The sequence below is a fragment of the Rhodococcus sp. 14-2483-1-1 genome, assembly GCF_002259335.1.
Classification (GTDB): Bacteria; Actinomycetota; Actinomycetes; order Mycobacteriales; family Mycobacteriaceae; genus Rhodococcoides.
This window is the reverse complement of record NZ_NPFX01000014.1, coordinates 687,397-801,271: the sequence shown is the minus strand read 5'-3', so window position 1 is coordinate 801,271 and position 113,875 is coordinate 687,397. Positions and strand designations below refer to the sequence as shown.

Genomic DNA, 113,875 nt, shown 5'->3' with positions numbered 1-113,875 from the left:
CGCGTCGGTGCCGGTCGAACAGCCGGCGACGAGGGCCACCGCGGCAACCGCGAGCACAAATCTACGCACCGGAGATCCTCGGGTCGGACGCTCCCGCTGGCTCGGAGTAGACGAGGTCGACGAGCTGATCGCCCTCGTAGACGAGCGACGTCAGCGACGCGAGTCCGCACTGGCGATTGCGCGGGTCGTGCCAGAGCCGGTCGCCCTGCAAGAAGCGGCGAAGCGTCCACACCGGGAGTTGGTGGCTGACGCAGACGGCCTCGTGCCCGACGGCCGCGACGCGGGCTGCGTTGACGGCGGCGAGCATGCGGTGCGCGATCTGCAGGTACGGCTCGCCCCAGGAGGGCGTGAACGGATCGCGCAGTTTCCACCAGTGTCGTGGCCGACGCAGCGCACCGTCACCGACGGCGACGCGCAGCCCCTCGAATTCGTTCCCGGCCTCGATGAGGTTCTCGTCCTCGGCGATGGTAAGGCCGTGAGCCGCCGCGATGGGTCCGGCGGTCTCCTGGGCGCGCAGGAGCGGCGATGCAACGACGTGGGTGATGTCGTGGCCGGCGAGAGCGTCCGCCACCGACTTGGCCTGTGCCTGACCGGTGACCGAGAGCTTGAAGCCGGGCAGCCGCCCGTAGAGGATGCCCTTGGGGTTGTGCACCTCGCCGTGCCGGAGGACGTGCACGATGGTGCGCGTCGTCGAGTGCGGATGTGTTGCGGGGGCCTCGGTCACGTCGGGGTCCTGTTTCTCGCTAGTCGGGTGGGGAGTCAGTTCTGTGTAGACGTCACAGTGGTGCGGAAGCAGCCGCTGCGGCTTTCGCGGCGGCGGGGGCTGCGTCGGCGATGATCTCGAAGGCTCGGTCGTCGAGCGCGGCCGAGACGAACCAGGCCTCGAATGCGCTCGGCGGCGGGTAGACACCGCGCGAGAGGAAAGCGTGGAAGAACGCCGGGTATCGCCATGTCTGCGCGGCCTTGGCCTGCGCGTAATCGGTGACGGGTCCATCGGCGAAGAACACACTCACCATAGTGCCCGCGAACTGCACCTGATGGGTGACGCCTTCGGCGGTGAGGGCGTCGCCGAGCAGCGTTCCGAGCCGCTGCGAGTTCGCCTGCAGCTTCTCGTAGACGGCTGCGTCGGCCAATTGCAGGCTCGTCAGGCCGGCGGCGACGGCAACGGGGTTACCGCTGAGCGTGCCCGCCTGGTACACCGGTCCGGCCGGCGCGAGGTAGGCCATGATGTCTGCTCGGCCACCGAATGCGGCAGCGGGCAGTCCACCGGACATGACCTTGCCGAAGGTGTACAGATCGCCCGCGACACCGTCGATGCCGTACCAACCGGCGGCGCTGACGCGGAACCCGGTCATCACCTCGTCCATGATCAGCAGCGCGCCGTGCTCGGTCGCAAGACGGCGCAAACCTTCGTTGAAGCCGGTGACCGGGGCAATCGCGCCCATGTTGCCTGCGGCGGCCTCGGTGATGATGCAGGCGATCTGGCCGGCGTTGGCCTCGAAAGCGGCGGACACGGCGGCGAGGTCGTTGTAGGGAACGACGATGGTGTCCGACGCCTGTGCGCCGGTGACTCCCGGAGAAGTCGGGAGCCCGAAGGTCGCCAGACCCGAACCGGCGTCGGCGAGCAGCGCATCGACGTGGCCGTGGTAGCAGCCGGAGAACTTCAGGATCTTGGTGCGGCCGGTGAATCCGCGAGCCAGACGCACCGCGCTCATGGTGGCCTCTGTGCCCGAATTCACAAGGCGAACCTGGTCGACCGGGCCGACTCGACGGACGATTTCTTCGGCGAGCTCGATTTCGCGCTCGGTGGGTGCACCGAACGACAGGCCGGTTGCCGCGGCCTTCTGGACGGCTTCGACGATGGCCGGGTGAGCGTGCCCGTGGATCATCGGACCCCAGGACGAGATGAGGTCGACGTAGGACTTCCCGTCGGCGTCGGTCATCGTGTATCCGCTGGCCCGCGTGATGAACCGTGGGGTTCCTCCGACCGATGCGAAGGCCCGCACCGGCGAGTTGACGCCACCGGGAATCACCGTGCTCGCGCGAGCGAAAAGTTGGGCCGATACGGGGGCGTCGTCGCCGAGAGGAGCAGTCACGACTTCCAGTGTCCCAGGTTCGGCGAAATCACCAACTACAGGGCGTAATAATGAGCTCGCCCGACAGCCTCAGTCGTCGGTTTTGTTGTCCTCGGGCATGAACACCATCGCAATCAGGATGATGCCCCAGATGCCGAGGGGCCACAGAGGCCAATAAGCGGTCGGCTCGCCGTCGGAGATCCACTGGACGGCCCAGATTCCGTTCATGACGACGGCACCACCGAACCACCATCGCCACTCGTCCAGATACTCACGCCACTTGCTCGTCGTGTGGGCGACGTCCCTTGCTTTAGATTCGTGTGCCTTCGATTTCTCTGCGTCCGGCAAGTCGCGAACGACCTCGGCCAAGTCGCCGCGAGTTCTCGACGCCCACACCGCGTCGAGGCGTTGTTCGTACTCGACCAAGGTCAAGCGGCCCTCGCCCATCGCCAGGCCGAGTGTGTTCACGACGACCTCACGTTCGTCGTTGCTCACGCGCAGGTCCAGCCGATCGTTCTTGTCGACATTCTTTCCCATACGCAGCCTCCCGACACTCGTGTCCGTTTTGTCACCTTAACGGTTGAGTGCGCTACGCACCGGGTAGTTGGTTTCGATGACGAACACCGACAGAACACACACCGATAGCTCCGCGGACGGGGTCACCAAAGTCGCCGAACTGATGTCCGACGCCGGACTCTGCATGTTCACCACCGTCGGTGGAGACGGCCACCTCATCTCGCGTCCGATGGCGCTGCAGGAAGCCGAGTTCGACGGCGACCTGTGGTTCTTCGCCGCACACGACTCGCGCAAGGTGGCCGACATCGCGGCGAATCCGACGGTCAACGTTTCGTTCCAGTCCGGCGAAGGCTGGGTGTCCCTGTCCGGCACCGCGGCCGTGGTCGAGAACCGAACGAAGGCCGAGGAACTGTGGAACACCCGGGCGGCCACGTGGTTCGAGAAGAATCCCGATTCACGCGAGGTGGCACTGATACACGTGGCCGCCGAGGGTGCGGAGTACTGGTCGACCCCAGGGTCGAAGGTCTCGAATCTGATGGCCTACGCCAAGGCCAAGATCACCAACGAGCGGCCGAACCTCGGCGAGCACGAGGTCGTCGAGCTCGAGCTACCCCACAATTCGACCGACTAGTTCCGCTCGTGCCGGGGTGCTGTCGGGGGCACGTCCGGATCGACCACGAAGTTCCGGTGGTCTGTGACGTTGCGGTCGTCCGTCACATTGCGGTCGCCGGCTATGTCCCGGGCATCTGTTCCATTGCGGTCGCCGACGATGCTGCGATCGCCTGTCGCATTGCGGTCGCCCACGGCGTCACGGTCATCTGCGAGAGTCCGGTCATCTCGCACGTTGCGGTCGTTTGTCATGGTCCGGCCGTTCTTCACGTCCGGGTCGATCCGATTCGCGCGCTCGAACTCCGAGTCGACCTCGTCGCGCGATGCCGCCGCAACTCCCTGGTGTGACTGGGCCTGCTGTGCAAGTTTCTCCGCCTCGGCAGCTTTGACGTCGGCCTCGGCCTGCGCCCGACGCGCCTTGGCCTCGCTTTCGCGAGCGAGCAGTTCACGCTCTTCGACGATGGCCGCTTGATCGGCTGCCTTCTCGCGAATATCGTTCGCTTCCAGCCTCTTTCGCTCCTTGCCTTTGCGCGCCACGACCAGGGCGACGGCAACGACCAACACTACGACGACTACTGCAACGATGATCCACACTGCGGTACTCATAATTGGAACTCCCGATCTGTTTCGAATGCCGAAGCGGCAGACGTTCCCCGTCGGTTACCCGAGTAACGAATCAGTAAACTCGCCGAACATCGTGCGGGCGAGCGCACCGAATTCCTTCTCGTCCAACAGGCCTGCACCGCCGGGCACTGATGCGATCAGCTCGACACCCGTCACGAGCGGCAACTCCTCCAGGTTGACCCGCGCCGCCAGACTCGGTTCGGTCGACCACGACCCGATGACCAGGCCGGAACACGTCACGCCCGCTGCATGCACAGCTGCGACTGTCAGCGCGCTGTGATTGAGCGTCCCCAGCTCCGCCCCTGCCACGATCAGCACCGATGCGCCGACGGCTGCGGCGATGTCGAGCGCGGTGAACCCTGCGGCACCCAAACGCACCGCTACTCCGCCCGCACCCTCGACCAGGACGAGGTCGTGGGTCTCGTCGAGTGCGAGAACCGCGTCGACGACGGCGGTGAGTTCGAGCATCGGCCGACCGGACCGGCGGGCCGCGACATCAGGTGCGAGTGGCTCGGGGTACCGCGCCAGCTCGATTCCGCGAACTCCCGAAAGACGCTCCACCACATCGATATCCGACTCTTCCGGGCAGTCGTCCCCCACTCCGGTCTGCGCCGGTTTGCATACCGCCACCGTCCGTCCGTGCGCCCGAGCCGCGGCCGCGAGCGCTGCGGTCACCACGGTTTTGCCGACGCCGGTCGACGTTCCGGTGACGAGCAGCACGGTCATCCCGGCACCGCCGCATTCGAGAGCGCCGAATTCAATACTGCAGCATTCAATACCGTCGCCAGAACCGCTGCGGCACGGTCGATGTCGGCATCGGTGAGGTCGGCGCGGGCGGTCAATCGCAGCCGAGATGCGTTCGGAGGAACCGACGGCGGCCGAAAGCACCCGACGCGCACGCCGAGCTCGAGACAGTCCCCGGCCGCGCGGACGGCACGCTCGGCACCACCGAGTATCACCGGAACGACCGCCGATGCAGTCGGTTCCACTCCCGCCGCAGAGGCCAGTTGTGTTGCCCGAACACCGATCGCAGCCACTCGATCGGGTTCGGTGCGCAGAATTTCCAGAGCGGCCGATGCTGCGCCCACCGATGCCGGGGCGAGCCCGGTGTCGAAGACGAAGGTGCGCGCGCCGTGCAGCACCTCGTTGCGGACGGCGGCCGGGCCGAGTACGACGCCTCCCTGCGACCCGAGTGCCTTGGACAGCGTCGCGGTGATGACCAAATCGGGCGCACCGGCCAGGCCGGCGTCGTGGACGGCCCCGCGTCCGCCGGCTCCACGAACGCCCAGCCCGTGCGCCTCGTCGACGACGAGTACGGCGTCGCGTCGCCTGCACACCGCGTACAACTCGGCCAGCGGCGCGAGGTCGCCGTCGGCGCTGAACACCGAATCGGTCACCACCAGAGCCCGCGTCTCGGTGCGCTCCCGCAGCAGTCGGTCGACGTGCTCGGGATCGCAGTGGTGCGCGACAGCAACCCGTGCCCGGGACAGTCGACAAGCGTCGATCAGCGATGCGTGCGACGCGGCGTCGGAGATCACCAGCGCGTCACGTCCCGCCAGCGCGGTCACGACGCCCAGGTTGGCGGTGTAGCCGGAGGAGAACACCAGCCCGGCGTCGGCACCGACAAAATCGGCGAGTTCGTCCTCCAGTTGCTCGTGTGCCGTCGTCGTGCCGGTCACGAGCCGCGATCCGGTGGATCCGCCGCCCCACCGGCGCACTGCAGCGCAGGCCCCGTCGATGACAGCCGGATGTCGGGCCAGACCGAGATAGTCGTTCGACGCCAGATCGAGAACTACGTCCTCGGCTGTGCGGGCAACGACGACGCGCTCGAGTCCGGCCTCGCGTCGGATGCGCGCGGCGGCGTCGAGCCACTCCAGTGCGGTCATGGCAGCACCATACTTGAACGCTGTTCAAGTGTGGCTTCGGGCCACCGCCAGCATGGCCCCGGCGATGGCCGTGACGTCCTCGCCGGTGCAGATGTACGGCGGCATCGCGTAGACGAGGCGACCGAACGGCCGCAGCCACACTCCCGCGTCGACGGCCGCAGCGGTCGCCCGTGCCATGTCCACCGGAGTGTGCATCTCGATCACCCCGATCCCGCCCAGCACCCGGACGTCGGCGACGCCCGGCAGCGAACGAGCAGGTGCCAACCCCTCTGTCAGACCCGATGTCACACCCGCGACCTCGGCGCGCCAATCGCGCGAGAGCAACAGTTCCACCGAGGCCACCGCGATCGCGCACGCGAGCGGATTGCCCATGAACGTCGGCCCGTGCATCAGGCCACCGGCCTCACCGCCCGAGACCGTCGTGGCCACCTCGGTGGTGCACAGCGTCGCCGCCAGGGTCAGATAACCGCCGGTCAAGGCCTTTCCCACACACATGATGTCCGGCGCAACACCGGAATGATCGGCGGCGAACAACTCCCCGGTCCGGCCGAAACCGGTCGCGATCTCGTCGAAGATCAGCAGTACGCCGTACTCGTCGGCGAGGCGACGCAGCTCGACCAGGTATTGCGCGTCGTGGAATCGCATACCGCCTGCCCCCTGCACGATCGGTTCGACGATGATCGCCGCCAGCTCGCTCGCGTGCGCCGAGAGCACCTGCTCGAACTCGGCGACGTAGGACTCGTCGAACTCCGTGGGTGGAGCCGGTGCGAACACCTGTTTCGCGAGCACGTCGGTCCACAGCGTGTGCATCCCACCGTCCGGATCGCACACGCTCATCGGAGCGAACGTGTCGCCGTGATAGCCGCCGCGCCAGGTCAACAACCGCGTGCGCCCGTCCTCTCCACGGGCCCGCCAGTACTGCAACGCCATCTTCACCGCGACCTCGACCGAGACCGATCCGGAATCGGCGAGGAACACCTTGTCGAGCCCTGAGGGGGTGATCTCGACCAGCAGCTCGGCCAATCTCGCCGCCGGAGCGTGCGTCAGTCCGCCGAACATCACGTGACTCATCCGGCCCAGCTGATCGTGCGCGGCGGCGTCGAGCACCGGGTGCCGGTAGCCGTGCACCGCCGCCCACCACGAACTCATCCCGTCGATCAGTTCCCGGCCGTCGGCCAGGCTGAGCCGCACCCCGGACGCACTCTCGACCACCAGCGGTGTCGCGGTCGCCGGAAACCGGCTGTAGGGGTGCCACAGGTGGTCGGAATCGATTCGACGAACGTCCTCGGAAGTCAACACGCCACAGCACCCTGCCACAGCTCTCCTCGAGCGACGGCCGCGTCGCCCCCGAAGGCGAAATGTCCGAATCCGTTAGCATCGCAGCATGATGATGCCGCGCACCACGACGAGACTTGCAGTCGTTGCCCTCGCGTCGACTCTGACACTCTCCGCCTGCGGCGGCACGGCCGAAACGCCTGCGGCCACCTCCACCACGACGGCACCGGCCTTCGTCGTCGACACCTCGACTCCCATCGGTGCGCTCAACGACCGAATTCTGCAGTGGATCAACGGCGAGAACGCACCCGATCCCACCGAAGTGGAGGCCGTCGTCGGCCCCGAGTTGGCCGAGGCCGTGGCCCCGCTGGGCGGACTCGTCACCCCACTCGAACAATTGCGCGCCGGTGCACCGAACGTGGCCACGGGCTTCGAGGCCGGCCCTGATACCGGCGTCCTGCGCTTCACCACCGCCGACGTCCCGGCCACGATTTCCACCTCGATCGGTGCCGATGGCAAGCTCGACGGATTCCTGGCCAGACCAGACACCCCCGAGATCTCGTCGTTCGACAACCTCGATGCGGCGCTGTCGAAGGTGGCCCCGAAGTACTCCTACAGTGCGTCTCGTCTCAATGGTGGTGACTGCGAGGCCGTCTACTCCACCAACGCGGACGCAGTGCTGCCGCTGGGGTCGGTGTTCAAGTTGTACGTGCTCGGCGCGCTCACCGACGAGATCGAGGCGGGCACTGTCCGATGGGACGAACAGCTCACCGTTCGCGATGCGACCAAGAGCGCGCCGTCCGGCGAATTGCAGAATCTGCCCGACGGCACCGCGGTGTCGGTTCGGGAGGCCGCCGAGAAGATGATCTCGTTGTCCGACAACACCGCAACGGATCTGTTGATGGAACGACTCGGCCGCGACCGCGTCGAACGCCAGCTCGCTGTCATGGGGCATCACGATCCGTCGGTCATGACGCCGATGATGGACACCCGGCAGTTCTTCGTCATCGGATTCGGCGATCCGAACATGCGGGCCGAGTGGTCCGGTGCGGACCCGGACGGCCGGGTCGAGCTGCTCGCCCGAGCGGACTCGCGGCCGCTCGAGATCGACTTCGAGAACTTTCTCGACAATCCGGCGTCTGCCGACGGCGTCGAGTGGTTCGCCAATGCGCAGGACGTCTGTGCGGCAATGGGCTACCTGGCATCGGGTCCGGCAGCGGAGGAGAACCGCCGGATCCTGGCGATCACCCCGGGTGTGCAGCTCGACGCCGCACTGTGGCCGTATTCGGGCTTCAAGGGCGGCAATGCACCCGGTGACCTCGCCGGCGTATTCCTGGCCACCGATGCGTCCGGTCAGGACTGGATCGTCACCGAACAATTCCAGGCCGAGGGTGCGATCGATCTGATCCCGTCCAGCTACGCGTTCCTCGTTGCTCAGGAGGCGTTCGCGCTACTGAAGTAGGTGTGATTTGTAACATCGGTGTTACTGCTGCATTACACTCACGGTCGTGGAGGCACAACACGAACCAGCCCAGCACGCGTGGCCTACGGGCTTCAAAGAGTTCCTGGTCAGCGAATTCACCGACTTCAGCCCCCTGGTCAACCGGGCTCTGGAGGACAACTGTGCGTCGCTGTTCCACGACGGTCCGTACGCGAAAACGGGCTTCTGGCGCACCTGCAGAGCGGTGTTCAGAGAATTCGTCTGGCCGGTCTGACTTTCCGGCCCTCACGCGCGGCGGCAAAAGGTTACCGTCGAGTATGGCAACCACAACGGATCACCTTCGGAACACTCTGGACGGCCGCTGGCGAGATGTGAAGAACGAGGCGCGCACGCAGCTCGCGCGCGACGAGTTCCGACCGCACTACACGCCGAACACCGTCATCGCCCGCACCAAAGCACTCGAGCAACTCAAGCTCCTCGCCGCCGCCGGTGCGGCCGACAACGGCTTCAAGAAAGAACACGGCGGTACTGGGGATGTCGGCGCTGCAGTGACGATGATCGAGATGCTCGCGATGAGCGACTTGTCTTTGATGGTCAAGGCCGGCGTCCAGTGGGGACTGTTCGGTGGTGCCATCGAAAATCTCGGCACCGAACGTCACCACGAGGCATACGTCCCGAAGATCATCAACCTCGAACTGCTCGGTTGTTTCGCCATGACCGAGACCGGACACGGCAGCGACGTGCAGTCGCTCGAGACCACGGCCACCTACGACCCGAAGACGGACGAATTCGTCGTCAACTCCCCTACGCCGTCCTCACGCAAGGACTACATCGGCGGTGCCGCCGAGACTGCGACCGGCGCCGCTGTGTTCGCCCAGCTCATCACCGCCGGACCGGGCCAGGAGCCCGAAAGCCATGGTGTGCACTGCTTCTTCGTGCCACTACGTGACGAGAACGGCGACGACCTGCCCGGTGTCACCACTTCGGACTGCCAGTACAAGGGCGGCCTGCCCGGGGTGGACAACGGCCGCATCATGTTCGATCACGTCCGGATCCCGCGAGACAACCTGCTCAACAAGTACGCCGATGTGTCCGACGACGGTACGTACACCTCCCCCATCGAGAACAAGTCCCGACGGTTCTTCACGATGCTCGGCACGTTGATCCGTGGCCGCGTCACGGTCGGCGGCAGTGCCGCCGCTGCCGCGCGGGTCGCTCTGGACATCGCGACGCGATACGCATTGCAGCGCAGACAGTTCGCTGCACCCGATTCCGATCAGGAAGTTCTGATCATGGACTACCTGGTGCATCAGCGTCGACTGTTCCCGCTCATCGCCAAGTCCTACGCCCTGCAATTCGCACAGAACGAACTCGTGTCGAAGATGCACGAGCTGCAGACCGCGGACAGCCCCGACGCCGAGGAGCAGCGCGAGCTCGAGTCACGTGCAGCCGGCCTCAAGGCGGCGAACACCTGGCATGCGACCGCCGCGATTCAGGAAGCCCGCGAAGCATGCGGCGGCGCAGGCTATCTCGCCGAGAACCGGCTCATCTCGCTCAAGGCCGACACGGACGTGTTCACCACGTTCGAGGGCGACAACCATGTGCTCACCCAGCTGGTGGCCAAGGAACTGCTCACCGCGTACGCCGACGACGTCAAGTCCATGAGTCCGGTCGAGTGGGTCAAGTTCGCCGCCGATATGGTCGGCGACCGAGTGGTCAAACGCACTGCAGCGCAAGCGATCATGCAGACCATCCTGGACCGCCGCCAGGACAACGAGGAAGAGGGCTCGCTGTTCAATCGCGGCACCCAGGTCAAGATGTTCGAGGATCGCGAGGAGTACCTGCTCTCCACCGTCGCTCGCCGGTTGCAGTCCAAGTCCAAGGAGACCAGCCCGTTCGAGGCGTTCAATGCGGTGCAGGATCACGTGCTGCACGCTGCGAGCGCGCACATCGATCGCATCATCTTCGAGGCCTTCATCGCCGGCATCGAATCGTGTGAGGACTCGGCCACCCAGGATCTGCTGCACGAGGTCTGCGATCTGTATGCCCTCTCGGTGATCGAGAAGGACAAGGCCTGGTTCATCGAGCACCGCTACCTGTCCACCGAGCGGTCCAAGGCCGTCACCCGCGCCATCAACGAGCGCTGCCGCACACTGCGTCCGCACGCGGAGTTGCTCGTCGACGGTTTCGGTGTGCCCGACGCGTTGGTCGGTGCGGCAATGCTCGGCGAGCCGGGAGCGGGAACCGAGGAAGAGCCGGCGGCCAATCCCAGTCACGCGCACTGACGCATGACGGGATCGGAGCCAGGAGACCGAACCGACTAGGGGACGATCGCGAAAACTCGGCAGGGGCCACCGGTCGCGCCGGCGTGCTTGGGTGCGCCGACGACGACCGTCGCCCCTGCCGGGGGCACCGCATCGAGATTCGCCAGCGCTTCGACTCCATACCGGCCCGCCCCGAGAACGGCTGTGTGCGCAGGGTATTCGCGGTCGTTCATCCGGTCGAGGCTCAGTGTGTCGACCCCGATTCCGACGATGTTGCGCTCGCGCACCAGCATCTGTGCCGCGCCTGCGCCGAAGCCGGGCGCAGCACGCTCGGCAAGTCGGGTCTGCCACCGACTGTGCATCGCGACCAATGCTCGATCGGGTATTCGGCCGTGCTCGCGCTCCCACCGGTCGATGTCCTCGGGTGTCACCACAGCTTCCGGATCGGCCTCGGCCCGCGCCGATATGTCCACGACGACGAGTGGGGCGATCAGATCGTCCAAGGGCAGCACGTCGGCCGTCGCCCCTCCGCGAACACGGTGCGCAGGGGCATCGATGTGCGTGCCGGTGTGCTCCCAGTACGAGAGCTTGTTCACCAGGAACCCACCGAGCTCGTAGGCCGCGACCGGGCGCATCGAGAACGGTTCGCTGCCCGGCCACACCGGAAACGTGGGGCTCAGGGTATGCGTCAGGTCGACCAGTCGGCCGGCCGGAACAGCCGCGGCGACAACGGGTTCGGCACGCACCGCCCCGCTTGCCGCGACCGTCAGTGCAGCCGCGCCCAACGATCCGAACAACGCCCTACGGCCTAGTTTGCGGTGAACCGTCTCGACGACCTCGGGGCCACACATCAGCCGGCAGCGGGAGTGACGAGCAGAACCTTGTCGTCGGACCCGTTGTCGGTGGTGAGCAGAAACGCTCCGTCGTTGCCGAAGCTGGTGAGCGAACGCAGGCGTCCGTAGGTGCCGACCAACGCATCCGCCTCGTCGACGTATTCGGTGCCGTCCTCGGACAACTTGAGGAACACGAGTTTCTCGCCCTGCTGACTCGACACCACCGCGGCACCGTTCCAGGAGCCCCATCCTGCACCGTTCGCGAAGGTGAGGCCGGGCGTCGCGATGGTGGGGCTACCCGAACTCCAGACCGCCGCGAGTGCACCGGGCACCCGGGTGGGATCGGTCATCGGTACCGATTCGTCGTAGATGACCGGGAGTCGGTCGGGGCGGTAGCCGTAGTTGCCGCCGGGCTCGAGCAGATTCAGTTCGTCGTCGCGAGTCGTACCCTGCTCCACCTCGTAGATCTGTCCGGTCCCGGGGCGGATGGCCAAGCCCTGCACGTTGCGATGGCCGAGCGTGAAGATGCGATCCGGTGAATCGGCCGCCGGGGAACCGTCGGCGTTGACGTGCAGAACCTTGCCGCCCAACGAGTTTCGATCTTGCGGCACCGTCGGCGTTGCGGTGTCGCCGGTACCGACGTACAGGGTGCCGTCGGGATGAGCGAGTATGCGGCAGCCGCCGTGACGCCCACCGTCGGCGACGGGAATGTCGTCGATCAGGGTGCCGGTGCGCGTCAGCGCGGTCCACGCCGTGTCCACCGTCCACGAGAGGACTGCAATGTGGTTGTCGCTGCCGCCGCCGCCCGCGCTGCCGGTTCCGGCGCTGCCCGTGCCTGCTCCGCTTTCACCCTGCACACCTTGGCACGTGTAGATCGTTCTGGATGTGCCGAAGTCCGTCGCCAAAGCGATGCCCATGAGTCCGGTTTCCCCCGATGCGTACAGATCGTCGAGGTCGGCATCGAGCTCGCGGGTGGCCCCGTCGACGTCGCGGATCACGAACCGCCCGGACCGTTCACCCGTCAGCACCGTTCCGTCGGGCGCGACCACGGCATCCCACGGTTTCGCGAGTCCGTCGAGCACCGTGGTGACCGTCAGATCAGGAAGCGGATCGGTTTGTGCCGTCGCGCCCGTCGAACATGCCAGCGTCAGGAAGACGCTGGCGGCGAGTACTCCGGAACTGGACACCAGCTTGTTCATCCACACTCCTGACGACGATCTGCGACCAGCCCGATATGACCGGTATCACATGATTTTAAACACAGTCAGGAGGTGAACCGCCAGCTCACGACGCGAGGCGGTACCCAGCCTCGGCGACGGCAGCATCAATCGTCCCAATATCGAGCGCCGAATCACTGCTCACCACAACGGAACCGGCGTCCACGTCCACATCGACACCGGTGACCCCCGCGATCTCGGAGACTTCTTCCTTCACCGACGCGGCACAGTGTGCGCACGTCATGCCCTCGACCGAATATGTCGTCTGCATCGTCGACTCCCCTTCTGTCGTCAGGAGCGCACGAGGCGCGCGATGGCCTCGGACGCTTCTTTCACTTTCGCGTCTGCTTCCGGCCCGCCCTGCCTCGCGGCCTCCACGACGCAGCCGGCGAGATGGGCATCGAGCAGCTTCAACGAGACCGACTGCAGCGCTTTGGTTACGGCAGAGACCTGGGTGAGAACGTCGATGCAGTATCGGTCGTCGGCGACCATGCGGGATATCCCGGCCACTTGACCCTCTATACGACGCAATCGCTTCAGCAGGTCGTCCTGCTCGGCGCTGTAGCTGCTCATAGGTTCACTATACCCCTACCGGGTAGGGGGTGACCCTTCCGTCCGGACTCGGCGCACACCATCGACGATCAGCAACCCCGCGACGATGACGGCGAGGGCGGCCAGCGCGATCCAGGACCCCGAGTAGAACGTCCCCTGATATGCCGGAGACACGTCGGGAACCGCGGGGAACTCGGTGGTCCGCACACCCATGTTCCAGCACGCCACGGCTCCGATCCCCGCCAGGAGCGCAACCACGATCTCCACCCAGCCGACGGACTTCCTCACAGGTACTCCCGTTTGGCCGTTTCGAGGGCCGCACGCAACCCGTCGTCGTCCTTGGCCCAGGCCTGAACCAGCCCGCCGCCCACCAGCCGTAGCCCGATTCCGTGGCGCTTCCGCGGCACACCCGAAAGCTCCCCGAGCACTCGCGCTGTCTCCCACCTCTTGGGCTCGTACTCGTCGTCGGCGTACTCTGCCGGAGGAAAGATGTCTTCGATATCGGCGACGTCCACCGTCTCCGTGCCCTGACGCAGCTCTCGGGTGGTGAGTTCGACGCTGACGTGCATCCGAGCGGCGCGCAGCTGAACGTAGGTGAGACCGACGAGGATCAGCGAGAACAGCACGAGTGCGAACCAGTGGATCACAGGACCGGACGCGAGCTCGACGGCGAGTACCACGAGGCAGAACGCAGGCCCCCAAGCCAACATGCGCCATCGACCACCGGGTTCGTGGAACAGCACGGTCTCGCCCGCCGACATCTCACTGCTCACGATGAAACCACTCCCGCGCCGACGGTCGGTAGACGAGAACGGCCGCGAGAACAAGGCCGATGGTGATCACCAGCGGAACGAACGGGAACACCAGTGCCGCGAAGATCAGCAGCAGAGCGGCAACTCCCGACAGCGCCACCAGAGCGCGTCGAAATCTGCGGTCACCGCCGCGGACGTGGCTCGACATCAGCCCGACGGCCAATCCGACCACTCCGGAGATCACGCCGAGGCCGCGGAAGACGGTGAGGAACGAATTACCCTGTGCTTCCGAGCTGAACGAGGCACGAATCTGATCGGCGGGGAGCGTCAGGGCGATCATGCAGACGACGATCAGCAACACAGCCGAGGCCAACCACAGCCAGTAGGCGGCCGAGACCACCCGGGGACGGACGATCGATGCGTCGGTGTCTGCGCTCACGCCAGACATCCTGCCACCGCGGGGTGGGAAAGGGTTCCGGCGGCAGAAATTCCGTACGGGCCCAGCGCGCTCAGCCTGCAGAGATTCCCAGCGCCATGATTGCGATCGCGGCCGAGACGGCGAGAAGCAACCCGAGCAGCGCCCAACCGGGACGGCCGCTCTCCTGGGGACAGGGCTCACGGTCGGCTGCCGGCTGGGTCACGCTCGCTACTGCAGGGGTGTTCTCTGCCATGTCGGATCCGATCACTCGAAAAGATATCGAGAGTGATGCTAGTCACACAGTAGAGTTCACAGCCGAGAACACGCCCGAAACTTCCGAGTTCCGACAACTACCGCCGTCTGGACGCGACGAAGTATTCGTTGGATTCACGACGATGCATCAGGTAGATCGCCCCGGCGGCAAGTACACCCTGGCCGATACCGATCACGCCCATCACGATGTTCATCGCCCCCGCCGTCGATGCCATGGCGAACAGATCGAGGATGGTGGTGAACACGATGAACGATCCGATGACGGTCAGCAGCATCCGGGCCCACATCTTGCCCGCGCGCATCCGCTTGACCCAGAACAGGAACAGCGCCCCGAAACCGATCACGACGAATATGGTGACGACCAGCATCACCGTCACCATCGACTGCGTGGACTCGACGGTCATGTCCGCTGCCGCGTCCTGCGCCGCGAGTTCGTCGAGCAGAGACTGCGCAAATTCCTCACGCGCCCCGAACAACGTCCATACCGAGTACAGCGCCGAGAGAGCGCCGATCAGCGCCACTCCCCACCACAGATGGCGAGCCGTCTCCACGTCGACCGGTGCCGGTCGTGGAGTCGGCTCCAGCTCCGGAGCCGATTGCGGGAACCCGTGCTCCAGCTCCCAGCGCTGCCAATCCGGTTGCGACGGTGGATTGTTGGGCGTGTTGCTGTCGGGGTTGTTTCCCGGTGGAAAATCGTTCACAGCCAGCCCGCCACTTCGGTTGCCCAGTAGGTCAGTACGACATCGGCACCCGCACGCCGAATTCCGACGAGCGATTCCAGCACCGCCGCATCGCGATCGATCCACCCGTTCTGAGCGGCGGCGGTGATCATGGCATATTCCCCGGAGATCTGATACGCCGCAACCGGAACCGGCGACATCTCGGCCACATCGCGGAGTATGTCGAGGTACGACATGGCCGGCTTGACCATCACCATGTCGGCACCCTCGGCAAGATCGAGCTCCACCTCGTGGGTGGCCTCTCGGCGGTTCCGCGCGTCCTGCTGATACGTCCGACGATCGCCCTGCAGCGACGAGCCGACGGCTTCCCGGAAGGGGCCGTAGAAGGCCGAAGCGTACTTCGCGGAATATGCCAGCTGCCCCACCTCGACGTGACCGGCCGCGTCCAGTCCGGCGCGGATCGCACCGACCTGTCCGTCCATCATTCCGCTGGGTCCGAGCAAATGAGCACCCGCATCCGCCTGCGCGACGGCCATGTCGACGTAGCGCAGCAGGGTGGCGTCGTTGTCGATCGAGCCGTTCTCCCCCAGCACCCCGCAGTGGCCGTGCGACGTGAACTCGTCAAGACACGTGTCGGCCATGATGACCGTCGAATCTCCGAGGTCGGTCTTCAGTCGAGCCAGTCCACGGTTCAGGATTCCGTCCGGATCGATTGCCCCCGAGCCGGTTTCGTCCTTGTCTTCGGTTTTCGGCACACCGAACAGCATGACGCCACCGACGCCTGCCGTCACGGCATCCTCGGCCGCAGCGCTCAGCGAGTCCAGCGTGTGCTGGAACACCCCGGGCATCGAACTGATCTCCCGCGGCTCGGAGATGCCGTCGGCCACGAACATCGGCAGTATCAGATGCCGTGGCTCCAAGGACGTTTCGGCTACCAGCCGACGCAGCGCCGGGGTACGGCGCAGGCGTCGGGGACGATCGGTGGGGAACACAGCTGAACCTGCCTCACTTCGTTCCGGCTCGTGCGCGCCTGTGCGTACTCCTGGCGAGTACGCACAGGCGCGGACTTCAGGCGCGTCAGCGCCTACGTGACTTCTTGCGCGGCGGGGGCAGTGCACCCTCGGCGCGCAGGCGAGCTGCGTGCTCGGCGAGCGCCTCGACCAGCGGTCCGACCTGAGCCGACTCGGGCTGCACGTCCACGCGCAGACCGAACTCGACGGCCGTCTCCGCGGTCTTGGGGCCGATGCACGCAACGAGTGTGCGGGCGTGCGGCTTTCCGGCGATGCCGACCAGGTTCCGGACGGTGGAGCTCGACGTGAAGCACACTGCGTCGAATCCGCCGGTCTTGATCATCTCGCGGGTCTCGGCGGGGGGCGGCGCTGCCCGAACAGTGCGGTACGCGGTGACGTCGTCGATCTCCCAGCCGCGTTCGCGCAACCCTTCGGCGAGCGTTTCGGTCGCGATGTCGGCACGCGGCAACAGAACTCGGTTGACCGGGTCGAACACCTCGTCGTACGGCGGGAAGTCCTCGAGCAGTCCGAGCGAGCTCTGCTCCCCCGACGGCACGAGCTCGGGATTGATGCCGAACGAGCGCACCTTCGCCGCGGTTGCCTCACCGACGCACGCGATCTTGACGCCGGAGAACGCGCGGGCGTCCAGCCCGAACTCCTCGAACTTCTCCCACACTGCCCTGACGGCATTGGTGGAGGTGAAGACGACCCACTGGTAGCGGCCGTCGACCAGGCCCTTGACGGACCGTTCCATCTGGGCCGGGCTGCGCGGGGGCTCGACGGCGATGGTCGGAACTTCGATGGGGATGGCCCCGTGCGTGACGAGGCGGTCGCTCATTTCACCGGCCTGGTCCTTGGTACGCGGCACCAGCACGGTCCAGCCGTACAGTGCGCGAGACTCCCACCAGGACATCTTGTTTCGGCCGGAGACGACCTTGCCGACGGTGACGACGAGGGACCCGACGAGCTCGGATCCGGCGTCGTTCAGGGTGGCGAGGGTGGCCTCGACGGTGCGCTGCTGACGGGTGGTGCCACGAACGGTGATGGCCGCAGGCGTCTGCGGTGCCAATCCGTGTTCGACGAGGGCACTGGCGGTTTCGGCCAGGTGACCCGACGTCGCGTGCAGCACCAGCGGGCCGGGAGCAGCAGCGAGCGCTGCCCAGTCGACCTCACCGCGGACGTCGGCCTCGGTGTGGCCCGAGCCCAGTGCCATACCGGCGTAGCTGGGCACCGCGGATCCGGCGGGCAGGCCGGGGAGCACCTCGAAGGGCACATGCGTCCGAGCGACGGCGCTGACCTCGGCGATCACCGAATCGGTGGTGAGCGGATCTCCGGAGACCAGGCGAACGACGTCGTGGCCGTTCTTGGCCTCGGCGAGAAGCGTTTTGGCGACCTCGGCGGGCTCGCCGAGCGCCGGACGAACCTCGACACCGTTCTCGCCCGTCTCCGCGTCCCGAGGGACATCGGCACCGACGAGCGCGGTGACGCCCTTGTCGACGTCGGGATCGGTGAATGCGAGCTCGGCCGCTCCGAGCACTTCACGTGCCCGGACCGTGAGCAGAGCCGGGTCACCCGGCCCGGATCCCACGAACAGGATCCGTCCGTTGGTGTTCTTGCGGACTGGGCTCATCGGTTGTTCTCCAGTGCTGTCTTGTGTGGGTACTGCAGTTCTATCGGGGTTGCCGTGCCCCGTTTCGGAATCAGTCGAGCGGTGGCGATCGACTCTCTCCGTACGACCGGACGGGTCGCCGTGCGTTTGGCGCGTCCGCGGACGGGTGCCGTTATGGCCCTAGACATGAGATCCACCCTGTGCGTGAGAACCGGCCTGCGCTGGTTCGGTGACTGAAACGAGTTCGCGGGCACCGAGATCGAGCAGTTCGCGGGCCAATTCTCGGCCCAGCTCCTCGGCGCGGTCGGGTGATCCGACGATCGACGCGCGGATGGTGTCGCTGCCGTCGATCGCGGCCACGCAGCCACGCAACGACAGTTCGTCGAAGATGCGGCCGTCCTCGTCGATGGATTCGACGACCTCGGCGATCGCGCCGACCGGAGCGGTGCAGCCGGCTTCGAGTTCGGCCAGCAGTCCACGTTCGGCTGCCACCGCGGCACGCGCGTGTGCGTCGTCGAGGGTGGCGATGGCCGCCGCGAGATCGGTGTCGCCGGTGCGGCATTCGACAGCCAGGGCACCTTGGGCGGGTGCCGGCAGCAGCTGCACCGGATCGAGTGCTTCGGTGACGACGTCGAGTCGGCCGATGCGAGCCAGTCCGGCGCGGGCGACGATGACGGCGTCGAGCTCGCCCGAGGCCACCTTCCCGATCCTGGTGTCGAGATTGCCTCGCAGTGGCCGGACATCCAATCCCTGTCCGAGAGCGCGCAATTGAGCAATCCGGCGGGGTGCCGAGGTACCGACCTTCGCGTCCGCGGGCAGCTCGCCCAGTACCAGCCCGTCGCGGGCCACCAGGGCGTCTCGGGGATCCTCACGGGCCGGGATGGCCGCGATGACGAACCGGTCGTCGGCGGCTGTCGGCAGATCCTTGTAGGAGTGCACGGCGATGTCGACGGTGCCGTCGGCGAGTGCCTCGCGCAGCGCTGCGGTGAAGACACCGACGCCGATCGTCTGTACGGGTGCAGCAGACAGATCGCCCGCGGTCTTGACGATCACCAGTTCGGCCTCGACCCCTGCCGCGGCGAGAGCCACGCGCACGGTGTCGGCCTGAGTGGTCGCGAGAAGGCTTCCGCGAGTACCGATCTTGACGATGTCGTTCACTCCGATCGCTCCTGACCGGCGGTGCCGCCGGGGTGAGAGTCCGAGCGCAGATCGGTACGGCTGGCGGTGAAGTCGTCGACCAGCTCCAGCGCGCCGATCTCCATCGGCGTCGCCACCGCGTCGACCGAACCGGGGCTCAGCTCGAACAACTCCCGAAGCGCAGCGGCGTAGGAATCCCCACCCGGGGTGCTGGCGAGCTGCTTGACGCGCACCGTCGGCGAGTGCAGCAACTTGTCGACGACACGGCGCACGGTGCGGGCCACCTCGTCACGCTGCGGCGAATCGAGCCCGGGCAGCCGCGACTCGAGGCGCAACAACTCCCCCTCGACCACTTCGGCAGCGCGCTGACGCAGTGCGGTGACGGTGGGGGTGACCTCGGCAAGCCGTTGTCCCGCAAGGTAACCCGAGAGTTCACTGGAGACGATCTCGCGAGCCGCCGACGCGTCGTTCGCCGCAGCACCGGCTGCGGGATCGCGCTGAAGCGACTCCATGTCGAAGACGGTGATACCCGGCAGCTGCGCCACTGCGGCGTCGACGTCGCGGGGCAGTCCGAGGTCGCAGATCACCAGGGGGTGCTCGGCGTCGCGGCCGACGAGGGCGAGGTGAGCATCGGCGATGGAGACCACGGCCCCCACCGCACCGGTACAGGTGATGAGGATGTCGGCCTCGGCCACCGCGGCGGGCAGATTCTCGAGGGCGACCGAGGTTGCCGGGATTCCGTTCGAGACGGCGTTCTCGGCCAGGTGGTCGGCCCGCTCGCGGGTGCGGTTGACGACGGTGAGGCCGCCGATTCCGGCGCGGCCGAGGTGTGCGACGGCGAGGCCGCCCATGGCTCCGGCTCCGAGGACGACGGCCTTGCGACCGGCGAGGGAACCGCCGAACGTCTCGGCGGCGCGATCGAGGGCCACCGAGACCACCGAGGCTCCGGCGGCGTCGATGCCGGTTTCGCTGTGTACCCGCTTACCGACGCGCAGCGCCTGCTGAGCCAGTTCGTGCATCACCCGGCCGGAGGCCTGCTGGCCGTCCGAGGCGGCGTACGCCGACCGGATCTGGCCGAGGATCTGCTGCTCGCCGATGACCATCGAGTCCAGGCCGCTGGCCACTGCGAACAGATGCTCGACGGCGGCCTCGCTGTAGCGCACGTAGGCGTGCTTGGTCAGGTCCGCGATCTCGAGTCCGGAGTGTTCACCGAGTACCTCGCCGACGGCGGTCAGTGCGCCGTGGAAGGCGTCGACGACGGCATAGATCTCGACACGATTGCACGTGGACACCACCATGACCTCGGAAATGCTTCCGCTGGCCATCAGTTTGTCGGTCAGTTTCGGGCGATCGGTGTCCGTGATGGCGACACGCTCGAGGACTGCGACGGGAGCGCTACGGTGCGATATCCCGACGAGAAGGACACTCACGGTGCAATCACCGATCCGTTTCTTGTCGAACTGTTGACTGGGCTTGGATTACCGGCGATGCGCGGGCCGTGACTGCGGCCGAGACGTGCCGTGGACGTGAGTGGAGGCGGCGAGACCGGCTGTGGCCGAGGCGCAGTGACGACGGTCGGCGAGGTCACGCCTGCCGGTTCGGACACGTTGCGGGAGCTGTTGAAGGAGAGCACCTGCATCTCCACCGCCAGGTCCACGCGCCGCACTTCGACGTGTTCGGGAACGTCGAGCACCATCGGCGAGAAGCTCAGAATGCACTCGACGCCGCCTGCTACGAGCTTTTCGGCGACGACGTGCACGGCGTCGTCGGGGGTGGCGATGACGCCGATGGTCGCCTCGAGTTCACGGCAGGCCTTGTCGAGCTCGTCGACGTGCCGGACGGTCAGTCCGTCGACGTCGGTGCCCACACGCGCCGGGTCGCGGTCGAAGAGGCCGACCATCGTGAAGCCGCGCCGCGCGAATCCGCCGTACCCGGCCAGCGCCTGTCCCAGATTGCCGACTCCCGCCAGTACGACGCGGTGGCCGCGATCGAGTCCGAGTGCGCTCTCGATCTTGGCGCGAAGCCGTGCGACGTCGTAGCCGACACCGCGAACGCCGTTGGGGCCGAGAAAGGAGAGATCCTTGCGCAGTTTTGCCGATCCGACACCTGCTGCGGTGGCCAGTTCTTCACTGGAGACGATGAGAACGCCCTCGTCTGCGAGGATCGAGAGGACCCGCAGGTAGGTCGCCAGACGGGTGACCGTAGCCTGAGGGATGACCCGCTCTACGCCGCTGGGCGACGGGCGCTCTTCGGTCACGTCTGGGGCTCCTCGTCCGAACGGCGTCGATGCCGGTCTTCACGCTGATCCTGCGTTCGTGTCTATTTCACGAATGCTGTTCACACCACGGTAACTGCTTGTGAACGAATGAACAAAGTTGCGCACACCGGCCTTCACCTGCACACGGAGACGAATCACACGTTCTTAGGGTGCCCTGCCCGAGCCAGATCGGCCCGCAATCGGGGCACGTCCACCTCCCAGTAGCTGTGCTCGATGCCGTCGAGCAGCACCACCGGCACTCGGTCCCCGTACTCCGCACGCAGGTCAGGCGATTTCGTCGCCGCCTCGTCGACGTCGACGACCGTGACGGCCACGTCGAACTCGCGGCACACCTCGCTCAACACCTCGAGCGCGTGGGTGCACGACTGGCAGCCTGCACGGGTGAGAAGAGCCACGCCGGGGGGAGTCGTCTGCATCCGTCCACTGTGACACGTCCGCAATGGAGACGAACGTCACAGACAGCCACCCGCCGGCCCGCCCTCACGGCCGGCTTCGCTTGTCCCCCGTCGGTCCTGTCGGACCCACGACTAGGCTGCGTGGGTAGCCGAGTGGGCTGTTTGCGTAACCGACCGGGCTGCGCGGGTAGACCGAGTGGGCTGCATCGAGTACTCGAGTGGGAGGAGGACCGAAGTGAGTGACGGGGGAACCGACCTGCCGATCGAGGCCACGCCCGATATCGACATGGTCGACACCGAGGATCCGCGCGGGGACAAACAGTTCAAGCGGCGTATTCGTAGGATTCGCAACCCCTTCGGTCCGTCCGATGCAGAAGTCCGCGCCAACGTGGCCGGCCAGGCCAGTGCCGACGCCGCGCTCGCGTTGCAGATCGAGTCCGAGGGCGCGATTCCGCGGGATCTCACCGCTGCGGCCTTCTTCGACGTGGACAACACCATGGTCCAGGGCGCATCGATCATCCATTTCGCTCGTGGGCTGGCTGCTCGCAAATACTTCACCAGTGGCGACTTGGCTCAATTCGCTTGGCAGCAAGTGAAATTCAGGGTCAGCGGCAAGGAGAACAGCGAGGACGTGGCCAGCGGCCGAGAAAAGGCGCTCTCGTTCATCAAGGGCCGCCCCACCTCCGAACTGACCATGCTCGGCGAAGAGATCTACGACGAGGTCATTGCCGACAAGATCTGGGCCGGTACTCGTGCTCTCGCGCAGATGCACCTCGACGCCGGCCAGCAGGTGTGGCTGGTCACCGCCACTCCCCTGGAACTGGCTCAGATCATCGCCAAGCGGCTCGGGCTCACCGGGGCACTGGGAACCGTCGCCGAGAGCAAGGACGGGGTGTTCACCGGCCGCCTCGTCGGAGACATCCTGCACGGCATCGGCAAGGCGCACGCAGTGCGCTCACTGGCTGTGCGTGAAGGCCTCAACCTCAAGCGGTGCACCGCGTACTCGGACAGCCACAACGATGTCCCGATGCTCTCGCTCGTCGGGACCGCCGTGGCGATCAATCCCGATACGGACCTGCGTGAGCTGGCCAAGAACCGGGGCTGGGAAATTCGCGACTACCGCACCGGACGCAAGGCCGCCAAGATCGGCGTCCCGACAGCGTTGGCCTTGGGCGCAGTGGGCGGCGGACTCGCTGCCGTGGTCGGCCGTCGCAAGGGCTGACCCACCCGGGCAGGGCGCTCAGAGCGTCAGCTGCATCAGGGTCAGATCGAGCCATCGGCCGAACTTGACGCCCACCTCCGGCATCTGCCCGACGGTCGCGAAGCCGAATTTCTGGTGCAGCGCGATCGAGGTGGTGTTCTCGGACTCGATGAACCCCACCAGCACGTGCACGTCGCCTGCCCTGGCCCGCTCGATCAATTCGCTCAGCAGCGCACTGGCCAGGCCACGTCGATAGAAATCCCGGTGGATGTACACCGAGTGCTCCACCGAGTGCCGGTAACCGCTCTTGACCCGCCACTGCCCGTACGACGCGTATCCGGCCACCCGGCCGTCGACCTCGGCGGTGAGGACGGGGTATCCCGCAGCGAGGCGACCGTCGAACCAGGCCGTGCGATCGGCGAGGTCGACCTGTTCCTCGTCCCAGATGGCAGTCGTGTTGGCGACGGCATCGTTGTGGATGTCGAGAATCTCGGGCAGATCTTCGGTGGTGGTGTCGCGAATGTGCACTGGCACAGGATAACCCGTGCGTTCACCCCAGGAAGACGTTGCGTCTCTTGGCCAGCAGTCGGTACAGCGTGTGCTGAATGGTTTCGCGGACGTGGTCGGTCAACTCGAAGAGCACCATCGGATCCTCGAACGCGGTGGCGTCGTACGAGTCGGTAGGAATCGGCTTACCGAACTCGATGTACCACTTGGACGGCAGCGGGATCAGGCCGAGCGGGCCGAAGTGCGGGAAGAACGGCGTGACCGGAAAGTACGGCATGCCCATCAGTCGAGCCAGTGGCGCGATGTCGCCGATCTTCGGGTAGATCTCCTCCGAGCCGACAATGGAGCACGGGATGATCGGTGCACCCGTTCGCAGAGCCGCCGAGACGAACCCGCCACGGCCGAATCGCTGCAGTTTGTAGCGCTCGCTGAACGGCTTGCCGATGCCCTTGAAGCCCTCGGGGAACACCGCTGCGAGTTCGCCGGTGCGCAGCAGGCGCTCGGCATCGGGGTTGCACGCCAGCGTGTGCCCGGCCTTGCGGGCGATGGTGCCGACGCCGGGCATCTCGAAAGCCATGTCGGCGGCCAACATTCGTAGTGGACGGTGCGCCGGATGGTGGTCGCGCACCGCGACCGACGCCATCAGCGCATCGACCGGGATGACACCCGCGTGGTTGGCGACGACGAGGGCACCGCCGTCGGACGGAATGTTCTCGATGCCTTTGACTTCGACGCGGAACCACTTGTCGAACAGCGGCCGCAGCAACGGAAGCCAGATGGCGTCGGCGAAGTGCGGGTCGTAACCGAACTCGTCCACGCTGTAATCGCCGGCCAGACGCCTGCGCACGAACTCGGCAACCGAGGAGATCTGGTCCACGACGGCGGTCTTGGTGTCGTCGATCATCGAGAGCAACGGAGTCGGGATCGCTGCCGAGGGGGGCGCGACGGCGGGGGCAGGGTCGAGCAGCGGCGTCGGCTCACGCGGCTCGGTGTAGGCGGAGGGGTGCCGTTCGCGCGAACCCTGCGACGCGCGGACCGAGCGGCCACCGTGCAATGGAATCACTTTGGCCACTTCACTCACCCGTCCCTCCCGAACTTCGCACTGTTTCCGAGCTACGCAGTGATGCCAGTGCGCGCGCCGTGGATGCGCCGGTATCGACGGCCGAGAGCAGTCGATTCTCGATGCCGTCCACCCACTCGGTCCTGATGACCGGGCGCAGCGCGGCACCGCGGACGAAGTCGTCGAATGCCTGAACCGTAGTCCACCGCGGCTCGAAGCCCAGGACCGAACGCATGCGGGTGGTGTCGAGGCCGCAGCCGAAGTGGAAGTAGTCGAGTTGTTCGGTGGTGAATTCCCGCATCATGCCGCCCATAAGAGCGCGGCCGACACTCTTGAACAGTGGAAACGGAACCGGCACCTGGACGCGCCCGGCTCGGCGGATCGCCTGCGACAGCATGATCGTGCCGTCGGCCCCGATGTTGAACGTGCCCGCCGGACCACCGATGGTGGCGCGCTCGAGCGCGGCGAGGGCGTCTTCCTCGTGCAACAACTGCATACGGGCATCGCGGCCGATGATGCTCGGGATCAGCGGCGAGGTCATGTACCGCGAGATGGTGCCGTTCAATCGCGGACCGATCAGCGGTGCCATGCGGAGGATCGACACGGCGATGTCGGGTCGTCGACGGCCGAGTCCGCGAACGTATCCCTCGATGTCGATGGTGTCCCGCGCGTACGCACCGCTCGGTGGGCGTCGGGCGCTCATCTCCTCGGTGAACTTCACCGGGTCCTTCGCGCTGCAGCCGTACACCGAGGAGGACGAACGCAGCACCACCTTCTCCACCGTCGGAGATTTCTGGCACACCGCGAACAGCTGCATCGCGCCGATGACGTTGAGGTCTTTCATCGTGGCGCGGCCGCCGGATTTGGGAGGTTTGGCCACGGTGGCGGCATGCACGACGGTATCCACGCCGGCATTACGGATCACTTTGCCGATCAACGGGTTTCGGATGTCGGCACGGACGAACTCGGCGCGGCCCATGCGTCGGAGCAGATCCTTGCTCGGCGACAGCGCGTCGACGGCGATCACCCGTTCGATCTGCGGGTTCTGGGCCAGTCTGGTGACGAGGTATCCGCCGAGAAAACGACTCGCTCCGGTCACCAGGACCACTCGGGGCGCGGCAACACCACGATCGCTCGGACTCACTGCGCACCCCCAACATCGGCTCCGGTCCAAAGCCTACTGGATCGGTGGGCAGACGCGAGGGTGAGAAGCGAAGCCCACGTTCGAACGCCAGGAGGCCCGCCACCGATGGTGACGGGCCTCCTGGTGAAAGCTATGCCGGCAGAACTACTTGCCGAGTTTCCTGCGCTGCACGCGGGTACGACGAAGCAGCTTGCGGTGCTTCTTCTTCGACATGCGCTTGCGACGCTTCTTGATCACTGAACCCATGCGGGTGTCCTCACGTTCTTCTCTAGCGTTTTCGCGCACGCCGTTTGCGTACGCCTACCTGACAACCAAGCCCTGAGGGCTTCGAGCCAAAAGCCTTGGTCACCGAGCTGGCGCTGGGGCCACGTACTCGCCCACGGCTGCACACCGGCTGGCTGGCACGACGAGCGCCAATCCTACCGGTCCGAACCGGCACTTACGAAACCGGCCCCGCGTGCACTACTAGCCTGCGTCGAAGTACGAGGTCTCGAGATAGTCGTGAACCGCCTTGGCGTGCACACGAAAAGATCGACCCACTCGTACAGCGGGCAATTCTCCGCCGTGTACCAGCCGGTACACGGTCATTTTCGAAACCCTCATCAGCGTCGCCACTTCAGCGACAGTGAGGAACTGCGTTCCGGCCAGAGCCGGTTGACCATCCGGGGACGAACCCTTGGACGGCTTGTTTATAGACGCCATCAATCCACATACCTCCGGCACGTCTCATGCGGCAGGCTTCCCCTCCTGCCGAACAGACACGCACGTGCTGCCCCCGAGCCTATAGGGACAGATGGGGTTACTGCGACGGGAGTGGGGAAAAGATTTTTCAATCTGCTGTGATGCCCATCTCAATGGATCGGGCATTCGCGGCACCGAGAGCATCGAAAAACGCTGCTCGGAGGCCATTTCGTTCCAATTCTCGCACTGCTGCGGCCGTCGTACCGCCCGGCGAGGTCACGGCGTATCTGAGCTCGTTCGCACTCTCGTCGGAGCGATCAAGCATCGCCCCGGCCCCCACCATCGTCTGAATCACGAGCGCAGACGCCACGTCGCGCGTCAGTCCCAGACCCACTCCCGCGTCGATCATGGCCTCGGCCACCAGGAAGAAATAGGCCGGACCCGACCCGGATACGGCCGTCACGGCGTCGAGCTGATGTTCCTTGACCACCACGACCTTGCCGACGGCCGAGAGGATGGAACGCACCAGTTCGAGATGCTCGGCGCGGGCGTACTTGCCCGGAGCCAACACACTGACACCCTCCCCCACCAGCATCGGGGTGTTGGGCATGACCCGGACGACAGGGAAACCGGCGGGGAGCTTGGGCTCGAACTTCGCGGTGGGAACGCCTGCGGCCAGTGAGACGATGAGTTGTTCCCGATCACCGTCGAGCTCGATCTTGGTGATCTCGGTCAGTGCGGTTTCGACGTCGGCCGGCTTGACCGCCAGCACGATCACGTCGGCCCCCTCGGACGCGTCGCCGACGGTGGTGGTCAGGACACCGAATTCCTTCGCGATCTCCTTCGCACGGGCCTCTGACTTCTCGGCGACCACCAGATCGCGCACTGCGTGGCCGGACTCGAGGAGTCCCGCAATCAACGCCTCGCCGATCCGTCCGCCGCCGATCACTGCAATTCTCGTCATGCGGCCAAGCCTGCCATGTCAGTTCGAGCGCGGCACCATCGCCAACTGTCTGCTCTGCACCACGACGGCACCGGTCGAATCCAGCACCACGTGGTCCTCCTCGAACCAGGTGCTGCCGATGACGGTGCTGGTCGCCGCCACGCGCAGCCACCCCGGTGCCGGACGGCGCCGCAGGTAGGTCGTCAACTGCACGGTCGGCGCCCAACCGAACATTCCGCGGTTCATGGTCACCGGAGCCGAGATGTCTCCGGTCATCAATGCGAACAACACCGCGGTGTCGATGTCGGCCTCGTCGCCCGCGAAGGGACGCACCCACAGTCTGATCTCCGCCTCGCCCTGCGCGCCGGTCAGGAACGACGCCGAGGACTCGTCGATACGCATCTCGCAGCCCTTGGCGACGTGCACGATGGACGCCATCGGATGATCCCCTGCCACCGCGAGTGTCTCGGCGGGAGGTTCGACGGCCATCGACGCAAGTGACGTCGGCGTCTCGTGGTGGGGTTCGTCGGAGTCGGGACGACCCAGGGTCACCACCGCCCGCACGGCAACGCGTCCGGCCTGGGTGAGTTCGACGTCGACGTGGGAGACCTGGCGACCACGTTTGCGCACCACTGTCGACAGCGCAACCTCGCCGGGATCGGGAGCGGCCAGGTAGCTGACGCTCACAGCGAGCGGCTGGATCTCGGCCTGCTCCGGGTCGGTCAGGACGATATGCCTGCGCGCTGCTGCCGCGCAGACGGCGAGCATCGCGCCGCCGTGCACCTTCGGACCGATGGTCCAGGTGGAGTCGATCGCGCCCGCGAACGACGCAGTGTCGGCGGCGACCTCGAGCGCGGTCAGGGTGGTGGCGGCCTTGAAGGGGCTGGCAGAACTCATTCCCGACAACTTACCGGCGGCCTCAGGACAGGTGTGCGCGGGCGAACTGCAGTGCCTGTCCGAGCATCGAGGAACGTTCGGGGACCGTGCGCGCGTTCTGCGTGTTGATCTCGATCACTGCCTGACCGTCGAAGCCGCGGCGCACCAGTTCGGTGCACACCTCCACGCACGGCTGACTGCCGTGCCCGGGGATCAGATGCTCGTCGACGGACGCGCCTCGGCCGTCGGCCAAATGCAGGTGCGCGATGCCCTCGCCCATCCGATCGAGCATCTCGAGGGCGTCGGAGCCCGCGGTGGCAGTATGCGAGAGGTCGAGGGTGTAATGACCGTGGCCGACGTCCGTCGGGTCGTACGACGGGGAGAACGCCGACAGGGCGGCACCCGGGCCGCCTCGTCGTTCCAGTCGCTGCGCCGATTTCTCCTTGCGTCCGAAGAACCTGTCGGCACGCATCGGAAACATGTTCTCGACTGCAACCACCACGTGCGAGTTCGCTTCCAGTTCCGCTACCTGATCGGCGAAGCCCTCGCTGTACTTGCGTTGCCAGCGGAACGGCGGATGCACGACGACCGTAGCCGACCCGAGTTTCTCGGCCACCTCGACCGATCGGGCCAGTTTGACAATCGGATCCGATCCCCACACCCGCTGCGAGATCAGCAGACACGGCGCATGGATGGCCTGAACCGGCATCGAGTACTCCCGAGAGAGCGCGGCCACCGCGTCGACGTCCTGGCTGACCGACTCGGCCCACACCATCAGTTCCACGCCGTCGTACCCGAGTTCGGCTGCGTAACGAAACGCCGCCTCCGTGTTCTGCGGGTACACCGATGCCGTGGACAGCCCGACGTGTATTCGCTGCGCAGCCATCGTGGTTCCAGCTCAGCCGGTACTGAGCTGGAAGGCGAGCGGACCGAGCGTCACGAACACACCCACGGCGATCGCGATGACGATCGATATCAGATCATCGGTGCGCCGGAGAATTCTCACCACTGCCACGAGACCGACGATCACCAGCACCGACAGCACCAGGGCGACCCATGGCAACACGTCCCACAGTTGCTCGAAGCCCTTGAACAGCAATGCGCCGACGACGACGGCCACCACTGCCTGACCCACGAGCACGAGCCACTGCCGAACGGCACCGCCCTTGCCCTTGGCGGCCGAAGCACGGCGGCCGGATCGGGTCGCGGGGCTCGCGTCGGTCTCGGTTTCCGGTGCCGCAGCAGTGTTGTCCTCGGCGTCGCGCTCTGCATCCGGCTCGACGAGATCGACGGCCTTTGTGGGAGCGGATGTCGCAGGTTCCTCGGTCGAAGCGACCTTGCCTGTCGGGGTGGATTCCGTGTCGTCCGGGCGCGCAATGCGCGCAGACACCGCGGTCTTGGCGACGTCGTCGACGTCGATCACCGCTGCTCGCGGAGTGACGTCGGTGTTCGGCTCGGCCACCTCGACCTGGCGCGGCGCGGTGAATCCTGCGGGCTTGCGGTTCCGCCCCTGTTCGGCCGCGGTGGATCCATACGGCTGACGATCCGGTGGCGTCGTCGGCGCAGCCGGACGATGACCGCGCTCGGTGTCGTCGTGCGACCGGTTGAGCAGGTCACCGGCCACCGTGGTGGAGCCGGACAGCAGTTCGGGCTCGGGCTGCTGCTTCTCGCGCCTGGCCACCGGTTGGAACGCGGTCGGGCGAGCGCTCTGCGGCCGGGCCGGTTGTGGCCGCGAGGACAGGAATGCGGGCGCGTCGTCGGGCGTCACGCGATCGTCATCGGCCTCGACTCGGCCAGTGGCCGGCGTGTCACGGTCGGCCGGAGGCGGGGCGGGCGCGTCGACCACCGGGGCGCTACGGCTGCCCGGCTCGTCCCGGACGACCGGGATTTCACCGGTGAGCTCGGCGACGGAGATGCCGCCCTTGACGCCTCGGCGACGGCGTCCACCGGTGCTCAGGTTCGTCTGCTGGCCGTTTCGGGCCAACAGCTCGGCAACCGAGATCTGCCCGGTGTCTTCTGGATTGTTCTCGCTCATCTCGAACTCCCCACCAGATCGCCGTCGGTTTCGGTGTCCAGCTTCCTCAAAATCAAACCTTCCCTCAGCGCCCACGGGCAGATCTCGAGTGACTCCACCGACAATGCCCGCATGCTCGCCTCCGCTACCAATGCCCCGGCCACCAGTTGTGGCGACCTGTCGGCGCTGACGCCTTCCAATTCTGCACGGTCGGCGGCCGTCATCCGCGATATGAAGGCTATGAGTTGCCTCAAGCCGCTCGCAGTGAGCGTCCGCGTCACTCTGGGACCGGCCGCGGAGGGCGCGGCACCGGTCAAGCGAGCCAACGAACGGAATGTCTTCGACGTTCCCACGGCCCGGTCGGCGTCGCCGGCCGCGAGCAACTCCTTGGCGGGGGTCGCCAATTCCGCATCCAGCCAATCCCGGAGAACCGCGATACGACGCTTGCCCGGTGGATCCTCGTCGAGCCAATCGCGGGTGAGGCGACCGGCACCGAGTTGCAGAGAGAATGCGACGTCCGGATTCTCGTCGCTTCCGCTGGCCAGTTCGAGCGATCCGCCGCCGATGTCGAGTCCGAGGATGCGCCCGGCGCTCCAGCCGTACCAGCGTCGAACCGCGAGAAATGTCAGCCGCGCCTCGTCGACGCCGGACAATGTCTGCAGGGAAACTCCGGTTTCGGTGAGTACTCGAGCGAGCACGTCCTCCGAGTTGTAGGCGTCACGCACCGCCGAGGTGGCAAATGCCATCAGTTCACTGCAACCCGAACGTTCCGCGATGGCTGCGAACTCACGAACCTCGTTCACGAGGCGATCCGCGCCCGCAGGGGTAATGTTTCCGTGCGCATCGGTGTTCTCGGAGAGGCGCAACGTTGCTTTGCTCGAGCTCATCGGGGTGGGGTGAGCGCCGCGGTGGGCGTCCACGACAAGTAGATGCACCGTGTTGCTACCGACGTCGAGCACCCCTAATCGCACAGGTCCACGGTACTGGGTCTAGCGTCGTCGTTTGTGACAGCAGGTCGTGAGCAGCCACCGTTCGCTGCAGAGGTCGAGATGGATTTCCCACGAGAATGGGTCGAATTCCCAGATCCAGACAATTCGGAACACCTCATCGCCGCCGATCTGACGTGGCTCCTGTCCAACTGGACCTGCGTCTTCGGCACTCCGGCATGCCAGGGAACCGTCGAGGGCAGGCCCGACGACGGGTGCTGCTCGCACGGCGCATTCCTGTCCGACGACGACGACAAGCGCAAGCTCGACGAGTCGGTGAAGTTGCTCACCCCGCAGGACTGGCAGCTCATGGACAAGGGTCTTGGCAAGAAGGGATACGTCGAATACGACGATCTCGACGACGAGCAGTCGCTGCGTACGCGCCGCTACAAGGGTGCGTGCATCTTCCAGAACCGTCCCGGCTTCGAGGGCGGTATCGGGTGCGCGCTGCACTCGATGGCGCTGCGCAAGGGCATCGAGCCGCTCGAGGTCAAGCCCGATGTGTGCTGGCAGCTGCCGATCCGGCGCACCCAGGACTGGGTGACGCGGCCGGACGGCTCGGAGATTCTCAAGACCACCATCGGCGAATACGACCGCCGCGGCTGGGGCGAGGGCGGTCTCGATCTGCACTGGTACTGCTCCGGCTCACCCGACGCCCACGTCGGCGCGAAGCAGGTGTTCGAGTCCTACAAGCCCGAATTGACCGAGCTGCTCGGCAAAGCCGCGTACGACGAACTGGCGTCACTGTGCAAGCGTCGCCGTGGCCTGGGTCTGATCGCCGTACACCCGGCCACTCGTGAGGCCCAGCGTCGATAGAGCGGCTGCGCCGCATGTGAGCGGAACCTCGTAGCCCACTACGAGTTTCCGCGCACATGCCGCAGTCACTACCCCTCGAGCTTGTAACCCAACCCGCGCACGGTCACGAGATGTTCCGGCTTGGCCGGGTCCGCCTCGATCTTGGAGCGCAGTCGCTTCACGTGCACATCCAATGTCTTGGTGTCGCCGACGTAGTCGGCTCCCCACACCCGGTCGATCAACTGTCCGCGGGTGAGCACTCGACCGGAATTGCGCAGCAGGTACTCGAGCAGGTCGAATTCCTTGAGCGGCAACGTGATCTGCTCGGATCCCACCATCACCACATGGCGTTCGACGTCCATGCGCACCGGGCCGGCCTCGAGCACTCCGGTGTCGACTCCGCCGTCGACCTCGGCGTCGGAGCCCCGACGCAGTACCGCGCGGATGCGGGCGATGAGCTCGCGTGCCGAATAGGGCTTGGTGACGTAGTCGTCTGCTCCCAGTTCGAGGCCGACCACCTTGTCGATCTCGCTGTCGCGTGCGGTCACCATGATGACGGGAACACCTGAGCGCGAACGCAATTGCTTGCACACGTCGGTGCCGCTCATCCCGGGGAGCATGAGATCGAGCAGCACGATGTCCGCTCCGGCGCGATCGAACTCGGCCAGAGCCGACGGTCCGTCGCCCACGACGGTGGCCTCGAACCCTTCTTTGCGGAGCAGGAAGGCCAGTGGATCGGCCAACGACTCTTCGTCTTCCACGATCAGGACGTTGGTCACTGATTCTCTCTTTCTGTAACCGCAGCGTCGTCTTCTTCTTCGAAGTACGCGGGGATCTGGAGGGTGAAGGTGGATCCGGTGCCCAGCTTGCTCCACAACGAGATGCTGCCGTTGTGGTTGGCTGCGACGTGTTTGGCGATGGCCAGGCCGAGGCCTGTGCCGCCGGTGGCCCGCGACCGAGCTTTGTCGACGCGGAAGAATCGTTCGAAGACGCGTTCCTGGTCGCCTTTGGCGATGCCGATGCCGCGGTCGGTGACCGCGAATGCGACCTGCGAGCCGCGTAGTGCCCGGCTGACCGAGACGGGCGATCCGTTGGACGAGTACGCGATCGCGTTCTGGATGAGGTTGGCGAGCGCCGTCACCAGTAGAGCTTGGTCGCCGAGTACTTCGAGTCCGCTCGGGTGATCGGTGGTGACGGAAATGCCGGCGTTCTCGGCGGCGAGCTTGGAGCGGTCCATCGCCTCGTTGACGACGGTGTCGACGTCGACGACCTCGAGGTCGGGTAGCTTCTCGGCCCCTTGCAATCGCGAGAGCGCGATCAGCTCGGTCACCATGTTGCCCAGACGTTTGGATTCGGCGACGACCTTGCCGCCGAAATGCCGAACGGAATCCGGATCGTCCGCGGACTCGAGCAGAGCCTCGGCCAGCAGGCTCATCGCACCGACGGGTGTCTTGAGTTCGTGACTGACGTTGGCCACGAAGTCGCGACGCGTCGCTTCCATCCGCACCTGCTCGGAATCGTCGTCCGCGAACAGTACGACGAAGCGCTTGTCTTCCTTGCTGAGCAGGCGCGCGACGCATCGGACGGCGATCTTGTCGCGGCCCGGTCGCGGAGCCTTGGAGCTGAGATCGACTTCGACGGGATGGCCGTCGGACAGTACTTTCGTCGCCGCAGCCCAGGCGCGCTCGTCGATCGAACGGTTACGCACCAAACCGAGCTCCTCGGCCCGTGGATTCGACAGCACGACGTCGTGAAACTGATCGACGACGGCGATGCCGCTCTCCGACGCGAGCACGATCAGGTCCAGTACCTGCGACATCGTCAGGCCGGACGTGGCGCGGCGACGCTCCGAGTGTCGAGTGTTGAGGTACGGGATGAGAACACCGCCGACGAGGTATCCCACGAAGGCCGCGGCAATTGCCAGTAGTACGGCCGATGCAACACTCACACCGGAATCGTACGTTCGATGGACAGCTCACATACGCAGGGTGCAGGCATTTCCCTGGTCGTCATAGTCCTCGTCGGCAGTGTTCTTCGTTCGTTCACCTGCAGTTTCGACAAACTGCCGGTTTGTGCGCGGTGGAGTTACTTACCGCCCTGATTTGCCACGGCAGCAGCTCCCGCGGCCGCTGCTTCCGGATCGAGGTAGGTGCCGCCCGGATTGGTGGGCTTCAATTTGCCGTCGACCTCGGTGAGGTCGTACTGCAACGGGATACCGGTGGGAATGTTCAGTTCGGCGATGTCCGCGTCGGAGATCTCGTCGAGGTACTTCACGAGCGCACGCAGCGAGTTGCCGTGCGCGGCGACGAGCACGGTCTTGCCTGCCTTCAGGTCGGCGACGATCGTCTCCTCGAAGTACGGGATCAGCCGCTCGACCACATCTGCGAGGCATTCGGTCAGCGGAACGCTGTCCAGATCGGCGTAGCGGGGATCGGCATCCTGGCTGAACTCGCTGCCGACCTCGATGGCGGGCGGCGGGGTGTCGTAGCTACGACGCCACAGCATGAACTGCTCGTTGCCGTACTTGTCCTTGGTCTCGGCCTTGTTCAAGCCCTGCAGCGCGCCGTAGTGCCGCTCGTTCAGTCGCCAGTCGCGAACGACAGGAATCCAGTGGCGGTCGGCCGCGTCGAGCGCGAGGTTGGCGGTGCTGATCGCGCGACGCAGCAGCGAGGTGTACAGCAGGTCGGGCAGCACTCCGGCCTCGGCAAGGAGCTGACCGGCACGCTTGCCCTCGGCCTCACCCTTCTCGGTCAGTCGCACGTCGACCCAACCGGTGAACTGATTGGACGCGTTCCATTCGCTCTCGCCGTGGCGGAGCAGAATCAGGGTTCCGATACTCATGTGGTCAGTTTCTCATGCGGGACGCTGGGGAGTGGAGCCTGCGGAACGACCTAACGCTGGGGGTCGTGGCCCGCGTGCGACGAGCACGCCGACGACGACGATCATGACCGCGGCGGTGAGGGTGATCGGGATGGGAATGATCGGGTCGAACAACACGAGTAGGGCGCCCACCGGAACCGCGATGTTGACGACGCGATCCGCGTTGGAACGAATCGCGATCAGCCACACTCCGAGGACGAATATCGCAATCGGCACCGTGACGGTGAACGACGCGGCGACGTCGCCGAGCTTGCTGTGTTCGGTGAGCACGTCGATCTCGACCTCGATGCCGGCCGAGAACGCGCCGGCGGCCGCAAAGATGAAGTAGTGCGCGTAGCCGTAGATCAGCGAGTTGCCGAACTTTCCGATTGCCCGGTGATGCGGCGGCCAGAAGTAGATCCACCACAGACTCGCGGTGACGACGAGTGTGAGGACGGAAATGGAGATCAACGGTGCCAGGGCAGTCTCGTCGTGCAGCGCTTCGATGATGGCGTTGGCCGATGCGAGCAGACTTTCGCCGAGCAGTATCAGCGTGAACAGCCCGTAGCGCTCGGTGATGTGATGCGGATGCCACGGCGTCGAGCCGCTGCGTTCGGCGATCACCGGAACCGACATCTCGGCAGCCGCCAGCACGAAGAACATGATGACAGCGGCCGTACCGTCGAGCAGCACCATCCAGAGAATCCACAGAACCTGCACTCCCGCAATGCCTATCGCGTACGACAGTGCGGTCTTCTTGTACTCACTCGACCGAGATGCTCGAACCCACTGCGTCACCATCGCCACGCGCATCACGACGTAGCCGAGTACCACGATCGCGAAATTCTTGTCCACGAACGCCGATTCGATCCCCGCGGCGAGCACCAGGACTCCGGCCATCTGCACAACGGTCAACGCGCGATACAGCCAGTCGTCGGTGTCGAACGACGTGGCGAACCAGGTGAAGTTCATCCATGCCCACCAGATCGCGAAGAACACGAGCGCATAGCTCAGAAGACCGTCGGCAAGGTGGTTCTCGGTGAGTGCATGGTGGAGCTGCACTGCCGCGATACTCACGGCCACCACGAACACGAGGTCGAAGAACAATTCGAGTGGACTCGCGGCCCGGTGCGGCTCCTGGGGATCACGCGGTCGCATCGGCACCAGACGTGCAGTGGAGAGATTCACGCTCGCAGACTAAGTCATCCCATTCGCGAACGTTGTCTCGATTGTGTTGCTGCGGTTGCCTTTACGGACATTTCGGGCATGTTCGACGGTACGGCGCGACTATTTGCGAGACCTCACACCCTCTTTGCCGACCGCGCGCCGGGATTCAGGGCACAGCGGGGGTGCGAGGTCGAGAGAAAGGGTGTGGGGTTGCGGACCTACTCCCCAGACCCGCTCCGATACCGCCGATCCGAGCTCCCACACTCTGATCGACCGCTTCGGTGTCGACGAAATAGCGGCGAAACACCGAACGCATCAATTCGATGACCTCGATGTGCTGCCTGATCACAGCAGCCGCCGACCCTTGTTCGCCATCGGCCAGTCGCTTGAACTTCGCACCCAACAATTGAGCCGACGGAAGGGTGCCATATGCGTCGATGTCCACGAGATAGGCGGTCTTCACCAGCATGTCGTCCAGGTGGTCCAAGTACGTTGCACACACCGCGTCGCAGTGAGAAGCGACTTCCTCTGGTATCTCGAGGACCCCTGCCTCCGCCTGATCGGACAGCTCACGCCATTTCTCGGTCGCACTCCACAGGTATTCAGAGCCAGAAGCCATCGTGGAACCTCTCGTCGTCGTTCTAGTTGGCGTTCGGTGGCAGAAACCCGTTGAGCGCCTCAGCGACCTGCGCGACTTCGGTACATGGGTCGCCGAGCGGGGCCCGAGAACCGCGCCCATCGAGGATGAAGTACACGATTCCACCGTCAACCTCGTGTGCGATGCCACAGTTCACCTCGGCATCCTGGCCCGACCTCCGAAACTCCACTCCGCCGTCGACCTCATCCTCGAACCCTCGGAAGCGTGTGTTCTGCTTCAAGTACTCGAGGTCGTGAGATGACGAGAAGACCCCAACGTAGAACCAGGATCCAGGTTCAGGGTTCTTCCAACTACACACCTTCCAGTCCGAGGCGACCGAGTTCCCACCGCGGAGATCCGGTTCCTTGCTCCCCACATCCAATCCCGCGGCCTCGATGGCATTGTTCGGGATGGTGCATGGATCCCACGGCTCACTCGACACAGGCGCAGCAACCACCGACGTCGGCGAATCCGCCACCGGCGCTCCCGACGTCGAATCGCCACATCCGGCGACCAGAACCATCACCCCGACCACGCCTGTCACCCACCACCGCATCACGCCGCCACTCCCCTCGTCGAACCCACCTCACCCCTTGGACGCGGCGAACGTCGGCTCGGTTCCACGACGACCTCACACCCCTACTGACGACTGCGCGCCTCCGCTCACTTCAGAGCGAGGGCGCGCGGTCGTCAAAAGAGGTATGAGGTCACTACCGAGACAAGAATCAGGCGCAGTTCGACGGTGCCGGCTCACCTCGGAATCGTGCGTCCACGTAGGCGTAGGCCTCGGGCAGTCCGACGAGCGATCCGCTGAAGTGCTCCGCGAACGGGTACGCCCGGAACTGAACGGTGGCACCGGCTGCGCAGTAGCGATCGACGGTTTCTTTCACCGGCGCGAACGGGGTGATGAAGTCGTTGATTCCCTGCCACATGTACACCGGTGCCGTCGGAACGCCTTCGTAGTCGACGAGACTGTTCTTCTTCAACACCGCCTGCGCGGACGGCAGCGATGCGATGTCGACGTTCGACAGATCCCGCGCGCTCTTGAACGCTCCGCCGATGATGATCGGACGCCTGCACTGGTTACTCACCTGATCTCGCAACGCCAGGCCTGCCGCATTCAGGTTCTCCGAGACGGGGAACTCGGTCGGGTATTCACGTTCGAGTCCGAGCGATGCGGCCAGCGCCATTCCGAACGCGGGGTGCGGAATCGGGCTGTAACCCAGGTTCTTTGCGATCAGTTCGAGGTCGGCAGGAATACCGCCCTGCACGGTGGCGACGATGTTCAGCTCGGGGGCGTAGGTGGGTGCCATGGCACCGGCCCACGATGTTGCCAGCGCACCGCCGGAGTAGCCCAGCAGAGCGACCGGACTCTCCTTCAACGGCAGCTGCTCGAAGTTCTGCACGGCGCGAACCCCGTCCAGCGTCAAACGGCCTTCGTATTCGGCAGCGCCGTAGGCACCGTTCGGTCCGAGGTAATCCGGCACCGCAACCGCCCAACCGCGGGCGACCATCCCGAGGTACAGGCTCGGAGCTTCACCGATCTCGTACGTGAAAAGACCGTGCGATGGTGCACATTTCACACCCAGAGCATTGATCACTGCCTGATACGACACGAGCGGCGTGCCCGCACCTCGGCCTCGGGGCATCAGCACGGTGGTCACCGCGGCGACGGGAGCACCTGCGGAGTTGGTCGACCGGTACTTGAGTTGCCAGATGTCGGTGTTGGGATACATCCATGCGTCGGCCCGACGGCTGGCGAGGATGTCACCCGGCGCGTGATCGGCTATGTCCGCCGGTGCCGCGTAGAAGACGTCCGGATCGGGGATCGTCGGCGCAGGAGCCGCCGAAGCTGTTGTCCCCGTGGCGAACAAGGAAGCGCAGAGTGCCACCAGAATGGACCCCAGGGCAAAGAATTTTCGGATCACGGTGAGCCTTTCGGAGTAAGCAAATCGAAGTGTCACGGCACTGTTTTCATGGGCACTATGGGTAGAGAGAACTGGTTGATCGGATCCGTCGAGGAGAAGGTGACGTCCGCCGGGCCGGGTCCACCGGCGAAGGACGGGTCGGAAGCGGTGATGTCGACTCCGATGCGGTGGCCGCGGTCGAATCGATGGACGATGCTGGGCAGCGAGATCGTCACCGGGTCCGCGGATCCGGTGAGGACGGCGGGTGCGACGAGCCCGTGAATCGGACTCCGCACACCGTTCGGTGCGACGTCGAGCACGGTGACGAAGACCGTCGCAGGCCCGGACACCATGGGACTGATGGACAGCTCCGGTGCACCGACGACGTCGACCGGTTCAGCCAGCGGCGCGGTTGTCCAGGTCACGGCCGAACCGGGTAGCGAGACCCGAGGCACTGGAACCTCCGCGGCGATGTTCGGAAGCCCCAGCGTGGTGGGCATCGGCGATCCCGCATCCCGAATCGTCTGTGTCCATGCATTGTTCGAGGCAACATTCTCGGACAGCGTGCCGTCTACCACGTCGAATGTGCGCCTGGTGCCGACAGGAAATGTGTCCGATTCCTCGTAGGCCGGCGACGCGACGCCGGTGTAGGGCACCCAATCTCGGAAGTAGGTGAATGCCGGCCCTGGGTCGACGTCACGATCCTTGAGGTGTCGGTCGAGCCAATTGCCCACCAGCGCCGCTTCGTGCTGATTGAACGGATCGGGGGCCTTGATGTCGAACTCCCCCGGATAGCCCTTCCGATCGTTGTGTCCCCACGAGTGCCAGACCATGGACGTTTCCACTCCGCGCGCCCGCAGAGTCTCGAACGTGGCTGCTGCCTCGTCGAGGCTGAACAGTGAATCCTTCTGGCCTTGCGTGAGCAGAACCGGGACATCGACTCGATCGAGATAGTCCACGGGTGAGACGTGACGCATCGCCGCCAGAGTTCCCGGGTCCGGTTCGCGATTGGCAGCGAAGGCGGACGCGGCGTCGCAGACCCACTGGGCATAGTTCGGGCATCCCTGTGCCCGCGCCGGATCGGCTGCGTACCCTCCGGGACCGGTCAGGACGGCACCGGCCGCCAGAAAAGCCGAACCGAACACGCTCTTGACGGGGCCGACCGACCTGCGTCCGGCTCCGTCCGGTGCCAGCGAGCGAGCCAGATCGTTCCACGTGATCATCGACGCGACGGTATCCAGTCGCGAATCCACCGATGCTGCCGCCAATCCCGTTGCACCGGCATAGGAACCACCTAGATAGCCGACGCGGGGATCCTGCGGAGCATCGAGGCGAACGACGTCCAGAACGGGAGCTTCGACAGAGAGAGCGGCGTCGGTGAACACGCCTTCGCTGTCGCCGGCAAGGTAGCCGATGAGGTCCGACGCCGCCATACCGTCGTAATCGGGATCGGCGAAATAGATCTTGCACGTCGAGCCACCGAAACCCAAGGCGGAGTAAGACAGAACTACGTAGCCGTGGGTCGCGAATCTCGCTGCGGCGCCCGCTTGATCGTCCTTGGATCCGCCGAAACCGTTGCTGGTCAGGATGGCCGGAGCCCGGTTGTCCGGTCCGAGACCAGTTGGAACATAGATGTCGCCCACGACAGTGCAGTGCTGATCCCGCTCAGGACCAACCACGACGTCGAAATATCGGGTCTGCACCGAGAAGTCGCCGAACGATTGCGGGGCCAGCACCGGAAGGTCCGCTGCATGAGCGGGTGCCGTGGCCACGACCAGAGCGGTCGCGGTGACACCGACGACGGTCGAGAACAGCTTCATCGGACGCAGTTCGTCGGCGGTGCGACACCTCGAAACCTGTTGTCCAGGAATGTGAGCGCAGCGGGAAGACCCTCGAATGCCGCCTGAATGTGCTGCGGGGCATGAACGACGTCGAACTGCAGAGTCGCCCCGTTCGCGCAGTACCGTGCGGCAGTGTCGCGCAGAGCACCGATGGGGATCAAGGGGTCGTTGTCGCTTCCCCACAGCAGCGTGGGTGCCGTGGGAACTCCCGCATACTTCACCAAACTGTTTTCGTCGATGATCTGCTGCGCCTCCGGACTGTCCACCAAGGACGTAGTGGTCGAGACCGCCAGTGCGCTCTTGAAGGCTCCGGTAGCAAGGATCACCGGTGTGCACGCATTCGAGACCTGATCCTTCAACGCCAGACCGGTGGGATTGAGCTGAGCCGTGATCGGTAGACGGTCGGGGTACTCGCGTTCGAGTCCGATGGCCGCGGCAAACGCGAGCCCGAATGCCTGATGCGGCTGGAAACCCAACGCGCGAGCGATGTTGTCCAGATCGGCCGGCACCCCTCCGGCTGCGGCACCGACGATGTTCAGCTCGGGTGCATAGCTCGGAGCGAGCGCGGCAGCCCACGCCGTCGCCATTCCACCACCCGAATACCCGGCCATTCCTACCGGACTGGCCGACAGTCCGAGCTCGGGAACCCGCTGCGCGGCGCGAATTCCGTCGAGTGTGATCTGACCGCCGAGCTTGGCTGCGCCATAAGCACTTTTGGGACCGAGGTGGTCCGGGACTGCGACCGACCAGCCACGCATCAGGGCCAGGTTGAGAAATTCACGCTCCTGAACACCGGTCGTCGGATCGGCCCCGAACAGCGATTCCGACGGCGCGCACTGCAACCCGAGCGCGTTGACGAACGGCTGATACGACAGCAGTGGCCCACCGGGTGCGCGGTTCGCCGGCGCGAGAACGGTTGTCACAGCAGCGATCGCGTCTCCTCGGGAGTCGGACGATCGATACTGGATCTGCCAGATGTCGGCACCCGGGTACAGGGGACTCGAGAACCGCCTGTTCGCCACGACGTCACCGTTGTTCTTACCGGTCAGGTCCGCCGCAGCCGCATAGAGCGTGCCGGGCACCGGTGTCGGATCGGTCGGCGCGGCCGACGCGTGTGGTGCAGTGACGAACAGCATCGACATCAGCCCGACGGCGGTCGTCAGGGTCAAGAGGGTGCGGCGCATGATGACAGCTCTTCTCGATTTTCATTGGGCCCGGGCCATTCGTCGGACCGGGGAAGTCTCAGGTCGATTTTCGGATCGGCATTTGTCGTTCGGGGCCTGCCGGTCATGGTGACCGCTGGGGTGCCGTCAACGGCTCTCGCACGCATTCGGCGGCCGCTCGATCGCCTCGTGGCAGTGCCATCGCGACAGCGGTGGCCACGGCCATCGTCGCTGCCAGTCCGAACAGCACGTTCTGCTGCGAGGCCAGATGATCCGACGCCACCGGCAGCGCGGGAAGCATCGCGAAATACACGGCACCGGCGGCCGCGGTACCCACCGCCGACCCGACTTGTTGGACCGTCGGCAGGATCCCCGACGCGGAGCCGATGGCATCCGGGCTCACACCGGCGACGATGGTGCTCTGCAGCGGCGCGATCACCGACCCAAGGCCGACCCCGACCAGAACCAGTGGGATGGTCATCGGCCACGGAAAGCCGGGCCGATCGAAGTGATCCACGGCGGCACCGAGGACGAACAGCGCCGCTCCCATCGTGGCCGCACCTACCGCCACTACGCGAGAGTCCCAGCGGTGGAACGCTATCGGCGCGGCCAGCGACGCGACAACAGCCCCGACGGCGAAGGGGATCGTGATCACTCCCACCGTCGACGCGCTGTCGCCCAGTCCGGTCTGCAGCGTCACCGACATCGTCAGAACGAATGCAGTGAAGGTGCCGTACACCAGCGCCGAGACGACGCACCCACAGGTGAACCCACGCTCGACGAAAATGCGGGTATCGACCATGACGTGTGCACCCGCCGCGCTCCTGCGCCGTTCCCACATCGCGAAGACGGCCAACAGAACCAGGCCGATGCCGAATGCGGGTACTGCTGCCATCGGACTCGCGCTGGTCATGATGGGGTACACGATCGACACAGCACCGATCGACCACAGGGCAACCCCGATCGGATCGAACAGGCCACCCGACAGCACGTGCCCCGAGCCGGCGGAGACATACCGCCGGGCGAGGACGATTGCCGCCACCGAGATCGGAACGTTGATCAAAAATATTGCGCGCCAACCTGTTCCGAGGATATCTAGGTGAAGCAGGACCGCGCCGATGACCGGTCCGGCCAGACCTGCGAGCCCTGCCGTGCCGCCGTACAAGGCGAACGCAGTGGTGCGCCGCGCCCCGGAGTAGGTTGCGGTCACGATGGCCACGGTCTGAGCGGACATGGCGGCACCCGCAATTCCCTGCAGGACGCGACAGAGGATCAGTAGTTCGATGGTGGGCGCGTACGCACACAACACCGACGTCGACGCGAACATCGCAGTGCCGACGACGAACGTGTTTCTACGCCCGAATACCTCACCTGCTCTCGCCATCGTGAGGAGCGCGCACGCAAATGCCAGTAGATACGCCGCTGGTACCCAGACTTGCTGTGCACCTGTCCCGTCGAGGTCCAGGGCGATCGTGGGCAGCGCAACGGTCACGGCCGTGACGTCGATCATCTGCATCGTCACCGCCAGCAAACAGGCGCACAGCGTCATCCACGAGCCGCTGCGTCGGCGTGTCATACCCTGCTGACGTCCGGAAGCTCGTGCGCGAACGTACTCGCATCGGGGAGCTGCGGTACGTAGTCGCCCGATTCGACCACAGCAGTGAAGATCTCGGAGATCTTGGCGAAGTAGAGATCGATCGAGCGATCGGCCTCGTCCGTTCCCGGGTACAGAAATTCCACGCCGGTGTGATCTTCGAATCGGTTGACCCACATGAAGACTTCCTCCGAGCTTCCACGGTTGCCGTACAGCCCGGCCCCGGCCGCGTCGAGTTCGGCTTCACCGGGCAGCTTTCGGACGTCGACGTACGAGATCATCGGCGCGGTCCACCCCGGTTGTGTGGTGATTCCGTGTTCCGGGCCGACCAGTTCGAGGACTCGATGGTAGGACGTGTTCGCCAGCAGCTTCCCGGAATCGAATGCCTGCTGAGCAAGGACTGCCAAGGTGAGAAACGTCGGCTGCGTGCCCAACTCGAACTGCACGGGAACGAGGCTCGAGAACCAACCGATCGAGGCGAATTCGCCCGGCAGAGTTCGAGTGCTCTTGGGCGTCAGGCCCAGGTAGCTGCTTCGGCCGGCCAGTTCGTATTCCGCCAGGGCTGCCGCGGCGAAGATGCCTCCGATGAATTTTGCTCCCACTCCGGCACATGCGTCGTCGACGGCCTGCGCCTTCGCGCCGTCGAACAGCGGAAACGAATTGTGCGACGTCCTCGTGTAGTCGATACTGTTGCGTCCCAGCGGAAGTGGGAATGTCGGAAGATCGCCGCCGTTGTCCGTGACCAGATCGATCCAGGTCCGGACGGCCGCGGACTCCAGAGTCGTGGTGTCGCTCTCGCTGCGCTCGCGCCGGCAGTACTCGATGTAGCTGCCCGGGGTGAACAGTCCATCGGACTCCCCCGTCACCGCGTTGCGATAGAGCTGTCGCAACTCGTAGTACGTCAGCGCCTGCGAAATGCCGTCGGTGTCGAGGTGATCGACCGCCGCGTACACCACAAAATGGTCGTCGTGCTCGATCGTCCCGAAGGAGAAGCAGTTCCAACTCTCCGGCCCCGGGGTGGTGTCCTGCACGTGCGTGCGGATATCGGCGGCACTCGAGGGCACACCGTAGGCAGTCGGCTCGAGCACGATGTCGTCGACGTCGACGACGTGGCGCACCGATCCGACCGACGTGGTCTCGAACCAGCTCGAGAACGAATCATGCCGCCTGACAAACGTATTGAACGCTTGCCCCATTGCTGCGCTGTCCAACTTTCCTTCGATGCGGAACGTGACGAGGCACAGTCTGGAGAAGCGAAAGGACGATCCTCGGTTTCGGAACGCGGCCTCGAGGTACGCCTGCTGGATGTGGGACGGACGTGCCGGATGGACGGGTGCCGCTGCGGCAGCGTCCCGTGAGGCGTCGGTAGGCGACCACGTGGTGAGTGGTCCTGGAGCGGGCTTCCACTCGTCGATGAGTCCGAATGCAACCACGACACAACCTTTCGAAGGGGAGAGATACGACGCAGCACAGTGCGGTGCGTCGGAGGGGCCAGTGCACCATTCGAGCGAGACGGAGAACACCCCACGGCCCGGCATTTTGGAAAATCGACAACGATGCGCGAGATATCTGTGTCAGAACTGAAGGATCGTCAAGATTGTGGTGGGGGCCAGACATTCGATCTAACGTCGGACACTCATCGCGCTGACCGACACCCAGGCTCCGCGCTGCCCCCACGATGTCAGGAACGGTAGATGATCGACCGATACCGCCTGCGTGATGCGACCGTTTCGGCCCTGAGTGTGCTCGCGACCGTCCTTGTTCTCACGTCGGGCACAGCAGCAGTGGCAACTGCCGAGACAGCATCGTCGGTCGTCGGAGTAGAAGGCATCGGGGAACGCCGCGACGCCGTGCACGTGCATTCCGCGGCAATGGACCGCGACGTCGTCGTCGACATCTTTCGGGCGGAGACACCCGGTGCGCCCACCCTCTATCTGCTCAACGGTGCAGCCGGCGGAGACGGCGGCAGCAGCTGGTTCGATCAGACCGACATCGCCGGTTTCTTCGGTGACAAGAACGTCAACGTGGTGGTCCCACGGGGTGGCGCTGCAAGTTATTACACCGACTGGTTGCACGACGACCCGGTGCTGGGCCGCAACAAGTGGTCCACGTTTCTCGGTGTCGAACTGCCGCCGTTGATGAACGCACTGCTCGACAGCAACGGCGTCAATTCCGTCGCCGGTATCTCGATGGCCGGGACGTCGGTTCTGCAGCTGGCCATCGCCCATCCCTCCGTCTACCGATCCGTGGCCTCGTACAGCGGATGTGCCCGTACCAGCGACCCGGTGGGCGAGATGTACGTCCGATCCGTGGTCGAAGCGCGCGGCGGTGGATCCACCGCGAACATGTGGGGGCCTGCAGGCAGTGCCGACTGGATTGCCAACGACCCGTACGTCAACGCCGAAGGCCTGCGTGGTGTCGCGGTGTACATCTCGAGCGGAACGGGAGCGCCCGGCGCGTTCGATGTGCCCGGCGGACCCGGCATCGGTAGTGACTACGGCAAGCTCGCCCAGCAGCTTGCCGTCGGTGCCGTCATCGAGGCGACCACCGATTCGTGCTCGCACCAGATGCAGCAGCGCCTGCAGGAGTTGAACATCCCCGCCACCTACAACTTCCGACCCAACGGAACCCATTCGTGGGCCTATTGGCAACAAGACCTACACGACTCGTGGTCGGTGATCGCGCCGTCGATGGGACTGCCGACCACCTCCTGAGCCGTGACTTCCAGCGATGACGAAGGAAACTCGATGAGCCGAACCGACACCATGGGCACTCCTGCTCTTGCCGCCACCTGGGCCCGTTCACCCTGGCCGCTCGCCGACATCATCGCGGCCAAACGCGGCCGAACGGTCTCGGTCGTCCTCCCTGCCCTCGACGAGGAAGACACCGTCGCGGACGTGATTGCCTCGATGACTCCCCATCTGGGAAGTCTCATCGACGAAGTGGTCGTGCTCGATTCGGGCTCGACCGATCGTACGGCTGTCCGGGCGCGCGCGGCCGGGGCCACGGTCGTCTCCAGGGAAGAGGTGCTCCCAGCCCTACCCGTCGTCGGCGGAAAGGGAGAGGTCCTGTGGCGCGGAGTAGCGGCCACCTCGGGCGACATCGTGGTGTTCGTCGACTCGGATCTGGTCGATCCGGGCTCGCACTTCGTGCCGTCGCTCGTCGGTCCGCTGCTCATGCACGAGGGTGTCGAACTGGTCAAAGGCTTCTACCGTCGCCCTCTGACGATCGGTGACAGCACCGACGAGGATGGTGGCGGACGCGTCACGCAGTTGACGGTGCGGCCCCTGCTGACCGCACTTCGTCCCGAACTGGCCGGCGTCTTCCAGCCGCTGGGCGGCGAGTACGCCGCCACTCGCCAATTGCTGGAAACTCTGCCCTTCGCCCCCGGTTACGGCGTCGAGATCGGACTGCTGCTCGACACGTATCACCGCTCGGGTGCGGGCACGATCGGGCAGATCGGACTCGGAACGCGCCGCCATCGAAATCGGCCGACCTCCGAGTTGGCCGTCATGAGTCGACAGATCATCGCCACGATGTTCTCGCGGCTCGGTCTCGGCGATTCCGGCGCCGGATTCACCACCTTCTCGACCACGGGACCTCAGGTCTCGATGAGTGTGGCACCGCTGTGCCTGGTCGACCGTCCCCCGCTGATCACCGTCGACGACTACCTACGTGCCCATCGCCGGCACTCGATGAGCGCGCCGGCCTGACCCGAATACAGACGCACCCTCCACCGTCGAACACGGTGGAGGGTGCGCTGGGTCGTGCAGAAGATCGAGCTACTTGCCTGCAGCTTCCGACGCCCGCAAGTCCTTGCGGAGAATCTTGCCTGCCGCAGACTTCGGAACGGTGTCGATGAATTCGACGCGTCGAACCTTCTTGTGCGGGGAGACGCGCTCGGCGACGAACGCGATGATGCCGTCCTCGTCGATCGTGGCACCCTGCTGGCGCACGACGAACGCCTTGGGGATTTCTTCGCCCTCGTCGTCGAGCACACCGATGACGGCAGCGTCGGCGATTTCCTCGTGCGTGAGCAGCAGGGCCTCGAGCTCGGCCGGCGGCACCTGGTAACCCTTGTACTTGATCAGTTCCTTGAGGCGGTCGACGATGTAGACGACGCCTTCGTGGTCCGCGACAGCGATGTCACCGGTGTGCAGGTAACCGTCGGAGTCGAGGGTCTCGGCGGTGGCGGAGGGGTTGTTCAGGTACCCGACCATCACGTTCGGTCCCTTGACCCACAGCTCGCCCGGCTTGCTCAATCCCTCTGTGGGAAGCTCGATTTCGTCGCCCGTGGCCGGGTCGACGAGCTTGTTCTCGGTGTTGGCCAGGGGCTGGCCCACCGAGCTCAGCGGCATGTCGTCGCGGTCGAACGGGATGGCGTGGCTGACCGGGCTGAGCTCACTCATGCCGTAGCCCTGGCGCACCCGTGTGTTCAAGCGCTTGGCGACGGCCTTGCCGAGCTCCTCGTCCAGCGGTGCGGCACCCGAGAAGATGGTGTGGACGCTGGAGAGGTCGTACTGGTCGATCATCGGGTGCTTGGCGAGCGCGACGGCCACCGGCGGTGCGATGAACAGGTACGTCAGCTTCTGGTCCTGGATGATGCGCAGGAATTCGACGAGGTCGAACTTCGGCATCGTCACCAGGTGTGCGCGCAGCTTCAACGCGATGTTGAGCAATACCGTCAGGCCGTAGATGTGGAAGAACGGCAGCAGCGCCAGGATCGCGTCGTCGCTGTCGATGCCCACCCGCGGTTCCATCTGTGCGACGTTCGCGACGAGATTGCGGTGCGTGAGGATGACGCCCTTCGGCACACCCGTCGTACCGGAGGAGTACGGCAGCACCGCAACATGCGTGGCCGGATCGAACGAGACCTCGGGGGCAGGCGCGCCCTGGGTCAGCAGATCGCGCAGATTCGGATGCCCCTCTGCACCGTCCAGCACGATGACGTGATCGGCATCGATGCCGACCTTGTCCGCGGCCGCCTTCGCCTGCGGGTACAGCGGCGAGACGGTGAACAGGAACTTCGCGCCGGATCCGGTGAGCTGCTTGGCGATGTCCTCGGCGGTGTACAGAGCGTTGATCGTCGTCGCCGTTCCGCCTGCGCGCAGGATGCCGTGCAGCACCGACGCGAACGCGGGGACGTTCGGCGAATGCAGTCCGACGACGTCACCGACCTCGAGCCCGCGCGCAGCGAGCGCACCTGCAATGGCGTCGACTTGGCCGATCAGGGTCTTGTAAGTGGTGACGTCACCCGACGTGCCGTCGATGAGAGCAGGCTTGTCCAGATCGGACTCGGCGATCGACCCGAACAGGAAGTCGTAGACGCTCAGATTCGGGATCTCGACGTCGGGAAAGGGACTGCGGAAGCTCATGGCTCTCCTTCGAAAAACTGCGGCAACAATGATCGAACCTTACAGTGAAAGCGGTCACATCGGACAGCGACCCTACCGCTGAGTCAGGTAGGGCGTCCGCTAACTTCGGGACGCATACGGTTTGCCCGCTGCTGCCGGTCCTCGCACGTGGCCCACCAGCCCGGCGACGGCGAAGATGGTCACCACGTAGGGCAGCATCAACATGAATTCGCTCGGCACCGGAGACCCGATGATGCCCAGCACGTTCTGCAGATTCGACGCGAATCCGAACAGCAGTGCGGCCAACGTCGCGCGCACGGGATCCCACCGCCCGAAGATGACTGCGGCGAGTGCGATGTAGCCGGCACCGGCAGTCATTTCCTTGCCGAAGGCTCCGACGGAACCGAGCGTGAAGTACGCACCGCCGAGTCCGGCAATGGCACCGGCGAGGCAGACGTTCCAGAATCGCGTTCGAGCAACGTTGATTCCGACGGTGTCGGCGGCTTGCGGATGCTCACCGACGGCGCGCAGTCGCAGACCCCACTTGGTGTGGAACAGGCCGAAGAACACGAGCGCCACGGCGATATACATCAGGTACACGATCAGCGTCTGTCGAAACAGCACCGGCCCGACGATCGGAATCTGCGAGAGCACCGGAATGTCGATGCGCGCGAAGCGCGGTGGCGAATTGAGCGTCTCGGCGTTCTTGGTGAGCACCACCGAGTACAGGAAGCTGGTCAGTCCGACGACCAGGACGTTGAGCACCACACCCACGATGACCTGATTGACGAAGTAGCGAATCGAGAACACTGCCAGCAGCGACGCGGTCACTGCGCCGGCCACCAGAGCCGCGAGCAGCGCCACGTAGGTGGACCCGGTGATCGACGCGACAACGGCGCTGACGAAAGCGCCTGCGAGCAACTGGCCTTCGATGGCGATGTTGATGACGCCGACGCGTTCAGAGATCACCCCACCCATCGCGCCGAAGATCAGCGGTGTGCTCAGAGCGACTGCGCCGATGAGCAAACCGGGCACCGGAATGGTCTCACCGTCGGCTGCCCACGCGAGAAAGCCGAACACGAACAACACCGCGAACACCGCGAGCAACCACAGAGGCGTCGATCGGTATCGCGAGGCCAGCAGCGCCGCGTAGCCGGTGATGACGGCCAACAACACGACCACGATCAGCCCGGTGCCGTACGACGGCACACCCACGGCCGGCAGTGCGAAGAAGTCGCCCTCCGATGCCAATGCGAATGTGCTTGTGCCCGAACCTTTCTTGACAACGAACAGCACCAGAGCGAGCAACGTCACGACCCCGAGGATCGACGGCACCTTCCAGCTTCGACCGAGTACTGCCTCGGCGGGGGCGACGACGGGGGCGGTCACAGTGCACCCACCTTCGCGGTCTCGGCCTTCGCCAGTTTCTCTTCGCCCGGTTTCGGCAATCGGAACACCGCTCGCACCAGTGGCGGCGCAGCGATGAACAGCACGATCACCGATTGCACGACGAGCACGATGTCGATGGGTACGCCCTCGGCCGCCTGCATGGCGAATCCGCCGGCCTTGAACGCGCCGAACAGGATTCCCGCGACGAACACGCCCCACGGTTTCGATCGGCCGAGCAGTGCGACGGTGATGGCGTCGAATCCGATCCCCGCATCGATGTCGGCGCTGAAGCCGGTGGTGACGGTGCCTAATACCTGGGCAACTCCGGCAAGTCCGACGAGCGCACCGGACATGATCATGGCGTAGAGGTAGATCCGGTTGACGTTCATACCGGCGACGCGCGAGGCGTGCGGATTCTCGCCGACTGCGCGGAAGCGAAATCCGAGACTCGATCGCTCGAGCAGCCACCACACCGCGACGGTCACGAGGATCACCAGCACGAATCCGAGGTGCAGGCTGTAGCGATCACCGAAGAGCTTGGGGAACACCGCGGTCGACGCGATAGGAGCGGTCTTGGGATTGTTGGATCCCGGAGCCTGCAGGGCACCGGGGGTACGAAGTAGGTACGCAACGAGGTAGAACGCGATGTAGTTGAGCATGATGGTGACGATCACCTCGTGAGCGCCGGTGCGCGCCTTGAGGAATCCGGCGATTCCGCCCCATACCGCGCCGCCGAGTACACCCGCGACGACGGCGACCAGCAGGTGCAGTCCGGCCGGCAGGCTCACCCCGAATCCGACCCAGCCCGCACACGCGGCGGCGATGAGCATCTGGCCTCGTCCACCGATGTTGAACATGCCGACGCGGAAGGCAAGGGCCACACCGAGTCCCGCGACGATCAAAGGAGTGGCGAACGTCAGAGTCTCGGTCAGTGGCCGGATGCCGTTCTCGAATCCGGGCCGACGGAAGTTGTACACCGAGCCCTGGAACAACGACGAGTACGCGCCGGCAACGGAATCCCAGATGGCCTTCAGCATGTCCGAGGGACGCGAGAAGAAGTAGCCTGCCGACTCCTGGACGCCGGTGTTGGTGGCGGCGATGAGCACGGCACCGACGATCAGCGCGAGCAGTACGGCGAGAACCGAGATGATGGCACTGCCGGTGAAGATCTGCCGGAGCACTACATGTGACGCGGACGGCTGCGGAGGTGTCGGAGGCGGCGGAGCTGCCGGGGGCTGCTGGGTCTCACTCACCACGCTCACCGCCCATCATCAATCCGAGTGTTTCGCGGGACGTATCCCCGGGGACGATTCCCACGATTGCTCCTCGATACATGACGGCGATGCGGTCGGCCAGCGCGGCGACCTCATCCAGTTCGCTCGAGACCACGATGACCGGGATCCCCGAATCCCGAGTGGCGACGATGCGCTTGTGCACGAATTCGATGGATCCGACGTCGATTCCGCGAGTCGGCTGGGCCGCGACGAACAGCCGCAGATCGCGGCTCAGTTCGCGTGCGAGTACCACCTTCTGCTGGTTACCACCGGACAGGCGTCCGACGGCCGTCCCGATTCCCGGTGCCCGCACATCGAATTCGCTCAGCTTCTCGGATGCGAACTTCTCCAGATAGTCGCGCTGCACCGCTCCGCGCCGCACGAACGGCATGCTGTTCGAGCGGTCGAGCATCAGATTCTCCGCAATCGAGAACTCGCCCACCAAACCGTCGACGGTACGGTCCTCCGGCACGAAGCCGACACCGGCGTCGAGCACGTCCTGCACCGTCGATCCGACCAGCGAGCGACCGTCGAGACTGATCTTTCCGGACACGTTGTCCTGCAACCCGAGTAGAGCCTCGACGAATTCGGTCTGCCCGTTGCCCTGCACTCCGGCGACGGCGAGGATCTCCCCCGCCGCGACCTCGAGGCTGACGTCGTCGACGGTCTTGTTGCCCTGGGCGTCGAACACCGACAGATTCTCGACGACCAGCGCCGCCTCTCCCGGAGACGCCGGATCCTTCGAGACGGTCAGCTGCACATCGCGTCCCACCATCATGGCCGCGAGTTCGGTGTTGGAGGCGGTCGGTTTCGCTTCGCCGACCACCTTGCCGAGCCGGATGACGGTGATCTTGTCTGCCACTTCGCGCACTTCGCGCAGCTTGTGGGTGATGAAGACGATGGTGGTGCCCGACGCCGCGAGCTCCCTCATGATCCGCATCAGATCGTCGGTTTCCTGCGGCGTCAGGACGGCCGTCGGCTCGTCGAACACGAGCACCTTGGCCTCACGAGAGAGCGCTTTGACGATCTCCACCCGCTGCTGCACGCCGACGGGTAGGTCGTCGACGAGAGCATCGGGATCGAGATCGAAGCCGAACCTCGCGGAGATCTCTCGTACCAGCTTTCGTGCTGCCACGAGATCGAGTCGTCCACCGAGCGAGGTGGTTTCGTTGCCGAGCACGATGTTCTCTGCCACGGTGAACACCGGTATCAGCATGAAGTGCTGATGCACCATGCCGATGCCGGCGGTCATCGCCTCGCCCGGACCGGCGAAGTTCTGCTCGACGTCGTCGAGCAGAATCTGGCCCTCCTCGGCGCGATACAGGCCACTGAGCACGTTCATCAACGTGGACTTGCCTGCACCGTTCTCGCCGAGGAGGCAGTGGATCTCGCCGGATTCGACGCTCAGATCGATGTGGTCGTTGGCGATCAACGAGCCGAATCGTTTGGTGATACCGCGAAGTTCGAGCTTCATATCCCTTTACGACCGCTTGCTGCTACTTGGGTGCCGACGGCGACTCGACGGTGATGGACCCGTCGACGATGCCGGCCTTGATCGTATCCAGCTCGCCCTGCAGTGCGGGGTCGACCTTGGACTCGAAGTCGTGGAACGGTGCGATGCCGACGCCGTCGTTCTCCAGGGTGCCCACGTAGGGAGCGTTGTCGAACTTGTCTGCACCGGAGTTGGCCACCACCTCGTCGACGCTGGTCTTGAGGCCCTTGGTCACAGAGGTGAGCAACAGGTCGCCGACCGACGGGTCGGATTCGAAGACGTCGGCGTCGGCACCGATGAGGGCGACCGGACGCGAGGAGTCCCGAATGGCCTGCGCCGCACTCTGATAGATGGGTCCACCGACCGGGAAGATGACGTCGGCGTTCTGGTCGATCAGACCCTGAGCGGTGTTCTTGGCAACTTCGTTGGCGGTGAATCCACCGGTGAACGAGCCGTTCTGCGAGGGCACGTCCCAGCCGATGACGCGGACCGCCTTGCCCTTCTGCTCGTTGAAGTAGTTCACGCCGTCGGCGAAGCCGTCCATGAAGATGGTGACGGTCGGCAGCTGGGAGCCGCCGAACGTGCCGACCACTCCGGTGGTGCTGTAGCTCGCGGCCGCGTATCCGGCGAGGAAAGCCGACTGCGAGGCGTCGTAGGTCAGCGGCTTGACGTTCGGCAGGTCGATAGTCGAGTCGTCGATGATCGCGAAATCGATGTCGGAGTTGGCCTCGGCTGCCACCTTGGTGGCGTCGGCCAGATCGAATCCGACGGTGACGATGAGGTTGCAGCCCTGATCGACGAGGTTGTTGATGTTGGGGGCGTAGTCGGTGGGTGACGCGGACTCGACGGTGCGCGGCTCGACGCCGAGCTCCTGGGAGGCTTCGGTCAAACCCTCGAACCCGAGCTGGTTGAACGACTTGTCGTCGAATCCGCCGCTGTCGGAAACCATGCAGGGCAGGAAGTCACCGGATCCGCCTCCACTCGATCCTTCGTCCTCGGGAGCGGATCCACAGCCTGCGATCAGGGCGATGGCACCGAGCGACGCGACGCCGCCGAGTGCTGCCTTCCGCGTACTCGTGCGGGTAACGAATGACAAGATGTCCTCCAATTTAGATGTGCTTCGTCTGGTTCGGGACGCTACTCGCGCGGGCGAGGGTGCGCAGGATTTCACTCAGGTGTCGTTGTCGGATGCAGCCTTATCGGATGCAGCCTTGTTCGGCACAGCCTTGTTGGGCTCGGCCTTGTCGGGCAAGCTGCCGCCTTCGCGGAGTATTCGTGCTTCGTCCTCACGCACCATCACTGCCGGCCCCGCTGCCACCACCGATGGGTTCGGCGGCGTACCGGGTCTGAATACGTTGAAGAATACGTTGAGGACCACCGCCACGATGCTGGCGGCACTGATTCCGGAATGGAAGATGGTGACGAACCAGTCCGGAAACTCGTCCCAGAAGTCGCTCGCGACAACGGGAATGAGGCCGAACGCCAAGGTCACCGCCACGATGACCACATTGGAGTTGTTGTCGTAGTTCACCTTGCCGAGGGTCCGGATGCCGCTGGCGGCGACGGTTCCGAACAGAGCGATGCCTGCCCCTCCGAGTACCGGCAGCGGGACGACACCGACGACTGCGGCAAGAACCGGCGAAAGGCCCAGCAGCGCAAGCACGCCGCCACCCACCGCCACGACGAAGCGGCTCTTGATGCCGGTCATCGCCACCAGACCCACGTTCTGCGCGAAGGCCGTCGCCGGGAACGTGTTGAAGATCGGGGCGACGGCAGAGGACACCATGTCGGCGCGCAGGCCGTCACCGACGCGCTTGGAGTCGACGTCGGTTCCGACGACCTCACCGACGGCGAGGATGTCGGCCGTGGTCTCGACCATGATCACCAGGATCACGATGGTCATCGAGACGATCGCACCGACGGCGAAGATCGGTGACCCGAATGCGAACGGCGTCGGTGCGGCCACCACGGACGCGTCACCGACACCGTCGAAGTCGGTCTTGCCGACGATCAGTGCTGCGATGGTGCCGACGACGAGTCCGAGCAGAATCGACAGCCTCGACAGGCCAGGAATTTTGGTCATCACCAGCACGGCGAGCAGGGTGAACATCGCCAGCCCGATATTGGCGGGATCGAGATAGTTCGGGTTCGGGGCACCGCCCACCATCTCCTGGCCGGTGATCCACCGCGCGGCGACCGGCATCAGCGACAGTCCGAGGACGGTGATGATGCTGCCGGTCACCAGCGGTGGAAAGAACCGAATGATCTTCGAGAAGAACGGCGCGATGGCCAACCCGATCAGCGCGGCCACCAGCACGGCACCGAGGACCGTGCGCAATCCGGTTCGGCCGTCTTCCGCACTGCCGATGATCGTCAGCACCGTCGAGACCGAAGCAAACGAAATGCCCTGCACCAGCGGCAGTTGCGAGCCGAAGAACGGGATACCGATGGTCTGCAGGACGGTGGCCACGCCACTGACGAACAGCGCGCACGAAATCAGCAGGGCTTGGTCGGCACCGGACAGCCCGGCCGCTCCACCGACGATGATCGGTACGGCAATGACGCCACCGAACATCGAGAGAATGTGCTGCAGACCGTAACCGAACATCTGCAGCACCGGCGGGCGGGCGTCCTCGGGCCTGGTCATGAGAGTCAGGCTATGAACCGGACGTTACGGGCAGCGACACCGACCCATTTCGAGCGAGTTACGCTTGCTCGGCCTTGCCTGCTCCCACCAGATGCTCGAACGCCTTCAGGTTCGCCAACGATTCGCCACGCGAGACCCGCCATGCCCATTCACGTTTGATGGACTCCGCGAATCCCAGTTCGAGCAGCACGTTGAAGTCGCCGTCGGCAGCCTCGAGGGTCTGACCGAAGATCCGATCGAGTTCGTCACCGTCGACAGCCCGCAACGACATTCGCCCGACGAGGTAGATATCGCCGACCTTGTCGATGGTGTAATGCACCCCGTACAGCCGACGGTTACGACGAAGCAGGTACTTGTAGACGCCCTCGAAGTTCTCGTCGGGCTTGCGGCAGACGAACGCCTCGATGCGCACCCCGTGATGTCCGACGGTCAACATCGTCGTCGTCTTCAGTTTGCGTTCACCGGGCAGTTCGACGGTGAACACCTCGCCGCGCCGCGTGTAGTCCAGTTCGCGATCCTTCAGGACCCGGTCGATCAGTTCGGCGGTCTCGCTCATGCAGTCACAGCTCCTGATCTGCGCAGTTTCGACAATCCTCGGACCCGTCGCGGAGAGAACTCGCTCGGTGCCTCACCGCGGTCGAAATGGAATTTGGCCTGACGGTAACTCTCGATGAGACCGTCCGCGGTGTGCTCCCACGAGAAGTTTTTGGCATGCCGAGGTGCCGCACTTGCCATGTCCGCCAATGCAGTTCGATCCGAGAGCATGGACGCGAGCGCATCGGCCCAGTCCTCGGTGCGGTGGCCCTGCACCAGACGGCCGGTCTCGCCCGATCGCACGGCCACGCCGAGACCGCCCACATCGGCTGCCAACACCGGCGTTCCGCACGCCTGGGCTTCGATCGCGACCAGCCCGAACGATTCGTTGTAACTCGGCACCGCAACGACATCCGCGGCGCGGTAGACCTGTGCCAGACGTGACGACGGTTGCGGCGGCATGAACGTCACCCGCGGGGTGATCCCGAGACTCTCGGCCAGATCGATGAGGCTGTCGGGTCGATCCAACCCGCTGCCCGACGGCCCGCCGACGATGAGGACCCGTAGTGGCGACGACGGATCTCGCTGCAGCACTTCGGCGGCCGCGGCGATGAGCACGTCCGGAGCCTTGAGCGGTTGGATGCGTCCGACGAATGCGACGATCGACTCGTCGGGGTTCAGACCCAGCTCGGTGCGGGCCGCAAGCTTGTCCCCCGGATTGTATTGCGCCAGATCGGCTCCCGGCGCAACCACGTCGATCGAGTCCTGCGAAGCCCCGTAGATCTCGACGAGGGACTTCGCTTCCTCGGTTGTGTTGGCGATCAGCCGGTCTGCCTCGGCCACCACTTGCTGCTCGCCGATCTGGCGCGCCGCAGGCTCCGGTGAGTCACCATGCGCCAACGAGGCGTTCTTGACAGCGGCGAGGGTGTGCGCGGTGTGTACCAGCGGCACTCCCCAGCGATCGCGCGCGAGCCAGCCCACCTGACCCGAGAGCCAGTAGTGCGAGTGCACCAGGTCGTAGTACCCGGGCTCGTGCCGGGCTTCCTCACGCAGAACCCCGGCCGCGAACGCGCACAGCTGGGTGGGCAGGTCGTGTTTGTCCAGCCCCTCGAACGGGCCGGCGACGATGTTGCGGACCAGCACTCCGGGTGCTGCCTCGACGACGGGAGCATCGGTGGACGCCGTGGCCCGGGTGAAGATCTCGACCTCCACACCCCGCTTGGCCAGCTCTTTGGCGCTCTGCAACACGTAGACGTTCATGCCACCCGCGTCACCCGTTCCGGGCTGCGCCAGTGGGGACGTATGCAAGGACAACACAGCGACCCTGCTCAGCTGGTGTCCAGTCACTCCCTCAGTGTGCACGCCTCCACATTACGTCTCGATAACTACCCCTTCAGACGACCGGGCAGACTCAGACCATCCGGGAGTGCAGCCGGCGGAACGACCCAGGCTGTCGAGAAACTCGGTCACCTCGGTGAAAAAGCGCTGCGGATCGGCCACGAACGGTCCGTGATCCACGCCCTCCCAGTACGACGCCACGGCCGTGGGTATCAGCTCCGCTGCATGACGCCCGGCGGAGACGTCGACGACGGTGTCCGCGGTGCCGTGCAGCACGAATGCCGGCACATCGAGGCTGCGGAGCAGGTCGTCGTGCCCGACGGCACGATCGAACAGGGCGGCGCGCACTCGCGGCCGGGTGGACAGGGTCAACCCGAACAGCGCCTGTGCTTCCGTCCCCTTTCCTTCCACCGGCCCGGTCAACGCGTTGCCGAAGCTACCGAGCGCCTTGATGGCTACGCGGGGCTCCTCGGCCATCGCACCGGGGATAGCCGCCCGCATGGCCGTCCCCACGCGTCCGCCTGCCTCTCCCCTGCCGATGCTGGTGATCGCGCCGACGAGCACGATGCCCGCCACCGCGCCGGATCCGTGTTCGGCAAGGTAGTCACAGATCACCAGACCGCCGTAGGACCAGCCCAGGAGCACTGCGTCGGCGGTGATGCCCTCTGCAGCAAGCACCGCCTCGACGTCCCCGGCCCAGATCTTCGAGTCGTCGTACCCCGCCGCGGGGGCGTCGGAGTAGCCGTGACCCCGCAGATCGACGGCGACAACGCGGTACCGCGCGGCCAAGTTCGCCAACAGTCCCTCGCCCCAGCACGCCGAGCTCTGCGCCCACCCGTGCAGCAGAACCAGTGGTCTCGCCTCCGGGTCACCGCTGACGCGGTAGACGATGTTGGCTCCGTCGATTCCGGTGGCCTGGCGAACCGGTCCTGCTGCAGGGGTGCTCATAGTGGGTGAACCTACGCGGCAGCTCTGCGCATCGACGCGAGCGGATCGGAGTACAGGGAGCTGAGAGAGACCACCGTCGCGGCGTATTCCTGCACCCGGTCGCCGAATCCGGTGACGCGAATATCCCGGCGTGCCAGCGTCGAATGCGCGGTGAATGCCTCGCCCACGTGCGGGATTCCGGCCGGGTACGCGGTGAACGCCTGGCCCCCGAGTACGACGCGATCCGGATTGAACATGTCGCGCAGCAGCGCCACCGTCCGACCCAGTATCCGAGCGCGCTCGACCAGCAGTTCGCGCGCCGCCTCCGAACCGCCCTGCGCTGCCTGGTACACCGCGGCGATACTCGGATGTAGCTGCGGCGCAGCGACATTGGTCGCTCCGCGGGCTACGCTCGCAGCGACATCGGTCGCTCCGCGGGCTACGCTCGCAATGATTTTGCGGTCGACGGCAGCAGCGACCACCGCTCGATCACTGACGGAGGCCTCGAGGCAGCCTCGATTACCGCATCCGCACAGCGCCGACGACCCGGTGGGCAGGTGGGCGATGGACCCGGGGCCGCTCGCCGGGGTGTGGACGCGGCCGTCGATCGTCAGAGCCATGCCTGCGGTCTCGCGAGCGTAGAAGTAAAGAGAGGTTCCGCTCGTGCTCTGCGCTGCCGCGGTGTCCGACAGTCGAGGTGCTAGCAACAATTCCGAGGCTGCCATCGCCTCGACGTGCCCGGACACCGAGATGGGAAGGCCGAGTCCGCCGCCGATGATGCCGGCGACGCGGCCGTTCTCCCACCCCAGTCGCGGGTGGTCGACGGTGCCGTTCGCGGTGTCGACACGGCCGCCGATGGCGACGCCGACCCACAGCGGTGTGCGGCGGTGCCAGCGTCCGGCAAAGGCACCGGCGCTGCGGGTGACGGAAGCCAGCGCCGCGTCGGGGGATCCACCTGGCGTAGGGATTTCGACGGCGCCGAGGATGCGCCCGCGCAAGTCGCTGACGGTGATGCCGGTGACGACGGCACCGATGTGGATGCCGATCGTCGAAAACGGTTCGTGGTTGACCTCGAACGGCACCCGGGGCCGTCCGATCGCTCCCGATGCCGTCAGGTCCGCACGCTCGCGCAACAGCCCGACACCGAGCAGAGCCGATACCTGCCGATTGACGGTGGCGATACTCAATCCTGTTGTGCGAGCTGCGCTGTCGCGCGAGATGGGCCCTTCGACGCAGGCCACTCGCAGCACCGACGCCACGGGGCTGTCGACGATCCGCAGATCGGGTGCGACGAGTTGGACGCGCGATGCGGGAGCGGTGACCCGTCCGGGCGAGCGCAGAGCGGGGCGAGCGTGGTGGTGGTGCAGCGTGGTTACGGACATCCGTCGTGGATCCTCAGCAGTGGAGACCGTCGTCGCGAAATGAACAACGACGACGGTGCGAAGTGATGCAGGTCAAGGGGCGAGCACGGTGGTCACGAAAGACCACGACACGCGAATCGACTGCCCGTAGCGCAAAAAAGGCTAGAGACAGGTTCCTTGGCCGAGACAACACAGTTCCCGAGGGAGCGGCAAGCGAGAACCGAGGGACGCGGTCACATAGGTGACCCGCATCGCGGTGGTCTCGCTGGCGGACATGAGTCCAAAATTAGCACTCGAATCCCGATTGTCCAATCGGGCCCGTCCAGAAGCGCTGTTTCTCCCGAACTAGAATTTCCCCATGACCTCGCCCGAACACATCGCACCCGATACCCGAATCGCCGTCGTCACCGGAGCGAGTTCCGGCATCGGCGCGGCCACCGCCCGCCAACTCGCCGCCGACGGATTCCACGTGGTGATCGGTGCCCGCAGACTCGACCGGCTCGAGGAGTTGGCGTCGGACATCGGCGGTACGGCTCTGGAACTCGATGTCACGGAAGAGGATTCGGTTGCGGCCTTCGCCGCGGTGATCCCCCGCGTCGACGTCCTGGTCAACAATGCAGGCGGCGCAAAGGGACTGGCTCCGGTGATCGACGCCGACCTCGACGACTGGCGCTGGATGTGGGAGACCAACGTCCTCGGCACGCTACGGGTCACAAAATCGTTGCTGCCCAAGCTGATCGACTCCGGCGACGGCCTCATCGTCACGATCACCTCGGTTGCTGCGTTCGAGGCGTACGACAACGGCTCGGGGTACACCTCCGCCAAACACGCTCAGGCCGTGCTGCATCGGACACTACGCGGCGAACTGCTGGGTAAGCCGGTGCGGTTGACCGAGGTTGCGCCCGGCGCCGTGGAGACCGAATTCTCGCTCGTCCGCTTCGACGGTGACGCCGCCAAGGCCGACGCCGTCTACCAGGGCATCACACCGTTGGTGGCGAGCGACATCGCGGAGGTGATCGGCTTCGTGGCCTCGCGCCCGTCGCACGTCAACCTCGATCAGATCATCATCAAGCCGCGCGATCAGGCCGGCCCGGGGCGCTTCTCCCGTAAGTAGCCCATGTGCATGGAAACTCGTAGTGCGCTACGAGTTTCCATGCACGTGCGCGGAGCGCTCTACCCAGCGGGCGCGGGTGCCGTTGTGGTTGTTGGTGCCGTGGTCGCGGGGGTCGTGGTTGCGGCTGCTCCGCCGGCAGGAAGCGCCGACATCGACTCCCAGGTCGGCCAGTCGATGGCCCAGTCGTACAGGTCCCCGTCTGCTGCGGACAAGTCGATACGGGTGCCGGTGACCTCCACCGGATCGCCGTACATCGCTGTCCCGAAGTACTGCTGTGCGTCCTCGGTGGAGAGGTTGATACACCCGTTGGTGACGTTGGACGCGCCCTGCACGCCGGTGGTCAGCGGATTGGCGTGGATGAACTCACCGTTGTTGGAGATGCGCACGGCCCAGCGTTCGCGCACGTTCTCGTAGAACGGCGGGTTGGACATCAGGAAATCCTCGTGCTTCTCGGTGACGACGTGGATGCCGCTGCGGGTGACGTTGCGGTCCTCGTTGCCCTCGCCGTAGCTCACGGGGATGTCCATGATCGTCGCGCCGTCGCGGACCACCTGCATGCGGTGGCTGGTGGCGTCGGCGACGACCACCTGGCTGCGTCCGATACTGAAATTCAAGGTGACGTCGTCGGCTCCGTACGCGCCGTCGCCGTAGTTCACGCCGTAGAGCTTCGCGACCACCGACACCGTCGTACCGGGAGCCCAGTAGTTGGTGGGACGCCAGTGGATGCGTGAGCCGTTGTCGTCGGGGAACCAGGCCCATGCGCCGGGAGTCGGCGGGTTGGTGGTCACCGTCAACGCTTTCTCGACGGCCGCCTTGTCCTCGATCGCCGAGTCGAACTGCAGGATGATCGGCGCGGCGATGCCGACTTCCTGGCCGTCGCCGATGTTGGTGCTCACCGAGGTTCGGCTGTCCGGTTCGACGGTGGTGAACGCACCCTCGATGGGCACGGTCTTGTTGTCGCCGCCGACAGCCGAGCCGGACCACGTGTACTCGACGCCGTACCCCAACGGTTCGGTGACGGCGTACGAGGTCTTGTCCGGTGAGAGTGCGCCCTGGACGACCTTGCCCTCGGGGTTCGTCAGCGCAACGTCGGTGAGCGTTCCGTCGGTCACGGAGACCGAGATGGGCGCTACGGGGCTGACGTCGACGGCACCGTCGGCCGGGTTCGCGGTGACCTTCGCAACGGGCGCGGCCTCGGTGGTGGGGGCTGCAGCTCCCGAGCCTCCGTCACCGGATCCGACGGTGCAACCTGCCACCAACGCCACCAAGGCGACGAGCACGGCGATCAACCACACCGCGCGCGTCCGTTTTGTCTGTTCTACCTGCTCATGCACGTTATCCAACGTACCTGCGTCTGCGAACTGCCCCACTTTTCCGGGTCATTTTGGGGGCAGTCTCACAGCAGAGTCAGAGCTTCTGCGTGCGGAGCTCGTGGCCCTTCGACGTCAGGCAGCGGCCGGTTTCGAGGTTCCAGTCCCAACCGTGCAGGTTGCAGGTGAGCTTCTTGCCCTCGACGATGCCGAACTTCGTCAGGTCCGCTTTCAGGTGCGGGCAGCGGCGTTGGATCTCGTAGCCGCCCATCGTGATCGTGGCGGTGTCGTCGTGTGCCTCGGAGAACCAGCCGTCTGCGTAGGCGATGCGTTCGTCGGTGAGACATTTGAAGAACGTGTACAGGAATTCGTTGTAACCGCCGACGCGTCGGGCCCGGAAACGGGTGGACAGGAAGATCGAGTTCACCCAATCGGGCTCCTCATCACGCACTGCGGTGCGGACCAGTTCCGGCGGAATGGTGAAGCTGTAGCGGAACTTCTCGTCCGAGATCGGCTCTCGCACAATTCTTTTCGGAAAGTCCAGCACGACGGTTTCGTCGCCCATCGTGATCCCGACGGGGTAGCCGATGCCGTCGCAGATCAGGTCCGTCTGCGCCATGATCGGCTCGAACAGTCCCCGCAATGGCTCGAGCAGCGGCTCGCCCTCGGCCGGAGCCCAGCCGGCTTTCTCGGCCGCGATGACCGATGCCTGACGCTGGGCGTAGGCCTCGATGTACTCGGCCTTGCCGGTGGTGAAGATGGCCTCCGCCTCGGCGGTGGGAATGGGGTGCTCGTGCGAGAGCAGCTCGGAACCGTCGAACGTTGCGGCGGTGCCCGGCATCATCAACAGACCCTTGTCGTGCCCGTGCAGGCGCATCTGCTCGAGAAACACCATCTGATCCGGGAACACGTTGGCCGGGTCGCCGTAGACGTCGTTGAGGAAGCGCAGATCGTCGTCGAGGAAACACGGCGGGCCGGCCGACGGAATCACCCAGGTGGAGCCGACCTGTTCGATGTACTGGCGCGCTCGATCCATCTGCCGCTGACGCTTCTGGATGCCGAAGTTCTTCTTCGCCCGCGAGACCATGTCGTAGACCATCGGGTACCAGATCGCGCCCGAGTACTGCAGCATGTGCACATCGACGGGGCCGAAGTTCTCGGTCATCACGTCCAGGTCCACCGGCCGTGCGTCGTTCATGTTGAACGCCACGGTCTTTCCGTCGGAGACGACCAAGCCCGAGTCGCCGATCGGACCGTCGGCTGGTGCACGCAGCGCGATGATCATGATGTCGAGATCGCCCTTGGGGCCGGAGATCGTGTGTTTGACCGAGTCCGTCGTCTCGTAGAACTTGTGGAAGCCGAGCTTCTCGAGCTCGTGCTTGAGGTCGAGCACCGGGTAGTCCGGCAGCAGCACGGTCGCGTCCTTGTTGACGTGCTCGGCCAGGTTCCGTGGATCGAAGTGGTCCTTGTGCAGGTGCGAGACGTACAGGTAATCGCAATCACCCAACTCGTCCCAGTCCAGGCCCGAGTTGTCGGGGAACGGGAACCACGATGCGTAGAACGACGGGTTCACCCACGGATCGCACAGGATGCTCCCGGCGTCGGTCCGAATATGGAATCCCGCATGTCCCACGCTGGTGACCTGCACTGATTTACCTCCTACGAGCCGGGCTTTTCAAAGCTCCATCGTATGCGCCGTTTCGGGCGGCTCTAACCCAGCGCGCAGTTGACGAGGTCACACTCGGGTGTGAGCGTGACGCCGAACTTCTCCTGCACACCGTCTCGGACGTGCGCGGCGAGCGCCATGATGTCCGACGCGGTCGCCCCGCCTCTGTTGGTGATGGCCAACACGTGTTTCGACGACAATGCCGCGGTGCCACGCCCGAATGCGGTGCCGTAGCCGCGCGGGAAGCCTGCGTTCTGGATCAGCCAGGCAGCCGGGATCTTGGTTCCCGCGGGGTCGGGAAAGCTGGGCGCGTGCGCAGCGGCCTCGGGCACCTCGGGCAGTACCGGGTTGAGGAAGAACGATCCGACACTCCACGTGTCGTGATCGCTCGCGTCGAGCACCATCCCCCGCTCGCCGCGCAGAGCCAGTACGGCGCCGCGTACGTCCGGCACCGGTACGACGTCGCCGATCTGCACGTCGAGACGCTCCGACAGTGCCGCGTAGCGCACCGGTAGAGACTCGGTCGTCTTCTTCAGCGCGAACGTCACGTCCAGAATCACGTACCGCGAGGATCGCTTGAACACCGACGACCGGTGCGTACCGAAACCGCACTGCGCCGGCGTCCACACCGCCGTCTCCTCGGTCTGCCGGTCGTAGACGGTGAGACTGTGCAACAGCTCCGACGTCGACGCGCCGTACGCGCCGACGTTCTGGATCGGCGTCGCGCCGGTGGTTCCGGGAATGCCCGACAGCGCTTCCATCCCGGACAGACCTGCATCGATCGTCGCCCGCACGACGGCATCCCACTCGACGCCCGCATCGACGGTCACGATCTCGCCGTCGATGTCCAGCCGCGAGCCGGTCACCTGAATCACCCGACCGTCGAACCCGTCATCTCCGACGACCAGGTTGGATCCACCGCCGACGACCAGCACGTCGGTTCCGGCCCGATCCGCGTCGCGCACCAGCGAAACCAACTCGTCACCGGTCGTCGCGACACAGAATTCACGGGCCGGGCCGCCCACTCGAATAGTGGTGAGCTCCGAAATTGCAGTAGGCACGGACTCTCACGCTACCGGTCGCGCACGAGCGCTGGAGTCACCCGGTAACCTGCGGGGATGCCTCGCCCCATTGAGCACAGCTCGACTGTGCCCGCCTCCGCCGACAAGGTCCACGCCGCACTGACATCCGAGCAGTACTGGAAGGACCGCATCGAGCAGATCGGCGGCCCCGGTGCCAGCCTGAAGAGCGTCACCGTCGGCGACGGCACCATCGACGTCGTCATGACCCAGTCCGTCCCCGAAGAGGAGTTGCCGTCCGCGGTCACCGCCTTCAAGAAGGGCGATCTCATCATCGAGCGCACCGAGAGCTGGGGACCGTTCGACGGTAAGCACGCCGCCGGCACGTTCGGAGCAACCGTCGAAGGGGCACCGGCACGCATCACCGGCACCACCACTCTCGACGGTAAAGGCGATACGACGACCGTCGCACTGGCCGGCACCACCGAGGTCAAGGTCCCCATCTTCGGCGGGAAGATCGAATCGATGATCAGCGAGCAGGTGCTCTCGCTCATCGACAACGAGCAGGACTTCACCGGTAACTGGATCGCCGCACAGGCGAACAGCTAGCCTGGCGCACTATGGCTCGCCGAATGAACTACTCCGCCCGGTTCACCCACTCGACGCAGCAGGTCTATGCAGCGCTGTCCAGTCGCGATCACTGGGACGCGCGCATCGAGGAGATGCGTAAGTACTCGGAGAACGAGCTGAAGAGCTTCGAGGTGTCCGACGCCGGAATCGACATCGTGATGCACCACGTCATCCCGCGCACCGAACTGCCCGACATCGCGCAGACGGTGATGAAGAAAGACATGGTCATCACCCGCAACGTGCACTTCGACGCGTACGAGGAAGTCACCGCGGGCCACTACGACGCGTCGATTCCGGCCGGTCCGGGTTCGTTGAAGGGCACCACGTCGCTCTTCCCCACCAACGGCGGTTCGACCCTGCGCACCTCCTCGGAGGCCAAGGTGTTCCTGCCGTTCATCGGCGGCAAGCTCGAGCAGCTCATGCTGGTCAACCTCATCGACCTGTGGCGCGGTGAGGGCGAAGTGACCGCCGACTGGCTCGAAAAGAACGCCTAGCCCACTGAAGGGGCCTGAAGGCGTCATCACCCGCGGCACCACCGGCATCAACCGGTTACGTCGCAGCGACCGATGGCTCATGCACGATGCCGACGTTCGACGCGTCCTGCGCGAATCACCGGATCCCCTCGTCGTCGACCTCGGGTACGGGGCGATGCCGAACACGACTCTCGAACTCGCGGGCAGACTGCGCACCGTCAGGCCCGATCTCCGAGTCACCGGTCTGGAAATCGACCCCGCCCGCGTCGTTCCGGGGAGTGACGGCGTGGAGTTCGCCCGTGGCGGATTCGAGTTGGCCGGTCTGCGCCCGAACCTGGTGCGTGCGTTCAACGTACTGCGGCAATATCCCGAGGACGCGGTTCCGGCTGCGTGGCAACGCATTCAGTCTCGCCTGGCACCCGGCGGCCTGCTGGTGGACGGTACCTGCGACGAGTTGGGTCGACGCTGCGCGTGGGTATTGCTCGACGCCGACGGCCCGCGGTCCCTGACTCTGGCCTGGGATCCGTTCGATGTCGAGATGCCGTCGGACATCGCGGAGCGACTCCCGAAGGTGTTGATACACCGCAACATCGAGGGCGAGCTGATCCACGATCTGCTGCAGCGAGCCGATCGAGCGTGGTCGGTCTCGGCGCCACTGGCCCCTTTCGGTCCCCGCCTACGCTGGCGCGCGGCTCTGAAAATACTTGCCGAACAGGGGCTTCCGATCACTCTCCCCCGCCGTCGCATGCGAGACAACGTGCTCACGGTGCCCTGGGCGACGGTTGCGCCGAGATGAACGATCTACCCCTCACGGTCAGACCGTGCGCGCCCGAAGACCTTTCGAAGCTCGAGCAATGGTCGAGCACAGATCCGGTCGACTGGGTCGATCGCGCTCGTCTCCACGAGGACATGGCGTCGGGCAATTACCGATACGAGTGGACCTGGCTTGCCGAACGCGCGGGCCGTCCGGTCGGGCGCGCTGTGTGGTGGGGCCGTCCGGGCGCAAGCAGCCCCGTCACCCTCGACTGCTTGTCGGTCGTGCCTGCCGAGAAGCGACCGGCCGACGTCGGCGCTGCCCTGATCAGCAGCGCTCGTGCGGCCTTCGAGCACACCGCCGATCTCGAATTCAATGTCGATGTGGCGGTGAGCAATTCGCGAGAAGCCTCGTTACCGTCGGCATTGGCGTGGCGCGAATCGGCCGCGCACCGGGGTGGTTTCACCCGTACGACCGAACGCGTCTCTTTCGCCCGAACCGCTGACGATCCGGTGCCCGCGGCCTCGACTCGTCTGCACTTCTCGGCGGGCACCGATGCGCAGTTCCTCGCAGTGTTCGAGGCCGTCGCAGCCGGAAGCCTCGACTCCCATACCCGCGCCATGGTTGCCGAACACGGAGTAGCCGCACTCGCGGAAGACGATCTCGCCTTCTACGGTTCCCTACCGGGGCGGCGCGAGGCCTGGCAGATCGCGAGCCGACCCGACGGCACGACTGTGGGCTTCGTGGTGCCGACGAGAAATGCCTACGACGCGGCCATCAGCTATCTCGGAGTGCTTCCCGAGCATCGCGGTCAGGGGTATGTCGACGATCTGCTGTCGCAGATGGTCCGGATGCACCACGACGACGGGCAATCCCGCATCGTCGGAACAACCGATGTGGTCAATGCCCCCATGCGTTCTGCCTTCGAGCGCGCAGGTTTTGCCGTCACCCGTACCCGGATCGTGCACGCGGGCTGGTGATCACGTGCAGGCAGACAAGGCCAGTTCGACGCGTTCGGCCACTCGATCGGTGCTGCTGCCGGCCTCGGAGTACAGCGCTTGCGGGTCGACGCGACCGATCGCCACGGCGTCGCACACCACCTCGTCGAGGGTCAGTTGCGAGATTCCGCCGGCGGCGAGATCGAGCACCGTCCGCACCGGCGTGGTGATGTTGAACGTGCCGGCCGATTCGACGTCACGAGGCTCGAGCCGCAGACGGTGAACCGCAAGTCGGGTATCGCTCAGGCGTAGGTCCCCGAACGCGCACAGGTGCACGAACTGCGGGTGCAGGTGACCGAATCCGTGCAACTCGGCGGCGCTCTGGTGCGAGATCACTGCCTCGCCTCCGAACCAGGCGCACCACATCGCGAACACCTCGAGCTCGCTGTGCGGCCATTGGCCCAGTCGGAACAAGTTGCGCTCGACGCGGGTCCACGTGTTCGTCGCCAGGTTGACGCGCACCATTGCCGAATCGAAGCCGAGCTCACCGGCCTGCTCGGCGGTGAAATAGCCGTCTTGACGAGTGGCGAGCGAGTGCAGTTCCTGCACACTCGGTCCTGTCGTACCCATGCCGCAAGCGTACGGCAAAATGTGTTACAGATCACAAACTTTGGTACCGGAGACATCTCTTCGGCGAGTTTCACAGAGCTTGCTCAGAATCATCGGGAAGACTGCCGGGAATGTCCTCCACAGCCAAGCGCAGCAGCGTGCCGTTGATTGCAGTCTCCGTCGTTGTAGTCCTCCTCGTCGCCGTCATCGGTGGCGAGTTGTTCGTGCGTCAACAGATCAAGTCGTGCCTCGCCGGCCAGCTCGAATCCGAGCTCGGCAGCCAGGTCGAGGTCGGTCTCGGCCTCAAGCCGGTTCTGCTGTCCTTGGTGGACAAGAAGGTCTCGTCGGTCACCGTCGACAGCGACGACGCGCGATTCGGGCCGGCCGAGGGCATGGTCGTCCACGCCGAGGCACGGGATCTGAACCTCACCCAGTCCGCGGATTCCGGCGGCACCATCGGCAGCTCGAGTGCGGATATCTCGTGGTCCACCGACGGCATCACCCGCACCCTGCAGAGCCAGGGCATCGGCGCGATCGTCTCGGGCGTCACCTCGGATGCATCGGCGGGCACCCTCGAATTCGCCGTCGGTGCGCTCGCGAAGCTGACCGTCAAGCCGCAGGTCGCCGACGGCAGGGTCGACTTTCAGACCGTCGACGCGTCGATCCTGGGTCTCGGTATCCCCACCGACCTGGTCGACTCCGTCGTCGGAGTGCTGACCGACAGCCTGCAGGCGTATCCGTTGGACATGACCCCGACGTCGCTGACCGTCACCGACTCCGGCATCGAGCTCACACTCGAAGGCGGGCAGTACACGATTCCCGCGACCCAACAGAACCAGAATCAGCAGACCCCCGAGGGCTGCTCACTCGTCGCGTAATCCATGTGCGCGGTAACTCGTAGCAGAGTACGAGTTACCGCGCACGTGCGACGCAGTCGCTCTAGCCCAAACCGTCGAGCACCGCACGGGTACCCGACAGCCCCAATCGTGTTGCGCCGGCGTCGATCATGGCCAGGGCGGCCTCCGTCGTACGGATGCCGCCGCTGGCCTTGACGCCCAGTCGACCGCCGACGGTCTCCGCCATCAATCGCACGGCCTCGACGCTCGCGCCGCCGGCCGGATGGAAACCGGTGGATGTCTTGACGAAGTTCGCACCCGCGGTTTCTGCTGCGCGGCACACTTCGACGATCGCTTCGTCGGACAGCGCTGCCGATTCGATGATCACCTTGAGTACGGCATTGCCGATGCCTTCACGGACGGTCACGATGTCGGCCAGAACGGCGTTGTAGTCACCGGCGATGGCGGCTCCGACATCGATCACCATGTCGACTTCGTCGGCACCCTGCTGCACCGCGAGGCGCGCCTCGGATCCCTTGATCAACGAGTGATGCTTGCCCGACGGGAATCCGGCGACGACGGCGGTGAGCATTCCCTCGGCGCGAATCGGCAGCATCGACGGCGAGACGCACACCGCGAGGACTCCGAGCTCACGGCCCTCCTCGATGAGCGCGGTCACGTCGGCGGTCGTGGCTTCCGGCTTGAGCAGCGTGTGGTCGACCATTCCGGCGAGGGCGGCGCGGGTGAGTGTCATGTGGTCCAGCTTTTCACAGCTCTGCCATTCGCAGCCCTGTCGGTCTACGATTTTCGGTCATGACCGCAGCGTCGCTCGCCGCCACCTTCAATGCCACCAGCAGGGAGTTCGACGCGGTGACGCCGCAGGTCTGGGGACCTGCCGGGCAGTCGCTCGCCTTCGCACTCGAGCTGGCACCCGGCGACGTCGTTCTGGACGTCTGCTCCGGCACCGGGGCATCGGCAATTCCTGCGGCGGCCGCCGTCGGACCCGACGGCATCGTGCATGCCATCGACCTCGCCGACGATCTGTTGGAAGTGGGCCGGGTGAAGGCCACCGATCGCGCACTGCGCAACATCGACTTCGTCGTCGCCGACGCCACCGAGTGGCAACCCCCGTCGACCGTTCCCGTCGCCGGATACGACGCTCTGGCCTGCTCGTACGGCATCTTCTTCCTTCCCGATCCAGAGCAGGATTTTGCGCGACTCGTCTCGTTGGTTCGCCCAGGCGGGCGCGTCGGAGTGACGGTGTGGCGCAAGGGCTCGGTCAGGGAGTACTCGGGCGCGTTCTTCGACGTGATCGGCAGACACTGGCCGCCGAGCGCGGGCCCTGCGCCCGACCCGACGGCCGAAGTCGACGATCACCCGATCCGCAGGATGGAGACAGCGGATCTCCTCGGTGCCTGGCTCACCGCCGCCGGCACCTCCGATGTCCGGGTCGTCGAGCTGTCCAATCATGTTCCGGCGACACAGTCGTTCGTCTGGGATTTTGTGCTGGGCAGTGCACTGCGCGGTGCACTGACTCCGTTCGACTACGGAACTCGCGCGCAGATCCGGGCCGAGTTCTCGGCTCTGTTGACCGAGCGCGGGATCGATTCGATCGATCTCGGGACACTGGTGGCAACCGGGGTGCGCACGCCCTGAGAGAATCGTCGGCATGAGTTCTTCCGTATCCGAGGATCGCCGCTACGTTCTGTCTCTCGGTTGCCCCGACAAGACGGGCATCGTCGCCCGCATCTCGACCTTCCTCGCCGAGGTCGGTGGTTGGATCGTCGAGGCTGCCTATCACGCCGATCCCGACACCGGTTGGTTCTTCACCCGGCAGGCTGTACGGGCGTCGTCGGTGGACATGAGCATCGTTGATCTGCGTGCACGGTTCGCCGAGGTGGCCGCTGAGCTGGGCCCGGAAACCGAATGGGCACTGCATGATTCGGGCGAACCCAAGCGCGTGGTGCTGCTCGTCAGCAAGGAAGCGCATTGCCTGCACGATCTGCTCGGACGGGCGGCGGGCGGCGAACTGCCTGCGCAGATCTCCGCGGTGATCGGCAATCACAAGTCGCTCGAGCCGATTGCCGCCGCGCACGGCACACCGTTCCATCACGTCGAGTTCGCGAAGGATCCGGCCGAGCGCGGACCCGCCTTCGAGAAGGTGCGCTCGCTGGTCGATTCCTACGACCCCCACGCTGTGGTGCTGGCGCGCTTCATGCAGGTTCTGCCGGAATCGCTGTGCGCGCACTGGGCGGGCCGGGCGATCAACATCCACCACAGCTTCCTGCCGTCGTTCGTCGGTGCCCGGCCCTACCACCAGGCCTTCGCGCGGGGCGTCAAACTGATCGGTGCGACGTGCCATTACGTCACCGCCGAGCTCGACGCGGGTCCCATCATCGAGCAGGACGTCATCCGCGTCGACCATTCCGACGAGGTCACCGACATGGTGCGTCAGGGCCGCGACATCGAGAAGCTGGTGCTCTCCCGTGGTCTGCGTTGGCACCTGGAGGATCGGGTGTTGGTGCACGGCCGCAAGACCGTGGTGTTCAGCTAGAGATTTCTCAGCCGAACCACTTCGGTGTTGAATTCGTCGATTGCTTCCACCGAGCTCATGTGTCCGATGCCGGGGATCACGATCAATCGGCTCAGATGGTCGTGATCGTCCAGGGCGCGGGCGAGTTTGCGGGCGTGCACCGGCGGGGTCAGTCGGTCGGCAGATCCGACCAGGACGCTGGTGGGGACGGACATGTTCGCCAGCGCCTCGCGGATGTCGAGGTCGCTGATGGCCGCGCCCCAGATGCCTCGTGTGCGCGGGGCGCATTCGAGCACGATCTTCTCGCAGAACGCCACCTCGGCTGCGGTGGCTCCGGGAGCCATCGAGATGTATTTGATGGCTTGGCGCGTCACCGGCGACGGCCGCAACGGCAGCGCCGAGCTCAGCACTGCTCGACCGACCGGTGCCGGAACGCGTGGGAAGCGCTGCGGCAACGGGATGACAGTGGTCTCTCGGACGAGAGAGTCGGTCGCGGTGCTGGCGAGGAGCACGGCACTGACGAGTCGATCGACCTGTTCGGGGTAGTTTCCGGCCCACGCCATGATCGACATACCGCCCATGCTGTGCCCCACCAGGACGGCCTTGTTGTCTTCGACGACAGTCGCGGCGAGCACGGCAGCGAGGTCGTCGGCCAGCACGTCCGGGCTCAGAGGCCGCGTTCCGACGTCGCTGCGACCGTGGCCGCGCTGGTCGTACGCGATGACGCGGTATCGGCCGGCGAGGGCGTTGATCTGCGGAAACCAGTAGTCGGCCGAGCAGGTCCACCCGTGGCTGAAGACGATCGGTTCTGCATCGGCATCACCGTAGCTACGGACGTGCAGGTGAGCTCCGTCGTCGGTGACCACCTCGGTGATGTGCGGCTCGATCGTGGGGTGCTGCAGAAGCTCGTCCGGCCGAACGTCCGTCGTCTTGGTGAACGAATGCAGGCGACGCCGCCGGACGACGAATGCACCGACCGATGCCGCCGCGGCCGCGCCGCCGATTCCGAACAGCACACGTTCGACTACCTTGCGTGAAACCACAGAAAATCCCCTCTACCTCGACCCCCTGGCGGGTTCGGTAGACGGTACGCCCACAATCCCGTGGGCGTCGATGCGCCTGCCTACCAGCGGGGTCCGCGCTGAATGCTGTCGATCTTGGGTCGGACGTCGACAAGGTAAACGCACACCGCGACGACGCCGATGATGCCCAGGAATCCGATCACTCCGGAGACCAGGATAAGGAGCAGACCCACGAACAGGATGGCCAGCCAGGCGGTCTTGGTGAGCTTGTCCACGGCAGGAAAGGCGTCGGCGCGCTGACGCAACGCGTGGAAGATCGCGAATCCTGCGCCTACCACTCCGAGGATCTGCAGAAAGGTAAGGATGTAGTAGCTGAAGCTGCCGGCGATGCTCACGCGGTCAGTGTACGAGAAACGACCCCCGCACCGCGCGGCGCAGGGGTCGTTTTCTTTACGAATGCTTTAGCGAGTGGTCTTCTTCGCCGGAGCCTTCTTGGCCGGAGCCGGGGTGGCCTTCTTCGCAGCCGGTGCCGGTGCCGTCTTCTTGGCCGGAGCCGGGGTCTTCTTGATGGGCGAGTTCGCGTTGCTGCGAGTCTTGGCCTCGACCGTGCCCGCGACACCGCTCACCTTGTCGGAAGCCTCGATGGCCTTGTCCTTGGCCTCGTCGCCTGCTTCGTCGATGTTCTCGGCGAGCTCGTCGGCTGCGTCGGAGATCTCCTCGGCACCCTCACGAACCTTGTCGGACGCGATGCCGGCCAGAGCTGCGGCGCGCTCGCCGACTGCGCGAGTCTGCGAAGCGACGGTTCCGAGAGCCTGCTCGGTGAGGTCGACGACGTCGTTGGCTGCCGAGTTGGCACGCTCGAGGCCCTCTTCGACGGCGGGCGTACGGCGAATGCGCTCGACGGCCTCTTCGCCGCGCTCGGCGAGGGACGTGTATAGGTCGGAAGCAACCTTGAGGTACGCCTCGGCAACCTTGCGCAGCTCTTCCGGGGTGAAGCGCTCACGCAGTTCGGCGATTTCGTCGGGGAGTTCCGCGGGCAGGGCAGCGAGGCGCTCGCGCAGGTTCTCCACGCCCTCGGTGACCTCTTCGGAGATGTCGGCGAGCCGAGCGTTGACCTCGCTGGTGCGGCTCTCGGCGCGCGAGCGCACCTGAGCGACGACGTCGGCTACGGCCTGGACGACAGCGTCGCCGGCACCGACGGCTGCAAAGATTGGGGTCTTGACGTTCTCGAAGTTCTTGGAATCAGACATCGGGTGTCTCCTGTTCGTCGGGTTCGGGCTCTTGCGTCGACTCGTTCTCACGACAGAACGAGTCGTAGATCTCGATCAGCACTTGCTTCTGCCGTTCGGTGATGTGCTCATCGCCGAGCAGAGCTTCGCGCACCGGACCGTGGGGACGCGCTTCCAAGATCCCGGCCCGGACGTACAGCACCTCCGAGGAGACGCGCAGACCCTTGGCTATCTGCGCTAGTACTTCTGCGGACGGGTTGCGCAGTCCGCGTTCGATCTGGCTCAGGTAGGGGTTGCTCACTCCGGCCCGACTGGCGAGTTGCCGCATGGATACCTGAGCGGCTTCCCGCTGCGACCGGATGTAGCTCCCGATGTCCTGCGCTGCAGTCGTCACGACTGAAGCGACAAGATCCCCCGCCTCGGCGACAACCTGCGTCGCCTCGGTCGCCTTGGCGACCAGATCCCCCTCGTTCTCGGCCATCTCGGCCTCCTGTTTTCGGTGTCCTACTGGACGGTACCGAAGGGTGCTAACTATTGCAAGCACTCTGCTAGCGCTAGTGTCCGAAGATCAGGTCCGAGATCGTGTAGATGGCCAGTCCGGCGATGGATCCGACGACGGTTCCGTTGATTCGAATGAACTGAAGATCACGTCCGACCTGCAGTTCGATCTTCTTGCTCGCTTCCTCTGCATCCCACCGAGCAACGGTGTCGCCGATGATCGTGGTGATCTCGTCCGCATAGTTCGCAGCGATGTACCGCGCTCCTCCGAGCAGCCAACCGTCGGCCTTCCCGCGCAATTCGTCATCATCACGGAGACGAATTCCGAAGTTGACGGTGTTCTCCTTGATCTTGGTGCGCAACGTACTCGTGGGATCGTCGACCGACTCGGTGATCAGGCGCTTGGCGACCTTCCAGGTGGCCGCAGCCAGGCCGGTGATCTCCTCGCGGCCCATGATCTGCGCCTTGAGCTTCTCGGCCTTCTCGATGGTGGTCGGGTCGTGCTGCAGATCGTTGGCGTAGTCGATCAGGAACTTGTTGGCGGCAAGACGCACGTCGTGCTCGGGGTTGGACCTGATCTTCCAGGTGAACTCGACGAGCTCCTTGTAGACTTTCTCGCCGAGCAGGGTGTCGACGAACTTCGGCGACCAGTTCGGGGAGTCCCGGGCCACGACGCGATCGATCATTTCCTGGCTGCCCAGAGCCCACTGATGAGCCCGCTCGGCCAGCATGTCGATCAGCGGCAATTGGCGGTTCTCGCGGAGCAACTCGTCGAGAATGCGGCCGATGGGCGGCCCCCACTGCGGATCGGCGAGTCGGCGCACGATGGTGCTGTCGATCACCGCGGTGATGTCCTCGTCGTTGAGCACATCGACCACACCGTGCAACACCGTCGCCGCCTCGGCCGCGACGCGTTCGGCGTTGTCGGGCTGGGCGAGCCAGGTACCCAACCGCAACGGAACCTGCGCCGACGCGACCTTCTCCGACACCACCTCGGGCGCAAGGAAATTACTGCCGACGAACGAGCTCAGGCTTGCACCCAGCTGGTCCTTCTTCTTCTTGATCAACGCCGTGTGGGGAATCGGGATGCCGAGCGGATGCTTGAACAGCGCGGTCACCGCGAACCAGTCCGCGAGCGCGCCCACCATTCCCGCCTCCGACGCCGCGCGTACGTACCCCACCCACGCGCCCGCACCCGTCGACTCCTGCCACCGGCAGAACAGGTAGACGATGGATGCGAATACGAGAAAGCCCGTCGCGACCGTTTTCATCTTGCGGAGGTCGCGACGCTTGGTGTCGTCGTCGAAGTTCATGAGCTGCACAACCGACATTGTGCCCAGAAATGTGTCGGATCAACCGGACACGGCCTGCAATGGTGTCGGAGAAGGCGCATAGGGTGGAGTTGTGGCGAGAAATACGACGGAGGCAAAGCTGGGCGAGTCCGAGCCGAACGAGGAGAAGCCCAAGGCCGAGAAGCCGGATGGCCGCAAACGTCGGTGGCGCGAGCACAAGATCGCTCGACGCGAGGAACTCGTCGACGGCACGTTGGCCGCGATCCGGTTGCGCGGCCGCGAGATCGGAATGGACGAGATCGCGTCGGAGATCGGTATCTCGAAGACGGTGCTCTACCGGTACTTCACCGACAAGAACGATCTGACCAGCGCCACCATGTCGCGGTACGTCGAGACGACGCTCGCCCCGCGGATCTACTCCGCCATCTCGCACGAACTCGACGAGTACGAGCTCACCCGTGTGGTGGTGACCGCCTACGTCGAGACCGTCGCCACCGATCCCGAGGTGTACCTCTACGTCATGGCGAACAACGCGGGCAACAACCGCGACGTCGTCGCCGAGTCCGAACGGATGATCGCCGAGCTGCTCTCCACCGTCCTCGGTGAGCGACTCCGTCAGCGCGAGATGGATTCCGGCGGATCGGTGCCGTGGGCCTTCGCCATCGTCGGCGCGGTCCAGTTGGCAACACACTGGTGGATTTCCAACAAATCCATGTCGGCGGACGATCTGATCGATTACCTCTGCATGATGATGTGGGGCGGAATCCACGGGGTCGCGATGGCCGACGGCTCCCCCGCCAAATTCAAATCACAACCGCACCCGCTGGTCGACGAGCCGAACGAGTCCTGACGCTCGTCAGTTTGAGAATCGGCCCGGTCGGACATTCGAACGGGTATGACTACCGATACCTTGACCGGACGCCGCATCGCCATTCTCGCTACCGACGGCGTCGAGCAAGTCGAGCTGGTGCAGCCTCGTGAAGCCGTCGAAAATGCCGGAGCCACAGTCACATTGGTTTCGTTGGACCACGGCGACATCCAAGCGATGGAGAGCGACGTCCATGCCGCCGACACCTTCACGGTCGATCGCGTCGTCGCCGACGTCTCGGCCGACGACTTCGATGCGCTGATCCTGCCCGGCGGAACCACCAACCCCGATCAACTCCGCGTCGACGCCGAAGCGGTTGCCTTCGTGCGTGATCTCGTCGCCGCAGGCAAGCCGGTGGGCGTGATCTGCCACGGAGCCTGGACGCTCGTCGAAGCCGACGTACTGAAGGGACGAACGTTGACGTCCTACCCGAGCATCCGCACCGACATCCGCAACGCAGGCGGGACGGTCGTCGACGAGGAAGTAGTCGTGGACGGCAACCTGGTCTCGAGCCGGAACCCTGACGACCTGCCGGCCTTCTGCGCAAAGATCGTGGAGCATTTCGCCGCTTGATAGGTTAGCGTGCCCTATGCGCATTTCTCGTTCGTTGGCTCTGCCTGCGGCAGCCCTCGCCTTCGCTCTCACCCTGACCGCATGCAGCTCCGACGCCGGTGACGGCGACAGCGCCGATCCCTCCGAGGCCGGCGGCATCGTCGTCACCGACATGTTCGGCGACGTCGAAGTACCGGCAAACCCCCAGCGCGTGGTGGCCCTCGGTTGGTCCGATGCCGAAACAGCGCTTGCTCTGGGTGTACAACCTGTCGGAGCCAGCGACTGGCTCGGTGTGGGCGGAAACGGCTTGGGGCCGTGGGTCGACGAGTCCTACGACACCGACCCCACGATCGTCGGCACCTTCGACGTCGACATGGAATCGGTCGCGGCTCTGGCACCGGACCTGATCCTCTGGACGCGCAGCACCAACGACAAAGCCGTGTACGACCAGCTGTCCGACATCGCACCCACCGTCGCGGCCCCACCGGGAACCGACGTCGCCTACGGCACCACCTGGGACGGCCAGACCGACATCGTCGCCCAAGCGCTCGGCAAGGTCGACGAGGGCAAGAAGCTCGTCGACGACACCAAGGCACTCTTCGACGACACCGTGTCCGCCAACCCGGAGTTCGCGAACAAGACCGTCGCCGTCGGCACGCTCTACAGCGGACAGATCGGTGCCTACGTGCGCGGCGACACCCGCGTCGACTTCCTCGAGTCCCTCGGCCTGACGAACACCCCGGCCGTCCAGAACCTCGCCGAGCCGGGAGCGTTCAGCATCGAGCTGTCGGAGGAGAACGTCGCCGCCCTCGACGCCGACCTCACCGTCATGTTCCCCATCGGCACCGGACCCGAGGTGATCACCGACAACCCGTCCATCCAGGGCCTACCGTCCGCACGCGACGGACGCCTCGTGGTACTCGGTGACCAGAACCTGTCCAACGCATTCTCGGCCGCCTCGGTCGCGGGCACCCGATACGCACTCGAGAACGCCGTGCCACTGTTCGCTGCACCACTGAAGGGCTAGATCACAAGTCCCCGGGGGCTTGTCACACTCTCCCCGGCGGGCTTGTCACACCCTCCCTGGTGGGAATCCACCCGCGGCGATTGGGCCCCAGGTGTCGATCACGATGCGTATCAACGACTTTCCCTGCTTCACCATCGCCGCGCGGTACTCGTCCCAATCCGAGTGCTCGCCGGCGATGCTGCGGAAGTACTCCACCAGAGGCTCGACGGCGTCGGGTAGATCGATGATCTCGGCCGTACCGTCGACCTGCACGTAGTCGCCGTTCCAATCGTCACTGTGCACCAGCACCGTGACGGCCGAATTGCGGCGAATGTTCAGCACTTTCGCACGCTCGGGGTACGTGGCGATCACGATGCGGCCCTCGGAGTCCACTCCGGCGGACACCGGCGAGACCTGCAGACCGTCGTCGCGTTTGCGGGTGATCAATGTGTGGTGATGCCGCGGAGAGACGAACTCGAGTAGCTGCTCACGCGTTGCGGATTCAGCTTTTGCAATCGTAGGGGCCATGCATTCCATCGTAGAGAAGTAGTCTCATCGGTCATGGCCGACAAGTCGAAATTGTGGACGCAATCTCCCGTCGATGTGCTGCGCGCCAGTGCCTCTCCACGCGTGGAGGACATCGATTTCACGGCTACACCGGGGTTCGACGGCAAGAAGGCACACGGCAACGACGTCCTCGAAGAGCGCGGCGCAGTCCTGGCCGCGCTGCAGGAGAAGCTCTACGCGCACGGCCGAACCGGTGACAGTCGATCGGTTCTGCTGGTGCTGCAGGGAATGGATACCGCGGGCAAGGGCGGGATGGTCAAGCACGTCATCGGCATGGTCGATCCGCAAGGGGTGGACCTGGCGTCATTCGGAGTTCCGACGCAGGAGGAGAAGCAACACCACTACCTGTGGCGCATCCGAAAGGCACTGCCGCGGGCCGGTCGAATCGGGGTGTTCGATCGCTCCCACTACGAGGACGTACTCGTTGTCGCGGTCCACGATCTGGTTCCACGAGAGGTGTGGGAGCAGCGGTTCGACGAGATCAACGCCTTCGAGAAGGAGTTGACCGACGAGGGGACCATCGTGGTCAAGGTCGCGTTGTTCGTCTCGGCGGACGAGCAGAAGAAGCGTTTGCAAGAACGGCTCGATCGGCCGGACAAGTACTGGAAGTACAACCCGGGTGACGTCACCGAGCGTGGTTTCCTACCGCAGTACCGGACGGCGTATCAGCGCGTTCTCGATCGCACGGATACCGATCACGCACCCTGGTATGTCGTGCCGGCCGACCGTAAGTGGTACAGCCGCTTGGCTGTCACCGAGATCTTGATCGACGCACTCGAGCAGCTCGATCTCGATTGGCCCGCACCCGATTTCGACGTCGAGCTCGAGAAGAAACGTCTCGCCGAGAGCTGAAAGAGAAGGGCCCGCGACGTATGGTCGCGGGCCCTTCTTTTCATGCTCGGTGGAGCGTGACGAGGATCAGAACGTCGCTGCGTCGATCACGAAGCGGTAGCGCACGTCGGACTTGACGACGCGGTCGTAGGCCTCGTTGATCTTCTCGGCCGGAATGACCTCGATCTCGGCACCGATGTGGTGCTCGGCGCAGAAGTCGAGCATTTCCTGGGTCTCGGCGATGCCGCCGACCATGGAGCCTGCGAACGACCGGCGGTTGGCCAGCAGGTTGAATGCGGGCACCTCGAGGGGCTTCTCGGGAACGCCGAGCTCGACGAGGGTGCCGTTGCGGGCCAGCAGTCCCAGGTACTTGCCCATGGGCAGGTTCGCGGAAACGGTGTTGAGGATCAGGTCGAACTTGCCCTGCAGATCCTTGAGCGCGGAGGTGTCCTTGGTGGCGTAGTACTCGTCGGCACCGTAGGCCTTGCCGTCGGCTTCCTTTGCGTCCGTCTGGCTCAGCACGGTGACGTGTGCACCCATGGCGTGGGCGATCTTGACGCCGATGTGTCCGAGGCCGCCCATGCCGATGATGGCGACCTTCTTGTCGGGGCCCGCTCCCCAGTGCTTGAGCGGCGAGTACAGCGTGATGCCTGCGCACAGCAGTGGTGCCGCGACGTCGAGCTCGACGCCCTCAGGGATGCCGAGCACGAACTTCTCCGTGACGACGATCTGGGTGGAGTAACCACCGTTGGTGAACTCACCCTCGTAGGTCGTCGAGTTGTAGGTCTGGACGACGCCCTTGGTGCAGTACTGCTCGTCGCCGTCCTTGCATGCCTCGCACTCGCCGCAGGAGTCCACGAAACAGCCGACGCCGACGCGGTCGCCCACCTTGCGGCTGGTCACATCGGTGCCGACCTCGGCAACGATGCCGGCGATCTCGTGTCCGGGAACGACCGGGTACGTGGTGCCGCCCCACTCGTTGCGAGCGGTGTGGATGTCGGAGTGGCAGATGCCGGCGAACTTGACGTCGATGAGGATGTCGTTGGGGCCGAGAGCGCGTCGCTCGATCGTCGCCTTCTCGAGCGGAGCGTCAGGAGCGGTGGCCTGGTAAGCGGTAGCTGAAGTCATAACTACATTGCTACCTACGCATCTGTGTAAGCGCAACACAGCTACCGCTTCGACCAGGCTATTCCTGGGCTAAACGAGTCGTTCGCAACAGTAACGTCAGCCGTTCTTGGCGATGTTCGCTCCGAGCCACAGGCCGTACGCACCCAGACCGACCAGTCCGATCTTGCGAGTCTTGGGGTACGCGATCGCGATGCCGACTGCCAATTCGGTGGCACCGTTGCGACTGATCCAGGTTCGCGTGTCCTTCGGGAACGGGAGCTTGGTGATTCCCTCGAAGGCCTCGGGGACCACGAAGTGGGCGGCGCCGGTGGCGGCCAATCCGATTCCGAATGCCTTGGTGACCAGACCGTTCGACTTCTTGGACTTGCTCACTGACGCGCTCCCTGCGATCGACGTGGTTGAACTGGCAAAACGACAATAGCGCTACGAGACGGCGGCTACTTTGCGACCCGGCCGTTCTCGTAGCGATAGAACCCGGCTCCGGACTTCTTGCCCACCTGCCCGGCCTCCACCATGCGCAACAGCAGCGAAGGGGCGGCGAACAACGGCTCCGCGAACTCGGAGTGCATCGAATCCGCAATGGCTTTCACGGTGTCGAGGCCGATCAGATCGGCGAGTGCAAGCGGCCCCATCGGGTGTGCGAGTCCCAGCACTGTTGCCTTGTCGACGTCTTCCTTGGTGGCGAATCCGGATTCGACCATCCGAATGGCCGAGAGCAGATACGGCACCAGCAGCGCGTTGACGACGAAGCCCGAGCGGTCTGCGGAGCGCACCACCTGCTTGCCGAGAATGTCGCCTGCGAACCTCTCGGCGCGGTCGGCAACTGCCTCGGAGGTCGCATCGGTGGTGACGAGCTCGACGAGCGGCAGTACCGGCACCGGGTTGAAGAAATGCAGTCCGACGATTCGGTCCGGGGCCGTGGTGGCAGATCCGAGCGTCGTGATGGGAATGGAGGAGGTGTTCGAGGCAAGTACGGCACCGGGGTCGATCACAACGGCGTCGAGCTCGGCGAAAATGTCGGCCTTGACCTTTTCGTCCTCGAGTACTGCTTCGACGACGAGTTGACGGTCGGCGAAGTCTGCGAGATCGGAGGTGAAACGCAGGCTGCATGCTGCTTGCTCACGCTCGCGTTCGGTGATCTTGCCGCTGCTGACACCGCGGTCGAGCGATTGCAGGATACGGCTGCGACCGGCTGTCGCGAGTTCGCGAGTCTGCTCGTACACCAACACGTCGACGTGTGCGCGGGCGCAGACCTCCGCGATTCCTGCCCCCATCTGCCCGGCTCCGACGATCCCCACCCTCTCGACCGTCAAGGCAAACTCCTTTGAAATGCATTGCACAACAACAGCTTTAGGCGAGATGAGGGTAACTCTGATGGGGTACGAGCAAACGTGCCCAGATACGAGTCAGGCGGCCCGCAACGTAACGCTGGGGCCGCCTGACTAGTGCGCTGAAGATCCGGGGAGGCGGGCTAGCTTAGTGGAACTGGCCTTCTTCGGTGGAGCCCTTCAGTGCTGCCGTCGAGGTGTTGGGGTCGACGGTGGTGGCGATGCGGTCGAAGTAGCCTGCGCCAACCTCACGCTGGTGCTTGATGGCGGTGAAGCCGCGCTCTTCGGCAGCCTTGAACTCGCGCTCCTGCAGGTCGACGAACGCGGTCATGCCTTCGCGGGCGTAGCCGTGAGCCAGGTCGAACATGCCGTAGTTGAGCGAGTGGAAGCCTGCGAGGGTGATGAACTGGAACTTGAAGCCCATCGCGCCGAGCTCCTTCTGGAACTTCGCGATGGTGGCGTCGTCCAGGTGTGCCTTCCAGTTGAACGAAGGCGAGCAGTTGTAGGCGAGGAGCTGGTCCGGGAACTCGCTGCGAACCGACTCGGAGAACTTCTTGGCGACCTCGAGGTCCGGCACGCCGGTCTCCATCCAGATGAGGTCTGCGTACGGTGCGTAGGCCTTGGCGCGAGCGATGCAGGGCTCGATGCCGTTCTTGACGCCGAAGAATCCTTCTGCGGTGCGGGTTCCGTCGAGGAACTCACGGTCGCGCTCGTCGACGTCGGAGGTGATCAGCGTGGCTGCCTCGGCGTCGGTGCGGGCGATGATGACGGACGGCACGTCTGCGACGTCCGATGCCAGACGTGCTGAGGTCAGGGTGCGGATGTGCTGCTGGGTGGGGATGAGCACCTTGCCGCCGAGGTGGCCGCACTTCTTCTCCGACGCGAGCTGATCTTCCCAGTGCACACCTGCGGCGCCGGCCACGATCATGGCCTTCTGCAGCTCGTAGGCGTTCAGTGCGCCACCGAAGCCGGCTTCGGCGTCGGCGACGATCGGTGCGACCCAGTTCTTGACGGACGTGTCGCCCTCGATCTTGGCGATCTCGTCGGCGCGCAGGAGTGCGTTGTTGATGCGGCGGACGACCGACGGCACCGAGTTGGCCGGGTAGAGGCTCTGGTCCGGGTACGTGTGGCCCGAGAGGTTCGCGTCGCCGGCAACCTGCCAGCCGGAGAGGTAGATCGCCTGGAGGCCGGCGCGAATCTGCTGCACGGCCTGGTTACCGGTGAGGGCACCGAGCGAGTTGATGTAGTCCTCGTTGTTCACGAGGTCCCAGAGGATCTCGCTGCCTCGGCGAGCGAGTGTCGCTTCTTCGACGACGGTGCCCTGGAGGTCGGAGACCTGCTGTGCGGTGAAGTTACGGGTGACGCCCTTCCAACGGGGGTTGGTGTCCCAATCCTGCTGGATCTCGGCGGTGGTCTTCGGGGTGCCGGTGGTCGACATCTTCAGCTCCAGTCTCTTCTGCTTCTCGGCCTGCCTCGAGACGAATCTTCACATCGTTGCCAGGCCCTTCTGGTGTACTCCAAAACAATGGCACAACCGAAAACATGCGTCTACCAGTTGTTAGTGCCAATCTTGGCTAGCTTTCCCGGCACCCTTGCTAAGTTTGCAAATTTTCGACTGCCACAAACCTCGCCGATCGGACGGCTGTGTTACTCGCCGGTAGCGACGAATCCCCAGTTGATGAACGCAATGCACAAAAACTCATACAGGACGCTTGTACGGTTTGGCGACGGCGTCTGAATCGAGTCAGAACCGCAGCGTGATGTGATCGACATCACAGCTGTCTCGTCCCACGATGTGAGCATGGCACGGGTTGCTCCCCTCGACACCACTTTCGCGGGGATCCCCCGACCGACGCCACCGAGTGGAGCAGAAATTGCACTCGTCCACAGGCTGGCACCTGTCCACAGGGCTTTCGATTTCCCCAGGTCGAGCATCGAAGACCACCCACGCCATCGCCGACGCGATGCGGCAACGGAGAGTTGGCCCGTCAGGTCCGGTTGGCAGTGACGAGGTTCGCCTCGGAACCGGAGCGGGCCTTCGGCCGGGCATTGCATCGGATCGGCCCGTATCTGGAGATGAATGCGACAGTCGGCTCGAGGTGGACGGACGCGAATTCCACAGTGCAGGAGAGGTGTTCAGCAAGGATCGACGTAGACAGAACGCCCTGGTACTCGGTGGCCGGTTGGTGCTGCGCTACTCGGCGTTCGATGTGCTTGCCGCGCCGGACGTGGTGGCTGCCGAAATCGCGTCGGTTGTCAGGCGGCGTCGGGAATCGCGGCGATGAGAGAGCACACCGTGCTTCACTCGCCGGGCCGCACGAGGGATTTACCGGATCCACCGCGCCGAGTGGAGCACCCATTGCATCAGGCGCCGCGATGAACCCACAGAGCAGAAAATGCTCCACTCCCGTGCCCGCGTACGAGATTCATCGCACGCGCCCACGGGAGTGGAGCATCAGTTGCAGGGAAGGATCAGATGCGGACGCCCGTGTGCTCGTCGCTGGACGCGACCACCCGCGAGGTGATCGGGGCCCGACGCGACGCAACCACTCCGAGCGCGCCCATGGCTGCGATCACGAGTCCGCCGACGATGGCGAACAGGTCCGCTGCCAACAGTCCGGACGGGAACACCATCAACGCGGGAGACACCGCGAGCAGCAGACCGAGGCCCACGTGGGTCCAGTGGCTCTGCCTCGACGAGGATCCGATGGCCCATAGAGCCGATGATGCCGCGAGTATGCCGAGTACGAGGATGGCACCGGTGACTTCTTGGTCTCCCTGAACCGGGAGCCAGACGGTGGATGCGACGAGAACTGCTCCGGTGACGAAGACGACGACGTCCCTGACGATTTCCGATGTGCGTTGACGGTTGGACATGACCGCTCCTCGAGGTGCGTGGTGAATAGCTCGTATACCGGTATACGCCTTTACTTCGGCTAATGTTCCCGACGATCACCGAATTGTGATCCAGCAGCTAGTTGCGAACGGTGTTAAGGCATTTCTTCGCAGGCGTAGCCTGGCGATGTGTCCAAGACCTTCGTCGGTGTGCGGCTACGGCAGCTCCGCAGCGAACGCAGCATGAGTCAGGTATCGCTGGCACAGAAGCTGGGGATCTCCGCCAGCTACCTCAACCAGATCGAGCACGATGTGCGCCCGCTGACGGTGCCGGTGCTACTCCGGATCTCCGAGGTGTTCGGCGTCGACACGTCGTTCTTCTCCTCCGAGGACGACACCAGGTTGGTTGCCGAACTCCGTGAAGTAGCGCTCGATCAGGACATGGGCATCGACGCCGACGCACACGAGATCGCCCAGATGGTCAGCTCGCACCCACAGTTGGCGCGGGCAATGGTCAACATGCACCGCCGATACCGCAATACGACGGCTCAGCTGCTGGCCGCGACCGAGGAACGCTTCTCCGACGGCAGTGGCAGTGGTTCGATCAGCAAGCCTCACGAAGAAGTGCGCGACTACTTCTATCAGCGACAGAACTATCTACACGATCTGGACACTGCGGCGGAGGCACTGACCTCAAGGATCCGATTCCATCGCGCCGACGTGGGCGGTGAGATCGCCAAGCGGCTCCGAACGGTGCACGACGTGCAGATAGTCAATCGCATCGACCTCGGCGAGAACGTGCTGCACCGTTTCGACCCGCAGACCAGAGTGCTGGAGATTTCACCACATCTGTCGGGTGGACAGAAGGTGTTCAGGTACGCCGCCGAACTGGCCTACCTCGAATGCGGAGATCTGCTGAACAGGATGGCCGAGGAAGGCAATTTCTCCAGCGAGTCGTCGAAGAAGCTGGCGGTGCTCGGTTTCGCGAACTACTTCGCTGCCGCGACGGTGTTGCCGTACCACCACTTCCACGACGTAGCCGAGGATTTCCGGTACGACATCGAGCGGCTCTCGGCGTTTTTCTCGGTCAGTTACGAGACCATCTGCCATCGACTCTCCACCTTGCAGAGACCGGAGTTGCGGGGTGTGCCGTTCTCGTTCGTCCGGGTGGATCGCGCGGGCAATATGTCGAAACGGCAGTCCGCCACCGGCTTTCACTTCTCGTCGAGCGGCGGCACGTGCCCTCTGTGGAATGTGTACGAGACGTTCGCCTATCCCGGCAAGATCATGACGCAGATCGCCGAGATGCCCGACGGCCGCAGCTATTTGTGGATCGCACGCACTGTGGAGCGTCGAGCCGCGCGTTACGGCCAGCCGGGCAAGACCTTTGCCATCGGCCTCGGTTGCGAACTCCGCCACGCCGGAAGGCTGGTGTACGCCGACGGCCTGGATGTGCAGGGCTCGGCAGCTGCCACGCCGATCGGAGCGGGTTGCCGGGTCTGCGAACGCTCGAATTGCCCACAACGCGCCTTCCCGCCGCTGGGCAAGGACCTCGACATCGACGAGCACCGAAGTTCGGTGTCCCCGTATCTCGTTCGCTGAGAAGAAGGAGAATTCCCATGACGCGAATCGGCGTTGTACTCAGACCGGAAATTGCTCCGGAGGCATTGGTCGAAGCGGCCCGCGCAGCCGACGCCGCGGGCGTCGACGAAGTGTGGTTGTGGGAGGACTGCTTCTTCTCCGGCGGACTGTCGACTGCTGCACTGATTCTCGCGAGCACCGATCGGGTGAACGTCGGCATCGGGGTGTTGCCCACTCCGATGCGGAACGTGGCGTCGACAGCGATGGAGATTGCCACCATTGCTCGGGTCCACCCGGGTCGGCTCCGTGTGGGACTAGGTCACGGCGTCCAGTCGTGGATGGGCCAGATCGGCGCGCGAGTGCAGTCTCCTCTGACGTTGCTGAGCGAGCAGATGACCGCGCTGACGAGTCTGCTGGCGGGCGACATGGTCACTGTGCAAGGTCGTTATGTCTCGCTCGACGAGGTGAAGTTGAACTGGCCGCCGCTGCAACCACCGCCCCTTCTCGTCGGTGCGACCGGGCCGAAGACGCTCGCCCTGAGCGGTCGACACAGTGTTGGAACAATTCTCACCAGCGAGACGACACCGGAACAGGTTCGTACAGCCATCGACCACATCGACGGTGGACCCGACCACGACGTGGTCGTCTACGTGTCGGTCGGATCCGATTCGGATGCAGCCACGATCGATATCCAACGCTGGATCGATGCCGGTGCCACCACCGTCGTACTCGAACCCTCTGCGGACGCAGCGGATCCGACCACGTTGTTCGCTCACGCGGCGACTGCGACGGCGCGGTTCAGGTCGCAGTGAATCCCCGGGCGCGGTCCTTGTCCTCGGTCGTCCACAGCGTGGTCGTCACCTCGGCCCGCACCAACGGAATCACTTCCTCGGCGAACTGTCGTAACGTGTCCTTCTGACGCTCGAAGTCCAGGACGTGGTTGATCGAAACCGACTGCAGGTCATGCCCGTACGCATCGTGATAATCGAGGATCTTCGCGGCGACCCGTTCCGAGGAACCCACCAGGGCCGGCCCCCGCGCGACGGCGTCGTCGATGGTCCGAAAGCTCGTCACCTTACCTTTGGCCGCCGGGTCGTGGGTGCGCTTGTCCTGCTGCGCGACGATGCCCTCGTAGATCGGCCGATATTCGGCAACGGCAGCCTCGGTCGTCGCACCGAGGAACAGTCCTCCGGAGCCCGAACCCACGTAGGCCTTGTCCGGGTCGTGCCCGTGATGAAGGTACTGCTCGCGGTAGCGGTCGATCAGAGTCTTGTAGTTCTCCCTGGGCTGCAATGCATTTGCCGTGAAGATGGGATCCCCCCACTCGGCGGCCAGATCGACCGCCTCCACCGAGGTGGCCGAGCCGTGCCAGATCCGGAAGGGGCCGTCGAAAGGCCTGGGCAGCGTCGTGGCGTCGGACAACGGATGTCGATGCCGGCCGGTCCAATCCACGTGCTCCTCACGGATCAGTCTGCGGAGCAGTTCGTAGTTTTCGGTGAGATACTCGTACTGGCGCGCGATGTCGAGTCCGAACAGCGGGTATTGCAGTACCTCGTTGCCTTTGCCGATGACGACTTCGAGTCGACCTCGACTCAGTTGGTCGATGGTGCCGAGGTCTTCGGCAATGCGGATCGGATCCAACACCGACAGTACGGTGACGCCGGTGGACAACAGGATGCGTTGCGTGGCCTGGGCGAGCGCGCCGAGAATGACCGTCGGGGAGGACGAGAGCACGTCTCCCGCGTGCCGTTCTCCCACCGAAAACGAGTCGATCCCCAGTTCTTCTGCGAGAACGGCAAGTTCGATCAACCGGTCGAATCTGTCGGCCGGAGTCACCACTGCACCGGTGACCGGATGGGGAGGGTTGAACACGATGTCGAGGACCTGAAAGCGCATAGTGCTACCGAGACTTCCAGCCGAGCGATTCGAACGACTTTCTGAGTGTCACGCGCGGGCCGATCGCCTCGCCGCTCCGCAAGCGGGACAACACCGACGCGGTCCAGGATGCCGTACGGCCCTGCGTTACATAGTATTCCGCAAGTCGTTGCTCGTAGACGGGCACGGCCGCGTCCGCTGACTGGGGGTCGTACAGTTCGTGGTGGAGCACCGAGGAGATGGGCAACCGCGGCTTCACCCCGGCGGTCTCGTCGCCCGCCCGGCCGATGGCCAAGCCCACCACCGGGATCGACTGTTCGGCCAGCCCCAACTCAGCAGCAATCTCGTCGGGTGCGTTGCGCACCGCCCCGACGTATACGGTGCCCCATCCGAGCGACTCCGCGGCGACGACGGCGTTCTGCGCGGCGAGTGCAGCATCGATGGCACCGAGAATCGTGCTGTCGAAGTAGTCGGCACCACCGAGCTCGGCGTCGTGCCCGGCGGCGAGGCGTCGGGCCCGCCCGAGATCGGCCACGAACACCAGGAACACCGCCGCATCGGCGATGAACGCCTGATTCGCCGCCAGCGCCGCAAGGCGCTTCTTGCGCGCCGGGTCCTGTACTGCGATCACGCTCCAGGCCTGCAGGTTCGACGACGTCGGCGCGGATTGGGCTGCAGCGACGATCGTCTCGATCGTCGCGTTGTCGATCGGATCCCCGGTGAACGTCCGCACCGAATGATGCGACAGCAGAACGTCGATGGTCTCGTTCGTGTGCGCCAACGCTGTCAGAGCAGGATCGCGGTAGCGCTGCTGAACCCACGAGGCCGAAGAGGAGGTCACGGACTCCAGAGTGCCCCTGCCATCGCCGACGCGCCACAGTTGCGCTCGGCATGATTCGAAAGCTACCGCTCCCGCAAGAACCGCCCCGCATCCGCGAACGCCCGTGCTCGACGCGTCAGCGTGGGTGGCGCGGGCGGCTCGCCTCGCCACAGGCGGTAGAGGGTGCTCATGCTCAGGATGAGTCGTTCCGGTGAGTCCCAGTGGGCGTACTGCCCGAATTCGCCTGATTTCAGCAAGTTCAGAGCGGCCTCGGTCGATCCGAGCCCTGCGTCGAAGCAGCTGCGTCCGGCCTCCCCCACCCAGGTCCAATAGTTGCGGACGGCGCGGATCTCGTCGGTGCCGCACAGAGGGCCGTGGCCGGGAACGTAGAGCGCTGCATCGAGTTCGAGGAGGTGGTCGAGTGCGTCGATCCAGTTCTGCAGCGGTCCGTGCCAGAGCACCGGTGTGGCGTCGATGAACAGCAGATCGCCGGCGAACACGACTCCGACGTCGGGTAGGTGAGCAATGAGGTCGCCCTCGGTGTGCGCCGGTCCCAGGTAGCGTAGGTGGACGGATCGCCCTGCCACGTCGATGGTTTCGGTGGTTTCGAAGGTGTGGTCGGGCAGCCGCGGCAGTGCGCTGGGGAAGGTGGCATCGCCGCGGACTCGGTTCATGTACGAGCCCATTGCTCCGACCGGTCCGGGTATCCACCCGATCTTGCCGCCGAAGGAGGCGAACGCGTCCACCCCTTTGGGTGGTGTCTCTTCCTTCATCGCGTGCAACGACGCGGCGCTGGTGGTGATGCGCGCAGAGGCGGGAACCGAGTCGTTTCCCCACCAGTGATCGCCGTCGGAATGGGTGTTGAGCACTTCGGTGATCGGCGCATCGACGATCAGTTCGGCAGTATCGGCGGCAACGCGCGCTGCCCAATTCGTGTCCCAGACGGTGTCGATCAACATCGACGCGCCACCGGGCCCCACGATCAGTCCGGTGTTGGTCTGTCCCCAACTGCCGGGCGGCCGCATGAAAGCCCAGGTCCCGTCGGCGGTCTGCCGGTATCCCACCTCTGTGTCCGTCACCGCCTCAGGCTAGCCGGTGAGCCACTCGCGTAGGCGCGAGTCCCACTGTCGTTCGGGGAAGCATCTGTTCAGCACCTCGATCATGATGGGTACGGCCGTCGATGCGCCCGGTGACGCACCGAGTACAGACGCGATCGTGCCGTCCTGCGAGGCGACCACTTCGGTGCCGAACCGCAGTTCGCCGTTCTTGACGATCTGGGCACGCTGACCGGCACTGACGATCGACCAGTCTGCCGAGTCGGCACTCGGCACGAACTCGCGTAGCGCGGCAATCTTCTTCCCTCGGGTGGCGGTCAACTCCGAGAGCAGCAGCCTGATCAGCGGCGTGTTGGCTCGGGCCATCGACAACAGCGATCCGACATTGTCTCGGCTGATCGAACGCGGAAGGTCCAGCAGCGATCCGTGTTTCAGGAATTTCGGGTTCGCGCCTGCGTACGGGCCGAAAAGGATGGAGCGCTGCCCGTCGACGATGCGAGTGTCCAGGTGCGGAACCGACATCGGTGGCGCGCCGATGGGCGGCGTCCCGTACACCTTGGCGTCGTGGCGATCGACCACCTCGCTCCGGTCGCAGCGCAGAAATTGTCCACTGATCGGCAACAGCCCGAAGCAACGCGCATCGGGAATTCCGGCTCTGCGCAGTAACTTCAGGGCCCAACCCCCGGCACCGAGGAACACGAATCGGGCGCGCTCCACCGGTCGACCACCTCGGACGTCGAGTCGCCAGGGTCCATCCCGATCCTGCGAAAGCCCACGTACTTCCCGTCCGGTCTCCACGCTGGCCCCTGCCGAAGTCATGGCGTCGAACAGCTGCCGCGTCGCTGCGCCGAAGTCGACGTCGGTACCCGTCACGTCTCGGGTCGCAGCCCAGCTGCCGGTGCGGCCCTCGGCAACCAGCGGTGACCACTGCTGCAGCACCGCAGCGTCTTCGGTGTACTCCATCGCCTCGAACATCGGGTGACTGCTCAGCGCGTGATGCCGAGCGCGGAGAAACTCGACGTTGTCGGAACCCTGGACCAGAGTCATGTGCGGCACGGGGCGCACGAAGTCGGCCTGGGGCAACGTCGCCCAGAAACGCCGAGTCGTTGCGAACTGCTCGGCGATCCGCACGGCACGGTCGATGTCGACGGAACCGTCGGATCGCACTGTCGTGTAGTTGGTTTCGCACAAACCGGCATGCCCGGTTCCGGCGTTGTTCCACCCGTCGGATGCTTCCGCGGCCACCCGAGGAAGGCGCTCGAGCACCCGAATCGACCAGGTCGGTTCCAGTTTCTGCAGCAGCGTCCCGAGCGTTGCGCTCATGATTCCGCCGCCGACAAGAATGACGTCGTCCACCGCCCACCCCTTTCTCGTACTAAGTACAAGTCACGCTAGCACCGACTCGTACACCTGTATAGTTCGATCGATGCCGCGCCTGAGCAGGACTGCCGTCGTCGACGCCGCTCTCGACGTCGCATATCGCCACGGCTTGGACTCGCTCACTATCCGCAAGATCGCGACCGAACTCGGCGTCTCCCCCATGGCGATCTACTGGCATGTCAAGAACAAGGACGAGCTACTCGATGCCATGGGCGACCGCGTCTGCCAGGACCTCGAGCTCACCGTTGATCCCGCCGCCCCGTGGTGGCAGCAGCTACGCACCGTGCTCGAGGACTTCATGCGCGCCTTGCGAGCCCACCCGGGCGCAGCCGACATCGTTGTTCCTCGAATGTTGTTTTCCCCCAACAGTAGGGAGGCCATGGAGTTGGCTCTGAAAGCCCTCGGCGAGGCCGGCTTCTCCCTTCCCGACGCCACCCAACTCGCCCGCCATGGCGTCCGGGTCGCCATCTCGCTCATCACCGAGCCCTTGTTCACCGGTGTCGAGGTCGAGCCCGAGCGTCGGGCACACGTCGAGTGGGAGGTGGCCTCGACGATGGAATCTCTCGATCCCGAAGAGTTCCCGAACATCCTGGCGTCGGCCGAACATCTCGGCGATCCCACCTCCCGTCCGGCGTTCGAGAAGCTCGGTCTCGAGACGTATATCGCCGGGGTCAGAGCGCTCGCCGACAACCGTGACATTTCGTCCTGATCCTTCGGCGAATGTTGGACATGTTGTCGGGTGGCGAAGTCTCGTCCGTAGGTGCAGGCTTTGCAGAACCGAAATATTGGTGGAGTGACGACGCTAGGGGTTGTGAGATGACGGTGCCTGTCCTGCAGAACTACATCGACGGGGCGTTCGTCACGCCCTCGGGCACCGAGATGCTCGATGTGATCAGCCCGGTGAACGAGACGGTCGTCGCCCACTCCCCCATCTCCGACGCGGCCGACGTCGAGGCCGCAATGTCGGCTGCCGCCAGCGCATTCGAGACCTGGGGCAAGACGACCCCGAGTGAGCGACAGAAGGTGCTGCTCGAGCTCGCCGACGCCATCGAGGCGCACAGCGACGAGATCGTCGAAGCGCAGAGCCGCAACACCGGCCAGCCCAAGGCCACCATTGCCGCCGAGGAGGTGACGGTCGGCGCGGATCAGATCCGATTCTTCGCCGGTGCCGCCCGGATGCTCGAGGGCAAGTCCGCGGGCGAATACATGGACGGCTTCACCTCGTACGTGCGCCGCGAACCGATCGGCGTCGTCGGCCAGGTGACCCCGTGGAACTACCCGTTCATGATGGCGATCTGGAAGATCGGGCCCGCGCTGGCCGCCGGCAACACGATCGTGCTCAAGCCCAGTGACACCACCCCCGAGAGCACGTTGGTGTTGGCCAAGCTCTCGAAGGGCATCGTTCCGGACGGCGTACTCAACATCGTCCTCGGCAACGGCGGCACCGGTGCGGCAATCGTCGAACACAAGACTCCCGGACTGGTGTCGATCACCGGATCCGTCCGCGCCGGCATCGCGGTGGCGGTGGCCGCGGCCAAGCAGCTCAAGCGGGCGCACCTCGAACTCGGCGGTAAGGCACCGGCGATCGTCTTCGACGACGTCGACATCACCAAGGCAGCCGACGGCATCGCCGAGGCCGCGTTCTTCAACGCCGGTCAGGACTGCACGGCCGTCACCCGCGTTCTGGTGCACGAGTCGGTACACGACACCCTCGTCGATGCCCTTGTGGCCAAGGCGAAGACACTGAAAGTCGGCCTCCCCGACGACCCCGATACCTTCCTCGGGCCGCTGAACAACGTCAACCACTTCGGCCAGGTGAGCGCCAAGGTCGACGGAATCGGCGCACATGCCACCATCGTCACCGGCGGCAAGCGCATCGGCGACAAGGGTTTCTTCTTCGAGCCCACCATCATCACGGGCGTGCAGCAGTCCGATCCCATCGTGCAGGAGGAGACGTTCGGCCCGGTTCTCACGGTGCAGAAGTTCTCCGACGAGGCCGAGGCGATCGCTCTCGCCAACGACGTCGACTTCGGCCTTGCATCGAGCGTGTGGACCTCTGATCACGCACGCACACTGCGCATCTCGGCAGCTCTGGACTTCGGTGCCGTCTGGGTCAACTGCCACATCCCGTTGGTCGCGGAAATGCCGCACGGCGGATTCAAGTACTCCGGCTACGGCAAGGACCTCTCGGCCTACGGTGTCGAGGACTACACCCGCATCAAGCACGTCATGAGCTCGACGGAGACCATCGCATGACCTCTCATCCCCTCGATCCCCTGTCCAGCGACGAATTCACCGCCGTAGCCGAGGTTCTCGGTCGCGATCACGGCGTCGGCGACGGTTGGCGTTATGCCTCCATCGAGATGATCGAACCGGCCAAGCCCGAGATCGCCGCGTTCGACGCGGATGGGACCGTGCCTGCGCGTCGGGCGGTGTCAGTGGTGTTGAACCGCAACGAGAACACGACCTTCAAGGCCGTGGTGTCGCTGGACGATCGCACCACCGAATCGTGGACGCACATTCCGGACGTGCAGCCCAACTTCACCGTCGACGAGTGGGAGGAGGCCGACGAGGCCCTGCGTGCCCACCCCGATGTGATTGCTGCCCTTGCCGATAGAGGCATCACCGATCTGGATCTGGTGTTCATGGACACCTGGACCTACGGCGAGGCGGTGACTCCGGAGAAGTACAAGGGTCGACGCCTCGGCTGGTCGGATACCTGGGTGAAGGCCGCGGCGGGTGCCAATCCCTACGCCGGGCCGGTCGGCGGGTTCCACTGCGTCATCGACGTGAACACGATGGAATTGCTCGAGATCGAGGACACGTATCGCGTCGAGCGGCCGGAGATCATGGGCGAGTATGTCCCTCGCCACATCCCGGAGCGAATCAGGAACGCCAGCACGCGTCCGCCGCTGAAGCCCCTCGAGATCACTCAATCCGACGGGCCCTCGTTCGAGCTCGACGGCAACAAGTTGACGTGGCAGAACTGGTCGCTGCGCGTGGGATTCAACTATCGCGAGGGCATGACACTGCATGCCGTCAGCTACAACGACAACGGAAACGTGCGCTCCGTTGCCAATCGAATGTCGTTCGCGGAGATGGTCGTTCCCTATCGCGATCACACCGAGGATCACTATCGGCGCACCGCCTTCGACATCGGGGAGTGGGGACTGGGTTTCATGACCACCTCGCTCGAGCTCGGTTGCGACTGCCTCGGCGAGATCCGCTACCTCGACGCGGTGCTGCACAACAGCAAGGGTGAGCCGTACACGATCACCAACGCGATCTGCATCCACGAGGAAGACAACGCCGTGCTCTGGAAGCACGTCGATCACGACGCCGGAGCCGAGGTACGGCGCATGCGCCGGCTCACGGTCAGCTTCCACGCAACGGTCGCCAACTACGAGTACCTCGTCTACTGGCGGTTCTACCAGGACGGCAATATCGAGTGCGAGGTGCGCGCGACGGGCATCATGGTCGTCGGGCACGCTGGTCGACAACCGTACGTACGCGCCGTATCACCAGCACTTTCTCGTCGCCCGGCTCGATCTGGACATCGACGGCACCGAGAACACCGTGTATGCCAGTGAGACGCAACGGGTTCCGATGGGCCCCGACAATCCGTACGGCCTCGCACTCACTCAGGTCAACACTCCCCTGACCACCGAGTCCGAGGGCAAGCAGGATTACGACTGGAACACCCAGAAGGCATGGAAGGTCGTCAACGACAACGTCACCAACGGTCTCGGCACGCGTCCCGCCTACAAGTTGGTTCCGGGTGCGGCGATTCCGTCGATGTTCGATCCGGCGTCGCCGATCTTCCAGCGCGCCCAGGTGATCGGCCACACCGTGTGGGTCACCCCCAACTCGCGCGACGAGCGTTGGCCCAGTGGTGAATTCGTCAACCAGAGCGGTATCGATCACGGCCTGCCGGAGTGGACCGAAAAGGATCGCAGCATCGAGAACACCGATGTCGTCGTCTGGTACACCTTCGGCATCCACCACATCACCCGGCCGGAGGACTGGCCGGTGATGCCCGCGGACACGGTCTCGTTCTGGCTCAAACCCTTCGGGTTCTTCGATCGAAACCCTTCTCTCGACGTTGTGGCGTCGGAGCAGAAGTCGTGCCATACCGATCCCGGTAGCACCTGTCATTAGCTCGCCCGAACTCAGGGAAGGTCCGCCCATGCGTCTGATCGTGGGGTACCAGGCAACACCGAGTGGCGCGGACGGAATCGCCCTGGGCGCAACGCTCGCGCGTTCGCTGCAGGCCTCGCTGGACATCTGCCTGGTGCTGCCGCAGGAGCGTCCGGTGCCGTCCAAGGCGCCGGTCGAGGCGGCCTACGACGACATCTTGATCGACCAGGCCACCGATTGGCTGGACGAGGCACTGAAATTGGTGCCCGAGGACGTCGAGGCTCGTACTCACCTGCTGTTCGACGAGTCGTTCGCACAGGGCCTGCTCGACTGTGTGGACGAGTGTGACGCCTACATGATCGTCGTCGGCGCGGCCGGTGACGGTTTGCTCGGACGCCACTCGATCGGCACCGTCACCAGCGACTTGTTGCACGTCGCGCACGTGCCCCTCGCGCTGGCACCGCGCGGGTATCGGCACTCTCCCCCGCAGCGCATTCGCGAGATCACCTGCGCCATCGGAAATCGTCCGGGGGCAGCCGAACTCGTCGAGGCGGCCACCGACCTGTCTGCCACCGCCGAGTTGCCACTGCGCCTGCTCTCCCTCGTTTCCGCAGATGAGCGATCAGCACCGGGGCCAGGAGGTCTCGCCAAGGCCGAGGACGTGCTGCGCACCGTACAAGCCGGACTGCCCGACGGTTCGGAGGTGCAGTTGACGGTGGCCGAGGGTTCCGGCATCGAGAAGGCCGCCTCCTCGCTGGACTGGCACGGCGGTGACGTGTTGATGGTGGGCTCGTCTCGACTCGCGCAGCCTCACCGGCTCTTCCTGGGATCGGTTGCCGCCAAGATGCTTCGGGTCGTCCCCGTTCCGATGATCGTTGTTCCGAGAGAGGCCGGCGATGAATGAGCACAAGGTAGTGGACGTCGAGTCCAAGGGCCTGTCGGCCGGCCAGCTCGGACTGCTCGCGAGTGTCGTGCTGGGCATTTCGACCATCGCACCCGCGTACGCATTGACGGCATCGCTCGGGCCGACGGTCACCGAGGTCGGGGTGCACCTGCCGGCGATCTTCATCGTGGGCTTCATCCCGATGTTGTTGGTGGCGTTGGGCTATCGAGAACTCAACGCGGCCGAACCCGACAGCGGTACGTCCTTCACGTGGGCGTCCAAGGCCTTCGGCCCCTACGTCGGCTGGATGGGCGGGTGGGGTCTGATCGCGGCCACCATCATCGTGCTCTCCAACCTCGCCGGGGTGGCCGTCGACTTCTTCTATCTCTTTCTCGCGCAGGTCACCAGCAACGATTCGGTGGCCGACCTCACCGGCAACAAGCTCGTCAACATCGTCACGTGCCTGGTGTTCATGGCTCTGTCGGCATGGCTCTGCTATCGCGGCATGCAGGAGACCAAGCGGGTTCAGTACACGATGCTCGGTTTCCAGTTGCTGGTGATGGCGTGGTTCATCGTTGCCGCATTCGTCAAGGTGGGTGCAGGCGACGGGGCCGACGACATCTCGTTCAGCCTGGATTGGTTCGATCCGTTCGGCATTCCGAGCTTCTCCGCATTCACGGCCGGCCTGTCGCTGTCGATCTTCATGTACTGGGGCTGGGACGTCTGTCTGACGGTCAACGAGGAAACGTCCGGTAGCGCAAAGATTCCCGGCCGCGCCGCTCTGGTGACGGTGTTCTTCATCATCGTGTTGTACTTGCTCACCGCGGTCGCCACCCTGCTGTTCGCCGGCACCGGGGACACCGGGAACGGACTGCAGAATCCCGACACCACCGACAACGTGTTCGCGGCTCTCGCTGGGCCGGTGATGGGACCGTTCGCGGTTCTGCTCTCGCTCGCCGTGCTGAGCAGCTCGGCCAGTTCGTTGCAGGCCACCTTCATCTCACCGGCGCGCACTCTGCTGGCGATGGGCCACTATCAGGCACTACCGAAGCGGTTCGCTTCCATCACGCCGCGATTCAGCACTCCAGGCTTCGCGACGCTGGTGGCGGGCGGCGCGTCGGCCGGCTTCTACGCCGTGATGCGAGTGGTGAGCGACAACGTACTCACCGACACCATCGCCGCACTCGGACTGATGATCTGCTTCTACTACGGCATCACGGCGTTCGCCTGCGTCTGGTACTTCCGCGAGGAATTGTTCACCAGCACGCGCAACGTGTTCTTCAAGTTCCTCGCGCCGCTACTCGGCGGGGTCGGGATGGCCGTGGTGTTCGTGCAGACCTCGGTCGATGCGTGGGATCCCGAGTTCGGTAGCGGCTCATCACTGTTCGGCATCGGGATGGTCTTCCTCATCGGCGTTGGGATCATCGTTCTCGGCATCGTCATCATGTTGGTGGTGGCACTGCGCAAGCCGGAGTTCTTCAAGGGCGACATTCTCCGCCGCGATACTCCGTCACTGATCGTCGAAGACTGACGATCCCCCTGGCCTTCGTCAGGGTGGGGAATGCTCGATGCCGCGCTCCTGCAGACCTTGCATGATCAGCTCGGTGACGCGCACCCAGGCAGGCCGGTCGGCCCACTGCTCCGCGAGTAGTGCGTTGGCCGCAGGGTCGTCGAGACCGCGCTCGAACGACCATTCGCGGGCGTTACTGGCCCAGGTGTCGATCATCCATTCGACCGTGTCGTCCGCGAGCTCCTGGATCCGTGGGTCCTCGGGTTCGAGCTCGGCTGCTCGAAAAGAGCGCACCATGAGTGCCAGATAGCCCGGGTCCCTGAGCATGACGGCACCGAACTCATTCAGCCAGGGATCGAGCCGGGGCCGGTAGACGGCATACGTCAGTATCCAGGCGTCGCGATAGTGATCGACCACTCCGGTATCGATGCCCGCGTCGCGCAGGTGCTGGATCAGGCCGACGATCAGATCGGGAAGGACCAGCGCGTCGCCCGCGCGCAACAGCCCCAGTCTGTCGCGATCTTTCTCCAGACGTTCGATCCTGCTGTTCAGGTCGGCGTGGATCTCGAGCAAGGCGAGGTCGAGTGTTTCCTGCGAGGCGTCGAGTAGCTCGTGGACGCGCGCCAGTGGCACACCGGCCGAGGCAAGAGCAACAACACGTGACAGTCGCAGCACGGCCTCCCCGTCGTACAGACGGTAACCCGACGTGTCGCGTCGTGGCTCGTCCAACAGCCCCTGCTGGTGGTAGAACCGCACGGTTCGGGTCGTCACTCCCACATAGGAAGCCAGCTCACCGATACGCAGCATGGCGACCATTGTTGCCGATCAACCGTCCACTCCGGCAGAGTGCTGCACCGGTTCGGTCAGCTCACGCGCACCCGGACTCAGCACCGCATAGGCAGCAACAGCTGTCCATCCGACTCCCATGACGACGGCCCCGAGACCGAGATCGCCGCCGAGGAGCACCACCGACATCAGTCCCAACCCCATCGGACCGGCCACGAGTCCGCTCATGTTCAACCAGCCGAGGACGCGCCCCCGAACATCTGCGGGGACCTGTTCGGCCACGTAGACATTCCAGATCGGACCGAACAGCCCGGATCCGAGACCCATCACGAGCATCCCGGCCGCGACGATCCAGAACCCCTGCAGCTGTGCGAACAGCCAGATACCGATCGTCATCGCAGCCATTCCCGTCACGAACGTGGCCCGTCGCGATCGGGCGGCCACAAAAGCGAACAAGGCCGACCCCGCCAAGGCACCGACGGCGAACGCCGACATGGCCAGGCCGAGCTGCCCGGGTTCGCCGATCTCGTTGAAGTGGCCGGGCAGCAGCAGGCTGATCATCGGCGGGGTGACCAAACTCGCGAGGAATGCGAAAAGCAGCATCGCCCGCAGCGCGGGCGTGCGACGGATCAGGTCCAGCGCACTCCCCGACCCCGCGGCACCCGCCGCAAACGCCTGCCCCACGACCGGAACCAACGCAGTCAGCACCGCAGCGGCCGCCGACGAAGCGGCGGTGACGGCCACGACGTCGATCGGATCCAGCACGCTCAACAGCAGACCCGCCAGAGCCGGCCCGGCCAGGAACGCCAGCGAGAAACCGGTCTGAAAGAACCCGGCCACCGCCGTGACCGACGTCCCCGAGATCGACGCGACGTCGGCGAGCATAGCCTGACGAGCCGTCATCCCCGGCACATCGAAGACAGCGCCTGCCACTCCCAGCACCACGAACCATGGCACCGACAACCCCACCGTCGCACTCACAACGATCAGACCGAATACTGCAGCTGCACTGCCGAGATCGGAGACGACGGCCACGTTGCGTGCCCCGAATCGGTCGATCAGTCGACCACCGGCGAACGTTGCCGGCACCGCCGCGATGCCCGCCGCCGTAGCGATCAGACCTGCCGACGCCAGGCTTCCTGTCGTGGCCAGCACCAACCAGGGCAGGACGATAGTGATGGCCGAGTTGCCGAAAAGCGACAACGACGCGCCACCGATGTACAGCGGAACAGCAACACGGATGCGACTCATGCTTCGATGATCTGCATTGACGTTGCGTCAAGGTCAAGCTGTGCGTGCGCGCACCGGGCCACGATGCCATGACGAGGGCAGCGCGTGACGGACATCGACGCTGGATCGCTACTCGTCGACGACCGACCCAGGACTGCTGCTCAGATCTCTTCTGCCTCGAAACGCGCGTTGCGCTTACGCATCTGCCAGATGATCAATGCGACGACGCCGCCCCCGGCCACGGCACCCACGGCTGCGCCAGCCCACGAGCTCACCTGCGAGTAGACGTCCGACTGCAGCCTGACGAGGACTCCGACGTAGCCGACCGCTGCGATCACACCGACAACGATCCCTCGAAGCCGTCCGGCCTTTGCTGCGGTGTAGATGTTCACCCCGCGGACCGCCGAATAGCCGATCGTCGCAAAGCTGATCAGCGTGGAGACGACGAGAATGCCGAGCGCAATCCACGCTCCGGTCGTGTTCGCCGCCCATGGCAGAATTGCACCGCCGATGAGGCCGGCCCAGAGGAACAGTTGAAAACCGATGGCGGAGGCTTCGTTCCACACATCCCGCTGGCGTTCGTCGTCGTAGAACTCGTCGTCCAGATCGCCGACGATTCGCATGGTCTTGGTGAATGTGCTCATGTCACTCCTCGTTTCCGAACAATGTTTCGACAGTGGTGTCCAATGCCCCGGCCAGCTTCAGTGCCAGGTAGACGCTCGGTGCGTAGTCGCCGCCTTCGACGGAGACGATGCTCTGCCGGGAAACCCCGCAGGCCTTACCTAGCTCCGCCTGGGTCAGCCGCGCAGCTTTGCGGTGTTCACGCACCGCATTTGTTTTCAGCGCGTTGTTCATGACAAAAGTCAAGCTGACTTGTCAGGAAATGTCAAGCCTTCTTGTCATCAACAATGGCGCGGCATCACTACCGCGGCTCGAGGCCCATCAGGAGAGCCTGCAGCCCGAACTCGAAGGCATCCTCGGACCGCTCGCGCAGTTCCCCCGCAGCGTCCAGTGCCGCTTTCAGTTCCGGTTCCACGTCGCGGCTACTGAGCCACGGTGCTTCGGGAGCTGCCAGATCCAAGGCCGAACCCAACACGTAACTGTCGAGCACGGTGATGATGCGGAGCACGTCGGCAGGCGCGAAGCCTGCATCTGTCAGCACCCGAGCCAACGTGTTGTACATCCCGAACGCAGCGCTGCTGTTCACGGCCTGAGCCGTCAGCAAGGGAATCAGCCGTGGGTAGCGCCCGTAGCTGTTTCGATACCCGCGCGCGATCCAGGCGAGCGCCTCACGCCACGGCATACCGGCCTCCGGCATCTCCACCTCGGACATCGCCCGACCCCGCAGCAATTCGATGATCTCGTCACGTCCGGACACGTGGTTGTAGAGCGAGGACGGACTGACCTTCAGCTTCTTGGCCAGCTGAGGCATGGTGAATCCACCCGACTCTTCGACGAGAGTCAGGGCCGCCGTCGTGATGCGATCGACGTCGAGAAGGGGTGCCGACGGTCTTCCCACAGCATTTCTCCCGTATCCGTTGCGTTCGGGGCAGACATCAACGATACTTAACGAATCACATTCGTTTTAACAGGAGAGCGACATGCTGACCCTCACGAACCTCACGCCTCCCGAGGCGCTGACCCGGACCACCCCGACCGATCGGCCGCCACTGCGGGTCGGTCTGGTGCAGCATCGTTGGAATCCCGATGCAGCTGCATCGAAAGGCGAACTGCTCGAGGCCATTTCCACAGCCGCAGGCCTCGGGGCGCAGGTCGTCTTCCTGCCCGAGATCACCCTGCTGCGCTACCCGGCAGACACCCCCGCCGGTGCGAACCCCGGCCGCGCGGCCGAGGATCTGACGACCGGGCCCACATTCGGTCTGGCAGCCGAGGCCGCCGCCGCCAACGGCATCGTGGTCCATGCCTCGCTGTACGAGAAGTCCGAGGCAGCAGACGGATTGGGCTTCAACACCTCCATCATGGTCTCGCCCTCCGGCGAACTACTGGCCAGAACCCGCAAGCTGCACATCCCCATCTCGGCCGGCTACTACGAAGACACCTACTTCCGCCCCGGCCCGGCCGACGACCCGTACCCCGTCTACTCACCGGAGCAACTCGGTGGTGCCCGGGTGGGTCTACCCACCTGCTGGGACGAGTGGTTTCCCGAGGTCGCACGCAGCTACGCACTCGGCGGTGCCGAGATACTCGCCTATCCGACGGCCATCGGGTCCGAGCCGTCGTTCCCGGCGTTCGACACCCAGCCGCTGTGGCAGCACGTCATCGTCGGACACGGAATTTCCAACGGCCTGTTCATGGTGGTGCCCAACCGGTGCGGCGACGAAGGCGAGATCACGTTCTACGGATCGTCGTTCATCTCCGATCCCTACGGCCGCATCCTGGTTCAGGCACCGCGCGACGAACCAGCCGTGCTCGTCGCGGATCTCGACCTCGATCAGCGTCGAGAATGGTTGGAGCTCTTTCCTTTTCTGCTCACCCGCAGACCGGACACCTACTCACGCCTGACCGAGCCGGTGCGCTCGGACGCCCCCTACGGCGACGGACACGCTGCGACGCCGGTGATCAAGTGACCACGGCCGCAAAGCAATACACGATGCCGTCCGAGACGGCACCGCAGGACAAGGTGTGGATGGCGTTCCCGTGCGAGGGCTACTCCCTCGGCGACGATCCGGAAGCCAAGCACGAGGCCCGCTCCACCTGGGCGGCCGTCGCGCATGCGGTAGCGGAGTTCGAGCCGGTGACCGTCGTCGTCGATCCGGCCGAGCGCGCGGTGGCCGCGACGTACCTTTCTCGCGATATCGACATCGTCGAAGCACCGCTGAACGACGCATGGATGCGCGACATCGGCCCGACATTCGTTCATTCGGACGACGGTTCGGTTGCTGCCGTCGACTGGATCTTCAACGGCTGGGGCGCACAGGACTGGGCGCAGTGGGACAAGGATTGCCGCATCGGCGAGTTCGTCGCCGATCAGGCTGCAGTACAGAGGATTACGTCACCCATCGTCAACGAGGGCGGCGGCATCGCGGTCGACGGCGCAGGCACGGTACTGGTCACCGAAACCGTGCAACTCGATCCCGGTCGCAATCCGAGCCTGACGAAAGCCGACATCGAGGCGGAGCTGGCGCGGACCATCGGTGCGCAGCATGTCATCTGGCTGCCACGCGGATTGACGCGAGATTCCATGCGGTTCGGCACCCGTGGCCACGTCGACATCGTCGCGGCCATCCCGTCTCCTGGAACCGTTCTGGTGCACAGTCAACGAGACCGGGCTCACCCCGATCACGAGGTCAGCGCGCTGATCATCGACACTCTGCGCGCCACTCACAGTGGCTCGGGTGAAGAGTGGAACATCGTCGAGGTGCCCGCTCCGCAGACGTTGCGGGATGCGGATGGATTCGTCGACTACAGCTACATCAATCATCTCGTCGTCAACGGCGGCGTGATTGCCTGCAGCTACGACGACCCGGCCGACCGTGAGGCAGCGGCGGTATTGCGAGACGCCTATCCAGGAAGAAAGGTGGTGAGCGTGGACGCGAGGCCACTGTTCGAGAGAGGCGGTGGCATCCACTGCATCACCCAGCACCAACCGTCGGCGCGCGATCGCGGCTGACGGTCGGCGTTCGGAAGTCCTACGAGCTGCGTCGAACTTCCAACTGCTCGCCGACGACAACGGTCTGCGCCTCGGTGACGCAGTCCAAGCGTCCGTCGAGACGGAGTGACACGTTGTATTCGCCCGGCTTGAGGGCGAACGTGATGATGTCGATGCTGGAGATGTTGTCGCCGACGGTGACGCGGTGGCTCAGCGACAGCATGCCGTTGTGCAGAATCTCGCACATCTGACCCGGCAGGACGTTGTCGACGTGAACGGTGATGGTCTTGGGTCCGCCCTGAACCTCGATGGTGGGCTGCGGCGTGCTCGATCCAACGAGTCTGAGGTAGCTCTTGTCTCTGCGCACGGCCTCGACTTCCCTGTTAGCGTGCTCCACCGTGAGGTGAACGTCCGACGTGGTCTCGTTGGTACTTCGTGGCGCGACGAAGGGCGGATTGGTAGTGCACATCGTCATCGGCCTCGAACCGAGCCTCTCTTATCATCGGGCGCACGCTCGGCCACGTTACGAACCCGCGTCCGACCAGCCCTGCAACAGCCGCTGACACCGGACAATCGTGATGTCATCGGACAGAACATACCTCCCGGACGGCGGATCTGCGAACGGACTGATCGAAACCGATACCTTTACGTATCCTTACATCCTGTAACCCCAGGTCTAGGGACGGTTCACAGAATGCACGTCACTTGTTCGGGCCGAACCCGAGCAGTTCGGCCTTCTCGGCGGCGCGCTCGGCCTCCTGCACCCGACGCCGCCGATTCTTGATACCCACCACTCCAGCGGCGAGCCCCACCGGCGCACCGATCGCAGCCCCGATCCACAAGGACTGAAGATTGCCACCGCCGTAGTGAGCCAGGAGGCGAAGGGCCGCTCCTGCACCGGCGAGAAAGAAGAGCAGTCCGGCGAACGCTATCCGCGAGCGTCGAAGTTTCTGCGAGGCGTACATGTCGATCCCTCGCTCCCTGGCGTATCCCAACACCACGAAGGACACGGAGATCAGCACGAAGAACAGGCCGAGCGCCATCCACGCTCCGGTGACACCCGCCGCGTAGGGCAGGACCGCGCCACCGATCAGTCCGATCCACAGTAGAGACTGAAATCCGACGGCCGAGGCCTCGTTCCAGATTTCGCGTTGCAGCTCGTCGGCATAGAACTCGTCGTCGAGGTCTCCGACGAATCGGGCTGCTGTGACGAATGCACTCATGATCGACCCTTCCTTTGGGCTACGGATTTCCCGAAAGTCAACTCTGCTTGTCAAAAAATGTCAAGGATGATTGTCACTCGCCTGCTTTTACGTCGACGTAACGCGGGAAACAGACTCGTCACCGCGCAACATACCGGCGCAATAACTTCCCTTTACTGTTCGCAATCGCGAATACACCTCTGTATACAAACTCCGAAAGGGCCGTAGATGCCTGCTGTCTCGAAGCGCATGTCCGTCAAGCGCGTCATGGTCGTTCCCGCAGCTCTGGCTGCATTGAGCCTGGTCGCCACCGCCTGCGGCAGCAAGGCGAGCGACACCACCTCCGCGGACGGCGGCGGCAGCACAGCCACCTCGTGCGTGGACACCTCGGGTGACACCATCAAGGTGGGCTCGCTCAACTCCCTGTCCGGCACCATGGCGATCAGCGAAGTGACGGTGCGTGATTCGATCGCGCTGGCCGTCGAGCAGATCAACGCAGCGGGCGGCGTCAACGGCAAGCAGATCGAGGTCGTCGCCGAGGACGGCGCGTCCGAGCCCACTGTGTTCGCCGAGAAGGCCGAGAAGCTGATCAGCAGCGATTGTGTCGCAGCAGTTTTCGGCGGTTGGACCTCGTCGTCGCGCAAAGCGATGCTGCCCGTGTTCGAGGACAACGACGCTCTCCTCTACTACCCCGTGCAGTACGAGGGCCTCGAGGCGTCCAAGAACATCTTCTACACCGGTGCCACCACCAACCAGCAGATCATTCCCGCCCTGGACTACCTGAAAGAGAAGGGCGTCAAGTCGCTCTACCTGGTCGGTAGCGACTACGTCTTCCCGCAGACGGCCAACCGCGAGATCAAGGCCTACGCCGCGGCAAACGGAATCGAGATCAAGGGCGAGGACTACACCCCGCTCGGCTCGACCGACTTCTCCACCATCGTCAACAAGGTGCGCTCCGCCGACGCCGACGCGGTGTTCAACACCCTCAACGGCGACTCCAACGTCGCGTTCTTCCGCGAGTACACCAACGCCGGCCTCAAAGCTGCTGACATGCCGGTCATCTCGGTGTCCATCGCCGAGGAGGAAGTGGCGGGCATCGGAGCAGCCAACATCGAGGGCCAGCTGACCGCCTGGAACTACTACCAGACCGTCGACTCCCCGGAGAACACCAAGTTCGTCGCCGACTACAAGGCGAAGTACGGTGCCGACAAGCCCACCTCGGATCCCATGGAAGCCGCCTACACGTCGGTCTACCTCTGGAAGAACACCGTCGAGAAGGCCGATTCCTTTGCGGTGGCCGACATTCAGGCCGCGGCCGACGGCGTCAGCTTCGCCGCTCCCGAGGGTGAGGTCGTCATCGACGGCGACAACCACCACATCTCCAAGACCGCCCGCATCGGTGAGATCCGCCCCGACGGACTGATCTACACGGTGTGGGAGTCCCCCGAAGCAATTGCACCCGACCCGTTCCTCGAGACCTACGACTGGGCCTCCGACCTCAACTGACCACCACCCATGTGAGTGGAACTTCGTAGCCTGCTACGAGGTTCCACTCACATGCTCCGAAGGAGCTCCCCCATGGACGTCGTGATCGGACAGTTGTTCACCGGCCTGTCGATCGGATCCATTCTTCTGCTCGCCGCCCTCGGGCTCTCACTGACGTTCGGTCAGATGGGCGTCATCAACATGGCGCACGGCGAGTTCATCATGGCCGGTTCGTACACGGCCTACGTTGTGCAGCAGATCGTCTCGACCGGCGGCGCATCATTGTTCATCTCGCTGATCGTCGGCTTCCTCGTCGGCGGCGCGATGGGTGTGCTGCTCGAGGTGACGCTGATCCAGCGCATGTACCACCGTCCACTGGACACCCTGCTCGTCACGTTCGGCGTCGGGCTCATCCTGCAGCAGCTCGCTCGCGACATCTTCGGCGCTCCGGCGGTCAACGTCGTCTCCCCGGAATGGCTGAGCGGCGGCGTCGACATTCTCGGTGCCGTGGTGCCCAAGACCAGAATCTTCATTCTCGTCCTCGCGGTCGTCGCCGTGGTCGCACTGTCGATCGCACTGAAGAAGACCGCGATGGGTCGACGCATCCGCGCGGTGGTGCAGAACCGCGATCTCGCGGAGACCTCGGGCATCTCGAGCCGCAGGACCGACATCTCGACGTTCTTCCTCGGCTCCGGTTTGGCGGGAGTCGCGGGCGTGGCACTGACTCTGATCGGATCCACCAGTTCCACTGTTGGACAGAGCTATCTGATCGACGCCTTCCTCGTGGTCGTCGTCGGCGGACTCGGCCAGATCAAGGGCGCGGTGATCGCCGCCTTCGCCCTCGGAATCCTCAACTCGTTCATCGAATACAGCACCACGGCCTCGATCGCCAAGGTCATCGTGTTCGTCCTCATCGTGATCTTCCTGCAGGCCCGCCCGCAGGGCTTGTTCGCCGTCAAGACAAGGAGCCTGGTATGAGCGAGTTCATCGCCAAGCGCGGCGCTCTACTGGGATTCGCCCTCGCCGCGATCCTGCTGTTCGCCGTTGCTCCGGCCGTCCTCAGCGACTTCCGGTTGAATTTGCTGGGCAAGTTCATCTGCTACGCGATCGTGGCCGTCGGAATCGGATTGGCCTGGGGTCGTGGCGGAATGCTCACTCTCGGCCAGGGCGTGTTCTTCGGTATCGGTGCCTACATCATGGCCATGCACCTGAAGATTTCCGATGCAGATCTACGCGGCGACGACGTACCGGACTTCATGTCCATCGCCGGTATCCGTGAATTGCCCTCGTATTGGGTGCCGTTCACCTCACCCATCTCGACGATCCTGGGCATCCTGTTCGTGCCGGCCCTGGTGGCATTGGTTCTCGGCCTCGGCGTGTTCAAGCGCCGAGTCAAGGGCGCGTACTTCGCGATCCTGAGCCAGGCCCTGGCCGCGGCCTTCGCCATCCTGCTCATCGGACAGCAGAGCACCGGCGGATCCAACGGGCTCAACAGGTTCCGCACGTTCTTCGGGTTCAACCTCAACGACCCCGCGAACAAGCAGATGCTCTTCTTCATCGCCGCAGGCGTGCTGCTCGCCGTCGTCGCCATCACCCGCCAGCTGATGTACTCGCGTTACGGCGAGCTGCTGGTGGCGGTGCGTGATCAGGAGGAGCGCGTCCGCTTCCTCGGTTACGACCCGGCCAACGTCAAGATCGTGGCGTACGTCGCCGCGGCCTTCTTCGCCGGTCTGGCCGGGGCACTGTTCGTTCCGATCGTCGGCATCATCTCCCCCAACGACGTCGGCATCGTCCCGTCCATCGCGTTCCTCATCGGCGTCGCCATCGGCGGCCGCACCACCCTTCTCGGCCCGGTCCTCGGAGCCCTCGGGGTCGCGTGGGCTCAGACCACACTGTCCGAGCAGTTCCCGTCCGGCTGGACGTACGCGCAGGGTCTGCTGTTCGTGGTGGTCGTCGGATTCTTCCCCGCAGGCATCGCCGGACTCTTCGCCTTGCGCAAGCGAAAGCAGGAAGCCGAATCGGTCCCCGAGTCGAGCGCAGAACCAGAGAAGGAACTCGCACGATGATTCATGTCGAAGGCCCGCAGCCCACGTTCGGCGGCAACGCCGGTATGTCGAGTCAATACCTCGAAGTCCGCGATCTGACCGTCAGTTTCGACGGCTTCAAGGCCAACACGAACGTCGATCTGACGCTGATGCAGGGCGATCTGCGCTTTCTCATCGGGCCCAACGGTGCCGGCAAGACGACGCTGATCGACGCCATCACCGGTCTCGTTCCGGCCACCGGCTCGGTCACCAAGTCCGGCGTCGAACTGCTGGGCAAGAAGGTGCATCAGATCGCCAGGCTCGGCATCGGCCGAACCTTCCAGACCGCCAGCATCTTCGAGAATCTGACGGTGCTGCAGAACCTGGACATCGCCGCCGGATCCGGACGATCGGTACTGACGATGTTGCGTCGTCGCGGATCGGTGCTGCCTGCCATCGAGGAGGCCCTCGAGACCATCGGTCTGACGGCCGAAAGGGACAAGGCGGCCGGAATCCTCGCGCACGGTCAGAAGCAGTGGCTCGAGATCGGAATGCTGTTGGTGCAGAACGCCGACGTGCTTCTGCTCGACGAACCGGTGGCAGGCATGAGCCACGAGGAACGCGAGGAGACGGGCCAGCTGCTGCAGCGCATCGGCGGTGAGCGGACCGTGGTGGTGGTCGAGCACGACATGGACTTCATGCGCATGTTCGCCACCTCGGTGACGGTGTTGGCTGCCGGACGCGTTCTGGCCGAGGGCACAGTGGCCGAGGTACAGGCCGACCCGAAGGTCCAGGAGGTCTACCTCGGCACCGCAGCGGCGGGCGAGGAACTCGAACAGATCGCAGAAGAGGGAGCCGGTCATGCTTGAACTGGTCGATGTGCGTACCGGTTACGGCCGCAGCGAAGTGATTCACGGTGCTTCGCTGACGGTTCCGGCCGACGGTGTGGCCGCGGTGATGGGCCACAACGGTGCGGGCAAGACGACGCTGCTGCGCGCAGCGGTCGGATTGTTGAAAGTGAACTCCGGCAAGGTCATGTTCGACGGTGAGGACGTCAGTGCGTTGCGACCCAGCGCTCGCGTCGCCCGTGGCCTTGCCTACGTGCCGCAGGGTCAGCAGTCCTTCGGCCAGTTGACGACGGCCGAGAACCTGCAGGTGGTGGCCGACGGCCGCAAGCGCGGCAAGGCACTGATCGACGAGGCACTCGACCTGTTCCCGGCGTTGAAGGAATTGCTCGGCCGCAGAGCGGGATTGCTCTCGGGCGGGCAGCGCCAGCAACTCGCCATCGCGCGGGCATTGATCACCGAACCTCGGATGCTGATTCTCGACGAGCCGACCGAGGGTATCCAGCCGTCGGTGGTCGCCGAGATCGAACGCACCATCCTCGAGCTCACTCGCCGCGGTGGTCTCGGAGTGCTACTGGTGGAGCAGCACATCGGCTTCGCCCTCGAGTCGGCGCAGAACTATTACATCCTCGAGGCCGGCCGCATCACCTCGACCGGCGTCGGCGGTAGCGAGTCCGAGGCCGACGTGCGCGCAGCCATGGCGATCTGACCGGACGAATCGTGCCGCGCAGTGACCTTCGCGAGAAGGTCTATTCGTCACTGCGCCGGGATCTGATCTCCGGTGCCATCAGCTCCACCGAGCGGCTCGGCGAGGAGCGTCTCGCCGAGTTGTACGGGGTCTCACGCACTCCCGTGCGGGAGGCCCTGGCACGGTTGCAGGCCGACGGCCTCGTCACCCGCGACGAGGCCGGCCTGCACGCCTATCGACCCCGACTCGGCGACCTGCCCGATCTTTACGAGTTACGGGCCACACTCGAGGCCCGCGGCATCACACGTTCGACGTCGCAGTCCTTCGATCGGGCAGCACTGTCGACTCTGCTGGACACCTGGGTCGCGCTACGCACCGACCCACCCGACACCACCGACGACCTGGTGGCGCTGGACGAGAACTTCCACGTCACATTGCTTGCGGCGTCCGGCAATTCGGCACTCACCGAGGCGCTGTGCGCCGTCAATGCCAAGGTACGTCCGGTACGGATACTCGGCGGACTCGATGCATCGGCCGTCGTCTCGGCGATCGATCAGCACATCGACATCGTCGAGCACGTATTGGCGGGGACCCTCGATACGGCTCTGGAACTACTTCTCGCCCACATCGATTCCTCGCGCGATCGAGTGGTCGAGCGAGCCCAGCAGGCCGCGGCCCTGGCGGGTGCCGTCCGGATCTGACAGTGTCAACCGCGCCCCGACAGGATTCGATCGATGTCGTCGAGCACGGCCTGTCCACCCTTGGGTCCGACGCCGGTGATCCAGTAGGACTGATCCACCGCGTGCGGATTCGGCAGCGCGACCGCGTTGGCGGTGATCGACGCCGGGATCGCCGCCGGGTCCGACGGATCGGTGGCGGTGACGACGATCAAGTCCGCTGCCGCCTGGGCTGCCAGTTCGGGCGAGAGGTCCACCGAGATCTCGTCGGCCCATTCCGGCCGCGGCGGAGTGGTGAACCCTGCGCACTCGAGGGTGCTGCCCGCGAAAGAGGACGGTCCGTACAAGGTCAGCTCACCGTTGCGTGGCCGGATGAGTTGTGCTGTCTTCCCCTCGGTTCCGAACTTCTCGGCGATCTCCGCGCAACGGTCGTCGTATGCGGTGAGCAGTTCCTCGGCCTTCGCCTCTCTGCCGAGTACGCGCCCGACGAACCGGACACTGTCGCGCCACGGATCGGACTGGGAGGCGATGAATACCGTCGGCGCAATGGCGGAGAGTTGGTCGTAGTACTCGGTGTGCCGAGTCTCGGTGCCGAGAATGAGGTCGGGTTGCAGGGCCGCGATGTCCTCGATGGTCGGTTCGGCCACCGTGCCGACGGTCGCGATGCCTGCCGCTTCCGTACCGAGATACGACGGTACGCCGCTCACCTCACTGAGCACCGCGGTGCCGACGGGCACGACGCCGAGCGCGACGGTGGTGTCGAGCTCGACCGGCTCGAGTGTGACCACGCGCAGTGGGGTTTCCGGAACGTCGACCGTTCCCCGGACGGTCTCGATCGATCGCGTTGCGCTGCCTGCCCCGTCGGAGGAGGCGTCGGTGGACGAACACGCGGTCGCCGTCACCCCGAAGGCGGCGACGGTGAGGGCGAGGGCCGTGATGCGGGCATGGAACTTCGTCAAGGGTCCTCCGTGAGAACATAGTTCGGAATCACAAATAGGGTAGCCTACCCTATTTGTATCCGGTGACTCACGGCCTCCCAGTCGGTACGGTGTGGCTGTGACCACTCCACGCATTCCGTCCGGTACCGCCAAAACTCTCGGGCCCATCAACTGGGTCATCTGCAAGGTGATCGCCAAGGGAGCCGGTGTGCCGAATCCCCATCTGTTCACCACCCTCGGTCGCACCGGCGGATTGTTCCGAGCATGGCTGTTCTACAGCGGGCACCTGATGCCCGGCGGCAAGATCTCGCGCAAGGAATCCGAGATGGTGATCCTGCGCGTGGCTCACCTCCGAGAATCTGCGTACGAGATGGACCACCACATTCGGCTGGGCAGGCGCGCAGGCATCGACCGCGACCTGCTGGAGTCGATCAAGACCGGACCCGATGCACCGGGTCTGTCTTCGCGCTACCGCGCAATTCTGACCGCCGTCGACGAGCTCGTTGCCACCAAGACCCTCGCCGACGCCACCTGGGCGGAGCTCGCGACGCAGTTCGACGAACGTCGACTACTCGAGTTCATGCTGTTGGTCACCCAATACGACGGCCTGGCAACCACTCTCGGTACCCTGCGCGTCGAACGCGACTACACCGAACGCTGAAGATGCCCACCAATCGTCCGATACCCACCTCGCGGGCCGCGCGGGGAAGCGCCCTCGGCCGCGCGGTGGCCGGTCAGGCCATCCGCGGTGCCGGGGCCCGGATGTCGATGATCGGTCGGTCCGAGGAACTGCGAGAACGGATCTCGGAGAAACGATCGCTTCAGGCAGCCGATCAACTCGTGACAGTGCTCGGTAGCATGAAGGGCGCGGCGATGAAGCTGGGCCAGATGCTCTCGGTACTCGACCTCGCCCTGGTACCCGAGCAGCATCGACAACGCTTCCAGGACAAGCTCGCCGCTCTGCGCGATCGCGCACCGGAAGTCGATGTCGAGGTGATGCTGTCCGTCATCGAGGACGACCTGGGCGAGACCGTGGAGAACCTCTTCGCAGACTTCGATCGACAGCCCATTGCCGCAGCCTCGATCGGCCAGGTCTATCGCGCCCACCTGCCCGACGGCCGAGCCGTCGCCGTCAAGATCCAATACCCCGGAGTCGACGCGGCCGTGCGCGCGGACCTGAAGAACCTGGCACTGTTCCTCGAGTTCTGGCGCAACGCATTGCCTGCAGTGGCGGCACCGGAGCTGATCGAAGAACTACGACAGAATTTCGAGCGGGAGCTCGACTACATCGAAGAAGCCCGCACCCAATCGGTCTTGGCTCGACGATTTCGCGGTCACCCGTTCGTCGCCGTTCCCGACGCGATCGAGGAACTGTGCACACGGCGAGTTCTCGTCACCGAGTTCTTCGACGGCGTCTCGTTCGATCACATCCGCTCGCTACCGGTTGCCGAGCGTGATCGCATCGGCGAGATCGTCTACCGCTTCTACATCGGTTCGCTCTACCTGTACGACGAATTCTGCGGGGACCCACATCCGGGAAACCTCCTGCTCGGCACCGACGGCCGCGTGGGATTCATCGACTTCGGTCTGTTCAACCGCATGCGAGCAGAACACGTCGCGTTCGAGATCGACTGCTTACGGATGGCTTCGGAGGAACGCGGTGAGGATCTGCTCGCCACAATGATCGCCCGCGGCATCGTCGACGCGTCCTCCGGGGTCACCCCCGACGAGTGTCTCGAGTACGTCTACGCGGCGTCCGAATGGAACCTCGTGGACCGGGCGATGACAGTGACACCGTCGCTGGCGTCGAGTGGTCTGATGCTCGCGATCGATCCGCGCGGCGGTCAATTCACCGGCATGAAGCGACAGAACCTGCCTCCCGAGCACCTGTTCTCACGTCGCGCAGATTTTCTGACGTTCGGCGTTCTCGGCCAGCTGGGAGCAACGGCCAACTGGCACAGGATCGCTCGGGAATGGATCTACGGAGACTCCCCCGCCACCGAACTCGGCGTCGCCGAGCAGCAGTGGCGAGACCGGGCCCAATAGTCGTGCCGCAGGCTCCACTCCCGGAATAGATGATCCGCTACTGGGTGACGCGAAACTTCTTGCCCGCTGCGGTGCCGAGTCGATTGAGCGGCGCCATGATGTCTTGATAGCGCGGGCCGATGATGCGAGGAATGGCGTCGAAACCACGTGCGTCCGGGCCGATGAGCACTCGTGGCTTGTTCTTCTCCACGCCCGCGAGAATGACCTGTGCTGCGCGAGTGGGTGTTGTTCTGGCGATCCGCTGGAACGCTTCGGACACCTTGTCGGCGTCGCCCAGGCTGTCCATGCCTCGGGCGTTGGCCACGATGTTGGTCTTGATGCCGCCCGGGTGCACGCACGTCACGCCGACGGGGTGCCGCCCGATCTTCATCTCCTGACGCAAGGCCTCGGTGAATCCGCGAACAGCGAACTTGGCGGAATTGTAGGCACTTTGGCCCGGGATACCCATCAGACCGAACACGCTCGAGATGTTCACCAGATGCCCCTCGCCGGAGTCGATCAACGCGGGCAGGAAGGCCTTGGTGCCGTTG

121 protein-coding genes and 1 pseudogene (2 of these 122 running past the window's edge) are annotated in these 113,875 nt (G+C 64.8%); 38 read left to right on the top strand and 84 right to left on the bottom strand.

What is annotated here, in order from left to right:
• From CH294_RS15185 to CH294_RS15170, 4 genes are all read right to left on the bottom strand, one after another.
• A protein-coding gene (locus tag CH294_RS15185) for a TlpA disulfide reductase family protein (RefSeq protein WP_094738363.1) crosses the window boundary here: on the bottom strand, positions 1-69 show its 5' portion. The gene continues 522 nt to the left of window position 1, outside the view; 69 of the gene's 591 nt are visible here — the first part of the coding sequence; its start codon is at positions 67-69; its stop codon lies off the left edge, out of view.
• The gene (locus CH294_RS15180; protein WP_032401883.1) at positions 62-724 is read right to left on the bottom strand and encodes a histidine phosphatase family protein; all 663 of its coding nucleotides are present in this window, start codon (positions 722-724) and stop codon (positions 62-64) included. The genes CH294_RS15185 and CH294_RS15180 overlap by 8 nt, the downstream gene beginning before the upstream one ends.
• Before the next feature lie 52 nt (positions 725-776).
• Positions 777-2,096: a glutamate-1-semialdehyde 2,1-aminomutase gene (gene hemL, locus CH294_RS15175; protein ID WP_094738362.1), complete on the bottom strand. Its 1,320-nt coding sequence runs from the start codon at positions 2,094-2,096 to the stop codon at positions 777-779.
• A 69-nt stretch (positions 2,097-2,165) separates the two neighbouring features.
• Positions 2,166-2,612 (bottom strand): DUF1707 domain-containing protein, encoded by a 447-nt coding sequence (locus tag CH294_RS15170; RefSeq protein ID WP_094609505.1) that lies wholly within the window; start codon positions 2,610-2,612, stop codon positions 2,166-2,168.
• 76 nt (positions 2,613-2,688) lie between these two features.
• On the opposite strand from CH294_RS15170, the gene CH294_RS15165 reads away from it, so the two are divergent.
• Positions 2,689-3,222, top strand: a complete 534-nt coding sequence (locus CH294_RS15165; protein WP_032401880.1) for a pyridoxamine 5'-phosphate oxidase family protein — start codon at positions 2,689-2,691, stop codon at positions 3,220-3,222.
• Here CH294_RS15165 and CH294_RS15160 read toward each other — a convergent pair.
• Genes CH294_RS15160 through CH294_RS15145 form a run of 4 tightly spaced genes read right to left on the bottom strand, consistent with a single transcriptional unit; the run spans position 3,219 to position 7,009 of the window.
• Complete coding sequence (locus CH294_RS15160) at positions 3,219-3,806, bottom strand: hypothetical protein (RefSeq protein ID WP_094609504.1); 588 nt, start codon at positions 3,804-3,806, stop codon at positions 3,219-3,221. The genes CH294_RS15165 and CH294_RS15160 overlap by 4 nt on opposite strands.
• Before the next feature lie 54 nt (positions 3,807-3,860).
• On the bottom strand, positions 3,861-4,550 hold the full coding sequence (gene bioD / locus CH294_RS15155; protein WP_094704028.1) for a dethiobiotin synthase: 690 nt from the start codon (positions 4,548-4,550) through the stop codon (positions 3,861-3,863).
• On the bottom strand, positions 4,547-5,710 hold the full coding sequence (locus CH294_RS15150) for an 8-amino-7-oxononanoate synthase (RefSeq protein ID WP_094738361.1): 1,164 nt from the start codon (positions 5,708-5,710) through the stop codon (positions 4,547-4,549). The genes bioD and CH294_RS15150 overlap by 4 nt, the downstream gene beginning before the upstream one ends.
• A gap of 24 nt (positions 5,711-5,734) precedes the next feature.
• Positions 5,735-7,009: an adenosylmethionine--8-amino-7-oxononanoate transaminase gene (locus tag CH294_RS15145; RefSeq protein ID WP_094738360.1), complete on the bottom strand. Its 1,275-nt coding sequence runs from the start codon at positions 7,007-7,009 to the stop codon at positions 5,735-5,737.
• 85 nt (positions 7,010-7,094) lie between these two features.
• Between CH294_RS15145 and CH294_RS15140 the strand changes: the two genes are divergently transcribed.
• Genes CH294_RS15140 through CH294_RS15130 form a run of 3 tightly spaced genes read left to right on the top strand, consistent with a single transcriptional unit; the run spans position 7,095 to position 10,711 of the window.
• Positions 7,095-8,447 carry a serine hydrolase gene (locus CH294_RS15140; protein ID WP_094738359.1) on the top strand — a complete coding sequence of 451 codons (1,353 nt, stop codon included), beginning with the start codon at positions 7,095-7,097 and terminating at the stop codon, positions 8,445-8,447.
• Positions 8,448-8,493: 46 nt separating this feature from the next.
• Positions 8,494-8,700 carry a hypothetical protein gene (locus CH294_RS15135; RefSeq protein WP_032401876.1) on the top strand — a complete coding sequence of 69 codons (207 nt, stop codon included), beginning with the start codon at positions 8,494-8,496 and terminating at the stop codon, positions 8,698-8,700.
• 43 nt (positions 8,701-8,743) lie between these two features.
• Entirely contained in the window at positions 8,744-10,711 is a 1,968-nt protein-coding gene (locus CH294_RS15130; protein ID WP_094738358.1) for an acyl-CoA dehydrogenase, read from the top strand.
• Positions 10,712-10,746: 35 nt separating this feature from the next.
• On the opposite strand, the gene CH294_RS15125 is transcribed toward CH294_RS15130, so the two are convergent.
• From CH294_RS15125 to CH294_RS15060, 16 genes are all read right to left on the bottom strand, one after another.
• Entirely contained in the window at positions 10,747-11,541 is a 795-nt protein-coding gene (locus CH294_RS15125) for a cyclase family protein (protein ID WP_037153751.1), read from the bottom strand.
• On the bottom strand, positions 11,541-12,722 hold the full coding sequence (locus CH294_RS15120; protein WP_094738357.1) for a PQQ-dependent sugar dehydrogenase: 1,182 nt from the start codon (positions 12,720-12,722) through the stop codon (positions 11,541-11,543). The genes CH294_RS15125 and CH294_RS15120 overlap by 1 nt, the downstream gene beginning before the upstream one ends.
• A gap of 85 nt (positions 12,723-12,807) precedes the next feature.
• Positions 12,808-13,011: a heavy-metal-associated domain-containing protein gene (locus tag CH294_RS15115; protein WP_094738356.1), complete on the bottom strand. Its 204-nt coding sequence runs from the start codon at positions 13,009-13,011 to the stop codon at positions 12,808-12,810.
• A gap of 20 nt (positions 13,012-13,031) precedes the next feature.
• Positions 13,032-13,313 (bottom strand): metal-sensitive transcriptional regulator, encoded by a 282-nt coding sequence (locus tag CH294_RS15110; RefSeq protein WP_032380388.1) that lies wholly within the window; start codon positions 13,311-13,313, stop codon positions 13,032-13,034.
• Positions 13,314-13,328: 15 nt separating this feature from the next.
• A complete protein-coding gene (locus CH294_RS15105; protein WP_249305286.1) occupies positions 13,329-13,580 on the bottom strand; it encodes a hypothetical protein in 252 nt (83 codons plus the stop codon).
• On the bottom strand, positions 13,577-14,053 hold the full coding sequence (locus tag CH294_RS15100; protein ID WP_094738355.1) for a hypothetical protein: 477 nt from the start codon (positions 14,051-14,053) through the stop codon (positions 13,577-13,579). Before CH294_RS15100 ends, CH294_RS15105 begins: the two co-directional genes overlap by 4 nt.
• Before the next feature lies 1 nt (position 14,054).
• On the bottom strand, positions 14,055-14,483 hold the full coding sequence (locus CH294_RS15095) for a hypothetical protein (protein ID WP_052058677.1): 429 nt from the start codon (positions 14,481-14,483) through the stop codon (positions 14,055-14,057).
• 70 nt (positions 14,484-14,553) lie between these two features.
• Positions 14,554-14,715: a hypothetical protein gene (locus tag CH294_RS27505; protein WP_165430230.1), complete on the bottom strand. Its 162-nt coding sequence runs from the start codon at positions 14,713-14,715 to the stop codon at positions 14,554-14,556.
• Positions 14,716-14,812: 97 nt separating this feature from the next.
• A complete protein-coding gene (locus tag CH294_RS15090) occupies positions 14,813-15,436 on the bottom strand; it encodes a hypothetical protein (protein WP_052058678.1) in 624 nt (207 codons plus the stop codon).
• Positions 15,433-16,407 (bottom strand): porphobilinogen synthase, encoded by a 975-nt coding sequence (gene hemB / locus CH294_RS15085; RefSeq protein ID WP_094738353.1) that lies wholly within the window; start codon positions 16,405-16,407, stop codon positions 15,433-15,435. The genes CH294_RS15090 and hemB overlap by 4 nt, the downstream gene beginning before the upstream one ends.
• Positions 16,408-16,492: 85 nt before the next feature.
• On the bottom strand, positions 16,493-18,055 hold the full coding sequence (locus CH294_RS15080; RefSeq protein WP_032401867.1) for a bifunctional uroporphyrinogen-III C-methyltransferase/uroporphyrinogen-III synthase: 1,563 nt from the start codon (positions 18,053-18,055) through the stop codon (positions 16,493-16,495).
• A complete protein-coding gene (locus CH294_RS27500) occupies positions 18,052-18,222 on the bottom strand; it encodes a hypothetical protein (RefSeq protein WP_155289207.1) in 171 nt (56 codons plus the stop codon). Before CH294_RS27500 ends, CH294_RS15080 begins: the two co-directional genes overlap by 4 nt.
• Positions 18,215-19,183 carry a hydroxymethylbilane synthase gene (gene hemC, locus CH294_RS15075; RefSeq protein ID WP_032380798.1) on the bottom strand — a complete coding sequence of 323 codons (969 nt, stop codon included), beginning with the start codon at positions 19,181-19,183 and terminating at the stop codon, positions 18,215-18,217. The genes CH294_RS27500 and hemC overlap by 8 nt, the downstream gene beginning before the upstream one ends.
• Positions 19,184-19,188: 5 nt before the next feature.
• On the bottom strand, positions 19,189-20,601 hold the full coding sequence (locus tag CH294_RS15070; RefSeq protein ID WP_032401866.1) for a glutamyl-tRNA reductase: 1,413 nt from the start codon (positions 20,599-20,601) through the stop codon (positions 19,189-19,191).
• The gene (locus CH294_RS15065; protein ID WP_032401865.1) at positions 20,598-21,428 is read right to left on the bottom strand and encodes a redox-sensing transcriptional repressor Rex; all 831 of its coding nucleotides are present in this window, start codon (positions 21,426-21,428) and stop codon (positions 20,598-20,600) included. Before CH294_RS15065 ends, CH294_RS15070 begins: the two co-directional genes overlap by 4 nt.
• 155 nt (positions 21,429-21,583) lie before the next feature.
• Positions 21,584-21,865: a glutaredoxin family protein gene (locus tag CH294_RS15060; RefSeq protein WP_094738352.1), complete on the bottom strand. Its 282-nt coding sequence runs from the start codon at positions 21,863-21,865 to the stop codon at positions 21,584-21,586.
• Between the two features lie 265 nt (positions 21,866-22,130).
• Here CH294_RS15060 and CH294_RS15055 point away from each other — a divergent pair, with 265 nt between their 5' ends.
• Positions 22,131-23,066 (top strand): HAD-IB family hydrolase, encoded by a 936-nt coding sequence (locus tag CH294_RS15055; RefSeq protein WP_052058697.1) that lies wholly within the window; start codon positions 22,131-22,133, stop codon positions 23,064-23,066.
• Positions 23,067-23,084: 18 nt separating this feature from the next.
• Here CH294_RS15055 and CH294_RS15050 read toward each other — a convergent pair whose 3' ends face one another.
• The 10 genes from CH294_RS15050 to CH294_RS15005 all read right to left on the bottom strand — a co-directional run bounded on the left by CH294_RS15050 (position 23,085) and on the right by CH294_RS15005 (position 31,241).
• Complete coding sequence (locus CH294_RS15050) at positions 23,085-23,573, bottom strand: GNAT family N-acetyltransferase (RefSeq protein ID WP_037153764.1); 489 nt, start codon at positions 23,571-23,573, stop codon at positions 23,085-23,087.
• Between the two features lie 22 nt (positions 23,574-23,595).
• On the bottom strand, positions 23,596-24,633 hold the full coding sequence (locus tag CH294_RS15045; RefSeq protein WP_032401861.1) for a lysophospholipid acyltransferase family protein: 1,038 nt from the start codon (positions 24,631-24,633) through the stop codon (positions 23,596-23,598).
• Complete coding sequence (locus CH294_RS15040) at positions 24,626-25,756, bottom strand: NAD-dependent epimerase/dehydratase family protein (protein WP_170944728.1); 1,131 nt, start codon at positions 25,754-25,756, stop codon at positions 24,626-24,628. The genes CH294_RS15045 and CH294_RS15040 overlap by 8 nt, the downstream gene beginning before the upstream one ends.
• Positions 25,757-25,900: 144 nt before the next feature.
• Entirely contained in the window at positions 25,901-26,002 is a 102-nt protein-coding gene (locus CH294_RS15035) for an AURKAIP1/COX24 domain-containing protein (protein WP_003402602.1), read from the bottom strand.
• Positions 26,003-26,221: 219 nt separating this feature from the next.
• Positions 26,222-26,458, bottom strand: a complete 237-nt coding sequence (locus CH294_RS15030) for a helix-turn-helix domain-containing protein (RefSeq protein WP_008713658.1) — start codon at positions 26,456-26,458, stop codon at positions 26,222-26,224.
• 127 nt (positions 26,459-26,585) lie between these two features.
• Positions 26,586-27,401 (bottom strand): pyrroline-5-carboxylate reductase, encoded by an 816-nt coding sequence (gene proC / locus CH294_RS15025; RefSeq protein WP_037153767.1) that lies wholly within the window; start codon positions 27,399-27,401, stop codon positions 26,586-26,588.
• 18 nt (positions 27,402-27,419) lie between these two features.
• Positions 27,420-28,277 carry a thioesterase family protein gene (locus CH294_RS15020; protein WP_037153771.1) on the bottom strand — a complete coding sequence of 286 codons (858 nt, stop codon included), beginning with the start codon at positions 28,275-28,277 and terminating at the stop codon, positions 27,420-27,422.
• A gap of 22 nt (positions 28,278-28,299) precedes the next feature.
• Positions 28,300-29,142: a sugar phosphate isomerase/epimerase gene (locus CH294_RS15015; protein ID WP_094738351.1), complete on the bottom strand. Its 843-nt coding sequence runs from the start codon at positions 29,140-29,142 to the stop codon at positions 28,300-28,302.
• Between the two features lie 12 nt (positions 29,143-29,154).
• Positions 29,155-30,291, bottom strand: coding sequence for a hypothetical protein (locus CH294_RS15010; protein ID WP_032401857.1), 1,137 nt, complete (start codon positions 30,289-30,291; stop codon positions 29,155-29,157).
• Positions 30,288-31,241: a Ppx/GppA phosphatase family protein gene (locus tag CH294_RS15005; protein ID WP_032380371.1), complete on the bottom strand. Its 954-nt coding sequence runs from the start codon at positions 31,239-31,241 to the stop codon at positions 30,288-30,290. The genes CH294_RS15010 and CH294_RS15005 overlap by 4 nt, the downstream gene beginning before the upstream one ends.
• 78 nt (positions 31,242-31,319) lie before the next feature.
• On the opposite strand from CH294_RS15005, the gene CH294_RS15000 reads away from it, so the two are divergent.
• A complete protein-coding gene (locus CH294_RS15000) occupies positions 31,320-32,072 on the top strand; it encodes a hypothetical protein (protein ID WP_052058698.1) in 753 nt (250 codons plus the stop codon).
• Positions 32,073-32,140: 68 nt separating this feature from the next.
• Here the strand turns inward: CH294_RS15000 and CH294_RS14995 are convergent, their stop codons facing one another.
• The 11 genes from CH294_RS14995 to CH294_RS14945 all read right to left on the bottom strand — a co-directional run bounded on the left by CH294_RS14995 (position 32,141) and on the right by CH294_RS14945 (position 44,652).
• On the bottom strand, positions 32,141-32,830 hold the full coding sequence (locus CH294_RS14995) for a response regulator transcription factor (RefSeq protein WP_032380369.1): 690 nt from the start codon (positions 32,828-32,830) through the stop codon (positions 32,141-32,143).
• On the bottom strand, positions 32,827-33,999 hold the full coding sequence (locus tag CH294_RS14990) for an ATP-binding protein (RefSeq protein WP_032401855.1): 1,173 nt from the start codon (positions 33,997-33,999) through the stop codon (positions 32,827-32,829). Before CH294_RS14990 ends, CH294_RS14995 begins: the two co-directional genes overlap by 4 nt.
• 137 nt (positions 34,000-34,136) lie before the next feature.
• Entirely contained in the window at positions 34,137-34,892 is a 756-nt protein-coding gene (locus CH294_RS14985) for a phosphoglyceromutase (protein ID WP_032380367.1), read from the bottom strand.
• 12 nt (positions 34,893-34,904) lie between these two features.
• Positions 34,905-36,068: a low temperature requirement protein A gene (locus tag CH294_RS14980; protein ID WP_094704156.1), complete on the bottom strand. Its 1,164-nt coding sequence runs from the start codon at positions 36,066-36,068 to the stop codon at positions 34,905-34,907.
• Between the two features lie 175 nt (positions 36,069-36,243).
• Positions 36,244-36,696 carry a hypothetical protein gene (locus CH294_RS14975; protein WP_212709798.1) on the bottom strand — a complete coding sequence of 151 codons (453 nt, stop codon included), beginning with the start codon at positions 36,694-36,696 and terminating at the stop codon, positions 36,244-36,246.
• Between the two features lie 22 nt (positions 36,697-36,718).
• A complete protein-coding gene (locus CH294_RS14970) occupies positions 36,719-37,270 on the bottom strand; it encodes a DUF3558 domain-containing protein (RefSeq protein ID WP_094738350.1) in 552 nt (183 codons plus the stop codon).
• Positions 37,271-37,439: 169 nt separating this feature from the next.
• The gene (locus CH294_RS14965; protein WP_249305285.1) at positions 37,440-38,678 is read right to left on the bottom strand and encodes a lipase family protein; all 1,239 of its coding nucleotides are present in this window, start codon (positions 38,676-38,678) and stop codon (positions 37,440-37,442) included.
• Positions 38,675-40,441, bottom strand: coding sequence for a CocE/NonD family hydrolase (locus tag CH294_RS14960; protein ID WP_094738349.1), 1,767 nt, complete (start codon positions 40,439-40,441; stop codon positions 38,675-38,677). The genes CH294_RS14965 and CH294_RS14960 overlap by 4 nt, the downstream gene beginning before the upstream one ends.
• Complete coding sequence (locus tag CH294_RS14955; RefSeq protein ID WP_032380364.1) at positions 40,438-41,646, bottom strand: lipase family protein; 1,209 nt, start codon at positions 41,644-41,646, stop codon at positions 40,438-40,440. The genes CH294_RS14960 and CH294_RS14955 overlap by 4 nt, the downstream gene beginning before the upstream one ends.
• 103 nt (positions 41,647-41,749) lie before the next feature.
• Positions 41,750-43,201: an MFS transporter gene (locus tag CH294_RS14950; protein WP_094738348.1), complete on the bottom strand. Its 1,452-nt coding sequence runs from the start codon at positions 43,199-43,201 to the stop codon at positions 41,750-41,752.
• Positions 43,198-44,652 (bottom strand): condensation domain-containing protein, encoded by a 1,455-nt coding sequence (locus tag CH294_RS14945; protein ID WP_094738347.1) that lies wholly within the window; start codon positions 44,650-44,652, stop codon positions 43,198-43,200. The genes CH294_RS14950 and CH294_RS14945 overlap by 4 nt, the downstream gene beginning before the upstream one ends.
• 261 nt (positions 44,653-44,913) lie before the next feature.
• Between CH294_RS14945 and CH294_RS14940 the strand changes: the two genes are divergently transcribed.
• Both CH294_RS14940 and CH294_RS14935 read left to right on the top strand, forming a co-directional pair.
• Positions 44,914-45,933, top strand: a complete 1,020-nt coding sequence (locus CH294_RS14940) for an alpha/beta hydrolase family protein (RefSeq protein WP_094738346.1) — start codon at positions 44,914-44,916, stop codon at positions 45,931-45,933.
• A 33-nt stretch (positions 45,934-45,966) separates the two neighbouring features.
• Positions 45,967-46,932 carry a glucosyl-3-phosphoglycerate synthase gene (locus CH294_RS14935; protein WP_094738429.1) on the top strand — a complete coding sequence of 322 codons (966 nt, stop codon included), beginning with the start codon at positions 45,967-45,969 and terminating at the stop codon, positions 46,930-46,932.
• Between the two features lie 69 nt (positions 46,933-47,001).
• On the opposite strand, the gene CH294_RS14930 is transcribed toward CH294_RS14935, so the two are convergent.
• The 10 genes from CH294_RS14930 to CH294_RS14885 form a co-directional block, all read right to left on the bottom strand.
• Complete coding sequence (locus CH294_RS14930; protein WP_094609494.1) at positions 47,002-48,594, bottom strand: 4-coumarate--CoA ligase family protein; 1,593 nt, start codon at positions 48,592-48,594, stop codon at positions 47,002-47,004.
• A 99-nt stretch (positions 48,595-48,693) separates the two neighbouring features.
• A complete protein-coding gene (locus CH294_RS14925; protein ID WP_094609493.1) occupies positions 48,694-49,962 on the bottom strand; it encodes an ABC transporter permease in 1,269 nt (422 codons plus the stop codon).
• Positions 49,959-51,215 carry an ABC transporter permease gene (locus tag CH294_RS14920; protein ID WP_249305283.1) on the bottom strand — a complete coding sequence of 419 codons (1,257 nt, stop codon included), beginning with the start codon at positions 51,213-51,215 and terminating at the stop codon, positions 49,959-49,961. Before CH294_RS14920 ends, CH294_RS14925 begins: the two co-directional genes overlap by 4 nt.
• On the bottom strand, positions 51,208-52,710 hold the full coding sequence (locus CH294_RS14915) for an ABC transporter ATP-binding protein (protein ID WP_094738344.1): 1,503 nt from the start codon (positions 52,708-52,710) through the stop codon (positions 51,208-51,210). The genes CH294_RS14920 and CH294_RS14915 overlap by 8 nt, the downstream gene beginning before the upstream one ends.
• Before the next feature lie 22 nt (positions 52,711-52,732).
• On the bottom strand, positions 52,733-53,824 hold the full coding sequence (locus tag CH294_RS14910) for a BMP family ABC transporter substrate-binding protein (protein ID WP_230592351.1): 1,092 nt from the start codon (positions 53,822-53,824) through the stop codon (positions 52,733-52,735).
• A 75-nt stretch (positions 53,825-53,899) separates the two neighbouring features.
• On the bottom strand, positions 53,900-55,375 hold the full coding sequence (locus CH294_RS14905; RefSeq protein ID WP_094738343.1) for a nucleobase:cation symporter-2 family protein: 1,476 nt from the start codon (positions 55,373-55,375) through the stop codon (positions 53,900-53,902).
• A 58-nt stretch (positions 55,376-55,433) separates the two neighbouring features.
• The gene (locus CH294_RS14900) at positions 55,434-55,931 is read right to left on the bottom strand and encodes a YbjN domain-containing protein (RefSeq protein WP_094738342.1); all 498 of its coding nucleotides are present in this window, start codon (positions 55,929-55,931) and stop codon (positions 55,434-55,436) included.
• On the bottom strand, positions 55,928-57,256 hold the full coding sequence (gene mshA, locus CH294_RS14895) for a D-inositol-3-phosphate glycosyltransferase (protein ID WP_249305281.1): 1,329 nt from the start codon (positions 57,254-57,256) through the stop codon (positions 55,928-55,930). Before mshA ends, CH294_RS14900 begins: the two co-directional genes overlap by 4 nt.
• A 24-nt stretch (positions 57,257-57,280) precedes the next feature.
• Positions 57,281-58,195 (bottom strand): alpha/beta hydrolase, encoded by a 915-nt coding sequence (locus CH294_RS14890; RefSeq protein WP_249305279.1) that lies wholly within the window; start codon positions 58,193-58,195, stop codon positions 57,281-57,283.
• 11 nt (positions 58,196-58,206) lie between these two features.
• Complete coding sequence (locus CH294_RS14885; RefSeq protein WP_170944727.1) at positions 58,207-59,556, bottom strand: ROK family protein; 1,350 nt, start codon at positions 59,554-59,556, stop codon at positions 58,207-58,209.
• A 337-nt stretch (positions 59,557-59,893) separates the two neighbouring features.
• Here CH294_RS14885 and CH294_RS14880 point away from each other — a divergent pair, with 337 nt between their 5' ends.
• A complete protein-coding gene (locus CH294_RS14880; RefSeq protein WP_094738341.1) occupies positions 59,894-60,649 on the top strand; it encodes an SDR family oxidoreductase in 756 nt (251 codons plus the stop codon).
• Positions 60,650-60,708: 59 nt separating this feature from the next.
• On the opposite strand, the gene CH294_RS14875 is transcribed toward CH294_RS14880, so the two are convergent.
• The 3 genes from CH294_RS14875 to CH294_RS14865 all read right to left on the bottom strand — a co-directional run bounded on the left by CH294_RS14875 (position 60,709) and on the right by CH294_RS14865 (position 64,686).
• A complete protein-coding gene (locus tag CH294_RS14875) occupies positions 60,709-61,983 on the bottom strand; it encodes an Ig-like domain-containing protein (RefSeq protein ID WP_094738426.1) in 1,275 nt (424 codons plus the stop codon).
• 73 nt (positions 61,984-62,056) lie between these two features.
• Positions 62,057-63,607, bottom strand: coding sequence for an MBL fold metallo-hydrolase (locus tag CH294_RS14870; RefSeq protein ID WP_032401842.1), 1,551 nt, complete (start codon positions 63,605-63,607; stop codon positions 62,057-62,059).
• A 62-nt stretch (positions 63,608-63,669) separates the two neighbouring features.
• Positions 63,670-64,686: a UDP-N-acetylmuramate dehydrogenase gene (locus tag CH294_RS14865; RefSeq protein ID WP_037148720.1), complete on the bottom strand. Its 1,017-nt coding sequence runs from the start codon at positions 64,684-64,686 to the stop codon at positions 63,670-63,672.
• Between the two features lie 57 nt (positions 64,687-64,743).
• Here CH294_RS14865 and CH294_RS14860 point away from each other — a divergent pair, with 57 nt between their 5' ends.
• From CH294_RS14860 to CH294_RS14845, 4 genes are all read left to right on the top strand, one after another.
• Positions 64,744-65,253 carry a DUF2505 domain-containing protein gene (locus tag CH294_RS14860; protein WP_094738340.1) on the top strand — a complete coding sequence of 170 codons (510 nt, stop codon included), beginning with the start codon at positions 64,744-64,746 and terminating at the stop codon, positions 65,251-65,253.
• A gap of 11 nt (positions 65,254-65,264) precedes the next feature.
• Positions 65,265-65,768, top strand: coding sequence for a DUF2505 domain-containing protein (locus CH294_RS14855; RefSeq protein ID WP_032380350.1), 504 nt, complete (start codon positions 65,265-65,267; stop codon positions 65,766-65,768).
• Positions 65,769-65,847: 79 nt separating this feature from the next.
• Positions 65,848-66,543: a class I SAM-dependent methyltransferase gene (locus tag CH294_RS14850; protein WP_249305277.1), complete on the top strand. Its 696-nt coding sequence runs from the start codon at positions 65,848-65,850 to the stop codon at positions 66,541-66,543.
• The gene (locus tag CH294_RS14845; protein WP_094738338.1) at positions 66,540-67,481 is read left to right on the top strand and encodes a GNAT family N-acetyltransferase; all 942 of its coding nucleotides are present in this window, start codon (positions 66,540-66,542) and stop codon (positions 67,479-67,481) included. The genes CH294_RS14850 and CH294_RS14845 overlap by 4 nt, the downstream gene beginning before the upstream one ends.
• On the opposite strand, the gene CH294_RS14840 is transcribed toward CH294_RS14845, so the two are convergent.
• Positions 67,482-68,069: a hypothetical protein gene (locus tag CH294_RS14840; protein WP_032380348.1), complete on the bottom strand. Its 588-nt coding sequence runs from the start codon at positions 68,067-68,069 to the stop codon at positions 67,482-67,484.
• 110 nt (positions 68,070-68,179) lie between these two features.
• Here CH294_RS14840 and CH294_RS14835 point away from each other — a divergent pair, with 110 nt between their 5' ends.
• Complete coding sequence (locus CH294_RS14835) at positions 68,180-68,926, top strand: DUF2993 domain-containing protein (protein WP_032380347.1); 747 nt, start codon at positions 68,180-68,182, stop codon at positions 68,924-68,926.
• Positions 68,927-68,987: 61 nt separating this feature from the next.
• On the opposite strand, the gene deoC is transcribed toward CH294_RS14835, so the two are convergent.
• The gene (gene deoC / locus CH294_RS14830; RefSeq protein ID WP_094609485.1) at positions 68,988-69,647 is read right to left on the bottom strand and encodes a deoxyribose-phosphate aldolase; all 660 of its coding nucleotides are present in this window, start codon (positions 69,645-69,647) and stop codon (positions 68,988-68,990) included.
• A gap of 50 nt (positions 69,648-69,697) precedes the next feature.
• On the opposite strand from deoC, the gene CH294_RS14825 reads away from it, so the two are divergent.
• The gene (locus CH294_RS14825) at positions 69,698-70,540 is read left to right on the top strand and encodes a class I SAM-dependent methyltransferase (RefSeq protein ID WP_094738337.1); all 843 of its coding nucleotides are present in this window, start codon (positions 69,698-69,700) and stop codon (positions 70,538-70,540) included.
• 13 nt (positions 70,541-70,553) lie between these two features.
• Positions 70,554-71,438 carry a formyltetrahydrofolate deformylase gene (gene purU, locus CH294_RS14820; RefSeq protein WP_094738336.1) on the top strand — a complete coding sequence of 295 codons (885 nt, stop codon included), beginning with the start codon at positions 70,554-70,556 and terminating at the stop codon, positions 71,436-71,438.
• On the opposite strand, the gene CH294_RS14815 is transcribed toward purU, so the two are convergent.
• The 5 genes from CH294_RS14815 to CH294_RS14795 form a co-directional block, all read right to left on the bottom strand.
• Positions 71,435-72,460 carry an alpha/beta hydrolase gene (locus CH294_RS14815; RefSeq protein ID WP_094617501.1) on the bottom strand — a complete coding sequence of 342 codons (1,026 nt, stop codon included), beginning with the start codon at positions 72,458-72,460 and terminating at the stop codon, positions 71,435-71,437. The two genes, purU and CH294_RS14815, sit on opposite strands and share 4 nt — an antisense overlap.
• A gap of 80 nt (positions 72,461-72,540) precedes the next feature.
• Entirely contained in the window at positions 72,541-72,834 is a 294-nt protein-coding gene (locus tag CH294_RS14810; protein ID WP_032401834.1) for a DUF2516 family protein, read from the bottom strand.
• A gap of 66 nt (positions 72,835-72,900) precedes the next feature.
• Complete coding sequence (locus CH294_RS14805) at positions 72,901-73,689, bottom strand: heparin-binding hemagglutinin (protein WP_032401833.1); 789 nt, start codon at positions 73,687-73,689, stop codon at positions 72,901-72,903.
• Entirely contained in the window at positions 73,682-74,149 is a 468-nt protein-coding gene (locus CH294_RS14800; RefSeq protein WP_052058177.1) for a helix-turn-helix transcriptional regulator, read from the bottom strand. The genes CH294_RS14805 and CH294_RS14800 overlap by 8 nt, the downstream gene beginning before the upstream one ends.
• Before the next feature lie 73 nt (positions 74,150-74,222).
• Entirely contained in the window at positions 74,223-75,497 is a 1,275-nt protein-coding gene (locus CH294_RS14795) for a DUF445 family protein (protein ID WP_032380340.1), read from the bottom strand.
• A gap of 73 nt (positions 75,498-75,570) precedes the next feature.
• Between CH294_RS14795 and CH294_RS14790 the strand changes: the two genes are divergently transcribed.
• The 3 genes from CH294_RS14790 to CH294_RS14780 are packed head-to-tail and all read left to right on the top strand — an operon-like array spanning position 75,571 to position 77,905.
• Complete coding sequence (locus CH294_RS14790) at positions 75,571-76,308, top strand: TetR/AcrR family transcriptional regulator (RefSeq protein ID WP_052058179.1); 738 nt, start codon at positions 75,571-75,573, stop codon at positions 76,306-76,308.
• A gap of 45 nt (positions 76,309-76,353) precedes the next feature.
• Entirely contained in the window at positions 76,354-76,899 is a 546-nt protein-coding gene (locus tag CH294_RS14785) for a type 1 glutamine amidotransferase domain-containing protein (protein WP_032401832.1), read from the top strand.
• A 16-nt stretch (positions 76,900-76,915) separates the two neighbouring features.
• Positions 76,916-77,905, top strand: a complete 990-nt coding sequence (locus CH294_RS14780) for an iron-siderophore ABC transporter substrate-binding protein (RefSeq protein WP_094609481.1) — start codon at positions 76,916-76,918, stop codon at positions 77,903-77,905.
• 45 nt (positions 77,906-77,950) lie between these two features.
• Here the strand turns inward: CH294_RS14780 and CH294_RS14775 are convergent, their stop codons facing one another.
• Entirely contained in the window at positions 77,951-78,412 is a 462-nt protein-coding gene (locus tag CH294_RS14775) for a PPOX class F420-dependent oxidoreductase (protein ID WP_032380785.1), read from the bottom strand.
• 33 nt (positions 78,413-78,445) lie between these two features.
• Between CH294_RS14775 and CH294_RS14770 the strand changes: the two genes are divergently transcribed.
• Complete coding sequence (locus tag CH294_RS14770; RefSeq protein WP_032401830.1) at positions 78,446-79,303, top strand: polyphosphate kinase 2 family protein; 858 nt, start codon at positions 78,446-78,448, stop codon at positions 79,301-79,303.
• A gap of 66 nt (positions 79,304-79,369) precedes the next feature.
• Here CH294_RS14770 and CH294_RS14765 read toward each other — a convergent pair whose 3' ends face one another.
• The 4 genes from CH294_RS14765 to aceA form a co-directional block, all read right to left on the bottom strand.
• Positions 79,370-80,410, bottom strand: coding sequence for an NAD(P)-dependent alcohol dehydrogenase (locus CH294_RS14765; RefSeq protein ID WP_032401829.1), 1,041 nt, complete (start codon positions 80,408-80,410; stop codon positions 79,370-79,372).
• A 96-nt stretch (positions 80,411-80,506) separates the two neighbouring features.
• Entirely contained in the window at positions 80,507-80,782 is a 276-nt protein-coding gene (locus CH294_RS14760) for a hypothetical protein (RefSeq protein WP_032401828.1), read from the bottom strand.
• 65 nt (positions 80,783-80,847) lie between these two features.
• Positions 80,848-81,723 carry a 3-hydroxybutyryl-CoA dehydrogenase gene (locus CH294_RS14755; RefSeq protein ID WP_032401827.1) on the bottom strand — a complete coding sequence of 292 codons (876 nt, stop codon included), beginning with the start codon at positions 81,721-81,723 and terminating at the stop codon, positions 80,848-80,850.
• 163 nt (positions 81,724-81,886) lie between these two features.
• On the bottom strand, positions 81,887-83,176 hold the full coding sequence (gene aceA, locus CH294_RS14750) for an isocitrate lyase (protein ID WP_027498404.1): 1,290 nt from the start codon (positions 83,174-83,176) through the stop codon (positions 81,887-81,889).
• Between the two features lie 661 nt (positions 83,177-83,837).
• On the opposite strand from aceA, the gene CH294_RS27495 reads away from it, so the two are divergent.
• Positions 83,838-84,023, top strand: a complete 186-nt coding sequence (locus CH294_RS27495) for a hypothetical protein (protein ID WP_094738335.1) — start codon at positions 83,838-83,840, stop codon at positions 84,021-84,023.
• 187 nt (positions 84,024-84,210) lie between these two features.
• Here the strand turns inward: CH294_RS27495 and CH294_RS14740 are convergent, their stop codons facing one another.
• Complete coding sequence (locus CH294_RS14740) at positions 84,211-84,615, bottom strand: hypothetical protein (RefSeq protein ID WP_032401826.1); 405 nt, start codon at positions 84,613-84,615, stop codon at positions 84,211-84,213.
• 147 nt (positions 84,616-84,762) lie between these two features.
• On the opposite strand from CH294_RS14740, the gene ramB reads away from it, so the two are divergent.
• Together ramB and CH294_RS14730 are read left to right on the top strand one after the other, a co-directional pair.
• The gene (gene ramB / locus CH294_RS14735) at positions 84,763-86,175 is read left to right on the top strand and encodes an acetate metabolism transcriptional regulator RamB (RefSeq protein WP_094609479.1); all 1,413 of its coding nucleotides are present in this window, start codon (positions 84,763-84,765) and stop codon (positions 86,173-86,175) included.
• A 17-nt stretch (positions 86,176-86,192) separates the two neighbouring features.
• Positions 86,193-86,966 (top strand): LLM class flavin-dependent oxidoreductase, encoded by a 774-nt coding sequence (locus CH294_RS14730; RefSeq protein ID WP_094738334.1) that lies wholly within the window; start codon positions 86,193-86,195, stop codon positions 86,964-86,966.
• Here CH294_RS14730 and CH294_RS14725 read toward each other — a convergent pair.
• The 4 genes from CH294_RS14725 to mqo all read right to left on the bottom strand — a co-directional run bounded on the left by CH294_RS14725 (position 86,953) and on the right by mqo (position 91,260).
• Positions 86,953-88,050, bottom strand: a complete 1,098-nt coding sequence (locus CH294_RS14725; RefSeq protein WP_094738333.1) for an LLM class flavin-dependent oxidoreductase — start codon at positions 88,048-88,050, stop codon at positions 86,953-86,955. The two genes, CH294_RS14730 and CH294_RS14725, sit on opposite strands and share 14 nt — an antisense overlap.
• A gap of 4 nt (positions 88,051-88,054) precedes the next feature.
• Positions 88,055-88,870, bottom strand: a complete 816-nt coding sequence (locus CH294_RS14720) for an NADPH-dependent oxidoreductase (protein WP_094738332.1) — start codon at positions 88,868-88,870, stop codon at positions 88,055-88,057.
• 62 nt (positions 88,871-88,932) lie between these two features.
• The gene (locus tag CH294_RS14715) at positions 88,933-89,928 is read right to left on the bottom strand and encodes an MBL fold metallo-hydrolase (RefSeq protein WP_249305276.1); all 996 of its coding nucleotides are present in this window, start codon (positions 89,926-89,928) and stop codon (positions 88,933-88,935) included.
• Between the two features lie 9 nt (positions 89,929-89,937).
• The gene (gene mqo, locus CH294_RS14710) at positions 89,938-91,260 is read right to left on the bottom strand and encodes a malate dehydrogenase (quinone) (RefSeq protein ID WP_212709796.1); all 1,323 of its coding nucleotides are present in this window, start codon (positions 91,258-91,260) and stop codon (positions 89,938-89,940) included.
• A gap of 70 nt (positions 91,261-91,330) precedes the next feature.
• On the opposite strand from mqo, the gene CH294_RS14705 reads away from it, so the two are divergent.
• The 5 genes and pseudogenes from CH294_RS14705 to CH294_RS14685 all read left to right on the top strand — a co-directional run bounded on the left by CH294_RS14705 (position 91,331) and on the right by CH294_RS14685 (position 97,835).
• Positions 91,331-91,993, top strand: a complete 663-nt coding sequence (locus CH294_RS14705) for a TetR family transcriptional regulator (protein ID WP_170944726.1) — start codon at positions 91,331-91,333, stop codon at positions 91,991-91,993.
• Between the two features lie 107 nt (positions 91,994-92,100).
• Positions 92,101-93,540, top strand: a complete 1,440-nt coding sequence (locus CH294_RS14700; protein WP_094738330.1) for a gamma-aminobutyraldehyde dehydrogenase — start codon at positions 92,101-92,103, stop codon at positions 93,538-93,540.
• Positions 93,537-95,442: pseudogene (locus CH294_RS14695) on the top strand (primary-amine oxidase). Before CH294_RS14700 ends, CH294_RS14695 begins: the two are co-directional and overlap by 4 nt.
• A gap of 28 nt (positions 95,443-95,470) precedes the next feature.
• Positions 95,471-96,325 (top strand): universal stress protein, encoded by an 855-nt coding sequence (locus CH294_RS14690; RefSeq protein ID WP_032401819.1) that lies wholly within the window; start codon positions 95,471-95,473, stop codon positions 96,323-96,325.
• Complete coding sequence (locus CH294_RS14685; protein ID WP_032380325.1) at positions 96,318-97,835, top strand: APC family permease; 1,518 nt, start codon at positions 96,318-96,320, stop codon at positions 97,833-97,835. The genes CH294_RS14690 and CH294_RS14685 overlap by 8 nt, the downstream gene beginning before the upstream one ends.
• Before the next feature lie 18 nt (positions 97,836-97,853).
• Here CH294_RS14685 and CH294_RS14680 read toward each other — a convergent pair whose 3' ends face one another.
• From CH294_RS14680 to CH294_RS14660, 5 genes are all read right to left on the bottom strand, one after another.
• Positions 97,854-98,621 (bottom strand): MerR family transcriptional regulator, encoded by a 768-nt coding sequence (locus tag CH294_RS14680; protein ID WP_170944725.1) that lies wholly within the window; start codon positions 98,619-98,621, stop codon positions 97,854-97,856.
• 18 nt (positions 98,622-98,639) lie between these two features.
• Complete coding sequence (locus tag CH294_RS14675) at positions 98,640-99,851, bottom strand: MFS transporter (protein WP_094738328.1); 1,212 nt, start codon at positions 99,849-99,851, stop codon at positions 98,640-98,642.
• A 140-nt stretch (positions 99,852-99,991) separates the two neighbouring features.
• Positions 99,992-100,474, bottom strand: a complete 483-nt coding sequence (locus tag CH294_RS14670) for a DUF2029 domain-containing protein (RefSeq protein WP_094738327.1) — start codon at positions 100,472-100,474, stop codon at positions 99,992-99,994.
• A 1-nt stretch (position 100,475) separates the two neighbouring features.
• A complete protein-coding gene (locus tag CH294_RS14665; protein WP_094703960.1) occupies positions 100,476-100,685 on the bottom strand; it encodes a helix-turn-helix transcriptional regulator in 210 nt (69 codons plus the stop codon).
• Positions 100,686-100,752: 67 nt separating this feature from the next.
• Positions 100,753-101,349, bottom strand: a complete 597-nt coding sequence (locus tag CH294_RS14660) for a TetR/AcrR family transcriptional regulator C-terminal domain-containing protein (RefSeq protein WP_249305274.1) — start codon at positions 101,347-101,349, stop codon at positions 100,753-100,755.
• 82 nt (positions 101,350-101,431) lie between these two features.
• On the opposite strand from CH294_RS14660, the gene CH294_RS14655 reads away from it, so the two are divergent.
• Entirely contained in the window at positions 101,432-102,418 is a 987-nt protein-coding gene (locus tag CH294_RS14655; RefSeq protein WP_094703959.1) for a nitrilase-related carbon-nitrogen hydrolase, read from the top strand.
• A 23-nt stretch (positions 102,419-102,441) separates the two neighbouring features.
• Positions 102,442-103,461 carry an agmatine deiminase family protein gene (locus tag CH294_RS14650; protein ID WP_094609617.1) on the top strand — a complete coding sequence of 340 codons (1,020 nt, stop codon included), beginning with the start codon at positions 102,442-102,444 and terminating at the stop codon, positions 103,459-103,461.
• Between the two features lie 19 nt (positions 103,462-103,480).
• On the opposite strand, the gene CH294_RS14645 is transcribed toward CH294_RS14650, so the two are convergent.
• Together CH294_RS14645 and CH294_RS14640 are read right to left on the bottom strand one after the other, a co-directional pair.
• Positions 103,481-103,807 carry a hypothetical protein gene (locus CH294_RS14645; RefSeq protein WP_141216510.1) on the bottom strand — a complete coding sequence of 109 codons (327 nt, stop codon included), beginning with the start codon at positions 103,805-103,807 and terminating at the stop codon, positions 103,481-103,483.
• Between the two features lie 334 nt (positions 103,808-104,141).
• A complete protein-coding gene (locus CH294_RS14640) occupies positions 104,142-104,663 on the bottom strand; it encodes a hypothetical protein (protein ID WP_094738325.1) in 522 nt (173 codons plus the stop codon).
• A 207-nt stretch (positions 104,664-104,870) separates the two neighbouring features.
• Between CH294_RS14640 and urtA the strand changes: the two genes are divergently transcribed.
• From urtA to CH294_RS14610, 6 genes are all read left to right on the top strand, one after another.
• Positions 104,871-106,148, top strand: a complete 1,278-nt coding sequence (gene urtA, locus CH294_RS14635) for an urea ABC transporter substrate-binding protein (RefSeq protein ID WP_032401813.1) — start codon at positions 104,871-104,873, stop codon at positions 106,146-106,148.
• 72 nt (positions 106,149-106,220) lie between these two features.
• The gene (gene urtB / locus CH294_RS14630) at positions 106,221-107,105 is read left to right on the top strand and encodes an urea ABC transporter permease subunit UrtB (protein WP_027498414.1); all 885 of its coding nucleotides are present in this window, start codon (positions 106,221-106,223) and stop codon (positions 107,103-107,105) included.
• Entirely contained in the window at positions 107,102-108,193 is a 1,092-nt protein-coding gene (gene urtC, locus CH294_RS14625) for an urea ABC transporter permease subunit UrtC (RefSeq protein ID WP_094703958.1), read from the top strand. Before urtB ends, urtC begins: the two co-directional genes overlap by 4 nt.
• Positions 108,190-109,020 carry an urea ABC transporter ATP-binding protein UrtD gene (gene urtD / locus CH294_RS14620; protein WP_032380315.1) on the top strand — a complete coding sequence of 277 codons (831 nt, stop codon included), beginning with the start codon at positions 108,190-108,192 and terminating at the stop codon, positions 109,018-109,020. The genes urtC and urtD overlap by 4 nt, the downstream gene beginning before the upstream one ends.
• Positions 109,013-109,705, top strand: coding sequence for an urea ABC transporter ATP-binding subunit UrtE (gene urtE, locus CH294_RS14615; protein ID WP_032401810.1), 693 nt, complete (start codon positions 109,013-109,015; stop codon positions 109,703-109,705). The genes urtD and urtE overlap by 8 nt, the downstream gene beginning before the upstream one ends.
• Positions 109,706-109,716: 11 nt before the next feature.
• A complete protein-coding gene (locus tag CH294_RS14610) occupies positions 109,717-110,385 on the top strand; it encodes a GntR family transcriptional regulator (RefSeq protein WP_032401809.1) in 669 nt (222 codons plus the stop codon).
• Positions 110,386-110,390: 5 nt separating this feature from the next.
• Here CH294_RS14610 and CH294_RS14605 read toward each other — a convergent pair whose 3' ends face one another.
• Entirely contained in the window at positions 110,391-111,320 is a 930-nt protein-coding gene (locus CH294_RS14605) for an iron-siderophore ABC transporter substrate-binding protein (RefSeq protein ID WP_249305272.1), read from the bottom strand.
• A 91-nt stretch (positions 111,321-111,411) separates the two neighbouring features.
• On the opposite strand from CH294_RS14605, the gene CH294_RS14600 reads away from it, so the two are divergent.
• Positions 111,412-111,960 (top strand): carboxymuconolactone decarboxylase family protein, encoded by a 549-nt coding sequence (locus tag CH294_RS14600; RefSeq protein ID WP_094738324.1) that lies wholly within the window; start codon positions 111,412-111,414, stop codon positions 111,958-111,960.
• 2 nt (positions 111,961-111,962) lie between these two features.
• Positions 111,963-113,345, top strand: coding sequence for an AarF/ABC1/UbiB kinase family protein (locus tag CH294_RS14595; RefSeq protein ID WP_094738323.1), 1,383 nt, complete (start codon positions 111,963-111,965; stop codon positions 113,343-113,345).
• A 37-nt stretch (positions 113,346-113,382) separates the two neighbouring features.
• Here CH294_RS14595 and CH294_RS14590 read toward each other — a convergent pair whose 3' ends face one another.
• Positions 113,383-113,875 carry the 3' portion of an SDR family NAD(P)-dependent oxidoreductase gene (locus CH294_RS14590; protein WP_032401805.1) on the bottom strand. The gene runs 356 nt beyond the window's last position, so 493 of the gene's 849 nt are visible here — the last part of the coding sequence; its start codon lies beyond the right edge, outside the window — the gene reads right to left on this strand; the stop codon is at positions 113,383-113,385.

Bases quoted from the DNA above. Each gene is read 5' to 3' on its own strand.
- CH294_RS15170 (WP_094609505.1), bottom strand. From the start codon at position 2,612: ATGGGAAAGAATGTCGACAAGAACGATCGGCTGGACCTGCGCGTGAGC.
- CH294_RS15165 (WP_032401880.1), top strand. From the start codon at position 2,689: ATGACGAACACCGACAGAACACACACCGATAGCTCCGCGGACGGGGTC.
- CH294_RS15160 (WP_094609504.1), bottom strand. From the start codon at position 3,806: ATGAGTACCGCAGTGTGGATCATCGTTGCAGTAGTCGTCGTAGTGTTG.
- bioD (WP_094704028.1), bottom strand. From the start codon at position 4,550: ATGACCGTGCTGCTCGTCACCGGAACGTCGACCGGCGTCGGCAAAACC.
- CH294_RS15150 (WP_094738361.1), bottom strand. From the start codon at position 5,710: ATGACCGCACTGGAGTGGCTCGACGCCGCCGCGCGCATCCGACGCGAG.
- CH294_RS15140 (WP_094738359.1), top strand. From the start codon at position 7,095: ATGATGATGCCGCGCACCACGACGAGACTTGCAGTCGTTGCCCTCGCG.
- CH294_RS15130 (WP_094738358.1), top strand. From the start codon at position 8,744: ATGGCAACCACAACGGATCACCTTCGGAACACTCTGGACGGCCGCTGG.
- CH294_RS15125 (WP_037153751.1), bottom strand. From the start codon at position 11,541: ATGTGTGGCCCCGAGGTCGTCGAGACGGTTCACCGCAAACTAGGCCGT.
- CH294_RS15120 (WP_094738357.1), bottom strand. From the start codon at position 12,722: ATGAACAAGCTGGTGTCCAGTTCCGGAGTACTCGCCGCCAGCGTCTTC.
- CH294_RS15115 (WP_094738356.1), bottom strand. From the start codon at position 13,011: ATGCAGACGACATATTCGGTCGAGGGCATGACGTGCGCACACTGTGCC.
- CH294_RS15110 (WP_032380388.1), bottom strand. From the start codon at position 13,313: ATGAGCAGCTACAGCGCCGAGCAGGACGACCTGCTGAAGCGATTGCGT.
- CH294_RS15100 (WP_094738355.1), bottom strand. From the start codon at position 14,053: ATGTCGGCGGGCGAGACCGTGCTGTTCCACGAACCCGGTGGTCGATGG.
- CH294_RS27505 (WP_165430230.1), bottom strand. From the start codon at position 14,715: ATGGCAGAGAACACCCCTGCAGTAGCGAGCGTGACCCAGCCGGCAGCC.
- CH294_RS15080 (WP_032401867.1), bottom strand. From the start codon at position 18,055: ATGAGCCCAGTCCGCAAGAACACCAACGGACGGATCCTGTTCGTGGGA.
- CH294_RS27500 (WP_155289207.1), bottom strand. From the start codon at position 18,222: ATGTCTAGGGCCATAACGGCACCCGTCCGCGGACGCGCCAAACGCACG.
- CH294_RS15060 (WP_094738352.1), bottom strand. From the start codon at position 21,865: ATGCAGACGACTCCCCCCGGCGTGGCTCTTCTCACCCGTGCAGGCTGC.
- CH294_RS15055 (WP_052058697.1), top strand. From the start codon at position 22,131: ATGGTCGACACCGAGGATCCGCGCGGGGACAAACAGTTCAAGCGGCGT.
- CH294_RS15035 (WP_003402602.1), bottom strand. From the start codon at position 26,002: ATGGGTTCAGTGATCAAGAAGCGTCGCAAGCGCATGTCGAAGAAGAAG.
- CH294_RS15030 (WP_008713658.1), bottom strand. From the start codon at position 26,458: ATGGCGTCTATAAACAAGCCGTCCAAGGGTTCGTCCCCGGATGGTCAA.
- proC (WP_037153767.1), bottom strand. From the start codon at position 27,401: ATGACGAGAATTGCAGTGATCGGCGGCGGACGGATCGGCGAGGCGTTG.
- CH294_RS15020 (WP_037153771.1), bottom strand. From the start codon at position 28,277: ATGAGTTCTGCCAGCCCCTTCAAGGCCGCCACCACCCTGACCGCGCTC.
- CH294_RS15015 (WP_094738351.1), bottom strand. From the start codon at position 29,142: ATGGCTGCGCAGCGAATACACGTCGGGCTGTCCACGGCATCGGTGTAC.
- CH294_RS15010 (WP_032401857.1), bottom strand. From the start codon at position 30,291: ATGAGCGAGAACAATCCAGAAGACACCGGGCAGATCTCGGTTGCCGAG.
- CH294_RS15000 (WP_052058698.1), top strand. From the start codon at position 31,320: ATGGATTTCCCACGAGAATGGGTCGAATTCCCAGATCCAGACAATTCG.
- CH294_RS14985 (WP_032380367.1), bottom strand. From the start codon at position 34,892: ATGAGTATCGGAACCCTGATTCTGCTCCGCCACGGCGAGAGCGAATGG.
- CH294_RS14980 (WP_094704156.1), bottom strand. From the start codon at position 36,068: ATGCGACCGCGTGATCCCCAGGAGCCGCACCGGGCCGCGAGTCCACTC.
- CH294_RS14975 (WP_212709798.1), bottom strand. From the start codon at position 36,696: ATGGCTTCTGGCTCTGAATACCTGTGGAGTGCGACCGAGAAATGGCGT.
- CH294_RS14970 (WP_094738350.1), bottom strand. From the start codon at position 37,270: ATGCGGTGGTGGGTGACAGGCGTGGTCGGGGTGATGGTTCTGGTCGCC.
- CH294_RS14960 (WP_094738349.1), bottom strand. From the start codon at position 40,441: ATGAAGCTGTTCTCGACCGTCGTCGGTGTCACCGCGACCGCTCTGGTC.
- CH294_RS14955 (WP_032380364.1), bottom strand. From the start codon at position 41,646: ATGCGCCGCACCCTCTTGACCCTGACGACCGCCGTCGGGCTGATGTCG.
- CH294_RS14950 (WP_094738348.1), bottom strand. From the start codon at position 43,201: ATGACACGCCGACGCAGCGGCTCGTGGATGACGCTGTGCGCCTGTTTG.
- CH294_RS14940 (WP_094738346.1), top strand. From the start codon at position 44,914: ATGATCGACCGATACCGCCTGCGTGATGCGACCGTTTCGGCCCTGAGT.
- CH294_RS14935 (WP_094738429.1), top strand. From the start codon at position 45,967: ATGAGCCGAACCGACACCATGGGCACTCCTGCTCTTGCCGCCACCTGG.
- CH294_RS14930 (WP_094609494.1), bottom strand. From the start codon at position 48,594: ATGAGCTTCCGCAGTCCCTTTCCCGACGTCGAGATCCCGAATCTGAGC.
- CH294_RS14915 (WP_094738344.1), bottom strand. From the start codon at position 52,710: ATGAAGCTCGAACTTCGCGGTATCACCAAACGATTCGGCTCGTTGATC.
- CH294_RS14905 (WP_094738343.1), bottom strand. From the start codon at position 55,375: ATGACCAGGCCCGAGGACGCCCGCCCGCCGGTGCTGCAGATGTTCGGT.
- CH294_RS14900 (WP_094738342.1), bottom strand. From the start codon at position 55,931: ATGAGCGAGACCGCCGAACTGATCGACCGGGTCCTGAAGGATCGCGAA.
- CH294_RS14890 (WP_249305279.1), bottom strand. From the start codon at position 58,195: ATGAGCACCCCTGCAGCAGGACCGGTTCGCCAGGCCACCGGAATCGAC.
- CH294_RS14885 (WP_170944727.1), bottom strand. From the start codon at position 59,556: ATGTCCGTAACCACGCTGCACCACCACCACGCTCGCCCCGCTCTGCGC.
- CH294_RS14880 (WP_094738341.1), top strand. From the start codon at position 59,894: ATGACCTCGCCCGAACACATCGCACCCGATACCCGAATCGCCGTCGTC.
- CH294_RS14860 (WP_094738340.1), top strand. From the start codon at position 64,744: ATGCCTCGCCCCATTGAGCACAGCTCGACTGTGCCCGCCTCCGCCGAC.
- CH294_RS14855 (WP_032380350.1), top strand. From the start codon at position 65,265: ATGGCTCGCCGAATGAACTACTCCGCCCGGTTCACCCACTCGACGCAG.
- CH294_RS14850 (WP_249305277.1), top strand. From the start codon at position 65,848: ATGCACGATGCCGACGTTCGACGCGTCCTGCGCGAATCACCGGATCCC.
- CH294_RS14845 (WP_094738338.1), top strand. From the start codon at position 66,540: ATGAACGATCTACCCCTCACGGTCAGACCGTGCGCGCCCGAAGACCTT.
- CH294_RS14840 (WP_032380348.1), bottom strand. From the start codon at position 68,069: ATGGGTACGACAGGACCGAGTGTGCAGGAACTGCACTCGCTCGCCACT.
- CH294_RS14835 (WP_032380347.1), top strand. From the start codon at position 68,180: ATGTCCTCCACAGCCAAGCGCAGCAGCGTGCCGTTGATTGCAGTCTCC.
- CH294_RS14825 (WP_094738337.1), top strand. From the start codon at position 69,698: ATGACCGCAGCGTCGCTCGCCGCCACCTTCAATGCCACCAGCAGGGAG.
- purU (WP_094738336.1), top strand. From the start codon at position 70,554: ATGAGTTCTTCCGTATCCGAGGATCGCCGCTACGTTCTGTCTCTCGGT.
- CH294_RS14805 (WP_032401833.1), bottom strand. From the start codon at position 73,689: ATGTCTGATTCCAAGAACTTCGAGAACGTCAAGACCCCAATCTTTGCA.
- CH294_RS14800 (WP_052058177.1), bottom strand. From the start codon at position 74,149: ATGGCCGAGAACGAGGGGGATCTGGTCGCCAAGGCGACCGAGGCGACG.
- CH294_RS14795 (WP_032380340.1), bottom strand. From the start codon at position 75,497: ATGTCGGTTGTGCAGCTCATGAACTTCGACGACGACACCAAGCGTCGC.
- CH294_RS14785 (WP_032401832.1), top strand. From the start codon at position 76,354: ATGACTACCGATACCTTGACCGGACGCCGCATCGCCATTCTCGCTACC.
- CH294_RS14780 (WP_094609481.1), top strand. From the start codon at position 76,916: ATGCGCATTTCTCGTTCGTTGGCTCTGCCTGCGGCAGCCCTCGCCTTC.
- CH294_RS14775 (WP_032380785.1), bottom strand. From the start codon at position 78,412: ATGGCCCCTACGATTGCAAAAGCTGAATCCGCAACGCGTGAGCAGCTA.
- CH294_RS14770 (WP_032401830.1), top strand. From the start codon at position 78,446: ATGGCCGACAAGTCGAAATTGTGGACGCAATCTCCCGTCGATGTGCTG.
- CH294_RS14765 (WP_032401829.1), bottom strand. From the start codon at position 80,410: ATGACTTCAGCTACCGCTTACCAGGCCACCGCTCCTGACGCTCCGCTC.
- aceA (WP_027498404.1), bottom strand. From the start codon at position 83,176: ATGTCGACCACCGGCACCCCGAAGACCACCGCCGAGATCCAGCAGGAT.
- CH294_RS14740 (WP_032401826.1), bottom strand. From the start codon at position 84,615: ATGTCCAACCGTCAACGCACATCGGAAATCGTCAGGGACGTCGTCGTC.
- CH294_RS14730 (WP_094738334.1), top strand. From the start codon at position 86,193: ATGACGCGAATCGGCGTTGTACTCAGACCGGAAATTGCTCCGGAGGCA.
- CH294_RS14725 (WP_094738333.1), bottom strand. From the start codon at position 88,050: ATGCGCTTTCAGGTCCTCGACATCGTGTTCAACCCTCCCCATCCGGTC.
- CH294_RS14705 (WP_170944726.1), top strand. From the start codon at position 91,331: ATGCCGCGCCTGAGCAGGACTGCCGTCGTCGACGCCGCTCTCGACGTC.
- CH294_RS14700 (WP_094738330.1), top strand. From the start codon at position 92,101: ATGACGGTGCCTGTCCTGCAGAACTACATCGACGGGGCGTTCGTCACG.
- CH294_RS14690 (WP_032401819.1), top strand. From the start codon at position 95,471: ATGCGTCTGATCGTGGGGTACCAGGCAACACCGAGTGGCGCGGACGGA.
- CH294_RS14685 (WP_032380325.1), top strand. From the start codon at position 96,318: ATGAATGAGCACAAGGTAGTGGACGTCGAGTCCAAGGGCCTGTCGGCC.
- CH294_RS14680 (WP_170944725.1), bottom strand. From the start codon at position 98,621: ATGCTGCGTATCGGTGAGCTGGCTTCCTATGTGGGAGTGACGACCCGA.
- CH294_RS14675 (WP_094738328.1), bottom strand. From the start codon at position 99,851: ATGAGTCGCATCCGTGTTGCTGTTCCGCTGTACATCGGTGGCGCGTCG.
- CH294_RS14670 (WP_094738327.1), bottom strand. From the start codon at position 100,474: ATGAGCACATTCACCAAGACCATGCGAATCGTCGGCGATCTGGACGAC.
- CH294_RS14665 (WP_094703960.1), bottom strand. From the start codon at position 100,685: ATGAACAACGCGCTGAAAACAAATGCGGTGCGTGAACACCGCAAAGCT.
- CH294_RS14655 (WP_094703959.1), top strand. From the start codon at position 101,432: ATGCTGACCCTCACGAACCTCACGCCTCCCGAGGCGCTGACCCGGACC.
- CH294_RS14650 (WP_094609617.1), top strand. From the start codon at position 102,442: ATGCCGTCCGAGACGGCACCGCAGGACAAGGTGTGGATGGCGTTCCCG.
- CH294_RS14640 (WP_094738325.1), bottom strand. From the start codon at position 104,663: ATGAGTGCATTCGTCACAGCAGCCCGATTCGTCGGAGACCTCGACGAC.
- urtA (WP_032401813.1), top strand. From the start codon at position 104,871: ATGCCTGCTGTCTCGAAGCGCATGTCCGTCAAGCGCGTCATGGTCGTT.
- urtB (WP_027498414.1), top strand. From the start codon at position 106,221: ATGGACGTCGTGATCGGACAGTTGTTCACCGGCCTGTCGATCGGATCC.
- urtC (WP_094703958.1), top strand. From the start codon at position 107,102: ATGAGCGAGTTCATCGCCAAGCGCGGCGCTCTACTGGGATTCGCCCTC.
- urtD (WP_032380315.1), top strand. From the start codon at position 108,190: ATGATTCATGTCGAAGGCCCGCAGCCCACGTTCGGCGGCAACGCCGGT.
- urtE (WP_032401810.1), top strand. From the start codon at position 109,013: ATGCTTGAACTGGTCGATGTGCGTACCGGTTACGGCCGCAGCGAAGTG.
- CH294_RS14595 (WP_094738323.1), top strand. From the start codon at position 111,963: ATGCCCACCAATCGTCCGATACCCACCTCGCGGGCCGCGCGGGGAAGC.